Origin of the sequence: Pseudoxanthomonas sp. SGT-18 (assembly GCF_003931645.1) — a bacterium.
GTDB lineage: Bacteria > Pseudomonadota > Gammaproteobacteria > Xanthomonadales > Xanthomonadaceae > Pseudoxanthomonas.
In genome coordinates this window covers 1-108,885 of the sequence record NZ_RRYJ01000012.1, presented here as the reverse complement: position 1 = coordinate 108,885, position 108,885 = coordinate 1, and the positions used below count along the sequence as shown (strand labels likewise).

General features: G+C 71.6%; 114 protein-coding genes, 1 other RNA gene, 1 pseudogene and 1 CRISPR repeat array (1 of these 117 only partly in view). Of the genes and pseudogenes, 61 read left to right on the top strand and 55 right to left on the bottom strand.

What is annotated here, in order from left to right; translation table 11 throughout:
• On the bottom strand, positions 1–160 hold the 5' end (the start) of the coding sequence (locus tag EIM47_RS14655; protein WP_125077327.1) for an adenosylcobalamin-dependent ribonucleoside-diphosphate reductase. 1,997 nt of this gene lie to the left of the window's left edge; the window shows 160 of its 2,157 coding nt (coding positions 1–160); the start codon lies at positions 158–160; the stop codon falls past the left edge of the window.
• Between the two features lie 492 nt (positions 161–652).
• Between EIM47_RS14655 and EIM47_RS14650 the strand changes: the two genes are divergently transcribed.
• The 8 genes from EIM47_RS14650 to EIM47_RS14615 all read left to right on the top strand — a co-directional run bounded on the left by EIM47_RS14650 (position 653) and on the right by EIM47_RS14615 (position 8,279).
• Positions 653–2,107, top strand: coding sequence for a Do family serine endopeptidase (locus EIM47_RS14650; RefSeq protein WP_125077326.1), 1,455 nt, complete (start codon positions 653–655; stop codon positions 2,105–2,107).
• A gap of 87 nt (positions 2,108–2,194) precedes the next feature.
• Positions 2,195–2,554: a hypothetical protein gene (locus EIM47_RS14645; protein ID WP_019398035.1), complete on the top strand. Its 360-nt coding sequence runs from the start codon at positions 2,195–2,197 to the stop codon at positions 2,552–2,554.
• A gap of 9 nt (positions 2,555–2,563) precedes the next feature.
• Positions 2,564–3,064 carry a phage holin family protein gene (locus EIM47_RS14640; RefSeq protein WP_125077325.1) on the top strand — a complete coding sequence of 167 codons (501 nt, stop codon included), beginning with the start codon at positions 2,564–2,566 and terminating at the stop codon, positions 3,062–3,064.
• Positions 3,061–3,546 (top strand): protein sip-5, encoded by a 486-nt coding sequence (locus tag EIM47_RS14635; RefSeq protein WP_125077324.1) that lies wholly within the window; start codon positions 3,061–3,063, stop codon positions 3,544–3,546. The genes EIM47_RS14640 and EIM47_RS14635 overlap by 4 nt, the downstream gene beginning before the upstream one ends.
• Positions 3,547–3,600: 54 nt before the next feature.
• Positions 3,601–4,731, top strand: coding sequence for an AI-2E family transporter (locus EIM47_RS14630; protein WP_026010565.1), 1,131 nt, complete (start codon positions 3,601–3,603; stop codon positions 4,729–4,731).
• Between the two features lie 85 nt (positions 4,732–4,816).
• Positions 4,817–5,548: an HAD family hydrolase gene (locus EIM47_RS14625; RefSeq protein WP_019398834.1), complete on the top strand. Its 732-nt coding sequence runs from the start codon at positions 4,817–4,819 to the stop codon at positions 5,546–5,548.
• Positions 5,545–6,909, top strand: coding sequence for a leucyl aminopeptidase family protein (locus EIM47_RS14620; protein WP_028915090.1), 1,365 nt, complete (start codon positions 5,545–5,547; stop codon positions 6,907–6,909). Before EIM47_RS14625 ends, EIM47_RS14620 begins: the two co-directional genes overlap by 4 nt.
• A gap of 362 nt (positions 6,910–7,271) precedes the next feature.
• The gene (locus EIM47_RS14615) at positions 7,272–8,279 is read left to right on the top strand and encodes a hypothetical protein (RefSeq protein WP_125077323.1); all 1,008 of its coding nucleotides are present in this window, start codon (positions 7,272–7,274) and stop codon (positions 8,277–8,279) included.
• A 3-nt stretch (positions 8,280–8,282) separates the two neighbouring features.
• On the opposite strand, the gene EIM47_RS14610 is transcribed toward EIM47_RS14615, so the two are convergent.
• Both EIM47_RS14610 and EIM47_RS14605 read right to left on the bottom strand, forming a co-directional pair.
• Complete coding sequence (locus EIM47_RS14610) at positions 8,283–8,885, bottom strand: response regulator transcription factor (RefSeq protein WP_019398837.1); 603 nt, start codon at positions 8,883–8,885, stop codon at positions 8,283–8,285.
• Complete coding sequence (locus tag EIM47_RS14605; RefSeq protein ID WP_125077322.1) at positions 8,882–10,144, bottom strand: sensor histidine kinase; 1,263 nt, start codon at positions 10,142–10,144, stop codon at positions 8,882–8,884. Before EIM47_RS14605 ends, EIM47_RS14610 begins: the two co-directional genes overlap by 4 nt.
• Positions 10,145–10,440: 296 nt before the next feature.
• On the opposite strand from EIM47_RS14605, the gene EIM47_RS14600 reads away from it, so the two are divergent.
• From EIM47_RS14600 to EIM47_RS14585, 4 genes are all read left to right on the top strand, one after another.
• The gene (locus tag EIM47_RS14600) at positions 10,441–11,682 is read left to right on the top strand and encodes an efflux RND transporter periplasmic adaptor subunit (RefSeq protein ID WP_028915093.1); all 1,242 of its coding nucleotides are present in this window, start codon (positions 10,441–10,443) and stop codon (positions 11,680–11,682) included.
• A 70-nt stretch (positions 11,683–11,752) separates the two neighbouring features.
• Positions 11,753–12,445, top strand: a complete 693-nt coding sequence (locus tag EIM47_RS14595; protein ID WP_019398840.1) for an ABC transporter ATP-binding protein — start codon at positions 11,753–11,755, stop codon at positions 12,443–12,445.
• An 18-nt stretch (positions 12,446–12,463) separates the two neighbouring features.
• Entirely contained in the window at positions 12,464–13,630 is a 1,167-nt protein-coding gene (locus EIM47_RS14590; RefSeq protein WP_019398841.1) for an ABC transporter permease, read from the top strand.
• A 10-nt stretch (positions 13,631–13,640) separates the two neighbouring features.
• Complete coding sequence (locus EIM47_RS14585; RefSeq protein ID WP_125077321.1) at positions 13,641–14,960, top strand: ABC transporter permease; 1,320 nt, start codon at positions 13,641–13,643, stop codon at positions 14,958–14,960.
• Positions 14,961–15,317: 357 nt separating this feature from the next.
• Here EIM47_RS14585 and EIM47_RS14580 read toward each other — a convergent pair whose 3' ends face one another.
• Entirely contained in the window at positions 15,318–15,884 is a 567-nt protein-coding gene (locus EIM47_RS14580; protein WP_026010567.1) for an adenylate kinase, read from the bottom strand.
• A 152-nt stretch (positions 15,885–16,036) separates the two neighbouring features.
• On the opposite strand from EIM47_RS14580, the gene EIM47_RS14575 reads away from it, so the two are divergent.
• Both EIM47_RS14575 and EIM47_RS16125 read left to right on the top strand, forming a co-directional pair.
• Entirely contained in the window at positions 16,037–17,305 is a 1,269-nt protein-coding gene (locus EIM47_RS14575; protein WP_125077320.1) for a 6-phosphofructokinase, read from the top strand.
• 5 nt (positions 17,306–17,310) lie between these two features.
• Entirely contained in the window at positions 17,311–17,445 is a 135-nt protein-coding gene (locus EIM47_RS16125; protein WP_019398845.1) for a hypothetical protein, read from the top strand.
• On the opposite strand, the gene EIM47_RS14570 is transcribed toward EIM47_RS16125, so the two are convergent.
• Complete coding sequence (locus tag EIM47_RS14570; RefSeq protein ID WP_125077319.1) at positions 17,442–18,017, bottom strand: hypothetical protein; 576 nt, start codon at positions 18,015–18,017, stop codon at positions 17,442–17,444. The two genes, EIM47_RS16125 and EIM47_RS14570, sit on opposite strands and share 4 nt — an antisense overlap.
• A gap of 222 nt (positions 18,018–18,239) precedes the next feature.
• Here EIM47_RS14570 and EIM47_RS14565 point away from each other — a divergent pair, with 222 nt between their 5' ends.
• Entirely contained in the window at positions 18,240–20,267 is a 2,028-nt protein-coding gene (locus tag EIM47_RS14565) for a sodium-translocating pyrophosphatase (protein ID WP_125077318.1), read from the top strand.
• A 77-nt stretch (positions 20,268–20,344) separates the two neighbouring features.
• Here EIM47_RS14565 and EIM47_RS14560 read toward each other — a convergent pair whose 3' ends face one another.
• Together EIM47_RS14560 and EIM47_RS14555 are read right to left on the bottom strand one after the other, a co-directional pair.
• Positions 20,345–21,670, bottom strand: a complete 1,326-nt coding sequence (locus EIM47_RS14560) for an aminopeptidase P N-terminal domain-containing protein (RefSeq protein ID WP_028915098.1) — start codon at positions 21,668–21,670, stop codon at positions 20,345–20,347.
• A gap of 1 nt (position 21,671) precedes the next feature.
• Positions 21,672–22,217: a UPF0149 family protein gene (locus tag EIM47_RS14555; protein ID WP_125077317.1), complete on the bottom strand. Its 546-nt coding sequence runs from the start codon at positions 22,215–22,217 to the stop codon at positions 21,672–21,674.
• 115 nt (positions 22,218–22,332) lie between these two features.
• Between EIM47_RS14555 and EIM47_RS14550 the strand changes: the two genes are divergently transcribed.
• From EIM47_RS14550 to EIM47_RS14485, 14 genes are all read left to right on the top strand, one after another.
• Positions 22,333–22,557 (top strand): TIGR02449 family protein, encoded by a 225-nt coding sequence (locus tag EIM47_RS14550; protein ID WP_019398850.1) that lies wholly within the window; start codon positions 22,333–22,335, stop codon positions 22,555–22,557.
• Positions 22,554–22,865 (top strand): cell division protein ZapA, encoded by a 312-nt coding sequence (gene zapA / locus EIM47_RS14545; RefSeq protein WP_019398851.1) that lies wholly within the window; start codon positions 22,554–22,556, stop codon positions 22,863–22,865. The genes EIM47_RS14550 and zapA overlap by 4 nt, the downstream gene beginning before the upstream one ends.
• Positions 22,866–22,978: 113 nt before the next feature.
• A non-coding RNA gene (gene ssrS, locus EIM47_RS14540) (6S RNA) lies at positions 22,979–23,161 on the top strand.
• A 119-nt stretch (positions 23,162–23,280) separates the two neighbouring features.
• A complete protein-coding gene (locus EIM47_RS14535; protein WP_028915100.1) occupies positions 23,281–23,892 on the top strand; it encodes a 5-formyltetrahydrofolate cyclo-ligase in 612 nt (203 codons plus the stop codon).
• A complete protein-coding gene (locus EIM47_RS14530) occupies positions 23,889–24,365 on the top strand; it encodes an EVE domain-containing protein (protein WP_028915101.1) in 477 nt (158 codons plus the stop codon). The genes EIM47_RS14535 and EIM47_RS14530 overlap by 4 nt, the downstream gene beginning before the upstream one ends.
• Before the next feature lie 76 nt (positions 24,366–24,441).
• Positions 24,442–25,089: a ribose-5-phosphate isomerase RpiA gene (gene rpiA, locus EIM47_RS14525; RefSeq protein ID WP_028915102.1), complete on the top strand. Its 648-nt coding sequence runs from the start codon at positions 24,442–24,444 to the stop codon at positions 25,087–25,089.
• Positions 25,090–25,223: 134 nt separating this feature from the next.
• The gene (gene cas1f / locus EIM47_RS14520; RefSeq protein ID WP_125077316.1) at positions 25,224–26,201 is read left to right on the top strand and encodes a type I-F CRISPR-associated endonuclease Cas1f; all 978 of its coding nucleotides are present in this window, start codon (positions 25,224–25,226) and stop codon (positions 26,199–26,201) included.
• A complete protein-coding gene (gene cas3f / locus EIM47_RS14515; RefSeq protein ID WP_125077315.1) occupies positions 26,198–29,683 on the top strand; it encodes a type I-F CRISPR-associated helicase Cas3f in 3,486 nt (1,161 codons plus the stop codon). Before cas1f ends, cas3f begins: the two co-directional genes overlap by 4 nt.
• A 118-nt stretch (positions 29,684–29,801) precedes the next feature.
• Positions 29,802–31,151 carry a type I-F CRISPR-associated protein Csy1 gene (csy1, locus tag EIM47_RS14510; RefSeq protein WP_125077314.1) on the top strand — a complete coding sequence of 450 codons (1,350 nt, stop codon included), beginning with the start codon at positions 29,802–29,804 and terminating at the stop codon, positions 31,149–31,151.
• Positions 31,148–32,128: a type I-F CRISPR-associated protein Csy2 gene (gene csy2, locus EIM47_RS14505; protein WP_125077313.1), complete on the top strand. Its 981-nt coding sequence runs from the start codon at positions 31,148–31,150 to the stop codon at positions 32,126–32,128. The genes csy1 and csy2 overlap by 4 nt, the downstream gene beginning before the upstream one ends.
• 33 nt (positions 32,129–32,161) lie before the next feature.
• Complete coding sequence (gene csy3, locus EIM47_RS14500) at positions 32,162–33,190, top strand: type I-F CRISPR-associated protein Csy3 (RefSeq protein WP_125077312.1); 1,029 nt, start codon at positions 32,162–32,164, stop codon at positions 33,188–33,190.
• Between the two features lies 1 nt (position 33,191).
• Entirely contained in the window at positions 33,192–33,761 is a 570-nt protein-coding gene (gene cas6f, locus EIM47_RS14495) for a type I-F CRISPR-associated endoribonuclease Cas6/Csy4 (RefSeq protein WP_125077311.1), read from the top strand.
• A 133-nt stretch (positions 33,762–33,894) separates the two neighbouring features.
• Positions 33,895–37,343: direct repeats of the CRISPR family, unit length 28 nt; unit sequence GTTCGCTGCCGCGTAGGCAGCTCAGAAA.
• Between the two features lie 362 nt (positions 37,344–37,705).
• Positions 37,706–38,161: a DUF192 domain-containing protein gene (locus EIM47_RS14490; protein WP_028915103.1), complete on the top strand. Its 456-nt coding sequence runs from the start codon at positions 37,706–37,708 to the stop codon at positions 38,159–38,161.
• Between the two features lie 48 nt (positions 38,162–38,209).
• The gene (locus EIM47_RS14485) at positions 38,210–39,058 is read left to right on the top strand and encodes a SirB1 family protein (protein WP_028915104.1); all 849 of its coding nucleotides are present in this window, start codon (positions 38,210–38,212) and stop codon (positions 39,056–39,058) included.
• A 33-nt stretch (positions 39,059–39,091) separates the two neighbouring features.
• On the opposite strand, the gene EIM47_RS14480 is transcribed toward EIM47_RS14485, so the two are convergent.
• Complete coding sequence (locus tag EIM47_RS14480) at positions 39,092–39,280, bottom strand: rubredoxin (protein WP_019398857.1); 189 nt, start codon at positions 39,278–39,280, stop codon at positions 39,092–39,094.
• Between the two features lie 64 nt (positions 39,281–39,344).
• Here EIM47_RS14480 and thiE point away from each other — a divergent pair, with 64 nt between their 5' ends.
• The 4 genes from thiE (at position 39,345) to EIM47_RS14460 (ending at position 42,867) form a co-directional block, all read left to right on the top strand.
• Positions 39,345–39,983, top strand: coding sequence for a thiamine phosphate synthase (gene thiE / locus EIM47_RS14475; protein WP_028915106.1), 639 nt, complete (start codon positions 39,345–39,347; stop codon positions 39,981–39,983).
• A gap of 62 nt (positions 39,984–40,045) precedes the next feature.
• Positions 40,046–41,347, top strand: a complete 1,302-nt coding sequence (gene hemL, locus EIM47_RS14470; RefSeq protein ID WP_019398859.1) for a glutamate-1-semialdehyde 2,1-aminomutase — start codon at positions 40,046–40,048, stop codon at positions 41,345–41,347.
• On the top strand, positions 41,331–42,224 hold the full coding sequence (locus EIM47_RS14465; protein ID WP_240626252.1) for an ion transporter: 894 nt from the start codon (positions 41,331–41,333) through the stop codon (positions 42,222–42,224). The genes hemL and EIM47_RS14465 overlap by 17 nt, the downstream gene beginning before the upstream one ends.
• Positions 42,225–42,252: 28 nt before the next feature.
• Positions 42,253–42,867, top strand: coding sequence for an HAD-IA family hydrolase (locus tag EIM47_RS14460; protein WP_125077310.1), 615 nt, complete (start codon positions 42,253–42,255; stop codon positions 42,865–42,867).
• Positions 42,868–43,198: 331 nt separating this feature from the next.
• Here the strand turns inward: EIM47_RS14460 and EIM47_RS14455 are convergent, their stop codons facing one another.
• Complete coding sequence (locus tag EIM47_RS14455) at positions 43,199–44,440, bottom strand: acetylornithine transaminase (RefSeq protein ID WP_125077309.1); 1,242 nt, start codon at positions 44,438–44,440, stop codon at positions 43,199–43,201.
• A gap of 157 nt (positions 44,441–44,597) precedes the next feature.
• On the opposite strand from EIM47_RS14455, the gene EIM47_RS14450 reads away from it, so the two are divergent.
• Together EIM47_RS14450 and EIM47_RS14445 are read left to right on the top strand one after the other, a co-directional pair.
• On the top strand, positions 44,598–45,722 hold the full coding sequence (locus tag EIM47_RS14450; protein ID WP_125077308.1) for an aminotransferase class I/II-fold pyridoxal phosphate-dependent enzyme: 1,125 nt from the start codon (positions 44,598–44,600) through the stop codon (positions 45,720–45,722).
• Positions 45,723–46,037: 315 nt separating this feature from the next.
• Positions 46,038–46,994 carry a TerC/Alx family metal homeostasis membrane protein gene (locus EIM47_RS14445; protein WP_164514624.1) on the top strand — a complete coding sequence of 319 codons (957 nt, stop codon included), beginning with the start codon at positions 46,038–46,040 and terminating at the stop codon, positions 46,992–46,994.
• 49 nt (positions 46,995–47,043) lie between these two features.
• Here EIM47_RS14445 and EIM47_RS14440 read toward each other — a convergent pair whose 3' ends face one another.
• From EIM47_RS14440 to yedA, 9 genes are all read right to left on the bottom strand, one after another.
• Complete coding sequence (locus EIM47_RS14440) at positions 47,044–47,481, bottom strand: VOC family protein (protein ID WP_125077306.1); 438 nt, start codon at positions 47,479–47,481, stop codon at positions 47,044–47,046.
• Positions 47,482–47,556: 75 nt separating this feature from the next.
• Positions 47,557–48,375: an NAD(P)-dependent oxidoreductase gene (locus EIM47_RS14435; protein ID WP_125077305.1), complete on the bottom strand. Its 819-nt coding sequence runs from the start codon at positions 48,373–48,375 to the stop codon at positions 47,557–47,559.
• 93 nt (positions 48,376–48,468) lie between these two features.
• On the bottom strand, positions 48,469–50,484 hold the full coding sequence (locus EIM47_RS14430) for a bifunctional DedA family/phosphatase PAP2 family protein (RefSeq protein ID WP_125077304.1): 2,016 nt from the start codon (positions 50,482–50,484) through the stop codon (positions 48,469–48,471).
• Between the two features lie 141 nt (positions 50,485–50,625).
• Positions 50,626–52,017: a sorbosone dehydrogenase family protein gene (locus EIM47_RS14425; RefSeq protein ID WP_125077303.1), complete on the bottom strand. Its 1,392-nt coding sequence runs from the start codon at positions 52,015–52,017 to the stop codon at positions 50,626–50,628.
• The gene (locus EIM47_RS14420; RefSeq protein WP_019398994.1) at positions 52,014–52,439 is read right to left on the bottom strand and encodes a DUF2231 domain-containing protein; all 426 of its coding nucleotides are present in this window, start codon (positions 52,437–52,439) and stop codon (positions 52,014–52,016) included. The genes EIM47_RS14425 and EIM47_RS14420 overlap by 4 nt, the downstream gene beginning before the upstream one ends.
• Before the next feature lie 102 nt (positions 52,440–52,541).
• On the bottom strand, positions 52,542–53,144 hold the full coding sequence (locus EIM47_RS14415; protein WP_019398995.1) for an LON peptidase substrate-binding domain-containing protein: 603 nt from the start codon (positions 53,142–53,144) through the stop codon (positions 52,542–52,544).
• Between the two features lie 68 nt (positions 53,145–53,212).
• On the bottom strand, positions 53,213–54,619 hold the full coding sequence (gene mpl / locus EIM47_RS14410) for a UDP-N-acetylmuramate:L-alanyl-gamma-D-glutamyl-meso-diaminopimelate ligase (RefSeq protein ID WP_028915116.1): 1,407 nt from the start codon (positions 54,617–54,619) through the stop codon (positions 53,213–53,215).
• 55 nt (positions 54,620–54,674) lie between these two features.
• Complete coding sequence (gene rarD, locus EIM47_RS14405) at positions 54,675–55,574, bottom strand: EamA family transporter RarD (protein ID WP_028915117.1); 900 nt, start codon at positions 55,572–55,574, stop codon at positions 54,675–54,677.
• Entirely contained in the window at positions 55,571–56,470 is a 900-nt protein-coding gene (yedA, locus tag EIM47_RS14400) for a drug/metabolite exporter YedA (protein ID WP_125077302.1), read from the bottom strand. Before yedA ends, rarD begins: the two co-directional genes overlap by 4 nt.
• A gap of 227 nt (positions 56,471–56,697) precedes the next feature.
• On the opposite strand from yedA, the gene EIM47_RS14395 reads away from it, so the two are divergent.
• Positions 56,698–57,231: a DUF3016 domain-containing protein gene (locus tag EIM47_RS14395; protein WP_125077337.1), complete on the top strand. Its 534-nt coding sequence runs from the start codon at positions 56,698–56,700 to the stop codon at positions 57,229–57,231.
• Between the two features lie 263 nt (positions 57,232–57,494).
• Here EIM47_RS14395 and EIM47_RS14390 read toward each other — a convergent pair whose 3' ends face one another.
• Entirely contained in the window at positions 57,495–57,896 is a 402-nt protein-coding gene (locus tag EIM47_RS14390; RefSeq protein ID WP_026010608.1) for a host attachment family protein, read from the bottom strand.
• Between the two features lie 148 nt (positions 57,897–58,044).
• On the opposite strand from EIM47_RS14390, the gene msrB reads away from it, so the two are divergent.
• The 3 genes from msrB (at position 58,045) to EIM47_RS14375 (ending at position 59,750) form a co-directional block, all read left to right on the top strand.
• The gene (gene msrB, locus EIM47_RS14385; RefSeq protein WP_019398307.1) at positions 58,045–58,509 is read left to right on the top strand and encodes a peptide-methionine (R)-S-oxide reductase MsrB; all 465 of its coding nucleotides are present in this window, start codon (positions 58,045–58,047) and stop codon (positions 58,507–58,509) included.
• Between the two features lie 34 nt (positions 58,510–58,543).
• On the top strand, positions 58,544–58,918 hold the full coding sequence (locus EIM47_RS14380; RefSeq protein ID WP_019398306.1) for a YciI family protein: 375 nt from the start codon (positions 58,544–58,546) through the stop codon (positions 58,916–58,918).
• Positions 58,919–58,991: 73 nt separating this feature from the next.
• Positions 58,992–59,750, top strand: coding sequence for a hypothetical protein (locus EIM47_RS14375; protein ID WP_125077301.1), 759 nt, complete (start codon positions 58,992–58,994; stop codon positions 59,748–59,750).
• A gap of 3 nt (positions 59,751–59,753) precedes the next feature.
• Here EIM47_RS14375 and EIM47_RS14370 read toward each other — a convergent pair whose 3' ends face one another.
• The 6 genes from EIM47_RS14370 to EIM47_RS14345 form a co-directional block, all read right to left on the bottom strand.
• The gene (locus EIM47_RS14370; protein WP_125077300.1) at positions 59,754–60,116 is read right to left on the bottom strand and encodes a hypothetical protein; all 363 of its coding nucleotides are present in this window, start codon (positions 60,114–60,116) and stop codon (positions 59,754–59,756) included.
• A 33-nt stretch (positions 60,117–60,149) separates the two neighbouring features.
• On the bottom strand, positions 60,150–60,917 hold the full coding sequence (locus tag EIM47_RS14365; protein ID WP_026010455.1) for a LytTR family DNA-binding domain-containing protein: 768 nt from the start codon (positions 60,915–60,917) through the stop codon (positions 60,150–60,152).
• Entirely contained in the window at positions 60,910–62,199 is a 1,290-nt protein-coding gene (locus EIM47_RS14360; protein WP_028915121.1) for a histidine kinase, read from the bottom strand. Before EIM47_RS14360 ends, EIM47_RS14365 begins: the two co-directional genes overlap by 8 nt.
• Before the next feature lie 169 nt (positions 62,200–62,368).
• Positions 62,369–62,674, bottom strand: coding sequence for a hypothetical protein (locus EIM47_RS14355; RefSeq protein ID WP_037034778.1), 306 nt, complete (start codon positions 62,672–62,674; stop codon positions 62,369–62,371).
• Between the two features lie 160 nt (positions 62,675–62,834).
• Positions 62,835–64,037 carry an NAD(P)/FAD-dependent oxidoreductase gene (locus tag EIM47_RS14350; RefSeq protein ID WP_028915123.1) on the bottom strand — a complete coding sequence of 401 codons (1,203 nt, stop codon included), beginning with the start codon at positions 64,035–64,037 and terminating at the stop codon, positions 62,835–62,837.
• Positions 64,037–64,591 (bottom strand): YaeQ family protein, encoded by a 555-nt coding sequence (locus EIM47_RS14345; protein ID WP_019398299.1) that lies wholly within the window; start codon positions 64,589–64,591, stop codon positions 64,037–64,039. The genes EIM47_RS14350 and EIM47_RS14345 overlap by 1 nt, the downstream gene beginning before the upstream one ends.
• A gap of 113 nt (positions 64,592–64,704) precedes the next feature.
• On the opposite strand from EIM47_RS14345, the gene EIM47_RS14340 reads away from it, so the two are divergent.
• Positions 64,705–64,947, top strand: coding sequence for a DUF3297 family protein (locus EIM47_RS14340; RefSeq protein WP_019398298.1), 243 nt, complete (start codon positions 64,705–64,707; stop codon positions 64,945–64,947).
• A gap of 14 nt (positions 64,948–64,961) precedes the next feature.
• On the opposite strand, the gene EIM47_RS14335 is transcribed toward EIM47_RS14340, so the two are convergent.
• Positions 64,962–65,885, bottom strand: coding sequence for a hypothetical protein (locus EIM47_RS14335; protein WP_125077299.1), 924 nt, complete (start codon positions 65,883–65,885; stop codon positions 64,962–64,964).
• A 167-nt stretch (positions 65,886–66,052) separates the two neighbouring features.
• Between EIM47_RS14335 and EIM47_RS14330 the strand changes: the two genes are divergently transcribed.
• Complete coding sequence (locus EIM47_RS14330) at positions 66,053–68,461, top strand: PAS domain-containing sensor histidine kinase (protein ID WP_125077298.1); 2,409 nt, start codon at positions 66,053–66,055, stop codon at positions 68,459–68,461.
• Between the two features lie 17 nt (positions 68,462–68,478).
• Positions 68,479–68,856, top strand: a complete 378-nt coding sequence (locus tag EIM47_RS14325; RefSeq protein WP_028915126.1) for a response regulator — start codon at positions 68,479–68,481, stop codon at positions 68,854–68,856.
• Positions 68,857–68,939: 83 nt separating this feature from the next.
• Here the strand turns inward: EIM47_RS14325 and fabV are convergent, their stop codons facing one another.
• On the bottom strand, positions 68,940–70,142 hold the full coding sequence (fabV, locus tag EIM47_RS14320; RefSeq protein ID WP_019399093.1) for an enoyl-ACP reductase FabV: 1,203 nt from the start codon (positions 70,140–70,142) through the stop codon (positions 68,940–68,942).
• Positions 70,143–70,271: 129 nt separating this feature from the next.
• The gene (locus EIM47_RS14315) at positions 70,272–71,510 is read right to left on the bottom strand and encodes an MFS transporter (protein ID WP_037034790.1); all 1,239 of its coding nucleotides are present in this window, start codon (positions 71,508–71,510) and stop codon (positions 70,272–70,274) included.
• A 206-nt stretch (positions 71,511–71,716) separates the two neighbouring features.
• Between EIM47_RS14315 and EIM47_RS14310 the strand changes: the two genes are divergently transcribed.
• On the top strand, positions 71,717–71,905 hold the full coding sequence (locus tag EIM47_RS14310) for a hypothetical protein (protein ID WP_019399091.1): 189 nt from the start codon (positions 71,717–71,719) through the stop codon (positions 71,903–71,905).
• 13 nt (positions 71,906–71,918) lie between these two features.
• Here the strand turns inward: EIM47_RS14310 and EIM47_RS14305 are convergent, their stop codons facing one another.
• On the bottom strand, positions 71,919–72,656 hold the full coding sequence (locus EIM47_RS14305; protein WP_125077297.1) for a DNA-formamidopyrimidine glycosylase family protein: 738 nt from the start codon (positions 72,654–72,656) through the stop codon (positions 71,919–71,921).
• Positions 72,657–72,746: 90 nt separating this feature from the next.
• On the opposite strand from EIM47_RS14305, the gene EIM47_RS14300 reads away from it, so the two are divergent.
• The 4 genes from EIM47_RS14300 (at position 72,747) to EIM47_RS14285 (ending at position 78,354) form a co-directional block, all read left to right on the top strand.
• A complete protein-coding gene (locus tag EIM47_RS14300; protein WP_125077296.1) occupies positions 72,747–73,358 on the top strand; it encodes an ACP phosphodiesterase in 612 nt (203 codons plus the stop codon).
• 69 nt (positions 73,359–73,427) lie between these two features.
• The gene (treA, locus tag EIM47_RS14295) at positions 73,428–75,110 is read left to right on the top strand and encodes an alpha,alpha-trehalase TreA (protein WP_125077295.1); all 1,683 of its coding nucleotides are present in this window, start codon (positions 73,428–73,430) and stop codon (positions 75,108–75,110) included.
• Between the two features lie 7 nt (positions 75,111–75,117).
• Positions 75,118–75,774 carry a glutathione S-transferase family protein gene (locus EIM47_RS14290; RefSeq protein WP_125077294.1) on the top strand — a complete coding sequence of 219 codons (657 nt, stop codon included), beginning with the start codon at positions 75,118–75,120 and terminating at the stop codon, positions 75,772–75,774.
• A gap of 90 nt (positions 75,775–75,864) precedes the next feature.
• A complete protein-coding gene (locus EIM47_RS14285) occupies positions 75,865–78,354 on the top strand; it encodes a glycoside hydrolase family 9 protein (RefSeq protein ID WP_125077293.1) in 2,490 nt (829 codons plus the stop codon).
• A 64-nt stretch (positions 78,355–78,418) separates the two neighbouring features.
• Here the strand turns inward: EIM47_RS14285 and EIM47_RS14280 are convergent, their stop codons facing one another.
• A complete protein-coding gene (locus EIM47_RS14280; protein ID WP_125077292.1) occupies positions 78,419–81,082 on the bottom strand; it encodes an EAL domain-containing protein in 2,664 nt (887 codons plus the stop codon).
• A gap of 215 nt (positions 81,083–81,297) precedes the next feature.
• Between EIM47_RS14280 and EIM47_RS14275 the strand changes: the two genes are divergently transcribed.
• The gene (locus EIM47_RS14275) at positions 81,298–82,134 is read left to right on the top strand and encodes an MnmC family methyltransferase (RefSeq protein WP_028915131.1); all 837 of its coding nucleotides are present in this window, start codon (positions 81,298–81,300) and stop codon (positions 82,132–82,134) included.
• A 1-nt stretch (position 82,135) separates the two neighbouring features.
• On the opposite strand, the gene EIM47_RS14270 is transcribed toward EIM47_RS14275, so the two are convergent.
• The 4 genes from EIM47_RS14270 to EIM47_RS14255 form a co-directional block, all read right to left on the bottom strand.
• The gene (locus EIM47_RS14270) at positions 82,136–82,654 is read right to left on the bottom strand and encodes a nucleoside 2-deoxyribosyltransferase (protein ID WP_019399083.1); all 519 of its coding nucleotides are present in this window, start codon (positions 82,652–82,654) and stop codon (positions 82,136–82,138) included.
• A 100-nt stretch (positions 82,655–82,754) separates the two neighbouring features.
• Positions 82,755–83,204 (bottom strand): universal stress protein, encoded by a 450-nt coding sequence (locus EIM47_RS14265; RefSeq protein ID WP_125077291.1) that lies wholly within the window; start codon positions 83,202–83,204, stop codon positions 82,755–82,757.
• Positions 83,205–83,304: 100 nt separating this feature from the next.
• Positions 83,305–83,820: a hypothetical protein gene (locus EIM47_RS14260; protein ID WP_125077290.1), complete on the bottom strand. Its 516-nt coding sequence runs from the start codon at positions 83,818–83,820 to the stop codon at positions 83,305–83,307.
• Positions 83,821–83,834: 14 nt separating this feature from the next.
• On the bottom strand, positions 83,835–84,248 hold the full coding sequence (locus EIM47_RS14255; protein ID WP_028915134.1) for a CBS domain-containing protein: 414 nt from the start codon (positions 84,246–84,248) through the stop codon (positions 83,835–83,837).
• Between the two features lie 162 nt (positions 84,249–84,410).
• Between EIM47_RS14255 and EIM47_RS14250 the strand changes: the two genes are divergently transcribed.
• On the top strand, positions 84,411–84,683 hold the full coding sequence (locus tag EIM47_RS14250) for a hypothetical protein (protein ID WP_019399079.1): 273 nt from the start codon (positions 84,411–84,413) through the stop codon (positions 84,681–84,683).
• A gap of 54 nt (positions 84,684–84,737) precedes the next feature.
• Here EIM47_RS14250 and EIM47_RS14245 read toward each other — a convergent pair whose 3' ends face one another.
• Genes EIM47_RS14245 through EIM47_RS14230 form a run of 4 tightly spaced genes read right to left on the bottom strand, consistent with a single transcriptional unit; the run spans position 84,738 to position 87,957 of the window.
• Positions 84,738–85,673 carry a YbhN family protein gene (locus EIM47_RS14245; RefSeq protein ID WP_019399078.1) on the bottom strand — a complete coding sequence of 312 codons (936 nt, stop codon included), beginning with the start codon at positions 85,671–85,673 and terminating at the stop codon, positions 84,738–84,740.
• Entirely contained in the window at positions 85,670–86,887 is a 1,218-nt protein-coding gene (gene clsB, locus EIM47_RS14240) for a cardiolipin synthase ClsB (RefSeq protein WP_125077289.1), read from the bottom strand. Before clsB ends, EIM47_RS14245 begins: the two co-directional genes overlap by 4 nt.
• Positions 86,884–87,663, bottom strand: a complete 780-nt coding sequence (locus EIM47_RS14235) for an endonuclease/exonuclease/phosphatase family protein (protein ID WP_028915137.1) — start codon at positions 87,661–87,663, stop codon at positions 86,884–86,886. Before EIM47_RS14235 ends, clsB begins: the two co-directional genes overlap by 4 nt.
• 15 nt (positions 87,664–87,678) lie before the next feature.
• Positions 87,679–87,957: a hypothetical protein gene (locus tag EIM47_RS14230; protein ID WP_125077288.1), complete on the bottom strand. Its 279-nt coding sequence runs from the start codon at positions 87,955–87,957 to the stop codon at positions 87,679–87,681.
• Positions 87,958–88,153: 196 nt separating this feature from the next.
• Here EIM47_RS14230 and EIM47_RS14225 point away from each other — a divergent pair, with 196 nt between their 5' ends.
• On the top strand, positions 88,154–88,441 hold the full coding sequence (locus tag EIM47_RS14225; RefSeq protein ID WP_019399074.1) for a hypothetical protein: 288 nt from the start codon (positions 88,154–88,156) through the stop codon (positions 88,439–88,441).
• A 187-nt stretch (positions 88,442–88,628) separates the two neighbouring features.
• Here EIM47_RS14225 and EIM47_RS14220 read toward each other — a convergent pair whose 3' ends face one another.
• Positions 88,629–89,300 carry an SDR family oxidoreductase gene (locus EIM47_RS14220; protein WP_125077287.1) on the bottom strand — a complete coding sequence of 224 codons (672 nt, stop codon included), beginning with the start codon at positions 89,298–89,300 and terminating at the stop codon, positions 88,629–88,631.
• Positions 89,301–89,462: 162 nt separating this feature from the next.
• On the opposite strand from EIM47_RS14220, the gene EIM47_RS14215 reads away from it, so the two are divergent.
• Complete coding sequence (locus EIM47_RS14215) at positions 89,463–90,233, top strand: glycine zipper domain-containing protein (RefSeq protein WP_125077286.1); 771 nt, start codon at positions 89,463–89,465, stop codon at positions 90,231–90,233.
• A gap of 111 nt (positions 90,234–90,344) precedes the next feature.
• Here EIM47_RS14215 and EIM47_RS14210 read toward each other — a convergent pair whose 3' ends face one another.
• Positions 90,345–90,830: a pyridoxamine 5'-phosphate oxidase family protein gene (locus EIM47_RS14210; RefSeq protein WP_019399071.1), complete on the bottom strand. Its 486-nt coding sequence runs from the start codon at positions 90,828–90,830 to the stop codon at positions 90,345–90,347.
• Positions 90,831–90,850: 20 nt separating this feature from the next.
• Complete coding sequence (locus EIM47_RS14205) at positions 90,851–91,222, bottom strand: glycine zipper 2TM domain-containing protein (protein ID WP_019399070.1); 372 nt, start codon at positions 91,220–91,222, stop codon at positions 90,851–90,853.
• A gap of 219 nt (positions 91,223–91,441) precedes the next feature.
• On the opposite strand from EIM47_RS14205, the gene EIM47_RS14200 reads away from it, so the two are divergent.
• Positions 91,442–91,876, top strand: a complete 435-nt coding sequence (locus EIM47_RS14200) for a hypothetical protein (protein ID WP_125077285.1) — start codon at positions 91,442–91,444, stop codon at positions 91,874–91,876.
• A 129-nt stretch (positions 91,877–92,005) separates the two neighbouring features.
• Here the strand turns inward: EIM47_RS14200 and EIM47_RS14195 are convergent, their stop codons facing one another.
• From EIM47_RS14195 to EIM47_RS14180, 4 genes are all read right to left on the bottom strand, one after another.
• On the bottom strand, positions 92,006–92,872 hold the full coding sequence (locus tag EIM47_RS14195) for a GGDEF domain-containing protein (RefSeq protein ID WP_240626251.1): 867 nt from the start codon (positions 92,870–92,872) through the stop codon (positions 92,006–92,008).
• A 57-nt stretch (positions 92,873–92,929) separates the two neighbouring features.
• A complete protein-coding gene (locus EIM47_RS14190) occupies positions 92,930–93,190 on the bottom strand; it encodes a hypothetical protein (protein ID WP_125111868.1) in 261 nt (86 codons plus the stop codon).
• A gap of 534 nt (positions 93,191–93,724) precedes the next feature.
• Complete coding sequence (locus EIM47_RS14185) at positions 93,725–95,299, bottom strand: tannase/feruloyl esterase family alpha/beta hydrolase (RefSeq protein WP_125077283.1); 1,575 nt, start codon at positions 95,297–95,299, stop codon at positions 93,725–93,727.
• A 130-nt stretch (positions 95,300–95,429) separates the two neighbouring features.
• Entirely contained in the window at positions 95,430–95,768 is a 339-nt protein-coding gene (locus EIM47_RS14180; protein WP_125077282.1) for an excalibur calcium-binding domain-containing protein, read from the bottom strand.
• A 339-nt stretch (positions 95,769–96,107) separates the two neighbouring features.
• Between EIM47_RS14180 and EIM47_RS14175 the strand changes: the two genes are divergently transcribed.
• A complete protein-coding gene (locus EIM47_RS14175) occupies positions 96,108–96,518 on the top strand; it encodes a hemerythrin domain-containing protein (RefSeq protein WP_019399064.1) in 411 nt (136 codons plus the stop codon).
• A 113-nt stretch (positions 96,519–96,631) separates the two neighbouring features.
• Here EIM47_RS14175 and EIM47_RS14170 read toward each other — a convergent pair whose 3' ends face one another.
• The 8 genes from EIM47_RS14170 to EIM47_RS14140 form a co-directional block, all read right to left on the bottom strand.
• Positions 96,632–97,279 (bottom strand): glutathione S-transferase family protein, encoded by a 648-nt coding sequence (locus EIM47_RS14170; protein WP_125077281.1) that lies wholly within the window; start codon positions 97,277–97,279, stop codon positions 96,632–96,634.
• Positions 97,276–97,497: a DUF4287 domain-containing protein gene (locus EIM47_RS14165; RefSeq protein ID WP_019399062.1), complete on the bottom strand. Its 222-nt coding sequence runs from the start codon at positions 97,495–97,497 to the stop codon at positions 97,276–97,278. The genes EIM47_RS14170 and EIM47_RS14165 overlap by 4 nt, the downstream gene beginning before the upstream one ends.
• 75 nt (positions 97,498–97,572) lie before the next feature.
• The gene (locus EIM47_RS16020) at positions 97,573–98,070 is read right to left on the bottom strand and encodes a DUF3592 domain-containing protein (protein ID WP_125108905.1); all 498 of its coding nucleotides are present in this window, start codon (positions 98,068–98,070) and stop codon (positions 97,573–97,575) included.
• The gene (locus tag EIM47_RS16015) at positions 98,067–98,240 is read right to left on the bottom strand and encodes a hypothetical protein (RefSeq protein WP_240626250.1); all 174 of its coding nucleotides are present in this window, start codon (positions 98,238–98,240) and stop codon (positions 98,067–98,069) included. Before EIM47_RS16015 ends, EIM47_RS16020 begins: the two co-directional genes overlap by 4 nt.
• Positions 98,241–98,685: 445 nt before the next feature.
• Positions 98,686–99,432: a type I methionyl aminopeptidase gene (gene map, locus EIM47_RS14155; RefSeq protein ID WP_125077279.1), complete on the bottom strand. Its 747-nt coding sequence runs from the start codon at positions 99,430–99,432 to the stop codon at positions 98,686–98,688.
• A gap of 110 nt (positions 99,433–99,542) precedes the next feature.
• Positions 99,543–100,691, bottom strand: coding sequence for a GGDEF domain-containing protein (locus tag EIM47_RS14150; RefSeq protein ID WP_240626249.1), 1,149 nt, complete (start codon positions 100,689–100,691; stop codon positions 99,543–99,545).
• A 190-nt stretch (positions 100,692–100,881) separates the two neighbouring features.
• A complete protein-coding gene (locus EIM47_RS14145; protein ID WP_125077278.1) occupies positions 100,882–101,520 on the bottom strand; it encodes a hypothetical protein in 639 nt (212 codons plus the stop codon).
• 87 nt (positions 101,521–101,607) lie between these two features.
• Positions 101,608–102,315 (bottom strand): hypothetical protein, encoded by a 708-nt coding sequence (locus EIM47_RS14140; RefSeq protein ID WP_019399056.1) that lies wholly within the window; start codon positions 102,313–102,315, stop codon positions 101,608–101,610.
• A gap of 578 nt (positions 102,316–102,893) precedes the next feature.
• On the opposite strand from EIM47_RS14140, the gene EIM47_RS14135 reads away from it, so the two are divergent.
• Together EIM47_RS14135 and EIM47_RS14130 are read left to right on the top strand one after the other, a co-directional pair.
• On the top strand, positions 102,894–103,883 hold the full coding sequence (locus tag EIM47_RS14135; RefSeq protein WP_125077276.1) for a hypothetical protein: 990 nt from the start codon (positions 102,894–102,896) through the stop codon (positions 103,881–103,883).
• Positions 103,880–104,221 (top strand): hypothetical protein, encoded by a 342-nt coding sequence (locus EIM47_RS14130; RefSeq protein ID WP_019399054.1) that lies wholly within the window; start codon positions 103,880–103,882, stop codon positions 104,219–104,221. Before EIM47_RS14135 ends, EIM47_RS14130 begins: the two co-directional genes overlap by 4 nt.
• A gap of 167 nt (positions 104,222–104,388) precedes the next feature.
• Here EIM47_RS14130 and EIM47_RS15715 read toward each other — a convergent pair whose 3' ends face one another.
• Positions 104,389–104,775 (bottom strand): hypothetical protein, encoded by a 387-nt coding sequence (locus tag EIM47_RS15715; protein ID WP_164514622.1) that lies wholly within the window; start codon positions 104,773–104,775, stop codon positions 104,389–104,391.
• A gap of 15 nt (positions 104,776–104,790) precedes the next feature.
• Here EIM47_RS15715 and EIM47_RS14125 point away from each other — a divergent pair.
• The 6 genes and pseudogenes from EIM47_RS14125 to EIM47_RS14100 all read left to right on the top strand — a co-directional run.
• Positions 104,791–105,531 (top strand): annotated as a pseudogene (locus tag EIM47_RS14125) (recombinase family protein); the annotation flags it as partial.
• Positions 105,528–106,046: a hypothetical protein gene (locus EIM47_RS14120; protein WP_125077275.1), complete on the top strand. Its 519-nt coding sequence runs from the start codon at positions 105,528–105,530 to the stop codon at positions 106,044–106,046. The pseudogene EIM47_RS14125 and the gene EIM47_RS14120, both read left to right, overlap by 4 nt.
• A gap of 126 nt (positions 106,047–106,172) precedes the next feature.
• Positions 106,173–106,922, top strand: a complete 750-nt coding sequence (locus EIM47_RS14115; protein ID WP_125077274.1) for a CPBP family intramembrane glutamic endopeptidase — start codon at positions 106,173–106,175, stop codon at positions 106,920–106,922.
• Between the two features lie 8 nt (positions 106,923–106,930).
• The gene (locus EIM47_RS14110) at positions 106,931–107,422 is read left to right on the top strand and encodes an AraC family ligand binding domain-containing protein (RefSeq protein WP_199728431.1); all 492 of its coding nucleotides are present in this window, start codon (positions 106,931–106,933) and stop codon (positions 107,420–107,422) included.
• A 40-nt stretch (positions 107,423–107,462) separates the two neighbouring features.
• Positions 107,463–107,900, top strand: a complete 438-nt coding sequence (locus EIM47_RS14105; protein WP_026010617.1) for a transcriptional regulator — start codon at positions 107,463–107,465, stop codon at positions 107,898–107,900.
• Complete coding sequence (locus EIM47_RS14100) at positions 107,897–108,352, top strand: GNAT family N-acetyltransferase (RefSeq protein WP_019399046.1); 456 nt, start codon at positions 107,897–107,899, stop codon at positions 108,350–108,352. The genes EIM47_RS14105 and EIM47_RS14100 overlap by 4 nt, the downstream gene beginning before the upstream one ends.
• Before the next feature lie 120 nt (positions 108,353–108,472).
• On the opposite strand, the gene EIM47_RS14095 is transcribed toward EIM47_RS14100, so the two are convergent.
• Positions 108,473–108,885 (bottom strand): glutathione S-transferase family protein (locus EIM47_RS14095; protein ID WP_205948731.1); only part of this gene is annotated, 413 nt, incomplete at its 5' end.

The following is a 108,885-nucleotide window of genomic DNA, read 5'->3' as shown; positions in this document are numbered from 1 at the left end:
CCACGCGCTGGTAGGTGCCGTCGACATCGGCGTCCAGCGGCACCCCCTGCTTGGTCTTCAGGCGGTACTTCTTGTCCCAGATGTCCTGGGAAGCCGGCTGCAGCGGGATCTCCGCGACGGGTTTGTCCGTATTGACCACTTCGAGGCGCACCGTACTCATGCTGTTGGGATCTCCTTCCGCACCGTAATCCAGTTGGGGGCCGGGGTGGGAACGAGAAGGGCACGCCGTGGCGACGCGAAGACGCGCCGCCTGCCGGAGTCAGGCGCCGGGTTTGTCGCGGCCTGCGCGGCCGCTTCCGTACGCAATTTCCTGTCCCATCCGCTCGCCGCTCCGGCGTTGGGCCCGCAGTGTTGGCTATTCACCTAAACCACCAATCACTGGGGCCAGCGTTGTGTTCGACCGCTATATCTAGTGGCTCGACAGGCGGCCAAGCTAAGCCCGGGCGGCGGGCAGTGTCAACCGCGATCCGACAAACGCAGCAACGGCGGGAGCGGGCTTCCGGGCGGGGGCGTACGGAACAGATGGAATGCGCAGGTCAAGAGGGGTTTCACCGCCGGTTTAGCGCCCCGGGGCGACACTCGTTCAGCTTGATGACGTGCCCTGCCGCCCCCATGGTGGCGGCGTTCCCATCCACGCCAGCCAGGAACCTGCATGCGCCGCGCGACCACGCTCATCGCCCTGACCGCTGCCGCCGCCTTCGGGGGCTTTGCCGCCACCGCCGTGCGCGAAGCCCTGGACAACCGCGCCCACGCCAGCCCCGCCCCGGTGCCGGCCGCGCCGGCGCCGACCGCCAGCGTGCCCATGGCCGCCGCCCTGCCGGTGGCGGTGGACGGGCAGCAGCTGCCCTCGCTGGCGCCGATGCTGCAGCGGGTGCTGCCGGCGGTGGTCAGCATCCACACCAAGACCCGGGTGCGGGTGCGCAACCCGTTCTTCGACGACCCGTTCTTCCGGCGCATGTTCCCGCAGGTGCCGCAGGAGCGGATCGACGAGTCGCTGGGCTCGGGCGTGATCATCGACGCCGGCCGCGGCTACGTGCTGACCAACCACCACGTGATCGAGGGCGCCGACGACGTGTCGGTGTCGCTGGCCGACGGCCGCACCTTCACCGCCGAGTTCCTCGGCTCGGACGCGGACACCGACGTGGCCCTGATCCGGATCCCGGCCGAGAAGCTGACCGAGCTGCCGCTGGGCGACAGCAGCAAGCTGCAGGTGGGCGACTTCGTGGTCGCCATCGGCAACCCGTTCGGCCTGAGCCAGACGGTCACCTCCGGCATCGTCTCGGCGGTGGGCCGCAGCGGCATCCGCGGCCTGGGCTACCAGAACTTCATCCAGACCGACGCCTCGATCAACCCGGGCAACTCCGGCGGCGCCCTGGTCAACCTGCGCGGCGAGCTGGTTGGCATCAACACCGCCTCGCTCAACCCGCGCGGCTCGATGGCCGGCAACATCGGCCTGGGCCTGGCCATCCCCTCCAACCTGGCGCGCGACGTGGTGCAGCAGCTGGTGACCACCGGCGAGGTGCGCCGCGGCACCCTGGGCGTGGACACCCAGCCGCTGGACGCGCGCCTGGCGCGCAGCCTGGGCCTGCCGGAGAACCAGCAGGGCGCGCTGGTGGCGCGGGTGCACGCCAACTCCGGCGCCGCCGCCGCGGGCCTGCGCCCGGGCGACGTGATCGTGGAGGCCGGTGGCCAGCGCATCACCAGCCCGATGGCGCTGCACAACTTCGAGGGCCTGCAGCCGGTGGGCTCGCAGGTGCCGCTGCGGGTGCTGCGCGACGGCCGCACCCTGGAGCTGCGCGCGACCCTGCGCGAGCAGCCGCGCAGCCTGGCCGGTGACGCGGTCGACCCGCGCCTGGCCGGCGCCACCCTGGCCGAGCTGCCGGAGCCGCTGCGCCAGGCGCGCGGCCAGGGCGTGCTGGTGGAGCGGGTGGCCAGCGGCAGCCGCGCCGAGGCCAACGGCCTGCGCCCGGGCGACATCATCACCGCCACCAGCGCCGGCCAGGTCTCGGACCTGTCCTCGCTGCGCTCGAGCCTGGCCGACACGCCGCGGCAGTTGGTGCTGCTGATCGAGCGCGGTAACGTGCGCGGGCGGCTGGTGCTGCAGTAAGCGCCAGCCGTAACGGACCCTACACCGCGGGCGTGGTCAGATGGCCGCGCCCATGCCGTCCCGGCATCCCCATCCAGGAGAACGCAGATGAGCCCGAACCCGAGCGAGAACATCAAGGAAAACCTCAGCGAGGCCGGTGCCCACCTGAAGTCGGCCGCCGGTGCCGCCGGCGAGGCGCTGCGTGGCGCCGCCACCGCCGCCGGCGACGAGCTGCGCCTGGGCAAGGCCAACGTCAAGGCCGAGCTGGCCGATACCGCGCTGTCGGGGCTGGCCGCCGCCGAGCTGGGCGGCGAGGCCGCGCGCGAGCAGGTGGACGCCCTGCTCGACAAGGGCCGCGACCTGCTGGACAGCGCCGCCGAACTGATCCGCGAGCGCCCGCTGGCCTCCTTCGGCGTGGCCTTCGCCGCCGGCTGGCTGGTGGCCGCGCTGAGCCGCCGCGACCGCTGACGCACGGCCGTGGGCGAAGGGGAGCACACCGGGGACGCCGGCCCGCAGGCTGGCGCGCCGCCGCCGCTGGACGAGACGATCCGCCAGGTCGGTGACGCCGGGCGCGAGGCGCTGGGCGCCACCGCCGATTCGCTGCGCGCCCTGCGCGCGCTGCTGTCGGCCGACATCGCCATGGCCCGCTCGGCCATGGGCCGGGCCCTGGCCTGGACCGGCGTGGCGGTGGTGTTCGGGGCCTCGGCCTGGCTGCTGGCCACTGCCGCGGCGGTGGCGCTGATGCAGCGCCTGGGGCTGTCCTGGCTCAGCGCGCTGTCGATCGCTGCCCTGTTCAACATCGGCGTATGCGCGCTGGCCGCCTGGCGCACGGCGCGCTTCTTCGACTACATGGGCCTGCACGCCACCCGTCGCCAGCTGAGCCGCATGGGCCTGTTCCAGGAGGACGAGGACGAGCCCGCGCCTGCGCCGCAGCCGCCGCAGGCCCCGCCGCCCGCGTCCCCGGAGGCGCCGCGATGAGGTTCGAGCATCTGCGCCAGCGGGTGGAGCGCGCCGAGGCGCGCGTGCAGCGCTGCATGGACCGCGCCGAGGACAGCCGCACCCACCTGCGCGAGCACTGGCGGCTGGGCTGGACCCCGCCGCGGATCGTGGTTGCCGGCCTGGTGGCCGGGTTCCTGGTCGGCCGCGCCGAGCCGCTGGCACGGATTGGCGCGGCGCGCTGGCTGCAGTTGCTGGGCACCACCTCGACCATGCTGGCCTCGATCCGCGCCGCCGCTGCCTCGGCCACCGCCGAGGAAGCGGCCGAGACCGCGGCCGAGGGCGCGGCAACCGCGGAGTTCGCGGCCAGCGCCGCCCCGGCACAGGCCGCGGCGGCCGCCGCCGACGCGGTGGCCGGGGCGCGGCCACAGCCGGCGCCCACCTATACCTACGCCGGCCCGCCGCCAGGCGCGCCGCGCGCACCGGCCCCGGCCGAAGCGGCCACCGACGTCTCCGAGCGCTAGCCGCGCCATCCCGCATCCCCCAACGCCACGCCGGCGTCCGCCGCCCGAGGCCGCATGTCTTCCCCGCCTTCCAATCCGCCCTCCCCCGATACGCCGGTCGTCGCCGAGCCGGTGCCGGTGCCGATCGACGCGCACCTGCCGCACCTGCGCCCGCGCGCGCCCGGTTCGCTGGTGGTGCTGGCCACCCTGGCAGTGGGCTTCACCCTGTGGGCGGCGCAGGAGGTGATCCTGCCGATCCTGCTGGCGATGTTCTTCGCCCTGGTCGGCAATCCGCTGATCCGGCTGCTGCGGCGGCTGTGGATCCCGCGCTTCCTGGCCGCGCTGCTGGTGCTGCTGGCCGGCCTGGCCGGCACCACCCTGCTGGCGGTGCAGCTGGTGGAGCCGGCCACCGCCTGGGCCGAGCAGGCCCCGCGCGAGGCGCGCAAGATCGGCCGCGAGCTGCAGAACCTGACCAAGCCGATGCACGAGGCCAACCGCATCGCCGAGGACATGGCCCGCGCCGCCGCCGGCGAGGCCAACCGCAAGGTGCAGGTGGTGCGCACCCGGGTCGACGATCCCTACGCGGTGCTGACCCGCACCCCGCGCCTGCTGGCCTCGGTGCTGGCGGTGATCCTGCTGACGTTCTTCTTCATGGTCTACGGCGAGAACCTGCAGCGGAACGCGATCGCGCTGCTGCCGGGGCGGCAGCAGAAGAAGTTCACGGTGGAGATCCTGCAGTCGATCGAGCACCAGGTGTCGCGCTACGTGCTGACCATCAGCCTGATCAACGCCACGGTGGGCCTGGTGTTCGCCGGCATCCTGGTGCTGCTGCGCTTCCCGCTGCAGGAGGCGCTGCTGTGGGGCACGATGGTGATGCTGCTCAACTACGCGCCGTACGTGGGCCCGCTGATCGGCATGATCGCGATGCTGCTGGTGGGCTTCATCCGCTTCGACGAGACCCTGGCCTCGGTGACCCCGGCGGTGCTGTACCTGGTGCTGCACACCATCGAGGGCCAGCTGGTCACCCCGATCATCCTCGGCCGCAGCATGGCGCTGTCGCCGCTGGTGCTGATCCTGGCGCTGATGCTGTTCGGCTGGCTGTGGGGCCTGGTCGGCCTGCTGCTGGCGGTGCCGCTGCTGGTGTGCGTGAAGCTGGTGCTGGAGCAGGTCGAGGGCATGCAGGGCTGGGCCAGGCTGCTGGAATGACCGTCGGTCTGGCTACCCATCCGGGGAGAGCGCCTTTCACGGAGTGTTCCGCCCACGCCCGCGGCCCCGGGCCTACAATGCCCCGGTGAGCTTCACCGTCCGCGCCATCACCCTCGACCTCGACGACACGCTGTGGCCGTTCGCCCCGATCGGCGCGCGCATCGACCAGGTCCTGCACGAGTGGATGCTCCAGCACAGCCCGGCCACCGCGGCGATGTTCCCGGTGGAGGCGATGCGCGAGCTGCGCGAGCGCTCCTTCCGCGACAACCCGCACCTGCACCACGACCTCTCCGCCCTGCGCCGGCTGACCATCGCCGAGGCGCTGCAGGCCAGCGGCGCGTCCATGGACCTGCTGGAGCCGGCCTACGAGGTGTTCTACGCCGCCCGCAACCAGGTCGAGTGCTACCCCGACGCGATCGGGGCCCTGGCGCGCATCTCCGCGCGCGTGCCGGTGGCGGCGGTGAGCAACGGCAACGCCGACCTGGAGCGGATCGGGCTGATGCAGCACTTCGCCTTCCAGCTGGGCTCGCGCGACCACGGCTACGCCAAGCCGCACCCGAGCATCTTCCACGCCGCCTGCCAGCGGCTGGGCTGCGGCCACGGCGAGGTGCTGCACGTGGGCGACCACGTGGAGATGGACGTGGCCGGCGCCGCGCGCGCCGGCCTGCGCACCTGCTGGATCAACCGCACCGGCGCGGCCTGGTCGCACCCGGAGCTGGAGCCGGACCTGGAGTTCGACACCCTGACCGCGCTGGCCGACTGGCTGGACGCCCACCTGGCCGACGCCTGCCGGCCGACTTCCGGAACCTACGCATGAACCCCGCTTACGCCACCCCAGGCACCCCTGCCCTTCCCCTGTACCTGCTCGACCGCGCCGGCTTTGCCGCCTGGCGCGACGCCCAGCCCGCCGCCGTGTCCGCGTGGCTGAAGGCGCAGGCCTTCGACGCCGCGCCCGGCAGCGCGGTGCTGCTGCCGGGCAGCGATGGCATCGCCGGCGCGGTGCTGGGCGTGGGCGACCGCCTGGATCCGTATGCCTACGCCCACGGTCCGCAGGCCCTGCCCGAGGGCGCCTGGGCGCCGCAGGGCGAACTGCCGGCCGACCAGCTGGCCGCGCTGCAGCTGGGCTGGGGCCTGGGCAGCTACCGCTTCGCCCGCTACAAGCAGGGCGGCCGCGCCCCGGCGCAGCTGCTGCTGGAATCCACCGACGCCGAGGCGCTGGACGTGCTGGCCGCCTGCGTGCGCGTGCGCGACTGGGTCAACACCCCGACCGAGGACATGGGCCCGGAGCAGCTGGAGGCCATCGCCCGCGAGCTGGCGCAGGCGCACGGCGCGCAGCTGGAGGTGGTCGCCGGCGAGGAACTGCTGGCACAGAACTTCCCGGCGATCCACGCGGTCGGCCGCGCCTCGCACCGCGCCCCGCGCCTGATCGCGCTGCGCTGGGGCGATGCCGCGCATCCGCACGCGGCCCTGGTCGGCAAGGGCGTGTGCTTCGACACCGGCGGCCTGGACCTGAAGCCGGCCGACGGCATGCGCAACATGAAGAAGGACATGGGCGGCGCCGCGCACGCGCTGGCCCTGGCCGGGCTGGTGATGGCGCGCAGGCTGCCGCTGCGCCTGACCGTGCTGGTGCCGGCAGTGGAGAACGCGGTCGGCCCGAACGCGCTGCGCCCGGGCGAGATCATTGCCACCCGCAAGGGGGTGAGCGTGGAGGTGGACAACACCGACGCCGAGGGCCGCCTGATCCTGTGCGACGCGCTGGCCTATGCCGCCGAGCAGCAGCCGGCGCTGGTGCTGGACTTCGCCACCCTGACCGGCGCGGCGCGCATCGCCCTGGGCCCGGACCTGCCGGCGCTGTTCGCCAACGACGACGCCCTGGCCGAGGGCTGGCTGGCCGCCGGCCGGGATACCCGCGACCCGGTCTGGCGCATGCCGCTGTGGCGCCCCTACCTGCGCTACCTGGCCAGCAACGTGGCCGACCTGGCCAATGCCGGCTCGCGCATGGCCGGCGCGGTGACCGCGGCGCTGTACCTGGAGCGCTTCCTGCCCGAGAGCCTGCCGTGGGCGCACCTGGACACCTACGCCTGGAACGACAGCGCGCGCCCGGGCCGACCGGCCGGCGGCGAGGCCCTGGGCCTGCGCTCGGCCTACGCCCTGCTGAAGGCGCGCAGCGCGGGCTGAGTGCCGCCCTCGCCCCGGCACCTGCCGGGGCGATACGGGATGGCGTTCCCGCGCAGCCCGGACAAGGCCGCACACCGCGTGCCTGGAGTGCGGCCCGGCCCGGGCCGTCGCCACGGCCCTGCTGCCGCAAGGCGCGAGGCGAGGTGCCACGCCTCGCCAGGCCTTCGTACCGCAGCGGCGCGGTACGGCTCGCTTGCCCGGTCCACGCCGCCTGCAACCGCGCCTGTACCGTTCGCCGGAATCCCGACGCAGTTGGCGGAAGCGCGCGCGCCGGCTATGCCATCCTCACGCCGCGTCGACGGTGGGAATGGCCTGGACCGGCCGCCCGGTACCGCCGCCGCCGAACGGCAACGGAGGGCAGGATGCTCGGCAAGCTGGGGATGGGCGCGTGGTCGGGCGCGGCGTGGATCGCCGGGCCGGGCCTGGCGCTGCCGGGACGCGGCCTGTCCGCGGTCGATGCGGTGCTGGCCTGGCTTGGCATGGCCGCGCTCGCGGGGCTGTGCTGGATGATCCACGGCCACCGCCAGCGCCGGCGCCAGGCACTGCTGCAGCGCACCCGGGGCGGCCAGCCGCTGGAAGCCGACCTGCGCACCAGTTACCTGCTGCTGCTCGCCGCCGGTTCGGGGGTGCTGCTGTTGCTCGCCGCGTTGCTGCTGCAGGCCGGCGCCTGGCTGCTGGCCGCGCTGCTGACCCTGGCCGCGCTGCTGGGGATCGCGCTCACCTGGGACCTGCTGCTGGCGTTCCGCCGCCCCGGGCCGATGCTGCGCATGGACCGGCATGGCGTGAGTTCGGCCGCGTACGGACGCATCCCCTGGTGCGACGTGATCGGCATCGAGCTGCAAAGCGTGCGCCACCGCCATGGCAGCATGCACACCCTGGCGCTGTGCGTGCGCAACCCCGGCCGTTACCTGGAACACGCCACCCCGCTGCTGCGCTGGATCCGGCGCCGGCTGCGCGACGAGCCCATCGGCACGCTGATGCTCGACCTCAACGCGCTGGACGAGGAGGCCGGGGTGATCCACCACACCGCGCTGGCGCTGCGCCGGCGCGACCCGGCGCCGTTCCTGGAGGCCTGGACCCGCCACATGGACCGCACCGCGGTCGAGGCCTTCATCGAGGCGCGCGGGCTGGACAGCGAGCGCGAACGCATCATCGCCGAGCTGCAGGCGGTCGGGGAGCAGGCGCCGCTGCCGGCCACGGTGGCCAGGCCCGCGCCGCAGGCGCCCAGCGAGGCGGCCGAGCTGCACTTCCGCCGGGCGCTGGCCGCGCACGTGCGGCGCACCCGGCGGCGGGCGCGCGACGCACGGCTGGCGTCGTGGGTGGTGCTGGGCCTGGCGCTGCTGGTGGCGCTGGTCGTCCTGCTGCGCTGAGTGCTACAGCCAGCCCTTCTGCCGCGCCAGGCGGTGGGCCTCAATGCGGTTGGCCGCGCCCAGCTTGCCGATCGCCTCGGACAGGTAGTTGCGCACCGTGCCCTGGGACAGGTTGAGGCGGGCGGCGATCTCGGCCGAGGACAGGCCCTCGCCGGCCAGGCGCAGCACCTGGCGCTCGCGGTCGTTGAGCGGGTCGGCCTCGGTCCAGGCCTCCATCGCCAGCTCCGGGTCGATCGCGCGGCCGCCGCGGTGCACGGTGCGCAGTGCCTCGGCCAGGCGCTCGGCCGGGGCGTCCTTGAGCAGGTAGCCGCGCACCCCGGCATCCAGCGCGCGGCGCAGGAAGCCGGCGCGGGCGAAGGTGGTCACGATCACCACCTTCACCGGCAGTTCGTGGCGGGCGATGCGCGCGGCCAGGTCGAGGCCGCCGAGGCCGGGCATCTCGATGTCGGTGACCAGCACGTCAGGCTGCAGGCGCTGCAGCTCGCGCCAGGCAGCCTCGCCGTCGGCCACCGCGCCGGCGACCTCGATGTCGGATTCCATCGACAGCAGCGCGGCCAGCGCGCCGCGCACCATGGCCTGGTCTTCGGCCAGCAGGACTCGGATCACGGGGCATGCGGCGAGGCGGACATGCCGTCGAAGTTACCAGAGCCGCGCTGCGCACCGGCAGCCCCGGCCGCGGCGGGCGCATCGACCGCCTGCGGCGCCACCGCCTCGCGCAGCGGCACCTCGACCACCAGCCGGGTGCCGCGCGGCTGCGCCGGTTCCCAGCGCACCCGTCCGCCCAGCGCATGCACGCGCTCGCGCATGCCGGCCAGGCCGTTGCCGGGGCGGATCGCGCCGCCGCGGCCATCATCCTCCACCAGCAGCCGGCAGCGCCCGCCCTCGGCCGCCAGCGACACGCCCACCTGGCGCGCACGCGCGTGGCGGTGGACGTTGGTCACCGCTTCGCGCAGGCACAGCGCCAGTACCGTCTCCAGTTCCGGCGCCAGCGCCGAGGCGTCGTTGCGGTGCACCTGCAGGTCGATGCGCTCGCCACCCAGCAGCAGGCGCGCGGCCGCCAGCTCGGCGGCGAACTCGGCGCTGCGGATGCCGCTGACCGCGCGCCGCACCTGGGCCAGGGCCTCGCGCGCGATCCCCGCCAGCTCGCCGATCTCGCGCTGCGCCGCCTGCGGGTCGCGCGGCAGCAGCTTGCCGGCCAGGTCGGCCTTCAGCGCCACCAGCGACAGGGTGTGGCCGAGCAGGTCGTGCAGGTCGCGGCCGATGCGCTCGCGCTCGGCGGTGGCGGCCAGCCGCCGCACTTCCTCCTGCGACAGCTCCAGCGCCTGGTCCTTGCGCTCCAGCACCCGCTGCGACTGCACCACCACGCCCACCGCCAGGGTGGTCACCGGCATCCACACCATCGAGGTCCACGGATAGCCGAACGCGCGCGCCGCCAGCACGAACAGCACGTTCAGCGCCAGCAGCGCCAGCGGATAGCCCCACCAGCTGCGCCACGGGCCGAAGCCCAGGAAGATGCAGCCGAAGATGAAGTAGCTCATGCCCGACGGGTACCAGCGCAGCAGCACCAGGCACAGCGCCATCATGCCCAGCGCCGGCAGGCGCACGCGCCGCCGCGGCGCCAGCAGCACGCGCACGTACAGGGCCACGAACAGCGGGTAGGAAACCAGGGTCAGCGCCCACCAGAGCGGGTTGTAGCCCTGCGGGGTGAACACCGGGACGATGAACACCCACATCGTCCACAGCAGGTGCACGAACTCGGTCCACAGCGGGCGGCCGCGGCGCACCGCGCAGCCGGCGATCGAATCCGGCGCCGGGCGCAGCCAGGCCCGGAGGCGTTCGGTGGTGCGGGGGACGGGTGCTGACATCGGCTTCTCCTCGGCTGCGCCACGGGCCGTGCGGAGCGATGGTACGCCCGCCGCGGCCCGCGCAGTCTCCCGCGCGCGCGGGTGCCGGCCCATGCATGGCTGCCACCGAAGACGGATGACAGCCGTCACTGGGACGCGGCCGCCGCGGCGCCCAAGCTTGCCCTGCGCCGTCCATCCCGCCGCAGGCCGGTTCCGTCGCACCGGCGGCAGGCTCGGCCACAAAGTGACTTCCGGCAACTCGCGCCGGGGCATCCTGCGGGCGGACACTCCACGGCAGCTCCAGGCAAGGGACCGCAATGAACGACTCCGCCGAACTGCTCAAGCAACTGCGCATCGAGCGCGACAAGCCGGGCCAGGGCACGCCGCCCGGGCGCCAGCTCCTGTACCCGCTGCTGATCGCCGCGCTGGTGCTGGCCATCATCGCCGCCGCCTGGTTCCTGCTGCGGCGCGAGCCGGCGCCGGAAGTGCGCACCGCGCAGGCGGTGCCGCTGGCCTCCGGGCCGGCGGCGGCTTCGGTGCTGGACGCCAGCGGCTACGTGGTCGCGCGGCGCATGGCGACGGTGTCGGCCAAGGTCACCGGACGCGTCCAGGAAGTGCTGATCGAGGAAGGCATGCAGGTCGCCGAGGGCCAGGTGCTGGCGCGCCTGGACCCGGTGGACGCCGATGCCCAGCGCGCGCTGGCGCAGTCGCAGCTGGCCGCCGCGCGCAGCCAGATCGAGAGCGTGCAGGCGCAGCTGGTGGACGCGGAAGCCAGCGCCAGCCGCCTGGAACGGCTGGCCGCCGGGCAGCTGGTCTCGCGCGCGCAGTACGACCAGGCCGTGGCCCAGCGCGACAGCCTGCGCGCGCAGCTGGCAACCGCCCGCCGCAACGCGCAGGTGGCCGCCGACCAGCTGCGCATCGCCGACCACGGCGTGGACAACACCATCGTGCGCGCGCCGTTCTCCGGCGTGGTCATCGCCAAGGCCGCCCAGCCCGGCGAGATCGTCTCGCCGCTGGCCACCGGCGGCTTCACCCGCACCGGCATCGGCACCATCGTCGACATGGATTCGCTGGAGGTCGAGGTCGACGTGGGCGAGGCCTACATCGGCCGGGTCAAGGCGAAGATGCCGGTGGAAGCCACGCTCAACGCCTACCCGGACTGGAAGATCCCGGCCGAGGTGGTCGCCACCATCCCCACCGCCGACCGCGGCAAGGCCACGGTCAAGGTGCGCATCGCGCTCAAGGTGAAGGACCCGCGGATCGTGCCGGACATGGGCGTGACCGTGAGCTTCCTGGAGCAGGCCCCGGAAGCCGGCGACGAACAGCCGCGCGCCGGCGTGCGCGTGCCATCCGGGGCCCTGGTCGAGCGCGACGGCCGCACCGTGGCCTTCGTGCTCGGCGACGACGACCGCGTGCGCCTGCGCCAGGTGCAGGCCGTGCCCTCCACCGCCAGCACCCGCGACGTCACCTCCGGCCTGGCCCCGGGCGAGCTGGTGGTGCTCGATCCGCCGCAGGACCTGGCCGACGGCGACCTGGTCAAGGTCGCCGGCGGCGGCTGATCCGCCGCGCCGCGTCCGCGGCGTCCTCCTTTCCCCCGGCCCACCGGCCACGCATGCACGAGGCACAGCCATGGCAACCCTGGTTTCGATCCGCAACCTGACCAAGACCTACCAGCGCGGCCCGGAGAAGGTCGAAGTGCTGCACGGCATCGACCTGGACATCGAGGAAGGCGACTTCGTCGCGCTGATGGGCCCCTCCGGCTCGGGCAAGACCACCCTGCTGAACCTGATCGGCGGGCTGGACTCGCCCACCTCCGGCAGCATCGAGGTCGCCGGCCAGCGCATCGACCAGCTCGGCGCCGGCAAGCTCTCGCACTGGCGCAGCCAGCACGTGGGCTACGTGTTCCAGTTCTACAACCTGATGCCGGCGCTGACCGCGCAGAAGAACGTGGAGCTGCCGCTGCTGCTGACCAAGCTCGGCGCCGCCCAGCGCAAGCGCAACGCGCAGATCGCGCTGCAGCTGGTGGGCCTGTCCGAGCGCATGTCGCACAAGCCCAGCGAACTGTCCGGCGGCCAGCAGCAGCGCGTGGCCATCGCCCGCGCGATCGTCTCCGACCCGACGTTGCTGATCTGCGACGAGCCCACCGGCGACCTGGACCGGCAATCGGCCGAGGAGATCCTGGGCCTGCTGCAGCAGCTCAACCGCGAGCACGGCAAGACCATCGTGATGGTCACCCACGACCCGAAGGCGGCCGAATACGCCAGCCACACCCTGCACCTGGACAAGGGCACCCTGGTCGAACAGGCGCCGCAGGCGGCCTGACCGGGCGGAGGACATGCGATGAAATACTTCCACCTGATATGGGCGGCGCTGTTCCGGCGCCGGACCCGCACCCTCCTCACCCTCGCCTCGATCATGGCGGCGTTCCTGCTGTTCGGCCTGCTCGACGGCATCCGCACCTCCTTCGCCGACCTGGGCCGCAGCGCCGACGGCGCGCAGCGCCTGCGCACCGGCTCGCGGCTGTCGATGATCGAGACCCTGCCGCTGTCGCTGGCGCCGCGCATCGCGCGGCTGGACAACGTCGAGGCGGTGACCTGGGCCAACTGGTTCGGCGGCGCCTACCAGGACCCGCGCAACCAGCTGTTCACCTTCGCGGTGGCGCCCAACTACCTGGACCTGTACCCGGAGATCGAGGTCGACCCGGCGCAGCGCCAGGCCTGGGCCGGCAACCGCACCGGCATCCTGGTCGGCGAGACCCTGATGCGGCGCTTCGGCTGGAAGGTGGGCCAGCAGATCCCGCTGCAGTCCACGATCTTCCCCAACCGCGACGGCAGCCTGAACTGGTCGTTCCAGATCGACGGCGTGCTGCGCCCGCGCGACGGCGAGGAATCCGGCTTCACCGGGATGATGGTGCTGCTGCACTACGAGTACTTCGAGGAGTCCACGCCGTACGTGGACGGCAACGTCGGCTGGTACATCAGCCGCGTGAGCGACGTGCGCCGCAGCGACGCGGTGGCCAGGGCGATCGACGCGCTGTCGGCCAACTCGCCGCACGAGACCAAGACCATGAGCGAGCAGGCAGCGATGGCCTCGCAGCTCAAGCAGATGGCCGACATCGGCCTGATCGTGGGCTCGATCATGGGCGCGGTGTTCTTCACCCTGCTGCTGCTGACCGGCAACACCATGGCCCAGGCGGTGCGCGAGCGCACCTCCGAGCTGGCGGTGCTGCGCACCATCGGCTTCACCGCGCAGTCGGTGCTGGGCATGGTCCTGGCCGAATCGGTGCTGCTGGTGCTGCTGGGCGGCGTGCTCGGCCTCGGCCTGGCCACGCTGATCGGGCCGGTGGCCAAGGCCGCCAGCGGCGGCATGCTGAACCTGCCGGAGATCGGCTGGCGCAGCTGGATGCTGGGCCTGGGGCTGATGGCCGGCATCGGCCTGCTGGTGGGCGCCCTGCCCGCGCTGCGGGCGATGCGCCTGAACATCGTCGACGCGCTGGCCGGGCGCTAGGAGGAACCCCATGAAACTGCTCAAGTCCCTGCTCTCCGGCACCGCGATGTTCCTGGTGCTGGTGGTGTTCCTGGCGGCGTGGATCGCGCTGCCGTGGCCGGCGCTGCTCGGCCTGGCCGTGCTGTTCGCGCTGTGGATGCTGCTGGCCCGCAGCGGCCGCCAGGCGGCCTCGGTCACCCGGGTCGGGGTCAGCACCCTGGCCCAGCGCCTGGGTGGCTCCTCGGTGGTGGTGATCGGCATCGCCGGCGTGGTCGGCGTGCTGGTCGCGCTGCTGGCGATGGGCGAGGGCTACCGCCACACCGTCGGCAACAGCGGCAACGACGAGACCGCGATCGTGCTGCGCGGCGGCTCCTCGGCCGAACTGATGTCGGTGCTGGACCGCGAGGCGATCACCGTGATCGAGCGCGCGCCGCAGATCGCGCGCGACGGCGAGGGGCGGCCGCTGGCCTCGGCCGAGCTGCTGGTGGCGGCCAACCTGCCGCTGCGCGGCGGCGAGGACGATGGCAGCGTGACCCTGCGCGGCGTCGGCCCGATGGCCTGGGCGGTGCGCCCGAACATCAGGCTGGTCGCCGGCCGCCAGTTCCAGCCCGGCCGCCGCGAGCTGGTGGTCGGCACCGGCACCCAGCGCCAGTTCGCGGGCCTGGAGGTCGGCAAGTCGGTGCGCCTGGGCAACGAGCCCTGGGAGGTGGTCGGCGTGTTCGAATCCGGCGATTCGATGGAATCGGAGATGTGGGCCGACGCCGAGATCGTCGCCACCACCTTCCGCCGCGGCAGCAGCCGCGCCAGCGTGGTCGCCCGGCTCACCGGCACGCGCGACTTCGATGCGTTCAAGGCCACCCTCGCCGCCGACCCGCGGCTGAAGGTGGAGGCCACCACCACCCGCGAGTACTTCCAGCGGCAGTCGGAGGGCATGGCCAAGCAGCTGCGCATCATCGGCATCGTGGTCGGTTCGATCATGGCGATCGGCGCGGTGTTCGGCGCGCTCAACACCATGTTCGCCTCGGTCGCCTCGCGTGCCCGCGAGATCGCCACCCTGCGCGCGATCGGCTTCCGCGGCATGCCGGTGGTGGTGGCGGTGATGCTGGAGACCATGCTGCTGGCCGCGACCGGCGGCGTGCTCGGCGGCCTGCTGGCCTGGCTGATCTTCAACGGCTACACCGCCTCGACCCTGGCCGGCGGCGTGGCCCAGCTGACGTTCGAGTTCAAGGTCACCCCGGGGCTGCTGTGGGAAGGCCTGAAGTGGGCGCTGGCGATCGGCTTCATCGGCGGCCTGTTCCCGGCCGTGCGCGCGGCGCGGCTGCCGGTGACCGAGGCGCTGCGGGCGGCATGAGCCGCGCGCGCCGCCGCAACGCCGGAACCGACGCCCGGCCTGGTGCCGGGCGTCCCTTTTGGGGAAGGCGACAAGCCACCGGGTCCCGGCTTGTGCCGGGGCCGCGGAAGTTGCTGCTCCGCATGGCGAGGGTCCAGCTGCATGGCCCCCGGCAAGGCGGAAGGCGGCGTCCCCGACGTTGCAGGGCGTTCCTGGCCCCGGATGCGCCTCGCTTGTCCGGCTGCGGCAACCGGCAGCCCATCGGCCCAGGGAAAAAAAACGCGCCACCCGAAGCTGGCGCGCTTTCCATGTCGCAGCCGGCAAGCACATCCCCGGCCCTCTGCCCAACCCCTCGCGCGGAGGGGAACGCAGGCCGCCTCAGGCCTTCTTCAGCGCGGCCAGGATGCGGGCGGTGATCTCGTCCATGCTACCCACGCCGTCGATGCGGGTGAGCGTGCCGCGGTTTTCGTAGAAGCCGATCACCGGGGCGGTGGAGTCGTTGTACACCTGCAGGCGCTTGCGCACCGACTCGGGGTTGTCGTCGTCGCGGCCCTCGGCCTTGGCACGGCCGGCGATGCGCTCGACCAGCAGGTCGGTCGGCACGTCCAGCTGCACCACCGCGTCCAGCGGCTGGCCGATCTTGGCCAGCAGGCCGTCCAGGGCGTCGGCCTGGGCGAGGTTGCGCGGATAGCCGTCGAGGATGAAGCCCTTGGCCACGTCGTCGCGGCCCAGGCGCGACTCCAGCATGCCGAGCAGGATGTCGTCGGACACCAGCTCGCCGCGGGCCATCACTTCCTTCGCCTGCTGCCCCAGCGGGCTGCCCGCGGCCACTTCGGCGCGCAGCAGGTCGCCGGTGGAAATATGCGGGACGCCCAGCGTTTCCTTCAGTCGCGTGGCCTGGGTTCCCTTGCCGGAGCCCGGTGGGCCGAGTAGCACTAGTCGCATCAATCGACTCCCTGGATGAATGTTCCGTAGGGGCCCGGGGCGCTAGACTCCCCACGTCCCTGGCGGCGCGTGACGCGCCGCACCAAGGTCCGGCAGCTTACCGCATCCGGCCCGCCAGTCACAGAAAAATGTCCCGTCCCCAGGAGTTGTCCATGGCCCGAGCCAAATCCGCAGGCACCCTGCTGTACGCCCAGTCCGGCGGTGTTACCGCTGTCATCAACGCCACCGCCAGTGGCGTGATTTCCGAGGCCAGGGCCCGGGGCGTGAAGGTCCTGGCGGCCCGCAACGGCATCCTGGGCGCCCTGCGCGAGGAACTGGTGGATACCTCGAAGGAGTCGGCCGCCGCCATCGCCGGCCTGGCCCAGACCCCGGGCGGTGCCTTCGGCTCCTGCCGCTACAAGCTCAAGTCGCTGGAAGCCGACCGCGCCAAGTACGAGCGCCTGCTGCAGGTGCTGCAGGCGCACGACGTGCGCTACTTCCTCTACAACGGCGGCAACGATTCGGCCGACACCGCGTGGAAGGTCTCGCAGCTGGCCAGGGAATTCGGCTACCCGCTGACCTGCATCGGCGTGCCCAAGACCATCGACAACGACCTGGCCGTCACCGACACCTGCCCCGGCTTCGGTTCGGCCGCCAAGTACACCGCCGTGTCCGTGCGCGAGGCGGCGCTGGACGTGGCGGCGATGGCCGAGACCTCGACCAAGGTCTTCGTGTACGAGGCCATGGGCCGCCACGCCGGCTGGCTGGCCGCGGCCGCGGGCCTGGCCGGGCAGTCGCCGGACGACGCCCCGCAGGTCATCCTGTTCCCCGAGCGCGCCTACGACGAGGCCGCGTTCCTGGCCCAGGTCGACAAGGTGGTGAAGAAGGTCGGCTGGTGCGTGGTCGTGGCCAGCGAGGGCATCCGCGACAAGGACGGCAGGTTCGTCGCCGACGCCGGCGGCGGCAAGGACGCGTTCGGCCACACCCAGCTGGGCGGCGTGTCGTCCTACCTGGCCGGCAAGGTCAAGGACAAGCTGGGCTACAAGGTGCACTGGACCCTGCCGGACTACCTGCAGCGCTCGGCCCGCCACATCGCCAGCAAGACCGACTGGGAGCAGGCGCAGGCGGTGGGCAAGGCCGCGGTGCAGTACGCGCTCAAGGGCATGAATGCGGTGATGCCGGTGATCGTGCGCACCTCGTCGGCGCCATACCGCTGGAAGATCGAGCCGGCGCCGCTGCACAAGGTCGCCAACCACGAGAAGACCATGCCGGCCGGCTTCATCCGCAAGGACGGCTTCGGCATCACCGCCAGGGCGCGCGAGTACCTGGAGCCGCTGATCCGCGGCGAGGCACCGCTGGCCTATGGCCGCGACGGCCTGCCGAAGTACGTCACCCTGAAGAACGTGGCGGTGAAGAAGAAGCTGCCGGCCTGGGAAGCCTGACTGCGATGACGGACGCGGCCGGCGGGCTCCGCGCCCTGCTGGCCGCGCCGGAGGCGGAGCCGCACCATCCCGGCCGCGACTGCGGCCGCGCGCGGCTGGAGGGCGAGCCGGTGGAACCGGAGGCGCTCCCGGCGGGCTAGTTGCCGCAGGCTCCCTGCGGCGCCTGCAGCACGGCGCTGTACTGCGGCAGCCGGGAGGCCCCGGCAGCCGCCTGCTCGCGGCCCTGCTCCAGGTAGATCCGCGCCTGGCCCTGGCCGTCGCGCGCCGGAGCGTCCGCCCCGGACTTGCGCCAGACCTGGACCACCGCCTCGCGCCCCGGGCAGGCCGCCTCGGGGATCTTCACCACGTCGTTGAGCGTCCAGCCGGCCGCGGCCGAGGGTTGCGCCTGTTCGGCCCCGACATAGCGCGCGCGCGGCTGGCAGGCGCCGCCCAGCGGCACCACCTGCAGCGCATAGGGCGCGGCGGCCCCGGCCTGCGCGTAACTGCCTTCCAGGCGTACGCAGGCTTCCGGGATCTGGCGCACGGTATGCACCGCGCCCGGGGCCTGTGGTGCGCCGACGCGCGCCGCCGGCTCCTGCGCGCGCAGCGGCACCACCACCGCCAGGGCGGTGGCCAGCAGCACCAGCAGGAAGGCCTGGCGGAAGGCAGCGCGGCTGCGCGCCTGGGCGCCGGCGACGGGGGATTGGTGGCGGACGGACGGGCGACGGCTCATGGGCAACGCCGGGCTCGGGGGACTACAAGCCTGCCCCGGCGCGGATGAACGCCATGTGGCCTTCCGCACGCGGCTGGGGTCATACTCGGCCCACTCCACGGAAGTCGAACACGGTACGACGCGTCTCGGTAACGGGTCCGTTCCAGTGCTTCATGGCTCGCCAGGCGTGGTCCTCCCGGTTCGACCTCGGTCGGACGGCATCCATACACCTCGGGAGGGGTCATGCTGGAACAACACGGTCTGACGCTGGCGCTGCTGTGCGCCGTGCTCGCAATCCTCTACGGCATCATCTCCGCACGCTGGATCCTGGCGCAGCCTGCAGGCAACGAACGCATGCAGCAGATCGCCGCGGCGATCCAGGAAGGCGCGCGCGCCTACCTCAACCGCCAGTACCTCACCATCGCCGTCGCCGGCGTGGTGCTGTTCGTGCTGGTGGGGCTGTTCCTGAGCTGGTACACCGCCATCGGGTTCGCCATCGGCGCGGTGCTGTCCGGCGCCGCCGGCTACATCGGCATGAACGTGTCGGTGCGCGCCAACGTGCGCACCGCCGAGGCTGCGCGCCACGGCCTGCGCCCGGCGATGGACGTGGCGTTCCGCGGCGGCGCGATCACCGGCATGCTGGTGGTCGGGCTGGGCCTGCTGGGCGTGGCCGGCTACTTCTGGCTGCTGCAGAAGCTGGGGCTGTCGCTGGCCGACAACCTGCACGCACTGGTCGGCCTGGCCTTCGGTTCCTCGCTGATCTCGATCTTCGCGCGCCTGGGTGGCGGCATCTTCACCAAGGGCGCCGACGTGGGCGCGGACCTGGTGGGCAAGGTCGAGGCCGGGATCCCGGAGGACGATCCGCGCAACCCGGCGGTGATCGCGGACAACGTCGGCGACAACGTCGGCGACTGCGCCGGCATGGCCGCGGACCTGTTCGAGACCTACGCGGTGACGGTGATCGCGACCATGCTGCTGGGCGGGCTGATGCTCGACCAGGTCGGTGCCAACGCGGTGCTGTACCCGCTGGTGCTGGGCGGCGTCTCGATCGTGGCCTCGATCATCGGCGCGTTCTTCGTGCGCGCCAGGGACGGCGGCTCGATCATGGGCGCGCTGTACAAGGGCGTGATCGTGTCCGGCGTGCTGGCGGCGATCGCGTTCTGGCCGGTGACCAGCTCGCTGATGGCCGGCTCGCCGGCGGGCCCGGGCAACCTCTACGTGTGCGCGCTGATCGGCCTGGTGCTGACCGGCCTGATCGTGTGGATCACCGAGTACTACACCGGCACCGAGTACGGCCCGGTGCGGCACGTCGCCCAGGCCTCGACCACCGGCCACGGCACCAACATCATCGCCGGCCTGGGCGTGTCGATGAAGGCCACCGCGCTGCCGGTGGTGGCGGTGTGCGCGGCGATCTGGGGCGCGCACGCGCTGGCCGGGCTGTACGGCATCGCCATCGCCGCCACCGCGATGCTGTCGATGGCCGGCATGGTGGTGGCGCTGGACGCCTACGGCCCGATCACCGACAACGCCGGCGGCATCGCCGAGATGAGCGAGCTGCCGCCGGAGGTGCGCGCGGTGACCGATCCGCTGGACGCGGTGGGCAACACCACCAAGGCGGTGACCAAGGGCTACGCGATCGGCTCGGCGGCGCTGGCGGCGCTGGTGCTGTTCGCCGATTACACCCACAACCTGCAGGCCAGCAATCCGGGGCAGACCTTCGCCTTCGACCTGTCCGACCACACGGTGATCATCGGCCTGCTGGTCGGCGGCCTGATCCCCTACCTGTTCGGCGCGATGGCGATGGAGGCGGTGGGCCGCGCCGCCGGCGCGGTGGTCGAGGAAGTGCGCCGCCAGTTCCGCGAGATCGCCGGGATCATGCAGGGCACGGCCAAGCCGCAGTACGACCGCGCGGTTGACATGCTGACCCGGTCGGCGATCAAGGAAATGATCGTGCCCTCGCTGCTGCCGGTGGTGGTGCCGATCATCGTCGGCCTGCTGCTGGGACCGAAGGCGCTGGGCGGCCTGCTGATCGGCACCATCGTCACCGGCCTGTTCGTGGCCATCTCCATGACCACCGGCGGCGGCGCCTGGGACAACGCCAAGAAGTACATCGAGGACGGCAACTTCGGCGGCAAGGGTTCGGAGGCGCACAAGGCCGCGGTCACCGGCGACACCGTCGGCGATCCCTACAAGGACACCGCCGGCCCGGCGATCAACCCGCTGATCAAGATCATCAACATCGTGGCGCTGCTGCTGGTGCCGTTGCTTTGATCGTTGCCGGTCGTTGAAAGGAGAAGCCCCGGCCAGGCCGGGGCTTTTCCTTTTTCCTCTCCCCATGGGGTGAGGGGTCAGCGTTGGGCCATGAAGGCCTCGATCTCGTCGGCCGAGCGGGCCAGGCCTTCGGTGAGGATGCGGTGGCCGTCGCCGGTCACCACCACGTTGTCCTCGGTGCGGATGCCGATGCCGCGCCAGCGCGGCTGCACCGTGGTGTCGTCCGGCATCACGTACAGGCCCGGTTCGATGGTGAACACCATGCCCGGCTCCAGCAGGCGCGACTCGCCGTCGATGCGGTAGTCGCCGACGTCGTGCACGTCCAGGCCCAGCCAGTGGCCGCTCTTGTGCCGGTAGAAGCGCTTGTAGCTCTCCGCGGCCAGGTTCTTCTGCAGCGTGCCCTTGAGCAGGCCCAGCGACAGCAGGCCCTCGGTGAGCGCCTCCACCGCCGCTTCGTGCATGGCGATCCACGGCTCGCCCGGGCGCGCCTTCTCCAGCGCCGCCGCCTGGGCGCGGCCGACCAGGTCGTGCAGCGCGCGCTGCTCCTTCGAGAAGTGGCCGTTGGCCGGGAAGGTGCGGGTGATGTCGGCGGCGTAGTTGCGGTACTCGGCGCCGGCGTCGATCAGCACCAGGTCGCCGTCGCGGATGCGGGCATTGTTGGCCACGTAGTGCAGCACGCAACCATTGCCACCGGCGCCGACGATGCTGCCGTAGGCCGGGCAGGCGTCGGCGGCGCGGAACACGCGCTCCAGCTCGGCCTGCAGCTCGTATTCGTACATGCCCGGGCGCACCGCGCGCATCGCCGCCTGGTGCGCGCGCACGCTGATCTCGGCCGCCTTCTCCATCAGCCGCAGCTCCTCGCGCGACTTGAACAGGCGCATCTCGTGCAGCAGGTGGCCCAGCTCCAGGAACTCGTGCGGTGGCTGCGCCCCGTGGCGCACCTGGGCGCGTACGCGGTTGACCCAGCCGATCAGCTTGAGGTCGAACTCGGCGTCGCGGCCGAAGTGGTAGTACACCCGCGAGCGGCCCTCGAGCAGGCCGGGCAGGATGTCGTCCAGGTCGTCGATCGGGTAGGCGTCGTCCAGGCCGAACGCCTCCACCGCGCCCTCCTGGCCGAAGCGCGGGCCGTCCCAGGCCTCGCGCTCCGGGTCGCGCTCGCGGCAGAACAGCAGGGCCTCGCCGTGCTTGCGCCCGGGCACCAGCACCAGCACCGCGTCCGGCTCGGGGAAGCCGCACAGGTACCAGAAGTCGGAGTCCTGCCGGTAGGGATAGTGGGTGTCGTGGCTGCGCACGCGCTGCGGCGCGGCCGGGAGCACCAGGATGGCGTCGTCGCCGGCCATGCGCATGAGCTGGCGGCGCCGGCGCGCGAATTCGGCGACGGGGATGCCGGTGACGCTGCGCATGTCAGTTGAAGTTGCGGCGGTGGCGCGGACCGAGCACGCAGTCGCCATGCAGCAGCAGGGTGGCCACGCGCACGAATTCCTCCAGTTCCGAGAGCGAGGCTTCGTCCTCCTCGTCCTCGTCGATGTCCTGCACCCGGGCCCCGGCCAGCTTGCCGAGGTCCTGCAGGGCCTCGCTGCCCTCCTCCGACAGCGGCGGCTTGGCCCCGGCGGCCAGGCCGAAGGCGCCGAGGAAGCCGCGGCACCAGTCGAACAGCGCCTGCGCGCGCTGGCGCACGCTGGCATCCTCGTCGGCCAGCAGCAGCTGGAAGGCGAACTCGCCGTCCTCCAGCTGGGCCACGCTGCCCTCGCGCAGGCGGTCCAGGGCGCTGCCGGCGGGCGGCGGCGGCAGGGATTCGTCGGCCATGACCTTGGCGGTCCAGTCGCGCGCGTCGGCGCCGCCCCCGGCCAGCCAGCCGCAGAGGGCGCCGTGCAGTTCGGCGGGCGAGGCGACCAGGCCGAGCTCGCGGCTGGCCGCGGCGACCTCCTGGGGAGTGGGCAGTTGCGACATGTCGGGCGGGGGCGGGAAGGGGAGCCAAGTGTATCAATCCGCCCGCGACGGCCCGGTGGCCGGCCGTCCGGACTCGCTTGACCGGCGCGCGGGGCGCTGCCTATCGTGGCCTCCCATGGAACCCACGCCCGACGCCACCGCCCGCCTCCGCGCCCTCGCCGCGCGGGTCGAAGCGCTGGCCGACCGCTGCCAGCGGCTGGCGGAGGAGAACCGCAGCCTGCGCCTGCAGCAGGAGCAGCTGGTCGCCGAGCGCGCGCAGCTGCTGCTGAAGAACGAGCAGGCGCGGTCCCGGGTCGAGGCGATGATCGCGCGGCTGCGGTCGCTGGAGCAGCACACGTGAGCACCGAGCCGGTAGAAGTCCGCATCCTGGACCGCGAGTACACCGTCGGCGTGCCGGCGGGTGAACGCGACAGCCTGCAGGCGGCCGCCCGCCTGCTGGACTCGCGCATGCGCGAGATCCGCGGCAGCAACCGCATGGTCTCGCTGGACCGGCTGGCGGTGCTGGCCGCGCTGAACCTGGCCCACGAACTGCAACAGGCGCGCGAGGAACGCGACGCCCGCGAGCGCGAGCTGGCGCGGGTGCTGGACACCCTGGACCGGCGCCTGGACAGCCTGCTCGGCCCGGCCACGGACAAACCACAAGACTGAATGCGCGGTCCGATTGACCGCGCCTTCCGGCCCTGAACCAGGCATTGCCGGAATCTTCGCTATTCACGCCACGCAGGCTAGGCAGCGCGCGCGGCGACGCTATAATCCTTTCGCGTTCTCTGCCGTGTTCGACAGCTGGCAAAACATTCGCCTTGTCCCTTAAAAACGACACCGGGGATGCGACGACGCCGGGTGTGCATGTCCGCCATGTAGCGGGAAGCCCGAAGGTTTCCGACCGTTCCCACTTGAACCTCGGGTTCAAGGTCGTTTCGCCGCATCGGCATGGTGGAGAACCATTCTTCCGACGACGCCTCCCCCGGGAGGCGTCGTTTTTTGTGCGCGCCGGCACCGTCGCGGGCTTGGCGCGGCCGGCGGCGGCGGCGATCATGCAGCGCCGCCCACGCCCCGGATGCCCATGACCCAGGACCGCCCCACCCTGCGCCGCCAGCTGCGCGACCGCCGCCGCGCGCTGCCGCCGGCCGTGCGCATCGCCGCCGCGCAGGAGCTGGCCGAACGCATCCTCGCCCTGCCTTTCCTGCCGCAGCGCGGCTACGTCGCCGGCTACTGGGCGATGGACGGCGAGATCGGCCTGCACGTGTTGCAGCTGAAGCTGCCCCCGGGCCTGGTCTGGTGCCTGCCGGTGCTGGACGGCGAGCTGCTGCGCTTCGCGCCATGGCGCTCGGGCGACCCGCTGGTGACCAACCGCTTCGGCATTCCCGAGCCGGACGTGGAGCCGTCCTCGGCGCTGGAGCCGGCGGCGATGTCGCTGGTGGTGATGCCGCTGGTCGGCTTCGACCCCGGCGGCCAGCGGCTGGGCATGGGAGGCGGCTGGTATGATCGCAGCTTCGCGTTCCGCCGCGACCGCGCCGCGCCGCCGTGGCTGGTGGGTGCCGGCTTCTCCGTGCAGCAGGTCGAGGCGCTGGAGGGGGCGGAGTGGGACGTGGTCCCCGACGCGATCTGCACCGAGACCCAGACCCTGCTGCGCCCCGGCGCCAGCAGCCCGCAGCACGAGAAAGACCCGACGTGAGCGCCCGCACCCGCTACTGGCTGATGAAGTCCGAACCGGACGCGTTTTCCATCGACGACCTCCAGCGGGTCGGCACCGAGCCCTGGAACGGGGTACGCAACTACCAGGCGCGCAACTTCATGCGCGACGGGATGAAGGTCGGCGACGGGGTGCTGTTCTACCACTCCAACACCAAGGTCCCGGGCATCGTCGGCATCGCCCGCGTGGCCAGCGAGGCCTATCCGGACGAGACCCAGTTCGACCCGAAGTCCGACTACTACGACCCCAAGGCCACCCGCGAGCAGCCGCGCTGGTACCTGGTGGACGTGGCCTTCGAGCGCAAGCTCGCCCGCACCATCCCGCTGGACGAGATCAAGCAGCACGCCGACCAGCTCGGCGAAGGCTTCCCCCTGGTCGCCCGCGGCAACCGCCTGTCCGTGTTCCCGGTCACCGCGGCGCAGTGGAAGCTACTCTTGGCGCTGGAAAAGCAGTGATTTGCCGTTCGTGATTAGCGGGCGGCGAAGCGCTCCTACGAATCACCAATCACCAATTACCAATCACGGCCCTCCAATGTCTGAAGCCAAGCGCCTGGCCGGCGAAAAGGCCATCGAGTACGTCGAGGACGGCATGGTCGTCGGCGTGGGCACCGGCTCGACCGTGGCCTACTTCATCGAGGCCCTGGGCCGGATCAAGGACCGCATTGCCGGCGCCGTTTCCAGCTCCGAGCAGAGCACGAAGCGGCTGAAGGAGCTGGGCATCGAGGTGTTGGACGCCAACGCCGCCGGCCCGCTGAAGCTGTACGTGGACGGCGCCGACGAGTGCGACCCGCACAAGCGCCTGATCAAGGGCGGCGGCGCCGCGCTGACCCGGGAGAAGATCATCGCCGAGGCCAGCGAGACCTTCGTGTGCATCATCGATCCGGCCAAGCAGGTACCGGTGCTGGGCAAGTTCCCGCTGCCGGTGGAAGTGATCCCGATGGCGCGCAGCCTGGTCGCCCGCCGCATCCTGGAACTGACCGGCGGCCAGCCGGTGTGGCGCGACGGCGTGGTCACCGACAACGGCAACTGGATCCTGGACGTGCACAACCTCCGCATCACCGACCCGGTGAAGATGGAGAGCGAACTCAACCAGATCCCCGGCGTGGTCAGCGTCGGCCTGTTCGCCCGCCGCCCGGCCGACATCGTGATCGTCGGCGGCCAGCCGCCGCAGGTGCTCTGAGCCCGGACAGCGGCCACCGCCCGGCCTCCGCTTGCATCCGTCGCCGGATCTGAGACATTCCGCACGGACGACCTTCCCAGGGGCCGCGGAACGGGAACGCCCATCCGCCCCCGGGTGATACTGCGGGGGCTGCAATGGACGAGCTGTCGCCGTCTGACCTGAAAACGATCCTGCATTCCAAGCGGGCGAACCTCTATTACCTCGAGCACTGCCGGGTACTGGTCAACGGCGGACGTGTCGAGTACGTCACCGAGAGCGGCAAGCGCCAGCTCTATTGGAACATTCCGATCGCCAACACCACCTGCCTGCTGCTGGGGACCGGCACCTCGGTCACCCAGGCGGCAATGCGCGAGCTGGCCAGGGCCGGAGTGCTGGTGGGCTTCTGTGGCGGGGGTGGCACGCCGCTGTTCACCGCCAACGAGGTCGACGTGGACGTGGCCTGGTTCTCGCCCCAGAGCGAGTACCGGCCCACCGAGTACCTGCAAGCCTGGGTGCGGTTCTGGTTCGACGACGATCTGCGCCTGCACGCGGCCAAGGCCTTCCAGCGGGCACGCCTGGCCCGGCTGCGCACGCAGTGGACGCACAGCTGGCTGCGCGAGGCCGGCTTCGGCGTCGATCCGGCGCGGCTGGACGGGCTGCTGGAGCACTCCGCCCGCGAAATCGGACAGGCCCAGGACGGCACCGCCCTGTTGACCGAGGAGGCACGCCTCACCAAGGCGCTGTTCCGGCTGGCCGCCGAGGCGACCCGATACGGCGAGTTCACCCGGGCCAAACGCGGCTCCGGCACCGATCCGGCCAACCGCTTCCTCGACCACGGCAACTATCTGGCCTATGGCCTGGGCGCGACGGCCTGCTGGGTGCTGGGGCTGCCGCACGGCCTGGCGGTCCTGCACGGCAAGACCCACCGAGGCGGCCTGGTGTTCGACGTGGCCGACCTGGTCAAGGACGCCCACATCCTGCCGCAGGCCTTTCTGTCGGCCATGCGCGGCGACGACGAGCAGGCATTCCGCCGCGGCTGCATCGAGGCCCTGGCGCGCAGCGAGGCGCTGGACTTCATGATTGACACGGTCAAGGCCACTGCCCTGGACACGGCAGGCAGGGGACAGGCATGAACGTGCTGCTGGTGTCCCAGTGCGACAAGCGTGCCCTGGTCGAGACGCGGCGCATTCTGGACCAGTTCGCCGAACGCCGCGGCGACCGCACCTGGCAGACCGCGATCACCGGGGCCGGCCTGGACACGCTGCGCCGGTTGCTGCGGCGTACGGCGCGCAAGAACACCGCGGTGGCCTGCCACTGGATCCGCGGCCGCGACCATACCGAGCTGCTGTGGATCGTGGGCGACGCCAGCCGCTTCAACGCTGAAGGAGCGGTTCCCACCAACACCACCACTCGCGACGTGCTGCGGCGCGAGGACGAGAACGACTGGCACTCGGCCCAGGACATCCGCCTGCTGGCCCAGCTGGCAGCCCTGCTGCACGACCTGGGCAAGGCCAGCGTGGCGTTCCAGCGGCGCCTGCGCAACGAGCTTGCCGGACGCAACCTCGTCCGACACGAGTGGGTGTCGCTGCGCCTGTTCCTGGCTTTTGTCGGCGACGACGACGATGAGGGCTGGCTGCGCCGCCTGGCGAACGGGACGGCAGCCGATGCGGACACCTGGACGGCGCCTGATCGCTACCGGCGCGACGGCATGGATGCGGGCATCGAGCCGCAAGCCTTCCGCAAACTGGCCCAGCGCGCGCCCCTGGCCGCCGCGATCGGCTGGCTGGTCCTGACCCACCACCGCATGCCGATGGCCCCCTGCATGCAGGATGGCCGGCAGCGGCCCTGGGGGTTCCGGACCCGGGCGATCGAGGCGGCCTGGCTGCGCGACCCACTGTCCTGCATCACCCATGCATGGAACGAAGTCCAGGAGCAGGTCGGGATGGAAGACTTCGCCCCGTACTGGGAGCTGGCCGCCCCCCTGCCAGTGGTGTCGCCGGCCTGGCGCAAGCAGGCCGCGCGGGTGGCCCGGCGGCTGCTCGAGCGCCACCGGCAGACACGCATTGGTTGGCTGGACAACATCTGGGTCCTGCACCTGGCCCGCCTGTGCCTGATGCTGGCCGACCACCACTACTCCAGCCTGGGCCTCGATGGGGGTGGCCAATCCGTCCCGGAACGGCAGCCCTTCGTGCAGTCGGACCAGACCCTGTTCGCCAACACCCGGCGCGACCGGCACGGGCGCATGCAACCCAACCAGTCGCTGCTGGAGCACCTGCTCGGCGTCGGCCACGAGGCCGGACTGGTGGCCCATGCCCTGCCCGCTCTGGAACGGCACCTGCCGCGTCTGGCCCACCACCGTGGATTGCGCAAGCGCACGGGCGATCCCCGCTTCGCCTGGCAGGACCGGGCTTTCGATGCCGCCGCCGGACTGCGCGAAACGGCCCGCGAGCAGGGGGCGTTCATCGTCAACATGGCCTCCACCGGCTGCGGCAAGACCCTGGCCAATGCCCGCATCCTCTATGCCCTGGCCGAACCGCAGCGCGGCATGCGAGCCACTTACGCCCTGGGCCTGCGCACGCTGACCCTGCAGACCGGACGCGCCTACCGCCGTGACCTGGGCCTGGGCGAGGACGAGCTGGCCGTACTGGTGGGCGGCTCGGCGAATCGGGCACTGTTCGAGTTCCACGAACGGCAGGCGGAGGCCTGCGGCTCGGCCTCGACCCGGGCGCTGCTGGAGGAGGACGGCCACGTGCTGTACGAGGGCGACACCACGTCCCACCCCCTGCTGGCCCGCGCGCTGGCCGAAGGGGACGCGCGCAAGCTGCTGCTGGCCCCGCTGGCGGTGTGCACGGTGGACCACCTGGTCCCGGCCAGCGAGTCGCTGCGTGCCGGACGCCAGATCGCCCCACTGCTGCGCCTGCTCGGCGCCGACCTGGTGCTGGACGAGCTGGACGATTACGACATCGCCGACCTGCCTGCGCTCAGTCGCTTGGTGTTCTTCGCCGGCATGTACGGGACACGCGTCGTGCTGTCGTCGGCCACCATGCCGCCGGCCCTGGTCGAGGGCATGTTCTGCGCGTATCAGGCCGGGCGCCGGCAATGGCGCGGCAACCGTGGCAACACCACCGTTCCGCAGGACGCGCCGGTGGAAGTGCCCTGCCTGTGGGTGGACGAGCACGGCCGGCCACAGGCGCAGGCATGCGCGGATGCTGCTGGCTTTGCCGAGGCACATGCCCGCTTCGTAGGGCAACGCGTCGCCAGGCTGCAGGCACAGTCTCCGCTGCGCATGGCACGCCTGCAGCGGTTGCAGGTTGCCCCTGGCCAAAAGCGCGAGGCCATCCGCCAACAGTTCGGCGCCGCCGTCGCCCAGGCGGCCCACGAACTGCATCGCCACCATGCCGACACCGATCCGGTCACCGGCCGCCGTGCCAGCTTCGGTATCGTGCGCATGGCCAACATCGATCCGCTGGTCGAGGTCGCACGTGCACTGGCGGCACTCGATCCGCCGGCGGGCATCCGGCTGCACCTGTGTGTCTACCACGCCCGCTTCCCGCTGGCCCAGCGCTCGGCCATCGAGACGCTGCTGGACGAAGTGCTGGACCGGCGCGACCCGGCCCGGGTCTGGCGCCATCCATCCGTGCGCGCTGCCATCGACGTGGCCCCGGACCACGACCACCTGTTCCTGGTGCTGGCCTCCCCGGTCTGCGAGGTGGGGCGTGACTGGGACGCGGACTGGGCCATCGCCGAACCGTCCTCGATGCGCTCGGTGATCCAGCTGGCCGGCCGCGTGCGCCGGCATCGCCCCAGGACGGTACCGATGGCTCCGAACCTGGTCGTCTTCGACACCAACCTGAAGGCGCTGGAACAGCCGGGCAAACCCGCCTTCATCCGCCCGGGATTCGAGAAGGACTCACCCGGCCAGCAGTTCCTGCTGGCCAGCCATCGCCTGGCCACGCTGCGACCGGATGCGGAAGGACGGACCGACGCGGGCGAACCCATCGACGCCGTGCCGCGTATCCGCTCCTTCCCGGAGGCCCTGACTCACGCGCGCTCGCACTGGGTGGCGCTGGAGCACGCCCGCATGGAGACGGCCATGCAGCCCCTTCCGGACGCCGCGCTGCACCCGGCACCCGCGGCCGGAGGCCGCCCCTCGGCCCGGCGGGGTACCGGTACTTGGCCCCAGGACGTGCTCGATCGCGCCTGCCTGGGCTGGCAGTTCCCGCAGGCCACCCTGCTGGGCGTGCTGGCGCAGGAACAGCCGTTCCGTGCCGACACGGACCACGACCGCACCCTGGCCTTCCTGCCGGACGAGGAGGAGGAAACCCTGGTGATCCACCGGGTGGAGCCGGAGCTGGAGAAGCAGGGCCAGGACCCGTACGTCCGCGCTGGTGCCGACCTGATCCACCGTTCAGACCTGGAAACAGCCACGGGCGTACACCCCTGGGGTGCCATGGACGAGACGCAGCTGCTGGAACGGATCCGGGAACTGGCCGAAGCCGAGGGCCTGGGCCTGCGCCAGGCCGCCTGCCGCTTCGCCACCGTCGAGGTGCCGCGGGAACGGGAGGAAGGCCGCGGCTGGGAATGGCACCCGTGGTTCGGGTTCCGGCCGGCATGAGCCGCCGGCTGCTGGAAGCAACTGGGCCCAGGAGCAAAACGGATCGAGCAGACAGTATCAGCCTCTGAGACTCAAACCAGGTTTGATGCAGTTGGGACCACCAAGGATGAGGGGAAACATGAACCCGGATACACGAAGAGCAGCCCGGTTTCGGGAAGCAATCTCTGGCTTCATTGAAGAACGCAGGTCCGCCAAGGAACAGGACAGGAACTACGACCCGGCCAAGTACGAATACCGGGCCTGGCTGGCTGACGCCGCCAGGCGGGTGGGACAGATCCAGGTCGTGACGCACGTCCTCAAGGCCACCCATCCCGATGCGCGCGGAAGCAGCCTGCACGTACCACCCTCCAACCTGCCACCGCATCCCGATATCGGCAGCCACGTGTTGGACGGTGGCTTCGCCGAGGACGCGGTGGGCACGGCGGCATTGGATGTGTTCAAGTTCCTCAGGACGGAGGTGGAAGGACGACGCCTGCTGGACTGGATGCGTGCCGGCGATGCCGACCTGAAGGCGGCGCTGAGTGACGATCCTATCGAAGCGGAGTCATGGATGGCCGCGTTCGCCTCGCTGGTACGCCAGGATGAAGCACCTGCCTCCCACCCCTTGGCCAAGCAGGTGTACTGGCTGGTGGGAGACGACCCCCGCGATGACGGGCACTACCACCTGCTGCAACCGTTGTTTTCCAGCTCGCTGGCGCATGCCGTCCATGCAGACATCCAGTCGGCATGGTTCGGCGAAGCGAACATGGAGGCGCGCAAGGCATTCCGCGAAAACCGGCCGTCGGAAGTCCCCTGCCGCGAATACCGCGACCTGGCCTTCCGCAAGCTGGGCGGAACCAACTCCCAGAACATCAGCCAGCTCAATAGCGAGCGGGGTGGCCTCAACTACCTGTTGCCTTCACTGCCGCCTCCTGCATGGAAGGCGCGTGGCGTCCGCCTGCTCCGCCATGCGTCAGCCTTCACCGGCCTCATCCACTTCGGCGCCATGCGGGAACGGGTGGCTGCGCTGGCGGAATTCCTGGCGAGCAACCCGGATCCGACAATCGAAACACGCAACCGGCGCGAAGACCTGGAACAGGCCATCTGCCTGGAACTGGCGGAGTTCGGCGCGACCATCCGATCCCAGCAACAGGCCGGATGGACCCGCGATCCGCAATGCGAACTCCCAAGGCACCAGCAACTCTGGCTGGACCCGGACCGTACCACGCTGGAGGTGCGCACCGATCCCGGGCGTCCCGAATGGCAGGCCGATGACGAAGCCTTCATCCGCGAGTACGAAAAAGGCGACTGGGCCGACGAGGTAGCCACCGACTTCGGGCGCTGGCTCAACCAGCAACTACGGGAGCGCAGCCCCAGGCTGGTGGCGTCGGCGGAGGTGGAGATGCGCCATTTCGCCTGCCAGGCCATTCTCGACGTGGCCTGGCCAACACCGATGCGGCGCCGGGCGGCGGTGGGAGGTGCGGCATGAGCCAGTGTCCGCAGTACACGCATCTGGTCGTCCTGCCGCACCTGCGCGTGCAGAATGCCAATGCCGTTTCCAGCCCGCTCACGCATGGCTTCCCGTCCATGACCGCCTTCCTCGGCCTGGTGTGGGCCCTGGAACGCAAGGCGGTTGCGGCCGGGCTTGAGCATCTGGCGTTCAATGCTGTCGGCGTGGTCTGCCACGACTGGCAGGAGCTGGTCACCGATGGCTACGTCAAGGCACTCAGGCTGACCCGCAACCCCGTGGACAAGGACGGCGGTACCGCTGCCATCGTCGAGGAGGGCCGCATCCACCTCGAACTGAGCCTGGTACTCGCCGTCTACACGGACGAATGGGAGCAGGACCGGCAGGCATGTGACCTCCAAACCCTGGCCAACCTGGTCGCTGGCATGCGCATCGCCGGTGGCACTGTCGTGCCAGCAACCCAGAGTGCAGGCACTCGTCACCGTCCCTGGGTAGCCGACATGCGGGGCGATCGCTGGGAAGGCGAATTCCACCGCCTGCGTTGCCGCCTTCTGCCCGGTTCCACCCTGGTCGAGCGCGCGGACCTCATCGGGCAACGCCTGGAGCAGCTGCGCGCCACATCGCCACAGGCCACCCGCCTGGATGCCTGGCTGTCGCTGTCCCGCAACGACCGGCACTACCTGCCCGATGCCGACAATGGCAAGGGACGCTGGGTTTCCAGCCGCAGCCTGCAGGGCGGATGGATCGTGCCCATCCCAGTCGGATACGGCGCACTGTCGGAGCTGTACCCGGCAGGACGCGTACGCAACGCAAGGGACCAGGCCACGCCGTTCCGCTTCGTCGAGAGCCTCTACTCCATCGGCGAATGGATCGGAGCCCACCGCCTGCGGCGCCCCGAGGAGCTGCTCTGGTGGGCCGACAGCCAACCCGATTCCGGCCTCTACCGCTGCCGGAATGGTTACCCACCGGACGGCCACCCCACGCCGCCTGCCGTTTGATTGCCACCCACTGACAAGACAAGGAATTCCGTCATGAGCAACAAGATCAAAACCGCCTCCGTCCTGGCCTTCGAGCGCAAGCTGGATCCGTCCGACGCCCTGCTGTTCTCCGGCAACTGGGATGAACGCGATGCCGCCGACGGCTGGCAGCCGGTGACCGTCCACGAAAAGTCCGTCCGGGGCACCATCTCCAACCGGCTCAAGGCTAAGGACCAGGATCCGGCCAAGCTGGATGCCAAGATCGAGAACCCCAACCCGCAGACCGTGGACGTAGCCACGCTGCCGGCCGATGCCGACACCCTGAAGGTGCAGTTCACCCTCCGTGTGCTGGGCAATGTCGGCGAGCCCTCCGCGTGCAACGACCGCGCCTACCGCGACAGGCTGGTGGAGACGGTGCAGGGCTATGTGCAGGCCAACGGTTTCGCCGAGCTGGCCCGCCGCTATGCCCTCAACCTGGCCAACGGGCGCTTCCTGTGGCGCAACCGCATCGGCGCCGAACAGGCCGAGGTGCGTGTGGCACAGCTGAAGGACGGCAAGCCCGCGGCTGCGTGGGTGTTCGACGCCCTGTCCATCTCCCTGCGCGACATGGACGCGCCGTCGGCCCACGCGGAGGCCGTTTCCGCACTGGCGGACGTGATCGCTTCTGGTCTGTCCGGCCGGGCCCACGTGCTGCTGCAGGTGACGGCCTTCGTCCGCATCGGCGCCGGCCAGGAGGTGTTCCCCTCGCAGGAACTGATCCTGAAGCATGGCCGCGGCGACAAAAGCAAGACGCTGTACCACGTCGGTGGCACGGCTGCCATCCACTCCCAGAAGATCGGCAACGCGATCCGTTCCATCGACACCTGGTATCCGGGCGCCGAGGAGAATGGGCCCATCGCGGTGGAGCCCTACGGCTCGGTCACCACGCAGGGCAAAGCCTGGCGCCAGCCCAAGGCGAAGATGGACTTCTACACCCTGTTCGATGGCTGGGTGGTGGACGGCAAGGTGCCACCCCTGGAGCAGCAGCACTTCGTCATCGCCACCCTGATCCGCGGCGGTGTGTTCGGCAAGGCGGACGGCTGACATGACCAGTCACTACGTAGACCTGACGGTCCTGCCCGATGCCGAAACCGCCGCTCCGGTGCTGATGGGCGCCCTGTACGACCGTCTGCACCGCACCCTGGTCGAGCGACGGCTCGACACCATCGGCGCCAGCTTCCCGGAATACTCTGTGATTCCCCGGTCCATCGGAGACGTCCTTCGTCTTCACGGCGACAACGGCGTCCTGCGGGACTTGCTGTCTTCCGACTGGCTACGTGGCCTGCGTGACCATGTCCGCATGGGCAGCGTCCTACCCGTGCCTGCGGATGCGATGCATCGCAATGTCCGACGTCGGCAGTTCAAGACCAGCGTTGAACGCCTACGGCGGCGACGCATGCGACGGAAGGGCGAAACAGCGGAGGAGGCCGCGCGCGCCATCCCTGACTCCGCGGCCGAAAACCCGAACTTGCCCTACCTGCATCTACGTAGCCTCAGCAGCGGGCAGGCCTTCTGCCTGTTCATCGCCATGGGGACGTTGCAACTGGCTCCGGTTCCAGGCCGTTTCAACAGCTACGGTCTTGGTGAAGCCGGCGCCACCATCCCATGGTTCTGACCCCCTTTTTTTGGGGCAAATTCAGGCTCTTTGAAAAATCAACAAGTTGCGAACCCCCTGAAGAAAAGGGGTTGAGCTCCGGAATGTGGCCTTGGCGCCCGCCACGCAAGGGCCACACCCGGAGCTGCGTCTTGTTCGCTGCCGCGTAGGCAGCTCAGAAAAGCTCGGCCAGGTCGTCGCGCCAGCGCTGCTCGTTCGCTGCCGCGTAGGCAGCTCAGAAAACGCCGTCTCTGCGTCAGTCCAGACGCAGAAGGTTCGCTGCCGCGTAGGCAGCTCAGAAAACCCCAGCCGAGTCTCGCAGGCCACGCCACACGTTCGCTGCCGCGTAGGCAGCTCAGAAATCCCGGACGGTATGCTCCGGCAGGCGGACGCCGTTCGCTGCCGCGTAGGCAGCTCAGAAAATGGCCAGCCACGACGGCGTCAACTTCGAGGTGTTCGCTGCCGCGTAGGCAGCTCAGAAACGCAGTCCAGAGCGGCCGCTCGACCAGGAGGCGTTCGCTGCCGCGTAGGCAGCTCAGAAATGCGCACCAGCAACCAGGAGGCGGCGGCATGAGTTCGCTGCCGCGTAGGCAGCTCAGAAATCCCGCGCCGATTCGAGGGCGGCGGCCAGCGCGTTCGCTGCCGCGTAGGCAGCTCAGAAAGGATTTTGTCGTCCTGCACGTCGACGTCGCAGGTTCGCTGCCGCGTAGGCAGCTCAGAAATGCTACAGGCTGGATCAGGCGGGCGTTGCCGCGTTCGCTGCCGCGTAGGCAGCTCAGAAATTGCGTGATGCGCTGATTAAGGCGAGCAAGGGGTTCGCTGCCGCGTAGGCAGCTCAGAAAGACCGTGGTGACAGTAAATCACGACTGCGCTGGTTCGCTGCCGCGTAGGCAGCTCAGAAACGAGCGCGCCCGTGGGGGTGGATGAAGTCCGCGTTCGCTGCCGCGTAGGCAGCTCAGAAAGGAGTACCGGCTCCACTTCTTCAGCTGGTGGGGTTCGCTGCCGCGTAGGCAGCTCAGAAAAGCGCCCCCTGGCCCTTGCCCTGCATGTAGGCGTTCGCTGCCGCGTAGGCAGCTCAGAAAGGCCTGACGCCGCGGTGATAGACGACGATCCGCGTTCGCTGCCGCGTAGGCAGCTCAGAAACGCAGCGCCGAGCGGGGAGGCGGTGGCCTATCGTTCGCTGCCGCGTAGGCAGCTCAGAAAACCACGACGGTGCCGTAGCTGTGCTGCTCGGAGTTCGCTGCCGCGTAGGCAGCTCAGAAAAGCCGAACTGGCGCAGGAAACTCTCCGGACTTGTTCGCTGCCGCGTAGGCAGCTCAGAAAGACTGGCTCCGGGGCCTGCTGCATCGCGCCTCGTTCGCTGCCGCGTAGGCAGCTCAGAAACTTCTTGGGGTCGCGCCGGATGATGTCGGCGGGTTCGCTGCCGCGTAGGCAGCTCAGAAATTCCGCCTTTCTTCCCGCTCCGTATCCAAGGCGTTCGCTGCCGCGTAGGCAGCTCAGAAATGGTCGTGCAGGACCGAGGACGCAACGCCGATGTTCGCTGCCGCGTAGGCAGCTCAGAAAAACACGCCCTCGCGGGCGGTGCCCGGCACCTCCGTTCGCTGCCGCGTAGGCAGCTCAGAAAGTCCAGCGCGGCCAGCTGCAGCAGCGCCGCCGGTTCGCTGCCGCGTAGGCAGCTCAGAAAAGGTACAGGTCGGCGATGGTGAGGCCGCCGTCGTTCGCTGCCGCGTAGGCAGCTCAGAAAACGAAGCGCACGTCCTCACGCGACTTGTCGTAGTTCGCTGCCGCGTAGGCAGCTCAGAAATGCTCGAAATAGTCCCGGTCCCGCTGCTCGATGTTCGCTGCCGCGTAGGCAGCTCAGAAACTGTACTGCCGTGTCTCCCTGTCCCAGTTCAAGTTCGCTGCCGCGTAGGCAGCTCAGAAAACCCGCCCGCCGGTCCAGCTGCGGAGGATACCGTTCGCTGCCGCGTAGGCAGCTCAGAAACTGAGGGGCGTGTCGGGGAGCTACTACAGCACGTTCGCTGCCGCGTAGGCAGCTCAGAAACGCGGCGCGGAACCGGATTTTGTCGTCTTGCAGTTCGCTGCCGCGTAGGCAGCTCAGAAATCCGTTTGCCGCTGCGATGGCGGCGTCGATCAGTTCGCTGCCGCGTAGGCAGCTCAGAAATCGGCGCGGTGGATGGCCACATACGGCAGCTCGTTCGCTGCCGCGTAGGCAGCTCAGAAAGCGCAGCATCGTGTCGACCGGATCCGTCTTCCGTTCGCTGCCGCGTAGGCAGCTCAGAAAATCGGCCGGGTCAGCAACGCGTTCGCCTCCGCGTTCGCTGCCGCGTAGGCAGCTCAGAAAAAAGCGGACGCGTGCGCCATCTGGATCGTGCAGTTCGCTGCCGCGTAGGCAGCTCAGAAAAGCAGCAGCGTACGCGGCGTGCGGATCGGCTCGTTCGCTGCCGCGTAGGCAGCTCAGAAAAGCGAGGCATCTCGTATATCCAACGGTTCTTCGTTCGCTGCCGCGTAGGCAGCTCAGAAATACCGCAAGCCCGATTGTGTCTAGGTTGTCTTGTTCGCTGCCGCGTAGGCAGCTCAGAAACAGATGTCCCGGCCGTTCGTGCGCATCCCGCAGTTCGCTGCCGCGTAGGCAGCTCAGAAAGCTCCCCTCGGGGCGCACCCAGCGGCAGCCGGTTCGCTGCCGCGTAGGCAGCTCAGAAAATGTGCAGCCAGACGAAGTCAGCCAGGGAGCCGTTCGCTGCCGCGTAGGCAGCTCAGAAAAACAACACAGACCCGGTGCGGGCGCTGATCGGGTTCGCTGCCGCGTAGGCAGCTCAGAAATTGCAAAGCGCATCGGTGTAGTTATTCCACGAGTTCGCTGCCGCGTAGGCAGCTCAGAAATCGATCCGCACGCCGTACTGGCCGCGCCGGCAGTTCGCTGCCGCGTAGGCAGCTCAGAAATGCGGGATGCCGTCCACGAACGCCTCCAGCAGGTTCGCTGCCGCGTAGGCAGCTCAGAAAATGTCGGCGGCCTTGACCTTGCGAGCGTCGCTGTTCGCTGCCGCGTAGGCAGCTCAGAAATACGCCAGCACCAACGTCGAGCATCACACGGCGTTCGCTGCCGCGTAGGCAGCTCAGAAAAAAACGGTAGGCGTGTCAATACCCCTGCGCGAGTTCGCTGCCGCGTAGGCAGCTCAGAAATCGACCGGATCGGGAGCAAGGCCGGCGATGTGGTTCGCTGCCGCGTAGGCAGCTCAGAAATCCGCGACCAGCAGACGACGCGGGTGATCCCCGTTCGCTGCCGCGTAGGCAGCTCAGAAAGAGCGCAGTAACGAGAGCTGAGGCATGGGCTTGTTCGCTGCCGCGTAGGCAGCTCAGAAAAGTGGCATGTGAGTAACTCCCAACCACTCCAGGTTCGCTGCCGCGTAGGCAGCTCAGAAACAGTTGACCGAGATGTCGACGTCCCAGATGCCGTTCGCTGCCGCGTAGGCAGCTCAGAAAGGCGTGGAGAGGCATTCGCTGCACGCTTGAAAGTTCGCTGCCGCGTAGGAAGCTCAGAAAAACACCACAGACCCGGTGCGTGCACTTGTTGAGTTCGCTGCCGAGTGGCAGCTAATGCGGTGTTCGAAGGAGATCATCGGCTGCGGACTCGCTGGCAAGCAATGCCGTGCCAGCCGGAGGCGAGTCGCCAGCAGGGAGGCCCAGGTCTTCTGTCGGGGCAAATTGACGCGCCGATCCTCCATTCCTATCCGTATGGTGCATGGGCACAACTCCCAGGCAGGTCCACGGCTCGCGCCCCATGCTCCCCCGCCAGCCGTCCAACGATTTGGCTGGCCGCGCTGGTGACGCCAAGGCTAGCCAGCCCGACCTCCTGGTCGAATCCGGCCTTCTTGCTGGATGGCCGGGCACTTACCCACGTGCGTGCGCACATCTGCCGGCCCAACGGCTACGATTGGGCGCTTCGACGCTGATTGGGAGTCCACATGCCCCGACTGCTCCGCCGCCTTGCCGTCCTGACCGCGCTGCTGCTGGGCAGCGGCCTTGCCGCCGCCAGCGACCACTGGGTCGAGCTGGCCGGCGAGCGCTTCCAGGTCGAGATCGCCGCCACCGAGGCCCAGCGCGCGCGCGGGCTGATGTACCGCGAGCGGCTGGAGCCGGGCCACGGCATGCTCTTCATCCACGACTGGTTCGGGCCGCAGGCCTACTGGATGAAGAACACGCGCATCCCGCTGGACATCCTGTACTTCGACGAGCAGCGCCGGCTGGTCTCGCAGCACCGCGACGTGCCGCCGTGCCGCACCCGCGACTGCCCGGTCTACCCCAGCGGCGCCCCGGCCCGCTACGTGCTGGAGCTCAACGCCGGCGAGGCGGCGCGGCTGGGCGTGGCCGAGGGGGCTGAACTGCGCTTCGGCCCGGGGATCCCCGCGGCGGCGGAGTAGCCGCGCCCGGGCTTGATTGTCGCCGCGCCCGACCCCAGTCTTGGGCGCATGGGGAAAACACGCATCCAACTTCCCGACTGGAACGCCCTGGCAGCGCTGGACGATGCCGCGCTGCCCCTGTTGCCGACCGCCCTGCTGATCGCCCGCGACGAGTACCCGGCGCTGGACCCGGCCGAGTACGACGCCCTGGTGCAGTCGCACGTCGAGCACCTGCGGCCGGAGGTGGAGGCGATCCCGTCGACCGCGCTGAAGATGGCGGCGATCAACCGCCACCTGTTCGACGAGCTGGGCTACAGCGGCAACCACGACGCCTACTACGACCCGCGCAACAGCTACCTCAACCAGGTGCTGGAGCGGCGCCTGGGCAACCCGATCTCGCTGGCGATGGTGCAGATGGAGGTCGCCCGCCGCCTGGGCGTGCCGCTGGACGGGGTCTCCTTCCCCGGGCACTTCCTGGTGCGGCTGCCGGTGGACGGCGGCCTGCTGGTGATGGACCCGTTCAACGGCGGCCGCCCGCTGGCGGTGGAGGAGCTGCGCGAGCGGGTGCGCCCGCACCTGGGCGGCGAGGTCCCGGACGACCGGGTGCTGCTGCAGATCCTCACCCCCGCCCCGCACCGGGCGATCCTGGCGCGGGTGCTGCGCAACCTGCACGGCGTGTACGCCGCCGCCGGGGAATGGGAGCGCGCCGCGCGCAGCGCCGACCGCGTGCTGCGGCTGGTGCCGGAGGAAACCGACGCCCTGCGCGACCGCGGCCTGGCCTACATGGAGCTGGGGCACATCGAGGGCGCGCGCCGCGACCTGGGCCGCTACCTGCAGCTGGCCCCGGACGCCGCCGACGCCGAAGCGATCCGCGAACGCCTGATCGACGCAGCCGGGCAGCGCACCGTGCTGCACTGAGCCCGCCCACGCCCGCCGGGGCGCGGTGCCGGCTCAGATCTCCATCATCTCGAAGTCGTCCTTGGTGACCCCGCAATCCGGGCATGTCCAGGTGTCCGGGATGTCCTCCCAGCGCGTCCCGGGCGGGATGCCCTCTTCCGGCAAGCCTTCGGCTTCGTGGTAGATGAAGCCGCATACCACGCACATCCAGCTGCGGTAAGGGGCGTTGTCGGTCTCGCTCATCGGATAATGCAGGCCTGCGTCAGGGGCGCCATTGTCCCACAGGCGCCCGCACGACGGAGTCGAGATGAGCCCTGCCCCCCGCCCCCGAGGCCTGTACCTGATCACCCCGGACGAGCCGGTCACCAGCCGCCTGCTGCAGCGGGTAGGGCCGCTGCTTGGCGCCGGCGTGGCCTGGCTGCAGTACCGCAACAAGGCCGCCAGCGCGGCGCTGAGGCAGGAGCAGGCCGCGGCGCTGCAGGCCCTGTGCGCGCGCGCCGGAGTGCCGCTGCTGGTCAACGACGACGCGGCCCTGGCCTCGGAGATCGGCGCCGCCGGCGCCCACCTAGGCGAGGACGACGGCGCCCTGGCCGCGGCCCGCGCCCTGCTCGGCCCGCACGCCATCCTCGGCGCCTCCTGCTACGACAGCCTGCAGCTTGCGCGCGAGGCGGTGGCCGCCGGTGCCAGCTACGTGGCCTTCGGCGCGTTCTTCCCCACCACCACCAAGGTGGTGACCCGGCGCGCCACCCCGGACCTGCTGCGCGATGCCGCGGCGCTGGGCGTGCCGCGGGTGGCGATCGGCGGCATCACCCCGGAAAACGGCCGCGCCCTGGTCGAGGCCGGCGCCGACCTGCTGGCGGTGATCGGCGGGGTGTTCGACGCGCCCGATCCGCTGGCGGCGGTGCGGGCCTACCAGCGCTGTTTCCAGGCCACGCCGGCGGCCTGAGCGGGGCGCGCGCGGGCGGCGGGGCCTACAATACGGGGCTTCGCCGCACTGGAACCGTCCCGATGAACCACGACCGCTCCCACGCCCTGTTCTCCCGCGCGCAGCAGCTGCTGCCTGGAGGCGTGAACTCGCCGGTGCGTGCGTTCAAGTCGGTGGGCGGCGAGCCGTTCTTCGTGCAGCGCGCCGACGGCCCCTACCTGTTCGACGTCGACGGCAACCGCTACATCGACTACGTCGGCTCCTGGGGCCCGATGATCGTCGGCCACAACCACCCGGCGGTGCGCGAGGCGGTGCAGGAGGCGATCGGCAACGGCCTGTCCTACGGCGCCCCGTGCGAGGCCGAGGTGGAGATGGCCGAGACCATCACCCGCCTGGTGCCGTCCTGCGAGATGGTGCGCATGGTCAACTCCGGCACCGAGGCCACGCTGTCGGCGATCCGCCTGGCGCGCGGCGCCACCGGCCGCCAGCGCGTCGTCAAGTTCGAGGGCTGCTACCACGGCCACGGCGACTCGTTCCTGGTCAAGGCCGGCAGCGGCATGCTGACCCTGGGCGTGCCGACCTCGCCGGGCGTGCCGGCCGGCCTCAGCGAGCTGACCGCCACCCTCAGCTACAACGACTTCGAGGGCGCCACGAAGCTGTTCGGGGAGATCGGCGGCGAGATCGCCGCGGTGATCATCGAGCCGGTGGTGGGCAATGCCAACTGCATCCCACCGCGCCCGGGCTACCTGCAGCACCTGCGCGAGCTGTGCACGAAGCACGGCGCGCTGCTGATCTTCGACGAGGTGATGACCGGCTTCCGCGTGGCCCTGGGCGGTGCCCAGGCGCACTACGGCATCACCCCGGACCTGACCACCTTCGGCAAGATCATCGGCGGCGGCATGCCGGTGGGCGCCTACGGCGGCCGCCGCGAACTGATGCAGCAGATCGCCCCGGCCGGCCCGATCTACCAGGCCGGCACCCTCAGCGGCAATCCGGTGGCCATGGCCGCCGGCCTGGCCATGCTGCAGCTGATCCAGGAGCCGGGCTTCCACGCGCGCCTGGCCGCGGCCACCGCGCAGCTGTGCGAGGGCTTCGAGGCCGCCGCGCGCGAGGCCGGCGTGCCGCTGACCACCAACCACGTCGGCGCCATGTTCGGCCTGTTCTTCACCGACCAGAAGGTGGAGACCTACGCCCAGGCCACCGCCTGCGACACCACCGCGTTCAACCGCTTCTTCCACGCCATGCTCGAGCGCGGCGTGTTCCTGGCCCCGAGCGCCTACGAGGCCGGCTTCCTCTCCAGCGCCCACGACGGCGCGGTGATCGACGCCACCCTCGAGGCCGCGCGCGCCGCGTTCCGGAGCCTGGCCGATGACCGCGCCGGCTGAGCCCGGCGCCGGCCCGCACGCGGACGGCGGCAGCCTGTTCGAGCGCGAGCACCTGCCGGCCTCCAGCGAAGGCCGGCGCTACCGCTGGTTCCGGGTGATCTTCCACCACGACGCCCCGGACGAGCGCAACTTCGACCTGGCGCTGATCCTGGTCATCCTGGCCAGCGTGGCGGTGGTGCTGCTGGACTCCATGCCCTCGGTGAAGGTGCGTTGGCACGCCTGGCTGTACGCGGCCGAGTGGCTGTTCACCCTGGCCTTCGCCGTGGAATACGGCGTGCGGCTGTGGGTGGTGAAGCGGCCGCTGCGCTATGCCTTCAGCTTCTTCGGCATCATCGACCTGCTGGCGATCCTGCCCACCTTCCTGTCGCTGCTGTTCCCGGCCACCGCCTCGTTCACCGTGATCCGCGCGCTGCGCCTGCTGCGCGTGTTCCGGGTGCTCAAGCTGGTGGAGTATTCCAGCGAGGCCGGGGTGCTGATCCAGGCGCTGGTGCGCAGCCGGCGCAAGATCCTGGTGTTCATCGCCGCGCTGCTGACCATCGTGGTGGTGTTCGGTGCGCTGATGTACGTGGTGGAGGGCCCGGACAACGGCTTCACCAGCATCCCCGCCGGCATGTACTGGGCGATCGTGACCGTCGGCACCGTCGGCTTCGGCGACATCGCCCCGGCCACCCCGTTCGGCCGCTTCGTCACCTCGCTGCTGATCGTGATCGGCTACAGCATCATCGCCGTGCCCACCGGCATCTACACCGCCGAGCTGGCGCGCTCGCTGCAGCCGCGCCGGCGCCAGGCGCGCTGCGGCAGCTGCGGACTGGACGACCACGAGGCCGATGCCTGGCACTGCCGCAAGTGCGGCGCCGCCCTGCCGCGGGAGCCATGAGCGGCGGCGCGCGGGCCCCGGAGCGGCGATGAGGCCGCGCATCCGCCAGCTGCTGCTGGACTTCGACAACGTGCTGGCCCACTACCGGCGCGAGCAGCGCGTGGCATGCCTGGCCGCGCATGCGGGCACGAGCTTCGCGCAGGTGTGGCAGGCGCTGTATGGCTCCGGGCTGGAAGCGCGCTACGACGCCGGCCGGGTTTCCACGGCCGATTACCTGCGCGAACTGGGCGAAGGCATCGGCGCGGCCGTGGACGAAACCGCCTGGCTGCAGGCGCGGGTGGCGGCCACCACTGCCGACGAACGCGCGCTGGCACGGCTGCTGGCGCTGGACCCGGAACTGCCGATGGCGGTGCTGACCAACAACGGCGAACTGGCCGCGCGGGTGGTGCTGCAGGTGGCCGCGCCGCTGGCGCCGCGGCTGGGCGGCCGGGTGCTGTGCAGCGGCAGCCTGGGCGGGCGCAAGCCGGAGCCGCAGGTCTACCTGCGCGCGCTCGAGCGCCTGGGCTGGAGTGCCGCCGATACCCTGTTCATCGACGACCTGTTCGCCAACGTGCAGGGCGCACGCCGCGCGGGCCTGCACGCCGACAGCGTGCGCGACGCCCGCGCCCTGGGCCGGGTGCTGAAACGCTTCGGCCTGGCCTGAGCGCGCGCTCACGCTCTTCCCCGGAGGAACCTGGATGCGCTTCGCTGGTCCGGGATCCGCACCTGCGGCAACGCCGCGCGCGCATGGCCGTGCAGCGGGGCGTTGCCAGCGAGGCGGCCCGGGCACGCCGGTGCCCGATCTTGCATCGAGGTGGACGGCCTGGACGAGGCGCTACGCCGGGGGCGCGCGGCCGGCCTGCACCGGAATACGGTGCGGCCGCCGAGCCCTGGACGTGCGCCGCTTCTTCGTGCGCGACCCGCTGGGGCGGCTGCCCAGCATCCTGCGACACCGCCCGGCGGCCTGGGGGCGCGCTTGCGGCGCCCCTCGCCAGTCAGGCGACGAACTTGGCGATGGCCTTGCGCAGCCGCGCCAGGCCCTCGGCCACGTCGGCGTCGGTGATGTTCAGCGCCGGCACCAGGCGCAGCACGTCCGGGCCGGCCTGCAGCAGCAGCAGGCCCTCGTGCGCGGCCAGGTCGAGGATCTCGCCGGCGCGGCCGGCGTATTCGGGCTTGAGCACGGCGCCCAGCATCAAGCCGCGGCCACGCACCTGGGCGAACACGCCGAACTCCTCACCGATCGCGGCCAGGCCCTCGCGCAGCGCGTGCGACTGGCGCGAGACGTTGGCCGCGATCTGCGGCGAGGCCAGCTTGCGCAGGGCCACGCGCGCCACCGCCGCCGCCAGCGGATTGCCGCCGAAGGTGGTGCCGTGGGCGCCGAAGCCCATGGCCTCGGCGACCTTCGGGCCGGCGAGCATGGCGCCGATCGGGAAGCCGCCGCCCAGGGCCTTGGCCAGGGTCACGATGTCCGGCACCACGTCGTCCTGCCAGTGCGCGAACAGGGTGCCGGTGCGGCCCATGCCGGCCTGGATCTCGTCCAGCACCAGCAGTGCATTGTGCTTGTCGCACAGCGCGCGCACCTGCTTGAGGAAGCCGGAGGCGGCCGGCATCACCCCGCCTTCGCCCTGCACCGGCTCCAGCATCACCGCGGCCACGTCGCCGGCGGCCATCGCCGTCTCCAGCTGCACGATGTCGTTGAAGTCCACATAACGGAAACCGCCGGGCAGCGGCTCGTAGCCTTCCTGGTACTTGGGCTGGGCGGTGGCGGTGACCGCGGCCAGGGTGCGGCCGTGGAAGCTGCCGCGGAAGGTGACGATCACCCGCTGCTGCGGGGCACGCCCCTGGGCGGTGGCCCACTTGCGCACCAGCTTGATCGCGGCCTCGTTGGCCTCGGCGCCGGAGTTGCACAGGAACACGCGCTCGGCGAAGCGGCTGGCGGTCACCAGCTCCTCGGCCAGGCGCAGCGGCGGCTCGCTGAAGAAGATGTTGCTGGTGTGCCACAGCTTGCCGGCCTGCTCGACCAGGGCCGCGTGCAGGTCCGGGTCGTTGTGGCCCAGGCCGCACACGGCGATGCCGGCGGCGAAATCCACGTACTCGCGGCCTTCGCTGTCCCACAGGCGCGCGCCCTGGCCTCGCTCCAGCACCAGCTCGCGCTGCCGGTACACGGGCAGGAAATAGCGGTGGCCAAGGTCGATCAGGGAGGCGGTGTCGCCGGCAGCCGGCGTCGTGGCGTTCATGGCAGTGGAATATCCGTGGAAGAAGGCCGGCACGGGGCCGGTGGGCCATTATCCGCCTCGTTCGGCGATGCCGCCACGCCGTCGCCGGACCGGTGCCGGGCTCGCGTATCATCGGGCTGCCGCGCAGCGGCGCCTCCGCTCCCAACGACCGACCGCCATGTCCCGCATCGAAACCCTCGCCGCCCGCGCCGGCAGCCGGCCCGACCCGGCCAGCGGCGCGCTGTCGCCGCCGCTGCAGCTGGCCACCACCTTCGAGCACACGCCCGACGGCCAGCTGCCGCAGGGCTTCCTGTACCAGCGCTACGACAACCCGACCCAGCAGGAGACCGAGCAGGTGCTGGCGGCGCTGGAAAGTGCGAAGCGGGCGCTGCTGTTCCCCACCGGCATGGCCGCCGGCGCCACCGCGCTGCAGGCGCTGCCGCCGGGCAGCCACGTGCTGTTGTGCGACGACAGCTATTTCTCGTTCCGGGTGCTGGCGGCACAACAGTTCCCGCGCTGGGGCCTGGAGTGCACGATCGTCGACTTCACCGACCTGGACGCGGTGCGCGCCGCGCTACGGCCCAACACCGCGTTGCTGTGGGCGGAGACGCCGTCCAATCCGCTGCTGAAGGTCAGCGACATCGCCGCGCTGGCGGACATCGCCCACGGGGCCGGTGCGCGCCTGCTGGTGGACGGCACCTTCGCCCCGCCGGTGATCCAGCAGCCGCTGGCGCTGGGCGCGGACATCGTCCTGCATTCGGCCACCAAGTACCTGGGCGGCCACGGCGACGTGATGGGCGGAGTGCTGTGCTTCGCCGAGGACGGCGAACACGCCGCCGCCTGCCACCAGCTGCGCCTGCTGGCCGGCGCCACCGCCTCGCCGTTCGCGGCGTGGATGATCCTGCGCGGGGTGCGCTCGCTGCCGGCGCGGATGGACTGGCATTGCCGCAACGCGCGCCGGGTGGCGGAGTTCCTCGCCGGCCATGCGAAGGTGTCGGCGGTGCATTACCCCGGCCTGGCCTCGCATCCGCAGCACGCGGTGGCCGCGGCGCAGATGCGCGACTTCGGCGGCATGCTGTCGTTCGAGGTAGCCGGCGGACGCGAGGCGGCGCTGGCCGTGGCTTCGCGCATGCAGCTGTTCACCAATGCCACCTCGCTGGGTTCGACCGAATCGCTGGTCGAGCACCGCGCCTCGATCGAAGGCCCGGCCTCGACCACGCCCGGCGGCCTGCTGCGGCTGTCGGTGGGCCTGGAGCACGCCGACGACCTGGTCGCCGACCTGGAGCAGGCGCTGGCCGGCTGAGCGCGTCCGCACCAGCCCGGTACGCGGCACCACCGGCCGGCAAGCGCGGCCGACGCGCGGAAGGCACACCCCGCGGGCAGGCTGCGCCGGTGGTTTGACCGTTCACATGCCGGCCCGCACAATCGCCGCCGAAGGGGAGTAGCTCCCAGCGTGACGGCCGTCATTTCGGGCATTCCGATGCCCCGGTCCCACGGCGGCCCAGGGCCGTGAGCAAGACCTTCGCCGCGACGGCGAAGGTGTGTCCCCGGTTCCCAAAGCAGGGTTCCGCGCCGCCAGCTTCCGCGGCCGTCCTTACTCCTGCCCGGAACATTGATGATGGAAACGATAGGCAACGTCTGGCTGTGGGCCGGATTCTCCGGCCTGGTGCTGCTGGCGCTGGTGGCCGACCTGCTGCTGATGCGCCACGGCGGCGCGCACAAGGTCACGTTCAAGGAAGCGGCGTGGTGGAGCATGGGCTGGGTGGCCCTGGCCCTGCTCTTCAACCTCGCCCTGTGGTGGTACGTCGGCCAGTCGGCCGGTCCGGAAGAGGCACGGCGCATCGGCCTGGAATTCCTGACCGGCTACCTGGTCGAGAAGGCGCTGGCGGTCGACAACATCTTCGTGTTCCTGATGCTGATGACCTACTTCGCCGTGCCGGAGCAACTGCGCCAGCGCGTACTGGTGATCGGCATCCTGCTGGCGATCTTGCTACGCGCGATCCTGATCTTCGCCGGCGCCGCGCTGTTGGCCCAGTTCCACTGGCTGCTCTACGTGTTCGGCGCCTTCCTGCTGCTGACCGGCGCGAAGATGTGGAGCGCCGCGGGCGAGGAGCCGGACCTGGGGAAGAATCCGGTACTGCGCTGGATGACCACGCACGTGCCGTTCGTGCGCCGCTATCACGGCAACGCGATGTGGCTGGGACGCGGCAGCCGGCGCAGGTTCACCCCGCTGTTCATCGTGGTGGTGATGATCGGCATCACCGACGTGATCTTCGCGGTGGATTCGATCCCGGCGATCTTCGCCATCACCCTGGACCCGTTCATCGTGCTGACGTCCAACGTGTTCGCGGTGCTGGGCTTGCGCGCGATGTTCTTCCTGCTGGCGGGGATGGCTGAGCGCTTCCACCTGCTGCCCTACGGCCTGGCCGTGGTGCTGGTATTCATCGGCGCCAAGATGCTGCTGGTCGACCTCTACAAGATCCCGGTGCTGTGGTCGCTGGGCGTGGTAGGCGCGATCCTGGCCACCACGATTGCCCTGAGCCTGGCACGGCCGGCACGGGCTGCTGCCGACTGATGCGACGGTCCGGCGGGGACGCGTGCCCCGCCGGACCGCACTCGTGCGCTTACCAGGTGCCGGTATTGGGCATCGACGCCCACGGCTCGGCCGGCGGCAGGGCTTGGCCCTTCTGCAGCAGCTCGATCGAGATCAGGTCCGGGGTGCGGACGAAGGCCATGCGGCCGTCGCGCGGCGGGCGGTTGATGGTCACGCCCATGGACTGCAGGTGCGCGCAGATGGCGTAGATGTCGTCGACCTCGAAGGCCAGGTGGCCGAAGTTGCGGGCGCTGCCGTAGTCCTCCGGTGCCGAACCGTCCTCCGGCGGCCAGTTGTAGGTCAGCTCGATCTCCGCCTCCGGGTTCTCCGGGGCGCCGAAGTAGACCAGGGTGTAGCGCCCGGCCTCGTTGTCCATGCGCCGGGTCTGCTTCAGGCCCAGGCCCTCGGTGAAGAAGCGGCTGGTCTTTTCCAGGTCGTGGACCCGGATCATCGCGTGCAGGTACTTCATGGTGTTTCCGTAACGAAAAGGGGGCTGGCCATTGTAGGAGCGCGCCGCGGCCGGCGGCGGCGCGCGCGGCGCGACTCAGTCCAGGAACAGGTCCGGCAGCAGCGGCTTGGACGGATCGACGGCATAGCCGGACAGGTCGGCCACGCCGGCCTCGGCCAGCACCTCGTCGTCGATCAGGAAGCGGCCGCTGAAACCGGCCGCCTGGCGCACCAGGATCGCGTGCGCGGCATCGGCCATGATCTCCGGGCGGCGGCCGTTGCCGGCATCCACGCCGGGGATCATGTTCAGCGCGTCGGTGGCGATGAGCGTGCGCGGCCACAGCGCGTTGACCGCCACGCCCTTCGGCCCGAACTCCGCGGCCAGGCCCAGGGTGACAAAGCTCATGCCCATCTTGGCCAGGGTGTAGCCGGTGTGCGGCCCCCACCACTTCGGATCCAGCGACGGCGGCGGCGCCAGGGTCAGGATGTGCGGGTTGGCGGCCTTGAGCAGGTGCGGCAGGCAGGCCTGGGCGCACAGGAAGCTGCCGCGGGCATTGACCTGCTGCATCAGGTCGAAGCGCTTCATCGGCGTGTCCAGGGTGCCACGCAGCCAGATCGCGCTGGCGTTGTTGACCAGGATGTCGATGCCGCCGAAGGCGTCCACCGTGGCCGCCACCGCGGCCTGCACCTGGTCTTCCTCGCGGATGTCGCACTTCAGCGCCAGGCCGCGGCCGCCGGCGGCGTCCACCGCTTCGGCCGCGGTATGGATGGTGCCCGGCAGCTTCGGGTTGGGCACCGCGGACTTGGCGGCGATGGCGACGTTGGCGCCGTCGCGCGCCGCGCGCAGGGCGATGGCCAGGCCGATGCCGCGCGAGGCACCGGTGATGAACAGGGTCTTGCCAGCGAGGCTGGTCATGCGCGTCTCCAGGTACAACGGGGACGCGCATTGTCGCCCGGCACGCGCTGCGCGTGCGCGGTCGCGTGCGTCGTCGCCGCCGCGGGCGGCGCGCTAGCGTGCCGCTTCCGCGCCGGCCGCGGCGGTGCGCAGGCGCAGCGTGGGCAGGCCCGAGACCGGGTGCGGCTCGACCTGGTGCGGCAGGTCGGCCACCGCCTCCACGATCCGCTCCAGCGCCGGGTCGGCGTCGGCATGCGGGCGCCAGGTGGCCAGCACGTCGAACGCGGGGGTGAAGTGCAGGGTCTGCGCGGTGCCGATCCACAGCGGCTGGTGCCCCGGGCGCAGCTGCACCGGCGCCGCCCACAGCCGCAGCACGATGCGGCGGTCCGGGCGGGCGCCCTCGCGCACCATCAGCAGGGCCTCGGTGCGTGCGTCCAGGGTCGCCGGCAGCACCGGCGCGCCGGCCGGCCACACGTCCTCGTCGAACATGTTCAGCGCCTGCTCCCAGCGCGCCTGCGGCTGCACCTTCCAGCCCTGCGCCTCCAGGCGCTCGCGCAGCGGGCCCAGCGGGCCGGCCACCTGCACGTCCAGCGGCCAGCGCTGGGCGTCGTCGAACTCGTTGCGGCGCGCCGGCTGCAGCGCCCAGTCGCGATGCCACCAGGCCTGCAGGTCCTGGACCTCGATCGCCGGCCCCGGCGGCTCGAACTTGGCCAGCTTGGCCTCGATGTTGCGCGGCGCGTACCACAGCGCGGCCAACGCGAACACGCCGTAGAACGCCGCCGCCACCGGCTTGACCCAGAACGAGCGGTTGAAGCGGCGGCGGTAGGCGATGCCCAGCACCAGCAGCCAGACGATGCCCAGCAGCATCCCGCCTACCACGTCGCTGAGCCAGTGCGCGCCCAGGTACAGGCGGGCGAAGCCGATGACCGCCACCACCAGGCCGGAGACCATGTACGGCCAGACCCGGTCGCGCCCCGGCAGCTCGCGCGCGATCAGCACGGCGAAGAAGCCGAAGGCGATGGTGGACATGGTCACCGCGATCGAGGGGAAGCCGAAGCCGCTGCTGGCCGAGGGCGGGCGCACCACGTTGATGGTCGCGCCCAGCAGCCAGGTCAGGGCCAGGCCGAAGCCCAGCGCCGCCAGCCAGTGCGCGGCGGCCATCCAGCGCTGGCGCCAGGCGAAATAGCCCAGCGCCGCGGCGCAGGCCGGGGCCAGCACCGGCCAGTCGCCGAGCGAGGCCAGCGCCGCCAGCGGGTAGTCGGCCAGCGGGTTGCGCAGGGACAGCATCAGCTGGTGTACCGCCAGGTCCACGCCCAGCGGCTCGCCGTGGCCGACCACCACCAGCAGCAGGGCGAACCACACCCAGCCGATGGCCAGCAGCAGCACCGCCAGCAGCGCCAGCGGCACCGACTCGCGCCGCTGCGGGTCGAACACCGCCACCGAGTACTCGCCCAGCACCGGATGCCGGTGCGACCAGGCCAGCATCCGCGCCAGCACGGCGTCGGCGTGCTCGGCGAACCAGCGGTAGGTGTACAGCACCACCGCCCAGGCCAGCGCCAGCACCGCCAGCAGCAGGCCCAGCACCACCACCAGGTGGCCGGCCACCGCGGCCACCGCGTCGTAGGCCCGGCCCAGGACCCAGCCCGGGGCCAGGAACAGCACGCCCCAGGACACGCAGGCCAGGCCGGAGGCGGTGAAGTAGCGTCGCACCGGCATCCTGGCCATGCCGGCAATGGCCGGGACGAACGGGCGGATCGCGCCGACGTAGCGGGCCAGCAGGATCGCGCTGAAGGCATTGCGCCGGAACAGGGTCTCGCCGCGCTCCAGCAGCTGCGGGTAGCGGCTGAACGGCCAGACCCCGCGCAGGCGGTCGCCCCAGCGCAGGCCGACCCAGTAGCTGATGGCGTCGCCGGCCATGGCGCCCAGGGCCGCGCTGGCCACCGCGTACGGGCCGGAGATCTCGCCCATGCCGATCAGCACGCCCACCGCGAACAGCAGTGGCAGGGCCGGGACCACGGCCCCGACGATGATGAGCGCGTCGCAGAAGGCGATCGCGAAGATCACCACGCCGGCCAGCAGGGGGTGTTCCCCGATCCAGGCCAGCATGGCTTCCATCCATGAGGAATTCATCTCGGAATTATAGGAGCCGCATCCCAACGTGCGCTGTAGGGCAACGCCGGACAGGCCTGCCCGGCAGGGGCCGCCATGCGCTGCGGGCAACACCGCCCGACGCGACGTGGTGGCGTGGGCCGCGGCGCCCCCGGCGCCGGATCAGCCGGCATCGCCCTCCGCGGCGGCGCCACCCGATTCGGGCGCCGTCTCGACCTCCGCGGGCAGCTCCCCGTCCGTCGCGGGCGGGGCGGCGGCGGGACCGTCCACCCGCGACACCCGCCAGACGATGTTGGCCAGGTCGTCGGCGATGACCAGGGCCCCGCGCGGATCCACGGTCACGCCCACCGGGCGGCCGCGGGTGGTGCCGTCGTCGTCGCGGAAGCCGGTGGCGAAGTCGATCGGGTCGCCGGCAGGTCGGCCGTTGCGGAACGGCACGAACACCACCTTGTAGCCCACCGGCTCGGCGCGGTTCCAGCTGCCGTGCATGCCGACGAAGGCACCCTCGGCGTATTCCGGTCCCATCACCGGGCTGGAGAAGTCCAGGCCCAACGCCGCCACATGCGCGCCCAGGGCGTAGTCCGGGGTGATCGAGGCGGCGACCTTCTCCGGGTTCTCCGGCTTGACCCGGGTGTCCACGTGCTGGCCCCAGTACGCCCAGGGCCAGCCGTAGAAGCCGCCCTCGCGCACCGAGGTCAGGTAGTCGGGCACCAGGTCCGGGCCGATCTCGTCGCGCTCGTTGACCACCGCCCACAGCTGGCCGCTGCCGGGCTGGATCGCTAGCGCCGTAGGGTTGCGCAGGCCCCCGGCGTACTCGCGATGCATGCCGGTCCGGGTATCGATCTCCCAGACCACGGCTCGGTCCTGCTCGGCCATCATCCCGCGCTCGGTGATGTTGCTGTTGGAGCCGATGCCCACGTACAGGAAGCGGCCGTCGGCGCTGGCGGTCATCGCCTTGGTCCAGTGGTGGTTGATCTCCGACGGCAGCCTGGTGAGCACCTGCGGCTTGCCGGCGCGGGCCTGGGTCATGCCCGGCTGGTAGTCAAAGCGCACCACCGCGTCCTGGTTGGCCACGTAGAGGTCGTTGCCGACCAGGGCCAGGCCGTAGGGCGCGTCCAGGTCCTCGGCGAACACCGTCTGCAGCTCGTACTCGCCATCGCCATCGGCGTCGCGCAGCAGGGTCAGGCGGTTGCCACTGGGCACCTGGGTGGTGCCGGCGGCCTTGATCGGCCCGGCGATCACGTCCTTGGGCTTGAGCGCGGGCGCGTTGCCGCCGCGGCCCTCGGCCACCAGGATGTCGCCATTGGGCAGCACCAGGGTCTGGCGCGGGATGCGCAGGTCGCGGGCGATGGCACGGACCTCGAAACCTTCCGGCACCACCGGCACCTGGTCGCCCCACTCCGAAGGGTCGGCGATCTTCATCGACGGCAGCAGGCCGCGCTTCGGCTCCGGCAGTTCCGGGTTGGCGCCGTGCTGCAGCGGACCGGGCGAGGGATTGCAGCCAGCCAGCACGACGGCGGCACAGGCGGCGGCGACAAGCTCCAGGCGGTTCATCGCACACCTCCGGCGCGCAGCGGCCAGGCCGCGAAGAACGTGGCCGCCAGCGCGGCCGCGAACACCAGCACCGACAGCACCAGCGCCATCGGCATCGCGGCCCAGGCGTCGCGCGCATGGACCAGGGCATTGAGCAAGGCGAGGATCCACGCCACCGCCCACAGCAGGCAATGCAGCGCCGAGCCGCGGGTGCGGCGCGAGGGCACCAGCCCCAGCAGCGCGCAGACCAGCGCAGCGGCGGCGAACACCAGGCCGCCGACGTTGAGCCATGCGGCGAAGTTGATCCACTGGATCTCGTAGGTCCGCGCGTAGGCGATGTCGGCCAGCAGCGTGCCGAGGATCAGCGACAGGGCGCCGCCGAGCAGCAGGGCGTGGACGGAATGGAAGGCGGGTGCAGGCCGCCGTTCGACGGTTGCGACCATGGCAGGTCCTCCGGGACGGGACGCCGTGGCGTCGATGGACGGTGGATGAGCCCCCCCATGGTCGCCGCGGCCGCCTCATGGCCGCGTGTACGGCCTGTCCGCTCAGGTGACGTGGTCGTCCATCCACAGCAGCAGCTGCTGCAGGCGCCGGTGCGGGTCGTCCTGCTGCAGCAGGGCCAGGCGCTGCTCGTCGCTGATCGGCAGGATCTCGGCCAGGCGCCAGCCCACCCATTCGGCGTCCTCCAGCAGGCGCAGGTTGGGTGCGTCGTGCAGCCCGCCCACCTTCTGCAGCAGTTCGCCCAGCAGCGTGCCCAGCACCGCGTGCTCGGGCAGCAGCCGCGCGCCGCTGCCGGGTTCTTGCCGCTGGTCGCGCCAGCGCACCTGGCCGACCAGCAGGCCGTTGTCGCGCACGCTGGTGCGGCTGACCCGGAACCGGCGCGCACCGCGCACGGCCAGGGTCAGCACCCCGCCCGGCTCGCTGCCGAAGTCCTCGATCAGCGCCTCCACCCCGAACGCCGCCGGCGTCGCCGGCGCGCCGCTCTCCTCGCCCTCCAGGATCATGCACACGCCGAAACTGCGGCCCTGGCGGCCGCACTCGGCGACCAGATCCAGGTAGCGGCGCTCGAACACGCGCAGTCCCAGCGGCGCGCCGGGCAGCAGCACGGTGTGCAGCGGGAACAGCGGCAGGGCTTCGGTACTGGGCACGGTGCGATGGCGTTCGGCTCGCCGGCAGGGTAACGCCGCCCGTTCAAGGCGGCGTCACGGCGGCGTGGTCAGTCGCGCCCTTCCAGCATCGCCACGAAGCGCCGCGGCGCCGCGTCGAAACCGCCGTTGGACATGAACACCACGTGGTCGCCCGCCTGCACCAGCTCGCCCAGGCGCGCCAGCAGGGTGTCGGTATCCGGCACCGCCTGCGCCTGGCCGCGCACCGCGGCCACCACCTTGCCGGCGTCCCAGGCCAGCTCCGGACGATGCAGGAACACGACCACGTCGGCGATGTCCAGCGACGGCGCCAGCGCGTCGGCGTGGGCGCCCAGGCGCATGGAATTGCTGCGCGGCTCCATCGCCACCACGATGCGCGCATCGCCGACCCTGGCACGCAGGCCTTCGAGGGTGGTGCGGATGGCGGTGGGATGGTGGGCGAAGTCGTCGTACACGGTGACGCCGGCCGGGGTGCCCAGCACCTCCAGGCGGCGCTTGACGCTGTGGAAGCCGGCCAGCGCCGGGGCCACATCGGCCGGCGACACGCCCACCGCGTGCGCCGCGGCCAGCGCCGCCAGCGCGTTCAGCACGTTGTGCCGGCCCAGCAGCGGCCAGTGCACGCTCGCCACTTCGCGGCCGTCATGCAGCACCACGAACTGGCTGCCGTCGGCGGCCAGCAGGCGCGCGCTCCAGTCGAAGCCGGCACCGCCGCCGGCGCGCGCGATGGCCACCTCCGCGCCCTCCAGGCCGAAGGTCTCCACCGGGGTCCAGCAGCCCATCGCCAGCACCTGGGCCAGGTGCGCGTCTTCGCCGTTGACGACGAGCCGGCCGGCGCGCGGCACGGTGCGCACCAGGTGGTGGAACTGGCGCTGGATCGCGGCCAGGTCCGGGAAGATGTCGGCGTGGTCGTACTCGAGGTTGTTGAGGATCGCCACCGTCGGCCGGTAGTGCACGAACTTGCTGCGCTTGTCGAAGAACGCGGTGTCGTACTCGTCGGCCTCGACCACGAACTCGCGGCCGCCGCCCACCCGCGCCGAGGTGCCGAAGTCCTCGGCGACGCCGCCGACCAGGAAGCCCGGGTCGCGCCCGGCGGCCTGCAGCAGGAAGGCCAGCAGGCTGGTGGTGGTGGTCTTGCCGTGGGTGCCGGCCACCGCCAGGGTGGTGCGCCCGGGCAGCACGTGCTCGGCCAGCCACTGCGCGCCGGAGGTGTAGCGGCGGCCGTCGTCCAGCACCTGCTCCACCGCCGGGTTGCCGCGCGAGAGGGCGTTGCCGATCACCACCTCCACCGCGTCGGGGGAGATATGCGCCGGGTCGTAGCCCTGGCGCAGCTGGATGCCCAGCTTCTCCAGCTGGGTGGACATCGGCGGGTATACCGCCTGGTCGCTGCCTTCGACGCTGTAGCCCAGTTCGCGCGCCAGCGCCGCCACGCCGCCCATGAAGGTGCCGGCGATCCCGAGGATGTGGATGGTGGTGGTCATGCCGCGATTGTCGCCCAGCGGCGCCGGCTTTTGTGGCGCCGTTGCCGTTTCCGGGCTAGGAGCGGCTGCGCGCGCGCCACAGGCCCTCGCCCGCGTACAGCGCAAGTCCCAGCCAGATCGCGCCGAAACCGAGTGCGCGGCCGGCGCCGAACGGCTCGTGGAAGAACCACACGCCCAGCAGCAGCTGCAGGGTCGGGGCGATGTACTGCAGCAGCCCGACCACGCTCAGCGGGATGCGGCGCACGCCATAGGCGAAGCCGATCAGCGGCACCGCGGTGACCACGCCGCCGAACACCAGCAGCAGGTCCGTGCCCCAGCCCCAGCCGCTGGCGAAGCTGCCGCCGTGCCCGGCCTCGGCCCACAGCACGTAGGCCAGCGAGGGCAGGAACAGGTACAGGCTTTCCAGGCCCAGGCCGGCCACCGGATCCACCGCCACCAGCTTGCGCACCAGCCCGTACAGGCCGAACGAGGCGGCCAGGCCCAGCGCGATCCACGGCGGCGAGCCGGCCTGCACGGTCAGCCAGGCCACGCCCAGCGCGGCGCAGCCCACCGCGATCCACTGCACCCGGCGCAGGCGCTCGTGCAGCACCAGCACGCCCAGCACCACGTTGACCAGCGGGTTGATGAAGTAGCCCAGGCTGGTCTCGACCACGTGGCCGGCGTTGACCGCCCAGATGTACAACCCCCAGTTGAACGCGATCAGCACCGCGCTCAGCGCCAGCGCCGGCAGCGCGCGCGGCTGCGCGGCCAGCCTGCGCAGCCAGCCCAGGCCGTCGCTGAGCAGCAGCCAGGCCACCACCAGCAGGGCGCTCCAGACCACGCGGTGGGCCATGATCTGCATGGCCGGCACGTTCTTCAGCAGGTGCCAGTACACCGGCACCACGCCCCACAGCACGAAGGTGCCGGCGGTGACCGCCAGGCCGCGGCGGTCGATGGACGGAGCGGCGGTGCTCATCGGCGCAGCACCCGCGCCAGGGTGATGGTGACCACGCCGGCCAGGATCACCGCCATGGCACCCAGGTCGTGCGCGGTGAAGCGCTCGCCGGCCAGCCACGCGCCCAGGGCCACGGCAATGGCCGGGTTGACGTAGGCGTAGCTGCTGACCAGCACCGGGCGCACGTGGTGCAGCAGCCACACGTAGGTGCTGAAGGCCACGATCGAGCCGAACAGCGCCAGGTAGCCCAGGGCCAGGGTGCCGTGGAGGGTCGGCGCGGCCGGCAGCGACTCGCCGCGCAGCAGGCCGGTGGCGACGATCATGGCCCCGCCGCACAGCATCTGCCCGGCCGCGGCCATGAACGGCGACGGCAGGTCGCGCCCGCGCGACCACACCGAGCCGAACGCCCAGCCGACCGGCGCCACCAGCAGCAGGACCAGGCCCACGGGGCTGGCGGTGAGGCTGCTGCCGGCGTTAAGCCACAGTACGCCGGCAAAGCCGATGGCGATGCCCAGCCATTCGATCCGGGTGGGGCGCTGGCCGTAGATCGCGCCGAACACGCCCATCCACAGCGGCACCGAGGCCACCGCCACCGCGGCCAGGCCGGAGGACACGCTCTGCTCGCTCAGCACCACGCAGCCGTTGCCCAGCAGCAGCAGGGCGAAACCCATCACCGCCAGGTTCTTCCACTGCGCGCGGGTCGGGGCCGGTACCCCGCGCCAGCGCAGGAAGGCGTACATGGCCGCGCCGGCGACGACGAAGCGCGCGCCGGAGACGGCCAGCAGCGGCGGCCATCCGCCTTCCAGGGCAAAGCGGATGCCGAGGTAGGTCGAACCCCAGACCACGTAGACGATGGCCAGGGCGAAAACGATGGCCAGCCCGGCGGCGCGCGCCGGGGCCTGCGCGGGAACGCTCATGCGGAATCCGGGGGAAAGGAGTGGACCTGCGATTCTAGCGCCGTGCGCCCCTCGCGCACCGTGTCGGAAGGCGTGGTTCCGGGGCCATCCGGCGCAAGGAAAGCGTTGCGCCGTGCGCCTGAAGCGACCGCAACGGCTGGCCCGCGCCACCTTGCCGGGGCATGCGCGCGGGCGCATATTCGCTGCAGGTCAACGCGATACCGGAGCGGAACATGAAAGCCCCATCCATGCTCCTGCTGCTGGCCCTGGCCGCGCTGCCGGCCGTGGCGCCGGCCGCCAGGAGCGTCACCGATCCCGATGCCCCGCGCGCGCTGCCGGAGCAGGATCCGGTCAGCGTGTCCTGGGAGGACCCGGCGCAGTTCTCCGACCTGCGCTACAGCGGCAACCGCTGGGAAGCCGCGCATGGCGACTGGGTCGCCGAGCTGGCCCGGCACCTGCAGAAGAACGCCGCCAAGCGCCTGCCCGAGGGCGCGCGCATGGAAGTGACCATCACCGACATCCAGCGTGCCGGCCGCTACGAGCCGTGGCGCGGTCCGAACCTGGACCACGTGCGCTTCATGCGCGACCACTATCCGCCGCGCATGGAGCTGAAGTTCCGCATCACCGGCGCCGACGGCCGGGTGCTGGCCGAGGGCGAGCGCAAGCTGCACGACGTGTCCTACCTGCAGCGCGGCGCGCCGCTGGACAGCGATGCCCTGCGCTACGAGAAGCGCATGATCGACGACTGGCTGCGCAAGGAGCTGCCGTCGCCGGCGGCCTGAGGGATTGGCGGCGCGGACTGCATCGTGCCGCCCGCGCCGCCTTGATGCCGACGCTTCCGGCAGACCGATGGCCGGGGGCGGCGGGCTGGTGATCCGGCGGTGACCGCCCTGGCCGGGAACGGCCCCGGCGCCCGGCGCCCGGTCCTGGCCCTGCCCCGCTGCCCCGCTGCCCCGCACAGCGGACCACGCGCAAGACCACGGGAAGCTTCGTCCGGCCCCGGCAAACGCCCGGGACCGGCGGCCGGCGGCGCGCGGCGTGGACCTCAGAAGTCGGGCGCCAGCGCCTGCTCGATCTGTTCGCGCCGCAGGTTGGTGTAGTTCTTCGCCACTTCCGCCAGCAGGCGGCTGCGGACCTCCTCGTGCAGCAACGGACGCATGTAGCCCAGGGTGGTCGGGTCGGCCGCCAGCACCAGGTGCTGGAAGCGGCCGTTGAGCGCGTGCTCGTTCAGGCGCCGCGCCAGTTCACGCGCGAAGCCTGCCTCCTCGGCCTCCTTGGCCCCCACCTCCGGCGGCAGGATCGCCGGCATCTCGCCTTCCTTGGGATCCAGCGCGATGGCCGCTTCCTGGTGCAGCACCAGCTGGCCCTTCTCACCGACGTTGGTGAACAGCCGCGCCGACGCACCGTCGGCCACCAGCACCCAGGCACCACGGGGAATCCTTCGCATGTCGCCTCCTGCTTTGGGGATCGCCCCGCCAGCCTAGGCAGGCAGGTGTTAGCGTCCCGCGCACGTCGCGTCAGCGGCGGCCGCGGCGGGCCGGTTCACCCGCCGCCCGCCCTGGTGCATGCTGGGACGCCCGCCACCGGAGCCGCCGATGAGCCGTTTCGACCTGACCCCGCCCGACCCGGAGCAGCTGCAGGCCCTGGCCGCCGCGCTGTCGCCGGAGGAACGCCACGTGCTGCTGCAGCACGGCACCGAGCGCCCGTTCTGCGGCGTGTTCCTGGACAACAAGCGCGAGGGCACCTACGTGTGCCGGCTGTGCGGGTTGCCGCTGTTCCGCTCCTCGGCCAAGTTCGATTCCGGCACCGGCTGGCCCAGCTTCTTCGCGCCCTACGACGAAGCCCACATCCGCCGCGTGCGCGATACCAGCCACGGCATGGTCCGCACCGAGATCGTATGCGCCCGCTGCGGCGGCCACCTGGGCCACGTGTTCCCCGACGGGCCGCCGCCGACCTACGAACGCCACTGCCTCAACTCGGTGTCGCTGGGCTTCGTCGACGCCGGCCAACCCCTGCCCGACCCGCTGCGCCGCGGCGGCGCCGAAGCCGGGCCGCCCTGAGCGCCGCGCGCCCTACCTTCCACGGAGAACGCCAATGAAGTTCCTGTTGCTGGTGTACATCGACCAGGCCCTGCTGGGACAGCTGTCGCAGGAGGAGTACGACGCGCACATGCGCGACTGCGTGCGCAAGGCCGACGACCTGGCCGGCAAGGGCACGCTGCTGGGCGCCAACAAGCTCGAGCCGCCGACCACCGCGCGCACGGTGCGGGTACGCGAGGGCCGCGCGCGGGTGTACGACGGTCCCTTCGCCGAGACCAAGGAAGTGCTGGCCGGCTACAACCTGATCGAGGCCGACTCCCTGGAGGAGGCGGTGGAACTGGCCAAGCAGTTCCCGTGGGCGCGCTACGGCGCGATGGAGGTGCGCCCGGTGGGCGACCTGGACGCCGAGCGCGTGCGCGTCGGCGCCTAGGCCGGGCTTCACGCCACGTCCCGCGCGCGCCGGCTAGCGTCGGCCCATCTCCATTCGGCGCGGGCGCGAGGCGATGCGCATACTGGTCCTGCTTGCCGCGCTGGCGATGCCGGTGGTGGCGTTCCTGTCCCAGCGCGGCGTGTTCGGTCCGGACAACGGCGAGGTCTCCGCGCGCTACCCGACCCTGCTGGTGGCCGCCGGCTACGCGTTCTCGATCTGGAGCCTGGTGTTCGCGCTGGACCTGGTGCACGCCCTGCGCCAGCTGCGCGCGCGGTGGCGCGACGACCCGCTGCTGGCGCGCATCGCCCCGGCCACCGCCGCCGGCTTCGCGCTTACCGCGCTGTGGATGCCGCTGTTCTCGCAGGGCCTGTTCGCGGCCTGCCTGCTGGTGATCTTCGCCGCGCTGGCCTGCCTGCTATGGGTGGCGGTGCGCCTGTCCGATGCCGGTGCGCACGGCGGCGCGCACCTCTGGTCCTGGCTGGGGCTGTCGCTGCACGCCGGCTGGCTGTCGCTGGCGGCGTTCCTCAACCTGGCCCAGTCCGCGCTGGCCTTCGGCTGGATCCACCCGCAGGCACAGTTGGTGTCCTCGCTGCTGTTGCTGGCCGCGGCCACCGCGCTGCTGCTGTGGTTCAACGCGCGCATGCGCGGCAACCTGGCCTATGCCGCGGCGGCGTTGTGGGGGCTGGTGGCGATGTGGGTGCGGCAGTCCGGATCCACCCTGCCCGGCTCGGACCCCACCGCGCGGATGGCCCTGCTGGCGGCCGCGCTGCTGGCGGCGCAGAGCGCCTGGTTGCGGCTGCGCGCGCGGCGGCTGGCCGCAACGGCGCACTGAGGCTCAGGCGCACCCGGGCGCGCCCTGGGCCGCGACCACGCACTGGGCGAAGTCCGCGGGCAGGCCGCCCACCTGGCGGCGCGCGCCGACATGCAGCTGGAAGCGCCCCAGTTCGCGGCGGCTGCAGTGCTGCTCCAGCGCGGTGCCGCCGACGGCGGCCTTGCAGATCTCCTGGTACAGGCGGTAGTGGCAGGCGCCGCTGCCGCTGGACAGGCACTGGAAGGTCGCCAGCCCGTCGGCCAGGGTGGTCTTGCTCAGCAGCACGCCCTGGCCGGCGCGGGCGAAGTCGATGCGGGTGCGGCTGCCGGGTCCGTCGCCGCCGAACAGCGACAGCAGGCACGCAAGCAGGGCGGTCAGCAGGTGCATGGGACACTCCTTGGTCTTTCCGGTCCGGTGCGGCTACATGCCGCGGAACAGGGCCATGAACGGCGCACTCACCGGCAGGGTCTCGCTGCGGTTGCGCAGGCGCAGCTGGCCCTTGCCGCTGTCGTCGCGCACCACCGACAGCACCGCCGCCAGGTTGACGATGGTGGAGCGGTGGATCTGGCGGAAGCGGTTGGGGTCCAGCACCGCCAGCAGTTCCTTCAGCGGGGTGCGCAGCAGCGACTCGCCCTCGGCGGTCACCACCACGGTGTACTTGTTGTCGGCGCGGAAGTAGGCCACGTCCTCGAGCATGATCAGCCGCGTTTCGCGCCCGTTGCTGGCGGTGATCCAGGCCAGCGGGGGCGGCGCCGAGGGCGGCGGCGGGCGCCGCGCCAGGTGCTGCAGCAGCGCGTCGAGGGTGGCCTGGTCGGGGCCGCCGCCGGCGCGCGCCTGCAGCCGCTGCACCGTGGCCTGCAACCGCTCGCGCGCGACCGGCTTGAGCAGGTAGTCGACCGCGCCCTTCTCGAAGGCCTCGATCGCGTACTGGTCGTAGGCGGTGACGAACACCACCTGGGTCCGCGGGCTGGACTGGGCCACCGCCGCGGCCACCTGGATCCCGGTCAGGCCCGGCATGCGGATGTCGAGGAAGGCCACCTCCGGCTGGTGCGCGGCGATGGCTTCCAGCGCGGCGGCGCCGTCCTCGCACTCGGCCACCACCCGCAGTTCCGGCCAGGCCGCCGCCAGCTCCTGCACCAGCGAGGCGCGCAGCAGCTCCTCGTCCTCGGCGACGATGCAGTCAGGCATGGCCGGCACCTCCGGGCTGGGCGAACGGGGGCAGCGGCGGCGGCGCGGCGGGCGCCTCCGGCGCCGGCACCGCGACGGTCGCGGCCACCCCGTTGGGGAAATTGGACACGATCGAGAACGAGGCGGCGTCGCCATAGGTCAGGCGCAGGCGCTCGCGCAGGTTCTTCAGGCCGATCCCGGTGCCGGCGCTGGCGCCGTTGCCGAAGCCGCACCCGTCGTCGGCCACGGTGATGGCCACCTGGTCGTCGGCCCGGCGCGCCAGGATCCACACCGTGCCGCCGCCGGGCTTGGGCTCCAGGCCGTGCTTGATCGCGTTCTCCACCAGGGTCTGCAGCATCATCGACGGCAGCGGCACCTGCTTGAGCGCGTCCGGCACCTCCACCTGCAACTGCAGGCGCGCGCCCATGCGGATCCTGAGGATCTCCAGGTAGGCGCGGGTGCGCTCCAGCTCCTCGCCCAGGGTGGACAGGGTGTCGTGCTCGCGCGGCAGGGAGTGGCGCAGGTACTGGATCAGGTGGCCCAGCATCTGCTCGGCGCGCGGCGGGTCGGTGCGCGCCAGCACCTGGGCGTTGGCCAGGGTGTTGTAGAGGAAGTGCGGCTCGACCTGGGCCTGCAGCAGGTTCAGGCGGGCCACGGTGAGCGCGTTGTCGGTGGCCTCGCGCTCGGCGCGCGCCCGCTCCTCGCGGCGCTGCGCCGCGACCTGGTGCGACAGCGCGCGCAGCAGGCTCTCGGCGTTCTCGTAGTTGCTGCCTTCGTCCAGCGCGAACAGGTCGACCCAGTGCGCCGCGTCCGGCTCGCACAGCACGGTCACGCCGACCGTGCCGCTGCCCGGGTGCACGGTCGCCAGCACCCGGTCGTGGGTGACGGCGAAGCGCGCCAGCAGGTTCCAGCGCGAGGGCCGGGCGCCGCCGAACGGGTCCGAGCGGCGCACCCGCGCGCGCAACTGCAGGCTGCCGCGCAGCGGCTCCATGTCCTCCACCCGCGGCAGCTGGCGGATCGCGTCGGCGACCAGGTCGAAGGCGGCCTCCGCGTCCAGCGGCAGCTCGATCCGCCGCTGCTGGCGGTTGGCCAGCACCGCCGCGTCCAGGCGCCCGGCGAGCAGGCGTACCCGGCGGATGTGGGTGATCACGCCCAGCACCGCCAGGCCGAAGGTCAGCAGCGCCAGCAGCCAGAAGACACCACCGACGCCGCCGAACATCCCGGCCCAGACGAAGCCGGCCACGAAGATGGCGACCCACCAGGCGAACAGGATGCGGAACGCGAGGAAGAGGCTGGAGGACACGTGGGGCCCGCGGGCTGGAAGGATGCGGGCGAGGATAGCGGCCGCCGCCGGGAACGGAACCGGGGATGCGACGAAACCGGGAATCGGGCGACGAAACCGGGGGCGGCGGGCGCGCCGGGCACGCCGGCCGGCGGCATCCACGGCCGGGATGCGCGGCCGGCCTGCGCCTTCAGTCGGCGGTGGCGTCGCGGATGCGCTCCCAGACCTGGTCGAACACCTGGCTGGCCTCGGCCTCGCTGAGCAGGCTCATGGCCACGCTCTCGCGGCGCAGGAACAGCTCCAGGCGCTCGCCCGCGGCGGCGCGCGGGTGGTTGAGGTAGACGTCGTAGGCGGCGCACAGCACCGGCCAGTAGCGGGCGAAGCTGCGCATGGCCCGGGCCCGGGGCAGCGACTGGTAGCGCTGGCGCCAGTGGTCGCGTTCGCGGTCGATGTCGATCATGACCGCCTGGCGCGCCGGCGGTAGTGCCTGGGGCATTGTCGCGTTCCTGTTGCTGGCGCGTCCCGCGCGCCGGGCCTTCCCGTGGCCTTCGAGGTTTCCAGCCGCGCCGTCACCCGGCGGTGAAACCGCGCGCAGGAAATACGCGGGTGCTTGAACGTTTAAGCCGGCCGCCGCCGGCGGCGCGCGTTGCGCCCCCTCACGCCGCGGCCAGCGCCTGCCCGGCCGCGTGCCCGGACGCCCAGGCCCACTGGAAGTTGTAGCCGCCCAGCCAGCCGGTGACGTCCAGCACCTCGCCGACGAAATGCAGGCCCGGCACCTTGCGCGACTCCATGGTGCTGGAGGACACCTCGCGGGTGTCCACGCCGCCCAGGGTGACCTCGGCGGTGCGGTAGCCCTCGGTGCCGCTGGCCACCAGTGGCCAGGCCGACAGCACTTCGGCGGCCTTGCGCAGCTGCGGCACGTCGAGCTGGCGCATCGGCCGGTTCGGCAGCCACAGCTCGCACAGGCGCTGGGCGAAGCGCCGCGGCAGGGCCTCGGCCAGCACGGTCTTCAGCTCCGCGTCCGGGCGCTGCTTCTGCTGCGCCTGCAGCCATTCCAGGGCGTCGCGCCCGGGCAGCAGGTCCAGCAGCAGCTCGTCGCCCGGCTGCCAGTACGAGGAGATCTGCAGGATCGCCGGGCCGCTGACGCCGCGGTGGGTGAACAGCATGGCCTCGCGGAAGCTGCGGCCGTTGCAGCGCGCCTCCACCTCCAGGGCCACGCCGGACAGGTCGGCCAGCCGCTCCAGGTGGCGGCCGGACAGGGTCAGCGGCACCAGGCCGGCGCGGGTGGGCAGCACCGCGTGGCCGAAGCGCCGCGCCAGTTCGTAGCCGAAGCCGGTGGCGCCCATGCTCGGGATCGACAGCCCGCCGCTGGCCACCACCAGCGCCGGCGCGGCGAAGCGCCCCTGGGTGGTGCGCAGCAGGAAGCCGCCGCCATCGGGCTGCTCGACCGCCTCCACGCTGCACTGGGTCAGCAACTGCACGCCGCCGGCGGCACATTCGTCCAGCAGCATCCGCACGATCAGCTTGGAGGACACGTCGCAGAACAGCTGGCCAGGCGCCTTCTCGTGCCAGGCGATGCGGTGGCGGTCCACCATCTCGATGAACTGCCAGGGCGTGTAGCGCGCCAGCGCCGACTTGCAGAAGTGCGGGTTGGCGGAGAGGTAGTTGGCCGGGCTGGTGTTGGTGTTGGTGAAGTTGCAGCGCCCGCCGCCGGACATGAGGATCTTCTTGCCCGGCTTGTTGGCATGCTCGACCACCAGCACGCGCAGGCCGCGCTGGCCGGCGGTGAGCGCGCACATCAGCCCGGCGGCGCCGGCGCCGATGACGATGGCGTCGTAGCGGTCGGGCGCCGCGGCCATCAGCCTTCCCGTGCGCGCATCCGCGGCACCGGCTGCAGCACCGCCTCGGCGCCGCGCTCGTCCAGCACCCGCACCTCGCCGTCCTGCACCTGCACGTCAAGGCGCATGCCGCGCGCGTACATGGCCACCAGCGGTTCCAGCTGCGCCGGCGGCAGGTCGAGCACGTCCAGGTTGTGGTGGCGCGACAGCGCGCCCGCGTTGCGCTCCCACCACAGGTCGGCGGCGCGGCCGCCGTAGTTGAGCACCACCACCCGCGCGGCGCGGTTGCAGGCCTTGCGCACGCGCGACTCGTCCGGCTGGCCCAGCTCGATCCACAGCTGCACGTCGCCGGTGTAGTCGCGCAGCCACAGGTCCGGGTCCTCGTCCGTGCTCAGGCCGCGGCCGAACTCCAGCCGATCCTGCGCATGCAGGGCGAAGGCCAGCACCCGCACCATCAGCCGCTCCCCGGTCTCGGACGGATGCTGGGCCAGGGTCAGCGAATGGGCGGCGTAGTAGTGGCGGTCCATGTCGCTGATCTGCAGGTCCACGCGGACCACGGTGGCCTTGAGCGCCATGGCAAGTCTCCGGTGCGGCGGCGGGGGCACCGCGGGAGGCGCATGATACGCGCCCCGCGGTATCCTTCACCCACCGCGCCGGCGGCTCCGGCACGCACGACAGCTTCCCGAAGATGACCGATACGCCTCCCGACCGCCTGGCCCTCGACCCGCGCAGCCCCTATTACGACGCCGAAGCGCTCAACCGCGGCGTGGGCGTGCGCTTCAACGGCGAGGAGCGCGACAACGTCGAGGAATACTCGGTGAGCGAGGGCTGGATCCGGGTGCAGGTGGGCCGCTCGCGCGACCGCCGCGGCAACCCGATGACGATCAAGATCAAGGGCGTGGTCGAGCCCTACTACCTGGCGCAAGGCTAGGCCGCGCCGCCGCCTCAGCCGCGGCAATCCTGCAGCTGCCGGCGCGCATGCCACAGCGCGCGCCGGCCCTGGTCCCAGGCGCTGTCGGCCGTGGACGGCAGCTGGTGCTGCGCGCGTACCGGGTCGGCGCCCCTGGCCATCGCGTGCTCCACCGCCTGCAGCCGGGCCAGCGCCTCGCGCAGCGGTTCCAGCAGCTTCTCCATGCGTTCGCGCGGGCAGCGCGGATGCTCGCGCTCCAGCTGCGCCACCTGCTCGCGCAGGCTGCGGCTGGCGCTGCCGTCCAGGCCCGGCGCGGGCTCGGCACTGATCGGCGCGGCGCGCCAGGCATCGCCGGTGGCCTCGCTGCCCAGGTCGGCCGGGCGTTCGTGGCGGGCCGGGTTGAACGCCACCTGCGGCGGTCGCCGTGCCTGCGCATGCTGGATCTCCTTGCCCAGCAGGGCCCGGGCGATCTTGCCCTGGGCGCGGGCGATGGCCTGCCCGGCCACGTCGGCGATGTCGCCGTCGCTGATCCAGTCGTCGCCGAAGCGGGTGCCGCGGTAGTCCACCGGATTGGGGGGCTGCAGCGGGTCCTGTCCGGGTACCGGCACCCGCGCCACCGTGCCCTCGGGCAGGCGGATGCGGCCATCGGCGTCGTACAGGTCGATATGCCGGGCAGGCGCGGCGCCGGAGGCCGGTACAGGTGCGGCGGGCTGCCGCGGCCCGGTCGCGGTCGTGCCCGCGGCCGACTGCGGGCCCGGCCTCGCGGCGTCCTGCGGCGGCAGGGACGGCAGCACCGCGCGCGGGACGAGGCGCAGCTGCAGCCGCTCCAGCGGCGCCCCCGGCTCCAGCCGCGGCCGCGCGCTCCACAGCAGCAGCCACGCGCCCAGCGCCAGCAGCGCCGCGGTCAGTACCGCGGCCACGGCATGGGGCAGCAGCTGCCTGGCGGGGGACTCGTGCAAGCGGGAAGGAATGCGGGCGGGGACAGCAGCAGACCGTGCGCGCGGCCGCCGGTTCCCCCGGCCGGCGCGCCCGCTCAGCCACCGGTCGGACAGGCCGGGCGCGTGATCACGCCGCCCACGCGCGATATGCCAGCATCCGTCCCACCCTCCCCTGCCCCGCGCGCGCGATGCCCCTCGAGCAGCTCCTGGTCCCCGGCACCGAATTCCTGCGCGACGGGGGCCACGTGGCCCGCCGGGTGGCGATGCACGACTGGTCCGCGCATCCGCTGGGCCCGCCGCAGTCCTGGCCGACCGAACTGAAGACCTCGCTGTCGATGATGCTCGGCTCGCGCTTCGCCATGTGCCTGGGCTGGGGCCCGGACCTGTTGCTGTTCTACAACGACGCCTACGTCCCGGTGCTGGGGGTCAAGGAGCCCACCGCCCTGGGCCGGCCGCTGCGCGAGGTCTGGCACGAGCTATGGGACGACGTGCGCGGGATGGCGGAGATGGCCATGTCCGGCACCGCCACCTGGGTCGAGGACATGTACCTGCGCATGGAGCGCAATGGCGTGCCCGAGGACACCTGGTGGACCTTCACCTACAGCCCGGTGCGCCAGGCCGACGGCCGGGTCGTGGCCATGCTCTGCATCACCCACGAGACCACCCGGCGGGTGCTGACCCAGCACCGGCTGGCCGACGAACGCGCACGCCTGGCGCGCATGTTCGACCAGGCGCCGGCGTTCATGGCCATGCTGCGCGGGCCGGAGCACCGCTTCGAGTTCGCCAATGCCGCCTACCTGCACCTGGTCGGGCGCGACGACCTGGTCGGCCGCACCGTGGCCGAGGCGCTGCCGGAGGTGGTGCGCCAGGGCTGGATGCCGGTGCTGGACGAGGTCTACCGCAGCGGCCGCCCGCACGCCGAGCAGGACGCGCGCTTCGTCGCCGAACCGGAGCACGGCGCGCCGCAGGAGCACTACCTGGACTTCGTGTTCCAGCCGTTCACCGACCAGGACGGCAGCATCGGCGGGCTGGTGCTGGTGGGCATGGACAACACCCGCCGCACCCGCACCGAGCAGGCGCTGCGCCGGCGCGAGGCCGAGCTGGAACAGCTCAACCGCGAACTCGAGCAGCGGGTGGCCGAGCACGCCCAGGAACGCTCGCTCAACTGGCAGGTCACCCCCGACATGCTGGGCGTGTTCGACCGCGACGGCATCCTCGAGCGCAGCAACCCGGCCTGGCAGCAGGTACTGGGCTGGAGCCACGAGGAGCTGGCCGCGCGGCCGATGCGCGAGCTGCTGCACCCGGGCGACCGCGGGGCGGCGGCCGCGGCACGCCAGCGCCTGCACGCCGGCGAACCCCTGCTGGGCTTCGAGTGCCGCATGCGCGCACGCGACGGCAGCTACCGCACGCTGTCGTGGGTGGCCACGCCGCAGGGCGGCAAGTTCTACTGCAGCGCGCGCGATGTCACCGCGCACCGCGCCGCGGTGGCGGCGCTGGCCGAGTCGCAGGCGCAGCTGCGCAACCTGTTCGAGACCAGCTTCCAGCTGCAGGGCATGTGCGCCCTCGACGGCACCCTGCTGGACGCCAACCAGACCGCGCTGGCGATGATCGGCGCCAGCCGCGAGGACGTGGTCGGGCGGACGTTCTGGGACACCCCCTGGTTCGCCGGCACCCCGGGCATGCCGGAGCGGATCCGCGCCGGCGTGCTGCGCGCGGCCGCCGGCGAGCCGGTGCACGACGAGCTGGAACTGGTGCTGCCCGACGGCCGCCGCGTGCTGGAGCTTTCGCTGCGCCCGTTCCGCGGCGCCGACGGGCGGATCACCGCGGTGGTGCAGGAGGCGATCGACATCACCGAGCGGCGCATCGCCGAGGAAGCCCTGCGCCAGTCGCAGAAGCTGGAGGCGATGGGCCAGCTCACCGGCGGCGTGGCGCACGACTTCAACAACCTGCTGGCGCCGATCATGGCCGCGCTGGAACTAGCGGCCGACCCGGCCGCCAACCCGGAGCGGCGCGCGCGCACCATCGCCGTGGCGCGGCAGTCCACGGAGCGCGCGGCGATGCTGGTGCAGCGCCTGCTGGCGTTCGCGCGCAAGCAGCCGCTGCAGACCGTGGTGGTGGACGTGTGCGCGCTGCTGGAAGGGATCGGCGCGCTGATGCGCTCCAGCTTCGATCCGCGGGTGCGGATCCAGGTCCACGCCGGGGCCGATACCCCGCCGGCACGCGCGGACTGGAACCAGCTGGAGATGGCCCTGCTCAACCTCGGCGTGAACGCCCGCGACGCCATGCCCGAGGGCGGCACCCTGACCCTGTCCGCGCGCGGCGCCGAGGTGCCCGGTCCCGGGGCGCCGCGCGCCCTGCCGGCCGGGCGCTACGCGGTGATCACCGTCGCCGATACCGGCGCGGGCATGGACGAGGCCACCCGCGCGCGGGCGATCGAGCCGTTCTTCTCCACCAAGGGCGTGGGCAAGGGTACCGGCCTGGGCCTGTCGATGGCGCACGGCCTGGCCCTGCAGCTGGGCGGCTGCCTTCACATCGACAGCGCACCCGGCGAAGGCACCATGGTCGAGCTTTGGCTGCCGTCCGCCGGCGAGCCGTGACCCTGAGGGAGATCCCCGTGGCAACCGCGCCACCGAACCCGCCGCGCATCGCCCTGGTCGTCGACGACGAACCGGGCGTGCGCATGTGCACCGCCGACGTCCTGCTGGACATGGGCTACGAGGTGGTGGAGGCCGGCTCGGCCGAGGAAGCCCTGTCCGAACTGGACCGCGGCCTGCGTCCCACCCTGGTGGTCACCGACCACCTGATGCCGGGCATGTCCGGCGCCGACCTGGCGCGCGAGGTGGTCGGCCGCAACCCCGGCACGCCGGTGATCGTGGTTTCCGGCTACACCAACGTGGAGCTGGATCCATCGCTGGTGCGGCTGTCCAAGCCGTTCCGGCTCAGCGACCTGCGCGAGTGTGTCGTCGCCGCTACCGCGGCGCGGGATTCGTGATTCGGGATTCGTGATTCGGCCGCCAGGCGCATGCGGCCGGCGCTGGGGCCGGCCGCATGCGATGCCAGGTCGATGCGAGCCTGTTACTCGGCCAGGTCGATGACGTCGAAGGCGGCCACGGGGTCGACCTCGGCGTCGTAGTCCACGTCCTCGCGCTCGAAGCCGAACAGCTTCAGGAAGTCGCGCTTGTAGCTGGCGTAGTCGGTGATCTGGAACAGATTCTCGGTGGTGACCTGCGGCCACAGGTCGCGGCAGGCCTGCTGCACGTCGTCGCGCAGCTCGCGGTCGTCCAGGCGCAGGCGGTTGGACTCGTCGGCCGGCGGCGGGTTGTCGCTGTACAGGTGCTCGCGGAAGGTGCGCTCCAGCTGCTCGATCGGGCCCTCGTGCAGGCCCTTGTCCTTCATGATCCGGTAGACGATGGCGATGTACAGCGGCATCACCGGGATCGCGGCGCTGGCCTGGGTGACCACCGACTTGAGCACGGCCACGTTGGCCGAACCGCCCGTCGGCTTCAGCCTGGCGTCGATGGCGTGGGCGGCGCGGTCCAGGTCCTCCTTGGCCTTGCCCAGGGCGCCATGCCAGTAGATCGGCCAGGTGATCTCGGTGCCGATGTAGCTGAAGGCCACGGTCTTGGCGTTAGGCGCCAGCACGCCGGCCTTGGACAGGGCGTCGATCCACAGCTCCCAGTCCTCGCCACCCATCACCTTCACGGTGTCGGCGACTTCCTGCTCGGTGGCCGGCTCGACCGTGGCCTCGATCACCTGGTCGCGGTTGGTGTCCACCGCGGTGGCCTTGTACGGCTGGCCGATCGGCTTGAGCGCCGAGCGCTTGAGCTCGCCGGTATCCGGCAGGCGGCGCACGGGCGAGGCCAGCGAGTACACGACCAGGTCGACCGGGCCGCCCATCTCGCCGATCAGCTCGATGGCCTTGGCGCGGACCTCGTCGGAGAAGGCGTCGCCGTTGATCGAGCGGCTCCACAGGCCGGCGGCCTTGGCCTGGCGGTCGAACTCGGCGGAGTTGTACCAGCCCGGGTTGCCCGGCTTCTTCTCGGTGCCGGGCTTCTCGAAGAACACGCCCAGGGTGGCGGCGCCGTAGCCGAAGGCGGCGGTGATACGCGCGGCCAGGCCGTAGCCGGTGGAGGCGCCGATCACCAGCACCCGCTTCGGCCCGCCCTCGCGCTTGCCCTGGGACTGCACGTAGCGGATCTGGTCCTGCACGTTCTTCGCGCACCCTTCGGGGTGGGCGGTGGTGCAGATGAAGCCTCGGACTTTGGGATGGATGACCACGCGGACTCTCTCTGAAGCGGAAAGGGACGCGGGCGCGCGGGCGCCGCGGAAGCGCCACAGTCTAAGTGGTCCGGCCGGAAAACGACCCTCCCGGGGCGTATGGAGCGCGCCATCGCGACGCGGCGCGGCTCAGGCAGCCGGGCAGCAGGCCTCGGCGCGCAGGCGCCGGGCGCGGGTGCGCGCGGCCCACAGGTACAGGCCGATGCCGGCCACCGCGGGGATGGCGCCGACCGGGCCGGTGGAGGTCCAGCCGAAGCCGGCGCTGATCGCCATGCCGCCCAGCAGCGGGCCCAGGGCATTGGCGGCGTTGAACGCGGCATGGTGCGAGGCGGCGGCCAGGGTCTGCGCCTCGCCGGCCACGTCCATCAGGTGCGACTGCAGGATCGGGCCCAGCGCGCCCATCGCGCCAATGCACACGGTGGCCAGCAGCAGGCTCCACGGCGCCTGTGCCGCCAGCGGGAACAGCAGCAGCATCACCAGCGCCCAGCCCAGCACCACCGGCACCGCGCGGAAGCGCAGGCGGTCGAACAGCCAGCCGCCGACCATGTTGCCGATCAGGCCGCCCAGGCCGAAGCCGGCCACGCCCACCGGGATCCACGCCGGGGCCACGCCGGTCACCTGCACCATGGTCGGCGCCAGGTAGCTGAAGACGCTGAACATGCCGGCGAAGCCGATCGCGCCAATCAGCAGGCCCTGCCACACCGGCAGGCGGTTGAACGCGCGCAGTTCGTCCAGCACCCGGGTGCGCGGGGCCTTGCCGTTGGCCGGCAGGTAGAGCGCCAGCAGGGTCAGGGTGGCCAGCGACACCAGGGCGACGAAGGCGTAGGTCCAGCGCCAGCTGGCCAGCTGGCCCATCCAGGTCGCCAGCGGGGTGCCCAGCAGGATCGCCAGGGTCAGGCCCAGCATGCTCAGGCTGACCGCGCGCCCGCGCGCCTCCGGCGGGGTGATCGCCACCGCGGTCAGCGCCGCCACGCCGAAGTAGGCGCCGTGCGGCAGGCCGGCGATGAAGCGGAACAGCATCAGGCTCAGGTAGTCCGGGCCCAGCGCGGTGGCCAGGTTGCCGGCGGCGTAGAACGCCATCAGCGCCAGCAGCAGGGCCTTGCGCGACAGCCGCCCGCCAAGGATCGCCAGCAGTGGCGCGCCGACCACCACGCCCAGGGCGTAGGCGCTGATCAGGTGCCCGACCTGCGGCTCGCTGACGCCCAGCTCGGCGACCATGTTGGGCATCAGGCCCATGCTGGCGAACTCGCTGGTGCCAATGGCGAAACCGCCCAGGCTCAGGCCGGTGAGGATCAGGGCGCGCTGGCGCGGACCCACGGCAAGCGCCGGGGCGCCCGGGGAGGCGTCGGGGATCGGGGAGACGGACATGGGCGGCATTATGCTGCATCGCACAATGCGATGCAGCCGGGCAGGCGACAGCCGCATCACGCCGGCCGGCCTACGTTCAGCCATGCCGGGCCTCCGGCCCGCGGGCGCCGGCGCTCCGGGCTTGACCGCGATCAATGCCGCCCCCGCCCGCCGGGCCGAGGATCGGGCCATGGCGGTGGACCACCGCCGTCACGGGAGAGACGGTCATGGACATTTCGCTGATGGGCCTGGGGCATGCGCTGCTGCTGTTCGCCCTGCCGGCGGCGCTGGTGGGCGTGGGCAAGCTGGTCTCGCCGGGGCACCGCGGCTTCGAGCGCGGCTGGTGCGGGGTACTGTTCATCGCCCTGTGCGCGGCAGTCGCGGCGCAGGCGGTGCTGTCGCGGGTCGCGCTCTGAGCGCTGCCACGGCTCAGGCATACAGCCGCTGGCAGCGGCTGCACCAGAACGCACGCCGGCGCGCCAGGCCCAGCTCCTTGCGGTAGCTCAGTTCGGTGCCGTCGCGCGGGCAGGTCTTCTTCGCGTGCACCTGCCAGTGCTTGCGCAGCACGAAGGCCTTCTTCCATTCGAGGAAATCGAAGCTGTACTGCCGCGCCTCGGCCACCAGCTGGCCCAGCTTGCGCGGCGGCAGCGCGCCGATCCGACTTTCCGGATGCACGCGGATGCGGTGCAGCACCTCGTTCTTGATGATGTTGCCGACCCCGGCGAACACGTCCTGGTCCAGCAACGCGTCGGCCGCCAGCGCGTCCGGCCGCGCGCGCAGCTTGCGCCGCGCCGCCGCCGGATCCCAGGCGTCGTTCATCACGTCGGCGCTCCAGTCGTAGACCTCGTCCAGCGGCTGCTCGATGAAGCGCACCGAACAGGCATAGAAGTTCAGCTCGCGGCCGCCGGCGAACTCCAGCCCCAGCCGCGCCGGTGTGGCCTTGCGCTCGTCGATCCGGTAGCTGCCGAACAGCATGAAGTGGATGCGCACGGCAAAGCCGTCGAACTCCATCAGGAAATGCTTGCCCCAGCTGCGCAGCGCCACCAGGCGCTTTCCGGCGATGCGCTGGATCGGCTCGCGGCTGTTGCCGTGCACCGCGCGCACCTTGCGCCCGGCCAGGCCCGCGGCGGCTTCCCTGAGGATGACGATGGAAGGGCCTTCGGGCATGGCCGGCAGTATCGCGGGCGGTGGTGAGGCGGGCGTCAAGCACGCCTTGCGTACAGGTTCGCGGCGCCGGCGCATGCGAAAATCGCGGCGATGAACTACCTCGCCCACACCTACCTGGCCGCCCCGGATCCGGAGGCGATGCTGGGCGCGCTGCTGGGCGACTTCGTGTTCGGCCTGGCCGCACTGGCCGACTACAGTCCGGTGGAGCGGCGCGAGATCCTGGTCCACCGCCGCGTCGACCGCTACACCGACGACCATCCCGTGGTCGCCCGGGCGCGGGCGCTGTTTGCGCCCGGCCTGCGCCGCTATGCGGGCATCGCCCTGGACGTGTACTACGACCACCTGCTGGCGCGCGACTGGACGCGGCATTCGGGCGAGCCGCTGGACCGCTACACCGCCCGCTTCTACGAACACCTCCTCGCCCAGCGCGCGCGCCTGCCAGAGCGGTTGCAGGGCCTGGCCCCGCGGATCGCCGCCCACGACTGGCTGGGCTCGTACCGCCGCCGCGAAAGCGTGGACCTGGCGGTGACCCGCATCGCCACGCGCCTTTCGCGCAACGGCGAACGCCTGGTCGCCTGCCTGGACGACCTGCGCCGCCACGAGCAGGAGATCGCGGCCGGGTTCGAGGCGTTCTTCCCGCAGTTGCAGGCCTACGCGGTGCAGGCTCGCGCATCGCTGGCGGAGGCCGCGGACCGCAGCTGAGGGCAGCCTTGCCGCTTCCATCGCGTCGCCGGTGCGAACATCGCCCGGTCACGCGTCCCGGAGGCCGCCATGCCACGCCATCCCGTCCGCCGGTTGCTGCTCGTGCTGCCCCTGCTGCTTGGCGCCTGCGCGGCGCGCCCGCCCCTCGCCGGCCAGCCCGCCACGCCGGCAGCCACTGCCGCGGAGGACGCGCGCAGCGTGCGCACGCCGGACCAGGCCTGGCCGGCGGTATTCGCCGCGGTGCAGGAAGCGCGCCTGTTCGCGGACCAGAAGTACTTCGTGGACGCGGTGCCGCGCAGCGACCCGGCGACGATCGAGGCCGCGTTCGCGCAGCAGCGCGGCCTGCCCGGCTTCGACCTGCGCCGCTTCGTGGAGGGGCATTTCGTGCTGCCGGACGAGGGCGCCGCCACCGACATCCCCAGGCGCGACAGCCTGCGCGCGCATATCGATGCGCTGTGGCCGCTGCTGACCCGGCGCAGCCCGGCGCCGCGGCCGCATGACAGCCTGCTGCAATTGCCGCATCCCTACGTGGTCCCGGGTGGCCGCTTCCGCGAGGTCTATTACTGGGATTCGTACTTCACCATGCTCGGCCTGGCGGAGAGCGGACAGCACGCGCTGGTGCGGCAGATGCTCGACAACTTCGCCCACCTGATCGACGCCTGGGGCCATGTCCCCAACGGCAACCGCAGCTACTACCTCAGCCGCTCGCAGCCGCCGTTCTTCTCGCACATGGTGATGCTGCAGGCAAAGCTCGAGCCGGCCGCGCCGGTACGCTACCTGCCGCAGCTGCGGCGCGAGCACGCGTTCTGGATGGATGGCGCGGAAGCGCTGCGGCCGGGCCAGGCGCATCGCCGGGTGGTGCGGCTGGCCGACGGTAGCCTGCTCAACCGCTACTGGGACGACCGCGACAGCCCGCGCCCGGAATCCTACGTGCAGGACCGCCAGACCGCGGCCGCGTCCACCCGCCCGGCCGGCGAGGTCTACCGCGAGCTGCGCGCCGGCGCCGAAAGCGGCTGGGATTTCTCCAGCCGCTGGCTGGACGATCCGATGCGGCTGGACACAATCCACGTCACCACGCGCGTGCCGGTGGACCTCAACAGCCTGCTGCACCACCTGGAAACGACCATCGCCCTGGCCTGCGGACAGGCCGGCGACCAGGCCTGCGCACGCGACTACCAGGCCCGCGCAGGCGCGCGCGCCGCCGCCATCGAACGCCACCTGTGGCAGGCGGACGGCTACTACGGCGACCTGGACCTGCGCGACGGCCAGGTCCGCACCCAGCCCACCGCCGCGGCGCTGTTCCCGCTGCACGCCGGCATCGCTTCGCCGGAGCGGGCGCGCAGTACCGCGGCCATGGTGCGCGCGCGGCTGCTGAAGCCGGGCGGCCTGGTGACCACCACCATCGACAGCGGCCAGCAGTGGGACGCGCCCAACGTGTGGGCGCCGCTGCAGTGGATCGCGGTCGACGGCCTGCGCCGCTACGGCGAGGACGCGCTGGCGCGCGACATCGCCGCCGGCTTCCTCGGCAACGTCAGGACCCTGTTCGGGCGCGAGCACAAGCTGGTGGAGAAGTACGACGCCGACGGCGCGCTGCAGGGCGGTGGCGGCGGCGAGTACCCGTTGCAGGACGGCTTCGGCTGGACCAATGGCGTGGCCCTGGCGTTGCTGGCGCTTTACCCGCAGCTGGAACGCGAGCCGGTGTCGAATCCCGCCGCGCCCGCGCGTCGCAGCGAGGACTCCACCACCCGCTGAGGCCACGATGAGCCTTGCCCTGTACGCGCACCCGTTCTCCTCCTACTGCCAGAAGGTGCTGGTGGCGCTGTACGAGAACCAGGTCCGGTTCGAGTACCGCCACCTGGAGGCGCCGGGGAACATGGACGCGCTGCGCGCGCGCTGGCCGATCGGCCGCTTCCCGCTGCTGGTGGACGGGGAACGCAGCCTTCCGGAGGCCAGTGCCATCATCGAGTACCTGCACCTGCGCCGCCCCGGCCCGGTCCCGCTGCTGCCAGGCGATCCCCTGCAGGCACTGGAGGTGCGGTTTCTGGACCGCTTCTTCGACAACTACGTGTCCACGCCGCAACAGAAGGTGGTGCTCGACGCACTGCGCCCGGAAGGCCAGCGCGATCCGCAGGGCGTGGCCGAGGCGCGGCGCCTGCTGGAGACCAGCTACGCCTGGCTGGAGCGGCATCTTGCCGATGGCCGCACCTGGGCCGCGGGCGCGCACTTCAGCCTGGCCGACTGCGGCGCCGCCCCGTTCCTGTTCTATGCCGACTGGACCCAGCCGATCCCGCCCGGATGCGCGCGGGTCCACGCCTACCGCGCGCGGCTGCTGGCCCGGCCGTCCATGCGCCGCGCCGTCGACGAGGCGCGGCCGTACCGGCATTACTTCCCGCTCGGCGCGCCGGACCGCGACTGAAGCCGGCGGCCGCGCTTGCTGCACCGCAGCTGGGTTAGCCCGTGACCCGATGTTAGCGTTCACATCGAAATCCGAGGGGAGCCCAACGCAATGTCGCCACGCCGCAGTCCGCGATCCATCCGCGCCCGTTCCGTCCTTGCCGCTGCCCTGCTGGCGGCGCTGCCGCCGGCCCTGGCCGAGCCGCTGCGCCTGACCGAGCAGGAGTACTTCAGCCGCCCCGGCCTGGACGTGCTGGTGTTCAACAACTACTACGACGGCCTGTTCTCCGACGCCAAGCACGCCGGGGTGGAGCTGATCCACCACGGCGTGCGCACCGCCACCAACGGCGACGTGCGCCTCTCGCCCACGCCCGAGCAGTGGGATCCGGTGGCGCAGCTGGTCGAGCGCAAGGTCGATCCGCGCACCGGCACCGTCACCACCCGCCTGGCCTATCCGAAGGAAAACTTCGAATACAGCATCCAGGTCTCGCCGCAGGGCGAGGGCGTGCGCGTGCAGGTGCTGCTGGACAAGCCGCTGCCGAAGTCGCTGCAGGGCCGCGCCGGGTTCAACCTCGAGTTCCTGCCCTCGGCCTATTTCGGCAAGTCCTGGGTGGCCGCCGGCGAGGGCGAGCGCAGCGGCCAGTTCCCGCGCTACCCGACCGGCCCCACCGGGCGCGACGCCGGGGGCAAGCCGGTGCGCCTGCCGATCACCACCGGCAAGCGCCTGGTGCTGGCGCCGGAGGACCCGCAGCGCCGGGTGACGATCGAAAGCCGCAGTGGCGACCTGGGCCTGTACGACGGCCGCAACCAGGCGCAGAACGGCTGGTTCGTGGTGCGCACCCTGCTGCCGGCCGGCAAGCGCGGCGCGGTGCTGGACTGGAGCGTGGAAGGCCACACCCTGCCGGGCTGGACCCGCGATCCGGTGATCGGCCACTCGCAGGTGGGCTACCACCCGGCGCAGCGCAAGGTCGCGGTGCTGGAAACCGATCCGCGCGCGGCGGCGCCGGGCCCGGCGCGGCTGCTGCGGATCGGCGCGGACGGCAGCCAGAGCGAGGTGCTCGCGGCCACGCCGGCCCCGTGGGGCCGCTACCTGCGCTACCAGTACTACACCTTCGACTTCTCCTCCGTGCGCGAGCCGGGCCTGTACGTGATCGAGGCCGCCGGCCAGCGCACCCACGCCTTCCGCATCGCCGAGGACGTCTACGCCGAGGCCTGGCATCCGACCCTGGACGTGTTCTTCCCGGTGCAGATGGACCACATGTTCGTCAACGAGGCCTACCGGGTCTGGCACGGCCGTCCGCACATGGACGACGCCCGCCAGGTGGCGCCCAACCACGAGCACTTCGACCTGTTCGGCCAGGGTCCGGAGCTGGATTCGCCGTTCCAGCCCGGCGAGCACATCCCCGGCCTGAACTACGGCGGCTGGTTCGACGCCGGCGACTTCGACATCCGCACCCAGACCCACTACGCCACCGTGCTGTCGATGGTCGATACCTGGGAGCGCTTCCGCCCCGAGCGCGACGAAACCAGCATCGACCAGCAGCGCAAGCACGTGGAGATCCACGTGCCGGACGGCAAGCCCGACCTGCTGCAGCAGATCGAGCACGGGACCCTGGCCCTCATCGCCCAGCACCGGGTGTTCGGCCATGCCATCCCCGGCATCGTCGAACCGGACCTGGGCCAGTACACCCACCTGGGCGACGCCTCGACCAAGACCGACGGCAAGGTCCACGACCCCAATGACCCGGATTCGCCGGCCGACGACCGCTGGGCCTTCACCACCGCCACCACCGCGCTCAACTACGGCTCGGCCGCCGCCCTGGCCGCGGCCAGCCGCGCCCTGCGCGGCTACAACGACGCCCTGGCCGAGGAGTGCCTGGAGACCGCGCGCAAGGCGTGGGACTTCGAGCAGTCGGGCGAGCCGAACCTGTTCCGGGTGGGCAACACCACCGGCGGGCATCCGGACGACGAGCAGCTGCGCGCGGCCGCGCAGCTGCTGCTGAGCACCGGCGATGCGAAGTACGCCGAGGCGATCCGCGCGCTGTGGCCTTCGGTCGGCGGCGAGCGCTTCGGCTTCAACATCCCGGCGCTGCTGGCCGCGCTGCCGAAGATGGACGACGCCTTCCGCGCCCAGGTGCGGGCGCGCGCCGAGCGCCTGCGCGAGGAGTTCGCGCCGATGCTGGGCGAGAACCCGTACGGGGTGCCGATCACCCGCGGTGGCTGGGCCGGCAACGGCGCAGTGGTCGGCGTGGCGATCGCCAACTACCACCTGCACAAGGCCTTCCCGGACCTGTTCGACGCCGAGCCCACGCTGCGCGGCCTGGACTACCTCTACGGCACCCATCCGGACTCGAACATCTCGTTCGTGTCCGCGGTCGGCGCGCGCTCCAAGGAGGTGGCCTACGGCAACAACCGCGCCGACTTCAGCTTCATCGCCGGCGGCGTGGTCCCGGGCGTGCTCGTGCTCAAGCCGGACTTCCCGGAGAACAAGGAGGACTGGCCGTTCTTCTGGGGCCAGAACGAGTACGTGATCGACCTGGCGGCCAACTACATGTTCCTGGTGCACGCGGCCCAGGACGTGCTGCAGGCCCGCAAGCCCTGAGCCCGGACGGGCGGCGCCGGCCAGGCGCCGCCCGCCCGCACCCGGCCGCGGTGCACGACGCGGCTCAGCGCGGCGGCGGCACCGGATCGCGCTGGAACACCACCCGGTCCGGGCAATGCAGGGCGAAGCCCTGGGCCAGGTCCACGCCGCGCTCGCGCAGCAGCGGCAGCATGCGCGGGTCGTCCACCCACTCGGCGACCACCCGCAGCCCGCGCTGGTGGCCGATCTGGGCGATGGCGCTGACGATGATGCGGCTGACCGGGTCGCTGTCCAGGTCGCGGATGAAGCTGCCGTCGATCTTGATGATGTCCACCGGCAGGTTCTTGAGGTAGCCGAAGGAGGACATGCCGGCGCCGAAGTCGTCCAGCGCGATGCGGCAGCCGGCCGCGCGCAGGCGCTCGATCACCGGCACCACCCGGCGCAGGTTGCGCACCGCCACCGTCTCGGTGATCTCCAGGCACACCCGCCGCGGCTGCACCGCGTACTCGGTGATGCAGCCGAGGATGTAGTCGGCCAGGCCCGGGTCCTCGAGGCTGGCGCCGGAGAGGTTGATGGCGAAGGCGCGCAGCCCGGCGCCGCACGGGTGCAGGCGGTCGGCATTGGCCAGCGCGTTGCGGATCACCCAGCGGTCGATCGCCGGCATCAGGCCATAGCGCTCGGCCGCCGGCAGGAACGCCCCGGGCATGACCACGTTGCCGTCCTCGTCGCGCAGGCGCAGCAGCAGCTCCACCCGCGGCGCGTGGTCGCCCGGCTCCGGGTCCAGCGGCACCACTTCCTGATAGTCCAGCAGCAGGCGGTCCTCCTCCAGCGCGCGGCGCAGGCGCGTGGCCCATTCCATCTCGCCCTGGCGGCGGGTGGTGTCCACGTCCTCGCGGTACAGCTGCACCCGGTTGCGGCCGTTTTCCTTGGCCTGGTAACAGGCGCTGTCGGCCCAGGCGAGGATGTCCTTGAGGGTGGCGCCGGGGCGGTCGGCCACGACCACGCCGATGCTGGCGCTGACCGTGTAGCTGCGGCCCTCCCAGGGGAACACCACGTCCTCGATGCAGTGGCGCATGCGCTCGGCCAGCGCGCGCGCCTGCATCGGCCCGGTGGCCGGGGCCAGCAGCCCGAACTCGTCGCCGCCCAGCCGCGCCAGCAGGTCCTGCGGCCGCAGCTGGCTGCGCATGGCCTGCACCAGTTCCACCAGCAGCTGGTCGCCGGCCATGTGCCCGGACAGGTCGTTGACCAGCTTGAACTGGTCCAGGTCGATGTACAGCACGGCGAAGCTGGCCGACGGGTCGGCCTCCAGCCCGGCCAGCGCCTTCTGCAGGCGGCGCTCGAACTCGCGCCGGTTGTACAGCCCGGTCAGCTCGTCGTGCGCGGCCTGGTAGCCCAGCCGCTCGGTGAGCTTGCGTTGCTCGCTGACGTCGTTGGCCACCATCAGCACGTGCGGCACGCCATCCACCTCCACCGGCGCCAGCGAGGCGTGCGCCCAGAACGGCTCGCCCTGGGCGGGCACCATCAGCGCCTCGCGCCCGCTCCAGTCGCCGCCGGCCGCGGCCACCCGCAGCGCCTCGCGGCCCAGCGCCGGGTCGGCGAACAGCGAGGGCAGCAGCTGCCCGATCACCGCGCCCAGCTGGCGGCGCGCGGCCTGGTTGGCGTAGCTGATGTGGCCGTCGCGCGCGTCCACCAGCAGCACCAGCGCCGGCAGCAGCTCGTTCAGGGCGCGGAAGCGGGCCTCGCTCTCGCCGAAGCGCTCGCCCATGCGCCGGCCCATCTCCACCGCGCGGCGGCGGGTGTTGGCCAGGGTCCACAGCAGCAGCGCCAGCAGCAGGCTGATCACGGTGCCGGTCAGCGCCACCATGGCCACGCTGGAGTAGCTGGTCTTGCCCGCGCGCGGCCACAGCAGCAGCTGCCAGCGGCGGCCGCCGAACTCGACCAGCCGCACCTGGGCATCGGCCGGCGGTTGCAGGCCCGGCTCGGAGGCGTGGATCAGGCCGTCGTCGTCCGGCATGTCCAGGTCGCGCAGCTCCACGTGCATGTATTCCAGGATCCGCCCCTCCAGCGCGCCCAGCACGGTCGGCGCCAGGCGCAGGCTGATCGCCAGCGCGCCGAGCTCGCGCTCGCGGCGCTCGGCCACCGTCAGCGGCGCGCGGCCGGGGCTGTACACCGGCAGGCGCACGGTCACGCCCAGCGCCGGCTCGCCCTCGCGCCCCCGGTACTGCATCAGCGGGAACGGCGCGGACATGGCCACCGTGTCGGTGTCGCGCGCGCGCTCCAGCGCCTGCAGGTTGGCCTGCTGGCTGGCGCTGTCGAAGCCCAGCAGCATCTCGTTGCCGGCCAGCGGGGTGACCAGCTCGTAGGGATAGGACGGGCCGGGATGGCGGCGCGCGAACGCGGTCACCACGTGCCCGGGCATGCGCTCGTTGGCGCGCAGGTTCTCCTGGTAGCGGTCGAAGATGGCCTGGTCGACGTGGTCGCTGCCCAGGAACACGGTCTGCATGGCGCGCAGCGCCTGCGCCGCCAGCTCGAGGTCCGAAGCCAGCCGTTCCTGCGCCGAACGGCCCATGGCCCGGTGCATGGCGCGGGCCTCGGACTGCACCGCCACCAGCTCGCGGCGGGCGGCCTCGGCCGTGCACAGCAGCCCGGCCAGCAGCACCAGCAGCGCCCAGGTCCGCGGCGCCAGCCGCGAGGCCCGGAGGCTCTCGGCTTCGCTGGATGGAGCCGGCGTGGGATCCTGCATCGTCATCCGTGCATTCCTGCATGGCCAGTGGAGAACAACGGGGCGAAACCGCCCGGATCCCGGACCATGCCTCCTCCCGGCGGCATGGCCGGCCATCGTCGTCGATCGGCCCCCTGCGCCCATTCTTGACCGGAACCGGGGGGCAACGCACGCCGCGCCGGGCTGCGACGCAGGCAGGCAGGGGGTACGATGCCCCGCCCTGCCCGCCGTCCCCTTCGCCCATGCCCCACGCCCCGCTGCTCACCCTCGACGTCGCCCGGGCGCTGGAACGGGCGCGCGCGGCCGGCGCGGCAACCTGCGAGGCCTCGCTGGACCTGGGCCGCAGCCGCGCCGTGGTCGCGCTGGCCGCGGAAGCCTGGAGCTGGAATGGCAGCCAGTACCCGTACCCGGGCAAGCTGCGCGACCGCACCATCTACCACTTCGACGGCCAGGACTGGGAACCGGCCGCGCGCTACGCCGGCTCGCTGATCAAGCTGGTGCCCACGCCCTGGGGCCCGCCGACCTTCGAGATCGACGGCATCAAGATGCTGCCCACCGCGAAGGAATCGCCACTGGAGGACGCGCGGCGCAAGGTGGCCCTGGTGCAGCCGCGCGGGCGCACCGTGCTGGATACCTGCGGCGGCCTCGGCTACTTCGCCGCCTGCTGCCTGGAGGCCGGGGTGGCGCGCATCGTCTCGTTCGAGAAGAACGAGAGCGTGCTGTGGCTGCGCACCCTCAACCCGTGGTCGCCGGACCCGGATGGCGCCGAGGCCGGCGGCCGCCTGGAGCTCAACCACGGCGACGTATCGCAGGCCATCGCCGGCCTGCCGGACGCCTCGTTCGATGCGCTGCTGCACGACCCGCCGCGCTTCGGCATCGCCGGCGAGCTGTACTCGCAGGAGTTCTACGGCCAGCTGGCGCGGGTACTGCGCCGCGGCGGCCGCCTGTTCCACTACACCGGCAGCCCCAACCGCCTCACCAGCGGCCGCGACGTGCCGCGCGAGGTCGCCCGGCGCCTGGACAAGGCCGGCTTCCGCGCCGAGCCGGCGCTGGACGGGGTCCTGGCGGTGCGCCGCTGACTCAGCCGCCACGCAGGTGCGCGGCCAGCCAGGCCAGGGCCGCCTCCGCATCGCCGACCCCCAGCGGCGCCGGCACCGAGAGCATCAGGTTCAGTGGCAGGCCGAACTCCTCGATGTTCCAGCCATGCGCGTCGAGCAGGCCGTCGGCACCGATCGCCTGCGGATGGCGCAGGCGGATGCGCTGGGCCAGGCTGCCGTGCTCGGGGATGTAGCCGTAAACCGGCTTGCCCCTGGCCACCGCGTAGCCGACCTCGAAGCAGGTGCCGCTGTCCGGTTCCGGGCCGCGGAAGAAGTCCAGGTTGGCCAGCACCGCGTCGACGCGCCCGATCAGGGCGATGTTGTTGCGGTAGATCCAGGCCGCTTGCGCCGCCGGATCGGTGATCTCCGCCGGCACTTCCTGGTCCAGCGGGAACAGTCCCTCCAAGCCGTGGCGCGCGCACAGCGCCTTCAGCTGCCGCCCGCGCTCGGCGGCATCGGGGCGGAACACGTCGGGGCCGGCAAGGTAGAGCGAACGGATCATCGGAAAAAAAGCGCGCGCCACCGGGGCGCGCGAAATCCGGAGGTTGGCACGCCGCCCCGGCCGAGGGGTGGAGAAAACCGGGGCGGCGTGCCGCTGCAGGTCACTGCACCGGCGGGCGGTACACCAGCACCGGAATGTCGGAATGGGTCAGCACCTTGGCGGTGACGCTGCCCAGCACCAGCGCCTTGATGCCGCGGCGGCCATGGGAAGCCATCGCCACCAGGTCGCAGCCGCGCTCGCGTGCGGTCTGGATGATGGCCTCGTGCGGGTCGTCGGCGCTCAGCGAAACGGCGTCGTGTTCGACGCCGGCGGCCTTGGCCAGCTCGGTGGCGCGCGCCATGCGCCGGTCGGCTTCCTCGCGCGCGTACTTCTCGTAGGCATCGCGGGTGGCGGCCACCTGCTCGGGCTCGTAGGCCACCACCTGGAACGGCTCGATCACGGTCAGCACCGTGATCCGTGCGCCCAGGCTCTTCGCCAGCCTGAGCGCCTGTTCCAGCGCGCTGTCGGACAGCGGCGAACCATCGGTCGGAACCAGGATATGCGTGTACATGGCACTGCCTCCTTCCCTAGGGTGGAGGCATTCTCGGCCCGCGCCGTGGGCATGGCCTTGATCCGGATCAAGCCGCGCCTTGCCGTTGCGTGTTGCGGATTCAGGAAGCGCGGCCGTCCTGCACGCCGAGCACGGTTCCGCCCTGGGCATCGGTCTGGCAGGTCCAGGCGCTGCGCAGTTCCTGGCGCTGGACCCTCACCTCCACGCCGGCCTGGGTGCGCGCGGTGCCGGTGACGACCAGCTCGGCGGCCGGGGTGCCGGAGACGCGGGCCACTTCCTCCACGCAGGCGCGCTGCGCGGCCGGGTAGCGGTCCAGCGCGGACTGGCCGGCCTCCGTGCCTGCACCGGCTCCAGCGCCCGCTGCGGCGGGGGACGCGGCCCCGGCCGTACCGCCGTCGTCCATCGCATTGCCGCCGGTATCCATGCCGGTCGGCGCACCGGTGCCGGGGGTGTCGGCCATGGCCGGGTCGGCGGCATTGCCTGCCGCGGCGGCGGTGTCCGTGGGGCTGTCCTGCAGGGTGCCGCCCTGGGTAGTCCCGGGTCCGGCATCGCGATCGCAGGCGCACAGGCACAGCGTGGCCACCAGGGCCGCGGCGAGGATCCGCTCGTGCTGCATGGGACTCTCCCGTTTCAGTGCGGACGCGCCACGCCGCGCAGCAGTTCCTGCGAGGCCTGCTGGTCGTGGCTGTAGGCGAAATTGGCCAGCGAGACGATGCCGACCAGGCGCATGTCGCGGTTGAGTACCGGCAGGCGCCGCTTCTCCAGCCCGGCCATGTTGGCCGCGACTTCGTCGACGTCCTCGTCGTCGAAGCAGTACTTCACTCCAGCGGTCATCACCTCGCGCACGCTGCTGTCCGGGTCCAAGCCCTCGCCGATGCCGCGCAGGACGATGTCGCGGTCGGTGACGATGCCGACCAGGCGGTCGTCCTCGCCCACCGGCAGGCAGCCGACATCACGCCGGGCCATCTCGCGCGCGGCTTCGCGCAGCGTGGTGGCGGGCGATACGACGCACACATCGCGGCTCATGACGTCGCCGATACGCATGGCACTCTCCTGGGCTGGGATGGAACCTGCGATGCTCCGCCGGCGCTGATTAACCTGCCGGCAAGAAACTGGCATGGTTTCCGTTAACCCGTCGCTGCCGGCGCCTGCGCCACGTGCCGCAAACTGACACCACCGTGACGGGGCGCGGCCGAAGATGCAGCCATGGAAAACAGGTCCGCCATCGACGCCGAGCTGCAACGGCTGGAAAAGCTGATTCCGGAGCTCAAGGCCCAGGGCGACGAGGCCGCTGCGCTGGACCGCTTCGCCGAGGCTTCCGCGCCGCTCACCCGCAATGCCCCGCCCGAGCACGAGGCCTACATCACCCGGCGCCTGCAATGCATGCTGGTGCAGGCCGGCCTGGTCGCCGGAGCGCCGGAAGGCGAACCCTGCGAAGGTGGCGAGGACGCCGCGCCGCCGGAGGCGCCACGCGGATAAGGTTCGGGATCGGGATTCGGGACCGGGGTGCTGGGGCGGGAGGTGGTTGCCGGCTCAGCCGGCGCGCGGAGCCGTGCGCGGAGGACGCCGTGCTTCCAGTGTCGCGTAGAGCACCAGGGCAATGGCCAGGGGCAGTACGTAGTAGAGCCCGCGCCAGGCCAGCAGGGCGGCGATGATTGCCGGTCGTCCCAGTTCCCCGCCCAGGGCCAGCAGGAAGGCCGATTCCCAGGCGCCAAGCCCGGCCGGGGTATGCAGCAGGGCTCCGGCCACCGCTGCGAGCAGCACCACCGCCAGCACCCGCGGATAGGCCACGCCATCGGGTAGCAGCACGAACATCAGCGCACCAATCAGTGCCCAGTTCAGGGTGGACAGCAGCAGCTGCCAGCCCGCGATGCGCAAGGTGGGCAGGGGCAGGCCATGGCCGCGCACCCGCAACGGGCGGCCCGGCCAGCGCGCACAGGCAAACAGGTAGGCCGCAACCAGCAGCAGCATGGCCGCGCCCAGTATCCGCCAGGCCGCTTCGGGCGCCACGCCGCCCGGCAGCGGCAGGCGCGCACTGGCCAGCACCATCCCCGCCAGCAGGCAGTAGCCGATCCAGTTGGTGGTGACCGCGTACAGCGCCACCCGCGCGATCGGGCCGCCCGCCAGGCCGGCACCGCGGTACAGGCGCAGGCGCATGCCACCACCGCCGACCAGCGCCCCGAAATTGAGGCTGAAGGCGTAGCTGACCAGGGCGATGCAGACGGTGCGCCGCGTGCCGACGCGATGCCCGACCTGGCGCCGCGCCAGCAGTTCGTAGCCGCAGTACAGGGCATAGCTGGCCGCCACCAGCGCCAGCGCGGTGGCCAACGTGCCCGCGCCGTAGCCGCGCAGGGCAGCAGCCACCGCGGCCCAGTCGGTCTGGCGCGCCAGCCGCAGCAGCAGCACCGCGACCACGCCCAGGACCGCGAGGGTGAGCAGCCGCAGCAGCAGGCGCCGGCGCGCGCTCATCGCCGCAGCGCCGCCAGCCAGCGGCGGGCCGTTGCGTCCTCCTTCGCGCGCCCGGGCGCGGCCAGGGTCTCCACCCACGGGGTGTGCGCCGGCAGCAACCCGGCCCAGCGCGGGAAATGGCGCAGCACGTGGTACAGCAGCGGCTGCGGCACCCGCCAGCGCGGGCGGCGGGCGAGGTCGGCCAGCGTCACCGCTTCGCAGTGGTGCTCCCACAGCCGCTGCAGGGAGGCCGCCAGGGTGCCGGCGAAGTCGCGGTCGCGCACCACCAGGTTGGCCTCGAGGTTGAGCGACAGGCTCAGCGGATCCAGGTTGCTGGAGCCGACCGTGGCCCAGTCGTCGTCCACCACCGCGACCTTGCCGTGGAACGGACGGGTGCAGTACTCATGGATGCGCACCCCGTCGCGCAGCAGCTGGCGGTACAGGGTGCGCGCGGCCAGCGGCGCCGCCGGGGTATCCGGCTGGCCCTGCAGGATCAGCCGCACGTCCACGCCGCGGCGCGCGGCGGCGGCCAGGTCGTGCAGGAAGCCGTAGCCGGGGAAGAAATAGGCATTGGCCAGCAGGATGCGCTTGCGCGCGGCGCGGAACGCCGCGCGGTAGGCCTGCTCGATGTCGGTGCGGTGGCGGTCGTTGTCGCGCACGACGAAGGCCGCCCCTGCCTCGCCGGCGGGCGCCGCCGGCGTGGTGGCGGGCGCGGGTGCTTCGCCGGCCTGCGCGGCCACGAAGCGGTGGATCTCCGCGACCACCGGCCCACGCACTTCCACCGCGTAGTCCTGCTTGGAGTCAGGGCCGGTATGCAGCAGGTGGTCGGCCGAATAGTTGATGCCGCCAACGAAGGCGACCGTGCCGTCGACCACCAGCAGCTTGCGGTGCATGCGGCGGAACACGTTGAGGCGGATGCCCAGCGGCTGCGGTCCCGGGTCGTAGCTGCGCAGGACCACGCCGGCTTCGGCCAGCGCGGCGACGAAGGCGGCGGAGAAACCCGGCGAGCCGTAACCGTCCACCAGCACCGACACCCGCACGCCGCGCCGCGCCGCGTCCACCAGGCGCGCATGCAGCGCCTGGCCGACCTCGTCCTCGAACAGGATGAAGGTCTCCAGCAGGATCTCGCTCCGCGCGGCCTCGATCGCGGCGAACGCGCGCGCATAGAAGCCCTCGCCGTTCTCCAGCAGGCGCACCGCATTGCCCGATTGCCAGCACGAAAGCCCGCCACTCATGCCGCCACCTCGCCGGAAACGCGCGCGTACAGCGGCAGGTGGTCGGACAGCCGCGACCAGGGCGCACCGCGCGGCATCGCCACCTCGTGCACCTGCAGGCCACGCACGTAGATTCGGTCCAGCGGCAGCAGCGGCCACAACGCGGGGAAGCTGCGCGCCAGCCGGCCGCGGCGCTGCTCGAAGACCTCCACCAGGCCGCAGTCCAGCACCTGGCGGTGGGCGGCGGCACGCCAGTCGTTGAAGTCGCCGGCCACCACCACCGGGGCATCCACCGGCACTTCGGCGCGCAGCACCTCGCGCAGCAGGCCGACCTGGCGGCGGCGATGGGCCTCGCGCAGGCCCAGGTGCACGCAGACCGCGTGCAGGTGCTGCGGGTGGCCGGGCAGTTCCAGCTCGCAATGCAGCAGCCCGCGGTTCTCGTGGCCGGCCACGGATACGTCGTGGTTGGCGTGGCGCACGATCGGCAGCCGCGACAGCAGCGCGTTGCCATGGTGGCCGTGCGGGTAGACCGCGTTGCGGCCGTAGGCGAACTGCGGCCACAGGGTGTCGGCCAGGTATTCGTAGTGCGGCACGTCCGGCCACTGCCGCCAGCGCCGGGCGCGTTCGCGGTGGTCGCCCTGCACTTCCTGCAGGAACACCAGGTCGGCACCCAGCGCGCGGATCGCCTCGCGCAGCCGCGGCAGCACGAAGCGTCGCTGCAGCATGTCCAGGCCCATGTGGATGTTGGTGGTCAGCACGCCCAACCCGGGCAGCGGCGGGACGGCTGGCGGCGCCATGGACATGGACGCGGCTCAGTCGTCGTCGCGGTCGCGCCCGGCGGCCTGTTCCAGCGCGTCGTGCTGGCCGAAGTCCGGCTGGGTGCTGCCATCGCGGCGCGGCCGGCCTTCCGGCTCGCCCTCGCCCAGCGATCCGCCCTTGCCGTGCCCGCGGGGGTACCAGCCTTCGCCTGAGCCCTCCGCGGGCAGCGGCGCGGACGGATCCTTGCGGCCGTGTCCGGACGGATCGGTGTCGGGGCCCTTGCCGCGGTAGGCGGACTGGCGTTCGTCGTGGGTGCTGGGTGGCTTGGCCATGGTGCGCTCCGGTTCGGGATATCTCCGTCCGGATGCTGCGCCGCGCCCCATGAAACGCCCGTGGAATCGGCGCCGCGTTGCGGCTGCCATTCATCCGCGCGCGGATGACGGCGCCTGCACCGCCGGGTCACGTCCGCCTAACCGCACAGGCTCCAACCTCGGATCTCCTTCCCCGCGAACACTGAGGAGCAAGACCATGGGAATCCTGCGCACCGCGGCGGTTGCCGCGCTTGGCGTCGTCGCCTACCGCGCCTGGCAGCGGCACAAGTCCGACGGCGGTTCCAGCCACGCCGTGGCGGACGATGCCGGCACCACGCCGCCGCATGGCGATCCGCGCCGCGAGGATATCGACGGCGGCGACGAAGCCCGCGCCAGCTCCGACGTCGTCGGCCTGGGCGGCACGCCCGATACCGCCGCCACCTTCGACGGCGAGGAATCCGAGCCGCCACGCGCGGCCCAGGCCAGTCCGGGGTTTGGTGGCTGAAGCCGGCCATGCGGCAGTCCGGGCTCCTGCGGCCGGAGCCCGGCACCATCGCCTTTCCAGGCCAGTGGATCCGCCGTGCCGGATGAGGGGTATCGCACGTACTTGCGAATGCCCGGCACGGTGGCCTGGCCGCCGCATCGGCATGCTCCCGGCAGGCAGGACCGCTCGCCTGCAGGGAGGAAGCGGCTTACCAGGGCAGCGGCGTGCCGTTGGCGTGCCAGAAGCTGCCGGTCTCGGCCAGGGTCAGGCCATCCAGGCGCGCGATCAGGTTGGCTGCCGCCTCGTCCGGACCGATGTCGCCCTGGCCACCAAGCATGTCGGTGCCGACCCGTCCCGGGTGCAGCAGGAACACCGCGATCCGGCGCGGAGCCAGGTCCACCGCCAGCGACTTGCCGATCGCGTTCACCGCCGCCTTGGAAGCGCGGTAGCCGTAGTAGGCACCGGAACCGTTGTCCTCCACCGAGCCCATGCGGCTGGTGATGATGCCGATCTTGCCGCCGTCGGCCAGCTGCGCCTGCAGCGCCGCGGCCACGCGCAGCGGACCGAGGGTGTTGACCTCGAACTGGCGCTGGATGCGCGCAAACGCGTCCGCGTCCAGCGCCTCCAGGGTCTCGTTGCTGAAGATGCCGGCGTTGAGCACCAGCACGTCGATGCGCCGGCCCTGCAGCCGCTCCGGCAGCGTGGCCACGGCCTGCGCATCGGAAACGTCGACGCCGTCGATGACCTCCGCCCCGCTGGCGCGCAGCGCATCACTGGCCTGGCGGCACACGCCGATGACGGTTTCGCCGCGTGCCCGCAGCTGCTGCGCCAGCGACAGGCCAATGCCGCGGTTGGCGCCGGTGATCAGGTAGGTGGCCATGGGAACTCCTTGCAAAACGTGGGGTCGGCCATTCTAGACTTGCCCTCGCGAGGCCGCGCCTTCATCCGCGGCTGACACCCGGCACACGGCCGTTGAACGGTGCCGGTGCAAGGGTGCGGGTTTTCCCCGGCCCGCCAAGGGCCGTCTCCTGGAGGTGAGCCCATGAGCAAAGAACCCCGTGATCTCAACCGTGATCCGATCACCGGCGCGCCCGGTTCCCATCCGGTGGGCGTGGGCGTGGGTGGCACCGGCGGCGCCGTCGCCGGCGCCGCGGTCGGCTCGCTGCTGGGACCGATCGGCACGCTGGTCGGCGGCGCGGTCGGCGCGCTTGCCGGCGCCGCCGCCGGCAAGAACGTGGCCGAACGCCTGGATCCCACCGCCGAGGCCGAATACTGGCGCACCGAGTACGCCAACCGCCCCTACAACGACCCGGGCTTCGACTACGACAGCGACTACGCCCCGGCCTACCGCTACGGCCTGGACGTGCGCGAGCAGTCCGGTGCCGGCCAGCGCTGGGACGCCTCGCTGGAGGCACGCGCCCGCTCCGGCTGGGAGCAGGCCCGGGGCGGCTCGCGCCTGACCTGGGAGCAGGCACGCGACGCGGTGCGCGACGCGTTCGAGCGCTCGGACCGCACCTACCGCGCCTACGAGGCGACCGACGGTTACTACGCCGACCAGTACGAGGCGGCCGACTACTACCTCAGCGACTACGACTACGAGGACTACCGGCCGGCCTACCGCTACGGTACCTACGCCCGCAGCAACCTGCGCGGGCGGGTCTGGGACGCGGAACTGGAGCAGGAACTGGAGCGCGGCTGGGACAGCGCGCGCGGCAGTTCGCGCCTGGACTGGGAGGACGCCCGCGACGCGGTGTGGGACGCCTGGCACGGCGCCGAGCGGTTGTTCCCGGACGACGGATACACGCGGCGCTGAGCGCCGCAACGGCAAGGCCCGGGCGCGCCGGGCCTTGCAGGGCAGCATCGCCGGACAACAGCGGAGGCGCGCCGGGCGCGCCTCCGCCGCCCCCTTTCCGGCCGGCTTGCCTCAGCCGAGGTCGACCCGCGCGACCTTGTCCTTGTAGTCCTGCTTGGGGTCGATGCCCATCAGCATCTTCACCCCGGCAAACAGGCTGTTCTCGTTGAGCCAGACCTCGCCCTGGTCCGGGTCCAGGCGCAGCAGGGCCAGCTTCGGATCGTCCTTGCCCTCATACCAGGCGGCGACGAACGGGTTCCACAGCCGCTCCACCACCGCGCGGTCGGTATCCACCGCCAGCTGCCCGCCGATGCTGGCGAACAGGTCGTGGTCCTTGGCCACGAACGCGGCCGTGGCCCGGCGCGGGCCGGACAGTTCGCGCACCAGGGCGTTGTCGGTGGAGGTGAAGAACCAGATCGGACCATGGCCTTCGTGCTCCAGCTGCGCGGTCATCGGCCGGGTGTGGCCGTCCTCCATGCCGTCCACGCCCAGCATCACGGTCATGTCCGACTTCAGCGCCTTCCAGAATTTGCGTTCGAGTTCCTCGGGACTGGCCATTTCCGGCTCCTGTGTGGGGATCAGCGCCAGACGCGCTCGCAGCGGGTCTCGACCTGGCGCTGGCCGCGCCGTTCCTGGTTGTTGCCCTGGATGTTGCGGCCGATGGCGCCACCGGCGACCGCGCCGCCGACCGTGGCCAGCTTCTTGCCCTTGCCACCGCCGACCTGGTTGCCGAGCAGGCCACCGATCACCGCACCGGTGGCGGTACCGGCAATGCGGTTGGGATCCTTGGTGTTCTGCGCGACCTCGACTTCCTCGCAGACCACGCGGCTGCCGTCACTGAAGCGGCGGCCCTCGTCCTCCGGTCCGTAGGTCTGCTGCGCGCCGGCCACGCCGGCTCCCAGCAGCAGCGGCGCGGCGGCCAGCAGGCGAAGCATCTTCCGGGTGTTCATGGAGGGTCCTCCGTCGTGTGTGTCCCCGCAGCCTTCCGCAGGCGCGGACAAACGACGGTGAAAAACCGGCGCTGCACGGGTGCGCACCGCAGCGGGGGTTCATCGACGTGAGACCCGTGAAAGTGTGAACTTCCGTGAAGGGGTCAGAATTCCCTGATAGCGCGCCCCCCCAGTGGCACGGGAAGCTTGCGCTGCAGGGGAAACAACCCACAGGTCGATATGTGCACAGCTGATCCTCGCGCCGCGGCGGGCGGTGGCCGCGACAGTGGCGGTCACCGGCCCCGGGCCGACCGCAGGTCCCGTTCTCCCGCTTGGTCGCGCTGGGCCTGGAGCGCCGGCACGGCCACCGCGGTCGCCGGCACCTGGCTGCTGGCGCGGGTCGCCGCCCCCGAAGTCGCCGGGCTGGCGGCGCTCACCGATTTCGCCGGCCGCGACAACGTGTTCCTGGGCGTGCTGTCCGGGCTGGGCGCGGCGCTGGCCGCCTACCTGGCACGCGGCGGCCGCGCCGCGGTCCGCCGCCGGCGCCAGCTGGTGGCCATCGCCCTGGGCCTGCTGGCGATCTGCAGCCTGTTGTTCGGGGCGCGCGGCCTGATCCTCATGCTGCTGCTGGAGGTGGCGCTGGCCGGCTCGTTCCCGCGCGAGGGGCCCTGCTAGCTCCTGCGCAGTGCCGGCGGCAGGTTGCCGGGACCAGGGGCGGATGCAGCCTGGCGCGGAGGCGCCGGGACACGGCTGCCCCGCAGGCCCGATGCCCGCGCGTGCGGACGACGTCCCCGGGGCGGCGGCTCAGCCGAGGGTGGCTTCTTCCAGCTGCGCCGCCTCGGCCGGCAGGGGCGCCGGCCCCTGGTCGCCCAGGGTGACCACCGTGGTGTGGCGGCCGCTGGCCTTGGCCTCGTACAGCGCCTGGTCGGCGCGCAGCAGCGCCTCGGTCACCGCCCTGCCCGGCTGCGGGTACAGGTAGTGCAGGCCGATGCTGAGGGTCAGCCGCTTGCCGGGCACGTGCGAGCCCTCGTGCTCGATGCCCAGGCCCGCGATGTCGGCATGGATCGCCGCCAGGGTGGTTTCCACGTCGGCCAGGCTGGCGTCGTACCAGACGCAGACGAATTCCTCGCCGCCGTGGCGGGCCACCATGTCCAGCGGCCCGCGCGCGTGCGCGCCCAGCACCCGGCCCACCGCGCGCAGCACGCGGTCGCCGGCCGGATGGCCGTAGCGGTCGTTGTAGGCCTTGAACCAGTCCACGTCCATCAGCGCGATGCCCAGCGGCCGCTGCTCGGCGCGGGCGCGCTGCCACACCGCGTCGATCCGCTCGGCGAAGGCGCGGCGGTTGGGCAGGCCGGTGAGGTAGTCGCGGTGGGCCATGCCGCGCAGCTGGCGCGCCATCAGGAAGTTGCCGCGCCCCTCCTGGTCCAGCACCCAGGCGGTGATGATGCCGATGATGTTGGTGGTGACGGTGAACACGGTGCGCATGGCCAGCTCGTCGGCCGGCAGGCCGGCCACCGCTTCGGCCAGCGGATACACCACGGTGGTGGTGCCGCACAGGATCGCGGTGTGCAGGCGCATGGCGCCGCAGCCGTACAGGTACATCAGCACCCGCAGCACGCCCTCGTAGTCCTGCGGCATGCCCAGGGCGCGGGTGCGGGTGACCAGGACCACCGCCCCCAGCGCGGTGCACAGGCAGGCCAGGCCGGCCAGGCGGTGCAGGATGCCGCGTCACTCCTCGCGGAACGAGGCGGCCAGCAGCAGCACCAGCGGCGCCACCATCAGCAGCAGGCGCAGGAACACCACCTCGCCCATGATCGGCGGGGGCGCCACGAACAGGTCGAGGATGGCGTAGGCCAGCAGCACGCCGACCGCAGCCCCCAGTGCCCAGCGGATGCGCGCCACCAGGGCGGCGTCCTGGAACAGGCGGTACTCGGCCTCCAGCTGCGGCTCGAACCGCCGCAACAGGCCATAGCGCCGCGGCGGGTTCACGGGATCGCCTTCACCGTCGGTGCGGAATGCAGTGGAAACCATCAGGACCGCTCGCTGGACTGGGAAGTCGCACCCCGCCGCAAACAGCAGGCGAGGTCCGACACCATCGTTAACGGCCGCCGCCCGCCGGACTTGAACAGTGCGTATGGAGCGCGCAGGCCTGGGCCGGTGCCCGCCCGGGTCCCGGGCTGGCGACCGGCTCCCGCGCACGCCCCCGGCGCGGCCTAGTGTCCCGGCATCCCCGCGGCCTGGCCATCGGGGAAGCCCCTACAGCAGGTCCGCCGGCGCCCGACGCCGCACGGCATGGAACCCGGCGCGGGTACGGCTGACGCCCCGCACGCCGGGCAGCCGCAGCATCCATCGAACGGCCCGGGCAACCGCTGCCGCCGCAACGCGGGCGCGAACGCCTCGCCGGGGCCGCGCCCCTGGTCGCGCACCCAGGCGCGCGCGGACCGAAGAACGGCGTGGCGAGCAGCAGCGGCATCGCGGCGCGGCCAAGCGGCCGCGCATGGAGGGAACAGGCCGGTGCCGGCCTCAGTCGCCGGCCTGGCAGATGTAGCTGTCCGGGTGGGCCGGATCGCCGCCCTGGTAATGCGCATGGGTCGGGTACGGGCACAGCGGGCGCTCGCCCGGCAGGGCAGCCCCGCGTGCCAGCACCCGGCCGGGCGCGCGGCCCTGTTCCACCCACTCCACCAGCGGGGTCAGCAGGTCGAACTGGTCGCGCGCGGTGCCGCCGCCGCAATGGCCCATGCCCGGCACGAAGTAGAACCGCGCCGCGTCGTTCCAGGCCTGGGCGCCGTTGGCCGCCTCGGCGCGCCTGAAGTAGTCCAGCGTGTCCCAGGCCGAGAACCAGGGATCGCTGACGCCATGCACGTACATGGCCTTGCCGCCGCGGCCGAGGAAGCCGCCGAGGTTGGTCCAGGTGTCGGTGTCGGTCAGCATCTGCACCGCGTCGGCGCGCACCCGGCGGGCCTGGGCATCGGCGTCGAAGCCCTCGGCCGGGGGCATCACCGCGGCGAGGATGTCCGGCCCCTCGGCCGGCAGGAAGCCGGGGATGCCCGGGCCCTCGTACACGATGCCGGTGTCGTAGGGGTAGTCCACGTACAGCGGCGCGCCGGCCGCGTCGCGCGGTGCCTTGAACGCCTCCTCCAGCGCCGCGACCTGGGCCGCGGAGAGGCAGCCGTCCTGCTTGCCGGCCTTGCACTGAAGGCGCTTCGGCTCGAAGCGGCAGGCCAGCACGTTCTCGATCACCCCGTCGGCCAGGCCGTCCAGGGCGTCGCACTGCGCCAGCAGTTCCTTCAGGACCAGCGCCTTGTCCGCGGCCGAATAGGTCCGCGCCAGCTGCGGCTTGCCTTGGGCATCGCGTGGCGCGGCCTGCATGAACCTGCTGCGCGCATGCGCCAGGGCCAGGTTGGAGAAGCCGGTGCGCATGGCCGGGGCCACCGCGATCACGCCGTCGAACAGCTCCGGATAGCGCTGGGTGGCGAGCATGGTCTCGCGGCCACCGGTGGAGCAACCGGCCATGTACGAATGGTGCGGCGCCTTGCCGTAGTAGCGCTCCACCAGCAGCAGCGCGGCCTGGGCGGTGGTGCCGACCGAGGCATGGGCGAAGTCCAGCGCGGCGCGCTGGTCGCGCATGAACGAGGCGTCGAAGCCCTCGCCCTTGTGCCCGCTGTCGGTGGAGACCACGGCAAAGCCGCGTGCCAGCGCAGGCGCGTCGCCGGCGGCGGTGGTGCCCAGTGCCGGGGCGATCGAACCGTTGAGCCCGCCGCCGCCCTGGAACAGGAAGCGCCCGTTCCAGCCCTCCGGCAGGGCCAGCTCGAAGCCGATGCCGTAGCGGACGCCATCGGCGCCGGTGCGGTCGTTGATCCGGCCGGAGACCTTGCAATGCGTCGGCAGCGGTACCGCCACCGGCGGCAGGTAGGGCTGCGCGCGCACCGTGCCCGGGGGCGCCGCGGGCACGCGCTCGGCCGCGGTCACTTCCAGCCGCAGCCGCGCATCGGTGAAGCCCACCAGCGCCTGGCACGCATCCGCGCCCTTGCCCGCGGCCAGCGCCTCGCCCGCCATGCCGCCCAGCAGCACCAGGCCCAGCAGGGCCGCTCCGGTCATCCGCATCGCATCCTCCCCTTGGTCACGGTTCCGTCCAGCCCGCGCGCGCCGGCAGCCGACGGCATGCAGGACGGCGCAGACGGCCGCATCTTCCGGCACGCTTCCGGCGGAAGGCAATGCGGCGGCGCGGTTACTCGCAGCCGATGCCGTCGTTGTCGCGGTCCAGGTTCGGGCCGTAGCCGGGATCGCCGCGGCGTACCGGGGCGGCGCCGGCCGCGCGTGCCTCGGCGCAGTTGCGGAAGGCACGGCCATTGGCCGGGGCCGCGCGCGCGGGCGCCTGCAGCGACTGCGCCTGGCTGGCGGCATTGCCGGCGGGCGCGCGATGGCAGTGGTAGCCGCCGTTGCGGCGGTCGTGGTGGCAGCCCTCGGCGTTGAGCCCGCCGGGGTGGGCCTGCGCCAGCGGGGCCAGCGGCGCGAGCAGCACGACCAGCAGCAACCACCAAGACCTGGACTTGCGCCTGTTGCGCATGGATCCCCCTCCCTCCCGGTGTCCGCACACAGGTACCGCCAAATACCCTGGCATGCAATCGGACACTGGTTCACCCCTCCGGGACTGGGGCCGGGGCGGACCGCTCGTCGACGCAGGCGCATGCCTGCGCCGGCGGGAACCCCCGCATCCTGCAACGCCTGCTCTACCTCCGTCCTGCTGCATTTGCCCGCACGCGCCGCGGCGTGCATGCGTGGCCCAGCCCCTGCGGATTGCGGCCGGCATGGCCCGCGCTTGACCCAGGTCAGGGCACCACGAAGCGGCGACCGCCACAGTGCGCGCGTGGGCATCCGCCCATGCACGCGAGGACTGCAACACGCCATGGACATGGATCGCTACCACCGCGACCACGCGACGATCCTGGAGCAGATCGAGACCCTGCGCTCGCTGTCACGGGCCGGGATCGCCGGCAACGCCGGTGCCATCAGCCAGGCCATCGTCGGCACCGCCAGCCTGATCAAGTTCCACCTGGCGGCCGAGGACCAGGTGCTGTACCCGCGCCTGGCGCGCAGCGGCCGCGCCGACCTGGCCGCGCTCAGCTCCCGCTACCAGGCCGAGATGCAGGGCCTGGCCGAGGCCTTCGGCCGCTTCGTCGAGCGCTGGCGGGTGCCGGCGCGGCTGCAGGCCGACCCGGAAGCGTTCCGCAGCGACGCCAACACCGTGCTGCGGGCGCTGTACGAACGCCTGCGCCGCGAGGACCGGGAGTTGTATCCGGCCGCCGGCCGGCTCTGAGCGCGGCGCCGCCACCGGCGCGACGAAGGCGGCGGCGAAGAACGCCAGCGAGCCCAGGTCAGGCCCCAGGAACGGCATGTCCGCCATCGCCGGCACCTCGTGGCCGCGGGCAGCTAGGCCGCCTGCGGTACCGGCGGCAGCTCCGGTGCGTCCAGTCCGGCGAAGAGATCGGACCAGGCCGGAAGCGCCTCGATCCGCGCGTACCAGGCGCGGATCGCCGGATAGTCATGCAGCGGCAGGCCGGCGATCTGGTGGTGCGGCAGGAAGCTGGCCATGCGGAAGTCCGCATAGGAGATCCCGTCGCGCAACAGCCAGGGCCGCGCGGCCAGCTGTTCCTCCAGCAGCGCGGCGCTTTCGGCGAACAGCGCCAGGCCCTTGGCCACCTCGCCCCGGTCCACCGGTCCCAGGCCGTAGCGCTGCTTGGTCACGTACTCGAACTGGACCATGTCGCAGGCGCGCACGAAGTTCTGCTTGCCCCAGCTGAGCCATTGCAGCATTGCCGGCTCGTCCATGCCGGTGCGCCAGAACGGCGAACGCACCTCGCGCGCCAGCCGGCAGGCGATGGCGTCGGTTTCCCACAGGCTGCTGCCGTCGTCGTACACCAGGATCGGGACGCGCAGCGCCGGGTTGAGCGGGCGGTAGCGCTCGGCCTGGCCCGGCGCCAGCGGCGCGGCAAACTCGAACTGCACCGGCGCCTGCAGGTAGCGCGCGGTGGCCACGGCCAGGCGCGGGTTGGGGTTGCGGCTGTACAGCAGCTTCATGCGCCCCTCCCCTGCCGGCTGCGGTGCCAGGCGACGAGGGCATTGGCATGGCCGTGGCCCAGGCCGTGGGTCTGCCTGAGCAGGGCCACCTGGTCCATGTGCGCCAGTCCGGCGGTCTGGTCCAGCACCGCCAGCCAGTGGGCGATGGGCTTGCCGTAGGTTCGTTCGATCGAGGGGAAGTAGGACGCGGGCCCGGTGGCCCCTGCTGGATTGCCCATGGCGTGCTCCGTGCGCGGGGATGTCGCCGGTACGACGTCCCGGGCGCGCCCCGATCGACATTGCGGGCGCGCCGCCTAGCGCAGTCCGTAGTGGGCGAAGTACAGCAGCGGTGGCAGCAGGGCCAGGACCAGCAGGAAACCGATCCCGAACCACCCCGGACGCACCAGGAAGGCGCGGTGGTGGCGGGTCGGGTGGTGCAGCACCCGCACCCGGTCGCCGTCCGCGTGCACGCCCAGGCGCTGCAGCTCGAGCAGGCCGCGGAGGGCGCCGGAGGCAGCCAGCGGCCAGGCCGTCACCCGCGAGCCACGGTAGCGACGGCCGTCCACTTCGTACTCATAGTCGGCCTTCATGCGGTAGGTACGCTCCGCCCGGAGCAGGGCCACGCCGATCTGGCGCTGTTCCAGCATGCGCAGGGTGCCGGCCACCGCGGGCCAGCGGCGGATGCGCAGCAGGTACCACGCGCCGTAGCCGCAGCACAGCGAGGCGTACATCCACATCCAGAACAGCAGCGCCTGCCTGTCGCCGGCGGCCGCGCCGTGCCACATGCGCACCAGGTACTCCGCCACGCTCACGTGCCGGCCTCCGCGGCCGGGCGCACCCTGCGCCACGCGCGCCGTTCCAGGTACAGGCACAGCAGGCCAAAGCCCATGAACGCCAGCCCGCCGAACAGGGGCAGGCGGGCGGCCGCGGTAATCCCCGGCTGCAGCACCGCAAGCTCCGGCCGGGCGGGGTGGTGGAACACGGCCACCTTCCGCCCCGGTGCCAGGCCGGCAAGCATGGCTTCGGCGCCCTTGCGGTCGCTGGAAACCGGCAGGCCGGAGAAGTACAGGCGGGTGGACTCGTAAGGACTGCCCGCGCACCTGGTAGCGGTAGTGCACGCGCGGGAGGAAGGTGTGGGAGCGGCGGACGTCCAGCCCGGCATCCAGCACCACGCCTTCCACGGCCGGCCAGTCGCGCGAGGCCGCGGCGTGGGACAGCCCGTGCAGGCCCGCAGCCAGCAAGGCCGCGCCCAGCAGCACGAACAGCGCGCAGAACAGCTGCTTCAACACCTGTGTTGCCCGTCCCCTTGTGGCCCCGGGCAGGCGACCACCAATCCCGTGGCGGGGCAACTCCCCCCGCCCCGCGCCTGCCCTGTCGGCGTCGGATCATCCGGCACCACGGCGGCCGCTGGCAACGGCCGGGGATGCTCAGTGCAGGGTCAGGACGATGGGCGCGTCGCGGGTGATGACCAGGGTGTGCTCGTACTGGGCCGAGCGGTTGCCCGGCGCGCCCAGCAAGGTCCAGCCATCGCCGGCTTCCTCGACCACGCGGGTGCGGGTGGAGATGAAGGGCTCGATGGTGATCACCATGCCCTCCTCCAGCACGCGCGCGTCGGTCGGGTCGTAGTAGCCGGGGATATGGTCCGGCTCCTCGTGCAGGCTGCGGCCCACGCCGTGGCTGCCCAGGTTCTCGATCACCCGGAAGCCGAACCGGCGCGCAGTGGCCTCGATGGCCTTGCCGATCAGGTTCAGCGGCTGCCCGGCGCGGGCGACCTTCAGCGCCTCCGCCAACGCAGTGCGCGAGGCGTGGCACAGCCTGGTATCGCGCGCCGAGGCCTTGGGCAGCACGCGGGTGCCGCCGGTGTCGGCATAGTAGCCACCCAGCTCGGCCGAAACGTCCACGTTGAGCACGTCGCCGGCGCGCAGCACGCGCGGGCCCGGCACGCCATGCGCGGCCTCCTCGTTGACGCTGATGCAGGTCGCGCCCGGGAAACCGTAGACCGCGCGTGGCGCCGGCGTCGCCCCGGCGTCGGCCAGCATGCGTTCGCCGATGGCGTCCAGTTCCGCGGTGGTCATGCCCGGAACGGCCGCCGCCAGCATCGCCTCGCGCACCCGCGCGACGATGCCGCCGATGACTTTCAGGCCCTCAAGGTCGGCAGGAGATTCGATGGTCATGCGCGGAGTCTACTCCTGGCGTGCGGCGGGGAATGGAACAGCGCTGCCGCGCGGGAGCGACCGGCCCCTGCTGGTGGTGCAGGCCGCCCATGCCGGGACCGGGCCGCACTTCAGGCCGCCTCGATGCGGTTGCGGCCGGATTTCTTGCCGCGGTAGAGCGCGGCGTCGGCGGCCTGCATGGCCTGCTCCAGGGCGGCGGTGCTGGCGAAGCTTCCGGAGATGCCGATGGTGACGGTGCAGCGCAGGGCTTGATGGGCCGGGTCATGGCCCAGGGCCTCGGCCTCGACCGTGCCACGGATGCGCTCGGCCAGGCTCCACGCGGCCTTGGCGTCGATGCCCGGGCAGACCACCGCGAACTCCTCGCCGCCCATCCGGCAGACCAGGTCGCCCGGGCGCACGGCACCGCGCAGCACCGTGGCCACCGCGCACAGCACCGCGTCGCCGGCCTGGTGGCCGTGGCGGTCGTTGATGCGCTTGAAATGATCCACGTCGATCATCAGCAACCGCGCATCGGCGCCCGGGCGCTGGAAGCAGGCCTCCAGCGCCTCGGCCAGGCCGCGGCGGTTGAGCAGCCGGGTCAGCGGATCGCGCGCAGCCATCCCGCGCAACTGGTCGGTCAGGCGGCGCAGCACCAGCCATACGAACGACGGCGGCATGATCGTCGCCAGCGAGCACATGTAGATGTAGAAGACCATCTGGAAGCGCGCGTCCATGTCCAGCGCCTCCAGGCCGCCGTCCACGAGCTTGCCCAGCTTCATCAGGTTGAGCACGAGGATGCCGCCGATCAGCAGCACGAACAGCACCACCTCTCCGCGCAGGTTGCGCGCGTAGCTGCACAGGCCCAGCAGCAGGGTCACGATCATGAAGGCGAAGCACAGCGAGCACACCGCCGACAGCAGGGCATAGCGCGCCACCGCGCCCAGGCCCCAGTGCACCACCGCCTGCAGCGCGGCATATCCCAGCACCACCGCGCACAGCGGCAGCAGCAGGGGCACGCGCTTGCCGAAGAAGCGCGCGCCGCCGATGCAGTACGCCACCAGCGCGCCGAGGGTGAAGCAGTGGTTGACCACCCCCATCCAGCCCCATCCGGGCGACTCCATCAGCTGCAGCACGTAGGCCACGCCGAGGATGAGATTGCCCGCCGCGAACGCATCCATGCCCATGCGGTCGCTTCCCAGGCGCCGGCCGATGAGCAGGAACATCACCGCGAAGCTCAGCGAGTAGACACACAGCATGCCTACGAGGACGGTGGCAACCATCGGTCAGTCCCTGGACGGATGTGGACGCGCGAACCATCGGGCTGCCAGCGCCGGACCCGCGCTGGCGCGGGCCCCTTCCGGCGCGCGGGAGGTCGGGCCGTGTCGTGGCAACGGCCACCCCGGGGTACGGGACACCCGTGCCCCGGGGGTAATGCAACGCAGCCGGATCCGGCCGCGCGGCTGCCTGCGGTCAGTTGCTGGGCAGCCAGCCCTTCTCGGTCTTCTCGAAGTTGTGCCAGGCGTGGCGCTCGACGCCGTCGCCGACCTGGAAGTCGTCGGCGAACTGCATCTGCTCCAGGTGGTTCCAGGCGACGATGAAGGACACCCGCCGCAGCTCGGCCTGCTCCGGCGCATCGGCGCTTTCCCAGAACGCACGGCACGGCGCACAGGCGGCCAGCATCGCGTCGCGACGCGGCGCGAATCCGTCGCCCTGGGCGTTGATCCACTGCGAGGCGACCATGACGGACTGCATCAGGTTGACCCCGTCCTGGAGCGCGCCGAAGTCCATGTCCGACTGCGCCTGGCGCGCCGCCGACTGCTGCAGCTCCTCGTTCAGGCCGCGGGCCAGGCCGAGGATGACCTCGCCGTAGGGCTTGGCCAGCTGCAGCTTGTAGGTGTAGGTCACCCGGTAGCGGTTGGCCGAATCCGGATCCAGCCGGCCATTGCTGCGCTGGAAATCCACGATTTCCAGGCCATCAGCCAGGTCGGTCTCGGCCAGCTTGCGCACCACTGGCTCGGCCACCTTGTCACTGGGCCGGTCCTCGCCGCAGCCGGCCAGCAGCAGCACCATCAGCGCCGCCGCCGCGGCCTTGGACAGAATTCGCTTCACGGATCACCTGCATTGGGGGGACGCCCTGCGCGCGGGCAGGGACAAGGCATCCGTTATCGGCCGGGCGGAGGCAAACCTTAGCCATGGCTAACGCCGCCGCTCGACCCGGAAGCGGAACACGTAGTCCTCGTCGTTCCAGTGCGCGACCACGTCGACCTCGTACGGCGCCCGGCCCCTGGCCTTGCCGACCACGATCTGCCCGCCCCAGGACTCCTGCGGGCCGACCGTGGTGGTCTGCAGGATGGTATTGCCGAGCCGTTCCAGGGTCGCGTGCAGCTCGCGGTCGATCAGGTAGATGCCGCCGGCGGCCAGCGCCGTGGCCGCGGCGGTCCCGGCGGCGGCCGCCGCCGGGTCGTACCAGGTGGTGCGCGCCAGGCGCGGACCGCGCGGCGTGTAAACCGTGGTGTCCACGCTGGTATAGGCGTTGTTGGTGGCCGCCACCGCCGTGGCCACCCCGGCCAGGGCCACGGCGACCGCCGCCCAGGTCGCCGCCGACTCCGCCTCCCGCTCCAGGTCCTCGTACGAATAGACCGGCACCCAGGCCCCGCCCACCCGCGCGGTGAAGTTCCCGGGCCCGAAGTCCGAAGGCATGTCCAGCTTGTTGTAGCCGGCCACGGCAAAGCTGATCCGCCCGTTGACCTCCACCCCCAGCGGCGTGACCCGCACCGCCCCGTTGCGCAGCTCCAGGTCGGCCGTCGGCCGCCCGTTGTAATAGCTCAGCTGTGCCGCGCCGGTATCGACCGGCGTGATCGTGTACTTCGTCGTCGCGCACGCAGTCAGCGCGAGCGCCGTCATGGCGCAAATCAGTGCCTTTCCAGCCATCCCCCTACCCCCCCACTCTGGCGCGTTCCGCCATGGGGACTCTATTACCTGGCCGGGCCGCTTGAAACGGACCACGGATGGCACCGTTGGGCGGCCAGACAGCCAGGACATCAGCCGGCAAACGGGGTGGCAAACACGGCAGACGGGGTCAGGTTCGCCTCCTGCAAGGCCGGTTGGATCTTCCGGAACCGGCCGGACCCTTGCCGCGGCGGACCAGGCCCAGGCCGCGGAAGTGGACCTGACCCCGCTCAACCCCGTTCGCAATCCGGCCGTGCCTCCACCCCAGCGGCGGACCCGCACCACCCCGTTGCGCGGCTCCAGGCCGGCCGTCGGCCGCCGGCGCGCGGCGCCCGCCGCACTGCCCCCGGCGCAAATAAGATGTATCCGGTGCCAGGGGCACCATCCCGGCCTGCCAGGATCGGCTCCCAATGGATCCCCGGCACGTCAGGGCCGACCTTTGCCGCACCGGTCGTTCCGCAGCGCGCAGGACCACGCCGCGCTGCTCCTGGCGCAGTTCCCGTTCCACGTTCCACGACCAAGGGAGTGAACGGATGTCACGCGTGCTGATGTGTGTCTTGCTGCTCTTCCTTTCCGGATGCGCCTCGGTGCCGAGGGAGGAAGCCCTGAAGCTCGGTGCTGCCGGACAGAAGGCCGCCGAAGCGGGCCAGGCCGCGCTGGCCGACCTGGCCGGCGAGGTCGGCGGGTTTCCCGAACGCAGCGCGGTGCTGCTGACGGTTGCCACGTGCACGGCGCCGGCAACACCCTCGCCGTGCGGGATCAGCCAGGCACCAGGCGATGTGCTCACGGCGGACGAAAAGCTTGCAGGGGTGATATCGCTGAGGGCCCGCGCCCTGTCCCAGCTGCATTCGGCCTATGGCGTCTTCCTGGAGGAAGCGGAGTACGACGCCGCGGTCGATATCGACCAGTCCCTCGGCGAGCTTGCCGACAGCGTCAACAACCTGGCCGGTGCCATGGCCTTGCTGTCGGGCGGGACCAGCTTGCTGGCGCTTCCGGCCACGAAGATCGCGCGCAAGGCGGCAGGGGAATCGGCCAGGACCGCGCAGAAGCGACGCCTGCTGGAAGCCAGCCGGGCATTGCGGGAGATAGACCAGCGGCTGCTCGAACTGCTGCGCGAGGAAGCGGAGGTCTACCAGGGCATCAGCGAAATCCTGCACTCCAACCGCCTGCAGCTGGCCGATGTCCTGCTGCAGGCCGGGCTCCTCGATCCCAGGCCGCTGGTCGACGATTTCCTTTCCCGCAACCGGCTGGGAGCGGCCATGGAACTGGAGGCCAGCGATCCGGTCGTCCTCGCCCTGGCGCGCACCGTCCACGCACACCAGGCCGGCCGCCTCGCCGCCGCGAGCCGCGCGGCCTACCAGTCGCACATCAGCGCCTTCGAAGCCCTTATCGCCCTGCACGAGGACTTCGAGGCCGGCAAGCCGCTATCGCTGGACGACGTCGCCAGGGCCCTGGGCGAGATCAGGCTGTGGGCTGAACTTCTCGAGGAACCCGACGGGCAGGCCGCGGAGGAAGCGCCGTGACGATCAAGGACACCAGGCTCAGGGAATTCCAGCGCGCCCTGCAGGACGCCACCGAAAACCTTGCCGCGGACATTGCCGCCGCCCAGGGCAACGCGGAGCTGATCCAGAAGATCCAGGCCAACTACTGGAAGCACCACGCCAACTGGTCCATGGCCGCCACCGCCGCGCTGGAAAAGAACAACGACAGGATCCAGGCGCTGTTCGACGACGCCAAGGCTGCGAACAAGGCGATCAGGGAGGCGCGCAAGAAGGCGGAGGACATCGCCACCATCGTCCGCTCCTCGTCCAACGTCGCCACGGCGCTCACGCAGCTGCTGGAGAACGTGGCCAAGGCCTAGGCACCCGCCCGCCACGCTTCCTGGATGACGAGGATCGCGTGCGCTACCGCCCCGGAACAAAAGGGCCAGAACCGGAGGAAACCCGACCCTGGCCCCTGTTTCCCATCTGAACCACCCGGGCCACGCCACGCAGCCCGGGTGGCACCGTTACACAATGCGCAACGGCGTCAGCCTTCGATGCCCATCTTCGCCTTGACCAGCTGGGCGGACTGCGTGCCGTGGCGGTCATACGGACGGGTCAGGAAGTACTTGTCGGCCGGGAAGCCGGCCGGCAGGATCTTCTTGTCCAGGGTCACCAGCACCTCGCCGGTGCCCGGCACCAGCAGGTCGAACGCATCCGGGAACACGACCGCTTCCAGCCGGGCGCTGCTGACGGTGGCCTTCTCGCCGCCGTTGTCGGACATGGCCGAGGCCAGGAACACGTACCCCTTCACGACCAGCGGCACGTCCGCGTTGCCGTTGCCGTCGCGCTTGCCGGCCAGCTTGGCTTCGACCTCGCGTGCGGCGGCCTCGTCCATCGGCAGCCAGAATTCCGAACTGTTGGCCAGGTCCATCGACGGCACACCACCAAGGCCTGGGTGACGCAGGGCGGGCGGCAACGAAGGGGCCGCCCCATCGATCAGCAGTACATCTTTGCCCTGCTGCGCAACCGGATCTACCTGGGTGAGATCCGCAACAAGGGTGTGTGGTACGCCGCTCAGCACCAGGCCATCGTCCCGCAGGAACTGTGGGAGGCGGCCCACGCCTTCATCGAGCGCCGCAAGCAGGCACCGCGTGAGCACCGCGCCAAACATCCGGCCCTGCTGGCCGGGCTGCTCTTCGCGCCCGATGGCCAGCGCATGTTGCACACCTTCGTCAAGAAAAAGAACGGGCGCATGTATCGCTACTACGTGCCCTACCTGCACAAGCGCCGCAATGCGGGCGCGAACCTGACGCCGGATGTGCCCAACATCGGCCACCTGCCCGCAGCCGAGATCGAGAACGCAGTGCTGACGCAGATCCACGCGGCGCTCTCGGCGCCGGAGGTGCTGATCGGCACCTGGCGCGCCTGCCAACGTCACCCCGCTGGCGCGGCTCTCGACGAAGCCCAGGTGGTCGTGGCGATGCGACGCATCGGCGCCGTGTGGGCGCAGTTGTTTCCGGCCGAGCAGCAACGCATCGCGCGGCTGCTGATCGAGCGGGTCCAACTGCATGAGCATGGGCTCGACATCCTTTGGCGCGATGACGGATGGATCGGACTCGGCCCGGACATCGCGGCACATCCCCTCGTCGAGGAGGCGCGCGCCAAGCCCGAGGAGACCTGTGTATGACCGACAAGCGCACCACTGTCGTTGGCAACCCGCGCCTCCTCACCGTCCGCATCGAGGTCGGGGCCGAGACCCGCAGCTACGTGAGCGGCCGCCAGCGCGTGACCCTGGTGCCGCTCACGATCAAGCGCCGTCAGAACCGCAAGCTGCTCATTCCCCCGGCGGCCGGGGATGCCGCGCGGGCATCGGGCGGGCTCGACGTCCCGATGATCAAGACCGTGGGCAAGGCCTTCTACTGGAAGCGCCTGCTCGACGAGGGGCGCTACCCGACCGCCACCGATCTCGCACGGGCACTGAAGCTGGAGCCCGGTTGGGTGGCCGAGGTGCTGCGGCTCACGATGCTGGCGCCCGACATCATCGAAGCCATCCTCGATGGCCGGCAGCCGCGACACCTGAACTTGCAGACCCTGCGCAGCCGGCACGATCTGATACCACGGGATTGGTCCGAACAGCGCGAAGTCTTGGGGTTTGCGAAGGAAAATGATCGCAGTTTTCATCATTTCACTGGAAACGGGTGAGGGCGCAAGCACTGCGGGCGCAATGGGGCACCCACTCCGCTTCGACAAAAGTGGCCTGAGGAACCTGTCAGCGGTGAAAATATGGCAATCGTCCTGCCGCACTCATCACCCCGCATGTCAACCCCAATGAAGCCCCAGTGGTGGTGTCGCACCTGGCCCGTGGCCCTCGTGGGCTGGGTGGGCGTGCTCGCCTTGCTGGGCCAGCCACTGCCCACCGTGCCCGCGGACCTCGCCGCACAGTGGGCCGCGCTGCCGCATTGGGCCCAGCGGGCGGTCTTGATCGTCCAGCCCGGGCTGCTGGTGCTGGCCGCCAGCGCGGTGGGGGCGGCCTTGGCCCATCGGGTGGGCTTGCGCAGCGCGCTGGCCGGCACAGGCACCTGCCCGCCTGGCCAGACATGGGCAGGGGTCTTGCTGCTCGGTGCGTGCGTGGGCGGTCTCGTACACGGGCTTGATCGGATCTGGGCGCCGCACTTGGGCACCGCCTGGCAGGCCTTGGTGCACGCCCAGTCGGCCCAACCCAGTTCCCCGTGGTGGATCGGCCCGCTCTACGGCGGGCTGGCCGAGGAGGTGATCGCGCGCTGGGGCGTGATGAGTTTGCTGGCCTGGGGATTGGCCCGCGTGTGGGGTGAGCGCCGCCAGCGGCTGGCTCTGGTGCTGGCGGTGGTCGTCTCAGCGCTGGCGTTCGGCGCGGCCCACCTGCCGATGCTGGCAGCACAGATCGACTTGAGCCCCGCCATCGTGGCGCGCACGCTGGTGCTCAATGCCTTGGGCGGCGTGGTGTACGCCGTCGTGTTCATCCGTCACGGCCTGGAAGCGGCCATGGCCGCGCACGCCAGCACCCACTTGGGGCTGCTGGCGGCCCGCGCCTGGGGATGATGCCCGCCATGCCAGCGGCCTTCCCCCTGCGGCCTGGTGCCTTGAAGGGCGTGCGCGCCGTCGTCGGCGACACGGCGCGGTCATTTGCGCGCCACACGCATGACGAGTTCGGCATCGGCCTGATCGACCGCGGCGCGCAACGTTCGGCCTCAGGGCGGGGCCCCGTCGAAGCATGGGCGGGTGATGTGATCACGGTCAATCCGGGTGAGGTGCACGACGGCGCGGCGCTCACCCCTGCCGGGCGGCGCTGGCGCATGCTGTACCTAGACGTCGGCGTTTTGCGAGCCTGGGCTGACGACATGGGCGCCGATGGTGTGCGCCTTGCCGCCGAGTTCACCCAGCCGGTGCTTCGAGACGCCCGCCTGGCAGCCGGTTTTCGGCAGGCTTTCGCGTGCGTGACCGGCCCCACACTGCCCGAGCAGGCACCTGCCCAGGCCATGGCTGCCCACGAGGCCTTGCTGAGTCTGTTGGGCGCGCGCTTGGCTTTCACGCAACGCTGAAAGCGTCGTCTGATTCATGTTCATCATGCAAGGATCTGCCATGGAACTTCACACCACCCCGGTCATCCCCGTGCTGCGCCGTCGCCTGACCGTGCGGCTGCCGCAAGTGGCGCAGATGGCAGGGCCCTGCTGCGCCGAGCTCGAAGCCCTGGCTCGCGCCCAGGGCCGTACCGTGCAAGGACCGCCCATCTTCGCGGCGCACGGATTGCCGCACGACGGGCACACCCCCTTTGATCTCGACATCTGCCTGCCGGTGTCCGGCCCGGGCACCGAGGAGTTGCCGGCGCTGTCTTGCATGCGCACGGTTTACTGCGGGCCATTGGAGGGCTTGTTTACGCAGGGCTACCAAGCCCTGCTGGACGCCATCGCGGCAGCAGGGCGAACCCCCAGCGGACAGACCCGCGAGGTCTACCACGCCTGGCACGGCCCCGACTCGTCCGACAACCGCATCGAACTCCAGATTGGCCTCGCCCCATGACGCCCGAACCCAAGCTTGAAGTGCGACGCTTTGCCGCCGAGGACTTCCCCACCTACCGCTCCTGGTACGCCGACGCGCGCTTGAACCGGCATCTGGGCCCGATGGACGAGGATTGGCTGGCCCATGTCCTGGCCGACACCGAGGGCGAGCAATGGGCGGTGCGATCCGATGCGGCGCTGGTCGCCGTCATCGGCCTCACCCCCGATCCCGAGCAGAGCGCTTGGGTCATCACTGACTTTGCCGTCGATCCGACGCGCCGCGGCCAAGGCTGGGGACGGCGGGCCTGGGCGGCCTTGCTGGCGCAGCCTGCGCTGCGCGAGCGCCGATCCTTTCGTGCCTACGTGGCCGAGGACAACCCCGAGGCCCTGGCCTTCTTCGAGGTGCTGGGCTGGCAGCGCCTGGCCGCGCCGAGCCGCGAGGATCCATTCTGGGCCTTGGCCTGGACGCGATGAGGCCCGGTGCGTCGAGCGGCCGGCGTCGTGCCGAAGACCTCGCGGAACACGGTAATGAAACTGCTGCCTCAGTCCTCGACGCTGGATATCCTTGCCTTGCCGTGCTTTCAGGTTTCGCACCTACGCCACCCATTTCTGCGGCCGCTTGCCAGGCAATAGCTCGTACGGCGACTTCCAGCCTGGCACTTGCGCCAGCCGATCCAGCCAGGCCGCAATGTTCGGATATGAGGCCGTCAGGTCGATCCCTGTCTCATCCTCTGGGTAAGACAGGTAAGCGCACATCGACATATCTGCAATGGTCAGGCGTCCGCACGCCACAAAGGGGGTCGCGCCAAGGTGTTGCTCAAGGATGCCCAGAAAATCCTTCACCCGGGCCAGGTGCCAGGCCAGCACGGCCGGATCACTCTGTGGCGTGAATGTGCGCAAGAAGCGATAGGTCGCCATTCCACCGGATAGCTTCTGGTTGTCCCAGAAGAGCCAGCGAAGAAGCTCGTAGGTCTCCTCGTCATTGATCGCCCCGAACTTCTCATACT

What these genes read in the sequence shown, in the direction of transcription:
- EIM47_RS14330 (WP_125077298.1), top strand. Translation starts at nt 66,053, where the DNA reads ATGCCCCTCGAGCAGCTCCTGGTCCCCGGCACCGAATTCCTGCGCGAC.
- EIM47_RS14645 (WP_019398035.1), top strand. Translation starts at nt 2,195, where the DNA reads ATGAGCCCGAACCCGAGCGAGAACATCAAGGAAAACCTCAGCGAGGCC.
- EIM47_RS14315 (WP_037034790.1), bottom strand. Translation starts at nt 71,510, where the DNA reads ATGTCCGTCTCCCCGATCCCCGACGCCTCCCCGGGCGCCCCGGCGCTT.
- EIM47_RS14165 (WP_019399062.1), bottom strand. Translation starts at nt 97,497, where the DNA reads ATGGGCAATCCAGCAGGGGCCACCGGGCCCGCGTCCTACTTCCCCTCG.
- EIM47_RS14535 (WP_028915100.1), top strand. Translation starts at nt 23,281, where the DNA reads ATGACCCAGGACCGCCCCACCCTGCGCCGCCAGCTGCGCGACCGCCGC.
- EIM47_RS14200 (WP_125077285.1), top strand. Translation starts at nt 91,442, where the DNA reads ATGTGCACAGCTGATCCTCGCGCCGCGGCGGGCGGTGGCCGCGACAGT.
- EIM47_RS14355 (WP_037034778.1), bottom strand. Translation starts at nt 62,674, where the DNA reads ATGCCCCAGGCACTACCGCCGGCGCGCCAGGCGGTCATGATCGACATC.
- EIM47_RS14580 (WP_026010567.1), bottom strand. Translation starts at nt 15,884, where the DNA reads ATGCGACTAGTGCTACTCGGCCCACCGGGCTCCGGCAAGGGAACCCAG.
- csy1 (WP_125077314.1), top strand. Translation starts at nt 29,802, where the DNA reads ATGAACCCGGATACACGAAGAGCAGCCCGGTTTCGGGAAGCAATCTCT.
- EIM47_RS14285 (WP_125077293.1), top strand. Translation starts at nt 75,865, where the DNA reads ATGTCGCCACGCCGCAGTCCGCGATCCATCCGCGCCCGTTCCGTCCTT.
- EIM47_RS16125 (WP_019398845.1), top strand. Translation starts at nt 17,311, where the DNA reads ATGACGGACGCGGCCGGCGGGCTCCGCGCCCTGCTGGCCGCGCCGGAG.
- csy2 (WP_125077313.1), top strand. Translation starts at nt 31,148, where the DNA reads ATGAGCCAGTGTCCGCAGTACACGCATCTGGTCGTCCTGCCGCACCTG.
- EIM47_RS14565 (WP_125077318.1), top strand. Translation starts at nt 18,240, where the DNA reads ATGCTGGAACAACACGGTCTGACGCTGGCGCTGCTGTGCGCCGTGCTC.
- EIM47_RS14260 (WP_125077290.1), bottom strand. Translation starts at nt 83,820, where the DNA reads ATGCAGCACGAGCGGATCCTCGCCGCGGCCCTGGTGGCCACGCTGTGC.
- EIM47_RS14425 (WP_125077303.1), bottom strand. Translation starts at nt 52,017, where the DNA reads ATGAACCGCCTGGAGCTTGTCGCCGCCGCCTGTGCCGCCGTCGTGCTG.
- EIM47_RS14445 (WP_164514624.1), top strand. Translation starts at nt 46,038, where the DNA reads ATGGAAACGATAGGCAACGTCTGGCTGTGGGCCGGATTCTCCGGCCTG.
- EIM47_RS14350 (WP_028915123.1), bottom strand. Translation starts at nt 64,037, where the DNA reads ATGGCCGCGGCGCCCGACCGCTACGACGCCATCGTCATCGGCGCCGGC.
- rpiA (WP_028915102.1), top strand. Translation starts at nt 24,442, where the DNA reads ATGTCTGAAGCCAAGCGCCTGGCCGGCGAAAAGGCCATCGAGTACGTC.
- EIM47_RS14600 (WP_028915093.1), top strand. Translation starts at nt 10,441, where the DNA reads ATGAACGACTCCGCCGAACTGCTCAAGCAACTGCGCATCGAGCGCGAC.
- EIM47_RS14210 (WP_019399071.1), bottom strand. Translation starts at nt 90,830, where the DNA reads ATGGCCAGTCCCGAGGAACTCGAACGCAAATTCTGGAAGGCGCTGAAG.
- EIM47_RS14110 (WP_199728431.1), top strand. Translation starts at nt 106,931, where the DNA reads ATGCCAGCGGCCTTCCCCCTGCGGCCTGGTGCCTTGAAGGGCGTGCGC.
- EIM47_RS14485 (WP_028915104.1), top strand. Translation starts at nt 38,210, where the DNA reads ATGGGGAAAACACGCATCCAACTTCCCGACTGGAACGCCCTGGCAGCG.
- EIM47_RS14275 (WP_028915131.1), top strand. Translation starts at nt 81,298, where the DNA reads ATGCCCCACGCCCCGCTGCTCACCCTCGACGTCGCCCGGGCGCTGGAA.
- EIM47_RS14460 (WP_125077310.1), top strand. Translation starts at nt 42,253, where the DNA reads ATGAGGCCGCGCATCCGCCAGCTGCTGCTGGACTTCGACAACGTGCTG.
- cas6f (WP_125077311.1), top strand. Translation starts at nt 33,192, where the DNA reads ATGACCAGTCACTACGTAGACCTGACGGTCCTGCCCGATGCCGAAACC.
- EIM47_RS14245 (WP_019399078.1), bottom strand. Translation starts at nt 85,673, where the DNA reads ATGAGCGCGCGCCGGCGCCTGCTGCTGCGGCTGCTCACCCTCGCGGTC.
- hemL (WP_019398859.1), top strand. Translation starts at nt 40,046, where the DNA reads ATGAACCACGACCGCTCCCACGCCCTGTTCTCCCGCGCGCAGCAGCTG.
- EIM47_RS14115 (WP_125077274.1), top strand. Translation starts at nt 106,173, where the DNA reads ATGAAGCCCCAGTGGTGGTGTCGCACCTGGCCCGTGGCCCTCGTGGGC.
- EIM47_RS14560 (WP_028915098.1), bottom strand. Translation starts at nt 21,670, where the DNA reads ATGCGCAGCGTCACCGGCATCCCCGTCGCCGAATTCGCGCGCCGGCGC.
- EIM47_RS14100 (WP_019399046.1), top strand. Translation starts at nt 107,897, where the DNA reads ATGACGCCCGAACCCAAGCTTGAAGTGCGACGCTTTGCCGCCGAGGAC.
- EIM47_RS14270 (WP_019399083.1), bottom strand. Translation starts at nt 82,654, where the DNA reads ATGATCCGTTCGCTCTACCTTGCCGGCCCCGACGTGTTCCGCCCCGAT.
- EIM47_RS14140 (WP_019399056.1), bottom strand. Translation starts at nt 102,315, where the DNA reads ATGACGGCGCTCGCGCTGACTGCGTGCGCGACGACGAAGTACACGATC.
- clsB (WP_125077289.1), bottom strand. Translation starts at nt 86,887, where the DNA reads ATGAGTGGCGGGCTTTCGTGCTGGCAATCGGGCAATGCGGTGCGCCTG.
- EIM47_RS14180 (WP_125077282.1), bottom strand. Translation starts at nt 95,768, where the DNA reads ATGCGCAACAGGCGCAAGTCCAGGTCTTGGTGGTTGCTGCTGGTCGTG.
- EIM47_RS14235 (WP_028915137.1), bottom strand. Translation starts at nt 87,663, where the DNA reads ATGGCGCCGCCAGCCGTCCCGCCGCTGCCCGGGTTGGGCGTGCTGACC.
- EIM47_RS14250 (WP_019399079.1), top strand. Translation starts at nt 84,411, where the DNA reads ATGGAAAACAGGTCCGCCATCGACGCCGAGCTGCAACGGCTGGAAAAG.
- EIM47_RS14595 (WP_019398840.1), top strand. Translation starts at nt 11,753, where the DNA reads ATGGCAACCCTGGTTTCGATCCGCAACCTGACCAAGACCTACCAGCGC.
- EIM47_RS14395 (WP_125077337.1), top strand. Translation starts at nt 56,698, where the DNA reads ATGCTCCTGCTGCTGGCCCTGGCCGCGCTGCCGGCCGTGGCGCCGGCC.
- EIM47_RS14340 (WP_019398298.1), top strand. Translation starts at nt 64,705, where the DNA reads ATGACCGATACGCCTCCCGACCGCCTGGCCCTCGACCCGCGCAGCCCC.
- treA (WP_125077295.1), top strand. Translation starts at nt 73,428, where the DNA reads ATGCCACGCCATCCCGTCCGCCGGTTGCTGCTCGTGCTGCCCCTGCTG.
- EIM47_RS14135 (WP_125077276.1), top strand. Translation starts at nt 102,894, where the DNA reads ATGTCACGCGTGCTGATGTGTGTCTTGCTGCTCTTCCTTTCCGGATGC.
- EIM47_RS14170 (WP_125077281.1), bottom strand. Translation starts at nt 97,279, where the DNA reads ATGAAGCTGCTGTACAGCCGCAACCCCAACCCGCGCCTGGCCGTGGCC.
- EIM47_RS14105 (WP_026010617.1), top strand. Translation starts at nt 107,463, where the DNA reads ATGGAACTTCACACCACCCCGGTCATCCCCGTGCTGCGCCGTCGCCTG.
- EIM47_RS14585 (WP_125077321.1), top strand. Translation starts at nt 13,641, where the DNA reads ATGAAACTGCTCAAGTCCCTGCTCTCCGGCACCGCGATGTTCCTGGTG.
- EIM47_RS14375 (WP_125077301.1), top strand. Translation starts at nt 58,992, where the DNA reads ATGCGCATACTGGTCCTGCTTGCCGCGCTGGCGATGCCGGTGGTGGCG.
- EIM47_RS14150 (WP_240626249.1), bottom strand. Translation starts at nt 100,691, where the DNA reads ATGGTTGCCACCGTCCTCGTAGGCATGCTGTGTGTCTACTCGCTGAGC.
- EIM47_RS14370 (WP_125077300.1), bottom strand. Translation starts at nt 60,116, where the DNA reads ATGCACCTGCTGACCGCCCTGCTTGCGTGCCTGCTGTCGCTGTTCGGC.
- EIM47_RS14635 (WP_125077324.1), top strand. Translation starts at nt 3,061, where the DNA reads ATGAGGTTCGAGCATCTGCGCCAGCGGGTGGAGCGCGCCGAGGCGCGC.
- EIM47_RS14205 (WP_019399070.1), bottom strand. Translation starts at nt 91,222, where the DNA reads ATGAACACCCGGAAGATGCTTCGCCTGCTGGCCGCCGCGCCGCTGCTG.
- cas3f (WP_125077315.1), top strand. Translation starts at nt 26,198, where the DNA reads ATGAACGTGCTGCTGGTGTCCCAGTGCGACAAGCGTGCCCTGGTCGAG.
- EIM47_RS14650 (WP_125077326.1), top strand. Translation starts at nt 653, where the DNA reads ATGCGCCGCGCGACCACGCTCATCGCCCTGACCGCTGCCGCCGCCTTC.
- EIM47_RS14290 (WP_125077294.1), top strand. Translation starts at nt 75,118, where the DNA reads ATGAGCCTTGCCCTGTACGCGCACCCGTTCTCCTCCTACTGCCAGAAG.
- msrB (WP_019398307.1), top strand. Translation starts at nt 58,045, where the DNA reads ATGAGCCGTTTCGACCTGACCCCGCCCGACCCGGAGCAGCTGCAGGCC.
- EIM47_RS14450 (WP_125077308.1), top strand. Translation starts at nt 44,598, where the DNA reads ATGTCCCGCATCGAAACCCTCGCCGCCCGCGCCGGCAGCCGGCCCGAC.
- EIM47_RS14345 (WP_019398299.1), bottom strand. Translation starts at nt 64,591, where the DNA reads ATGGCGCTCAAGGCCACCGTGGTCCGCGTGGACCTGCAGATCAGCGAC.
- EIM47_RS14215 (WP_125077286.1), top strand. Translation starts at nt 89,463, where the DNA reads ATGAGCAAAGAACCCCGTGATCTCAACCGTGATCCGATCACCGGCGCG.
- EIM47_RS14555 (WP_125077317.1), bottom strand. Translation starts at nt 22,217, where the DNA reads ATGTCGCAACTGCCCACTCCCCAGGAGGTCGCCGCGGCCAGCCGCGAG.
- EIM47_RS14430 (WP_125077304.1), bottom strand. Translation starts at nt 50,484, where the DNA reads ATGAATTCCTCATGGATGGAAGCCATGCTGGCCTGGATCGGGGAACAC.
- EIM47_RS14620 (WP_028915090.1), top strand. Translation starts at nt 5,545, where the DNA reads ATGAACCCCGCTTACGCCACCCCAGGCACCCCTGCCCTTCCCCTGTAC.
- EIM47_RS14220 (WP_125077287.1), bottom strand. Translation starts at nt 89,300, where the DNA reads ATGGCCACCTACCTGATCACCGGCGCCAACCGCGGCATTGGCCTGTCG.
- EIM47_RS14420 (WP_019398994.1), bottom strand. Translation starts at nt 52,439, where the DNA reads ATGGTCGCAACCGTCGAACGGCGGCCTGCACCCGCCTTCCATTCCGTC.
- map (WP_125077279.1), bottom strand. Translation starts at nt 99,432, where the DNA reads ATGACCATCGAATCTCCTGCCGACCTTGAGGGCCTGAAAGTCATCGGC.
- mpl (WP_028915116.1), bottom strand. Translation starts at nt 54,619, where the DNA reads ATGACCACCACCATCCACATCCTCGGGATCGCCGGCACCTTCATGGGC.
- EIM47_RS14365 (WP_026010455.1), bottom strand. Translation starts at nt 60,917, where the DNA reads ATGCCTGACTGCATCGTCGCCGAGGACGAGGAGCTGCTGCGCGCCTCG.
- EIM47_RS14185 (WP_125077283.1), bottom strand. Translation starts at nt 95,299, where the DNA reads ATGACCGGAGCGGCCCTGCTGGGCCTGGTGCTGCTGGGCGGCATGGCG.
- EIM47_RS14300 (WP_125077296.1), top strand. Translation starts at nt 72,747, where the DNA reads ATGAACTACCTCGCCCACACCTACCTGGCCGCCCCGGATCCGGAGGCG.
- cas1f (WP_125077316.1), top strand. Translation starts at nt 25,224, where the DNA reads ATGGACGAGCTGTCGCCGTCTGACCTGAAAACGATCCTGCATTCCAAG.
- EIM47_RS14435 (WP_125077305.1), bottom strand. Translation starts at nt 48,375, where the DNA reads ATGACCAGCCTCGCTGGCAAGACCCTGTTCATCACCGGTGCCTCGCGC.
- EIM47_RS14480 (WP_019398857.1), bottom strand. Translation starts at nt 39,280, where the DNA reads ATGAGCGAGACCGACAACGCCCCTTACCGCAGCTGGATGTGCGTGGTA.
- csy3 (WP_125077312.1), top strand. Translation starts at nt 32,162, where the DNA reads ATGAGCAACAAGATCAAAACCGCCTCCGTCCTGGCCTTCGAGCGCAAG.
- EIM47_RS14265 (WP_125077291.1), bottom strand. Translation starts at nt 83,204, where the DNA reads ATGTACACGCATATCCTGGTTCCGACCGATGGTTCGCCGCTGTCCGAC.
- EIM47_RS14255 (WP_028915134.1), bottom strand. Translation starts at nt 84,248, where the DNA reads ATGCGTATCGGCGACGTCATGAGCCGCGATGTGTGCGTCGTATCGCCC.
- EIM47_RS14440 (WP_125077306.1), bottom strand. Translation starts at nt 47,481, where the DNA reads ATGAAGTACCTGCACGCGATGATCCGGGTCCACGACCTGGAAAAGACC.
- EIM47_RS14390 (WP_026010608.1), bottom strand. Translation starts at nt 57,896, where the DNA reads ATGCGAAGGATTCCCCGTGGTGCCTGGGTGCTGGTGGCCGACGGTGCG.
- EIM47_RS14605 (WP_125077322.1), bottom strand. Translation starts at nt 10,144, where the DNA reads ATGTCAGCACCCGTCCCCCGCACCACCGAACGCCTCCGGGCCTGGCTG.
- EIM47_RS14225 (WP_019399074.1), top strand. Translation starts at nt 88,154, where the DNA reads ATGGGAATCCTGCGCACCGCGGCGGTTGCCGCGCTTGGCGTCGTCGCC.
- EIM47_RS14570 (WP_125077319.1), bottom strand. Translation starts at nt 18,017, where the DNA reads ATGAGCCGTCGCCCGTCCGTCCGCCACCAATCCCCCGTCGCCGGCGCC.
- EIM47_RS14590 (WP_019398841.1), top strand. Translation starts at nt 12,464, where the DNA reads ATGAAATACTTCCACCTGATATGGGCGGCGCTGTTCCGGCGCCGGACC.
- EIM47_RS14230 (WP_125077288.1), bottom strand. Translation starts at nt 87,957, where the DNA reads ATGGCCAAGCCACCCAGCACCCACGACGAACGCCAGTCCGCCTACCGC.
- EIM47_RS14380 (WP_019398306.1), top strand. Translation starts at nt 58,544, where the DNA reads ATGAAGTTCCTGTTGCTGGTGTACATCGACCAGGCCCTGCTGGGACAG.
- EIM47_RS14280 (WP_125077292.1), bottom strand. Translation starts at nt 81,082, where the DNA reads ATGACGATGCAGGATCCCACGCCGGCTCCATCCAGCGAAGCCGAGAGC.
- EIM47_RS14465 (WP_240626252.1), top strand. Translation starts at nt 41,331, where the DNA reads ATGACCGCGCCGGCTGAGCCCGGCGCCGGCCCGCACGCGGACGGCGGC.
- EIM47_RS14175 (WP_019399064.1), top strand. Translation starts at nt 96,108, where the DNA reads ATGGACATGGATCGCTACCACCGCGACCACGCGACGATCCTGGAGCAG.
- EIM47_RS14615 (WP_125077323.1), top strand. Translation starts at nt 7,272, where the DNA reads ATGCTCGGCAAGCTGGGGATGGGCGCGTGGTCGGGCGCGGCGTGGATC.
- EIM47_RS14630 (WP_026010565.1), top strand. Translation starts at nt 3,601, where the DNA reads ATGTCTTCCCCGCCTTCCAATCCGCCCTCCCCCGATACGCCGGTCGTC.
- EIM47_RS14455 (WP_125077309.1), bottom strand. Translation starts at nt 44,440, where the DNA reads ATGAACGCCACGACGCCGGCTGCCGGCGACACCGCCTCCCTGATCGAC.
- EIM47_RS14305 (WP_125077297.1), bottom strand. Translation starts at nt 72,656, where the DNA reads ATGCCCGAAGGCCCTTCCATCGTCATCCTCAGGGAAGCCGCCGCGGGC.
- EIM47_RS14575 (WP_125077320.1), top strand. Translation starts at nt 16,037, where the DNA reads ATGGCCCGAGCCAAATCCGCAGGCACCCTGCTGTACGCCCAGTCCGGC.
- EIM47_RS14310 (WP_019399091.1), top strand. Translation starts at nt 71,717, where the DNA reads ATGGACATTTCGCTGATGGGCCTGGGGCATGCGCTGCTGCTGTTCGCC.
- EIM47_RS14550 (WP_019398850.1), top strand. Translation starts at nt 22,333, where the DNA reads ATGGAACCCACGCCCGACGCCACCGCCCGCCTCCGCGCCCTCGCCGCG.
- EIM47_RS15715 (WP_164514622.1), bottom strand. Translation starts at nt 104,775, where the DNA reads ATGGACCTGGCCAACAGTTCGGAATTCTGGCTGCCGATGGACGAGGCC.
- rarD (WP_028915117.1), bottom strand. Translation starts at nt 55,574, where the DNA reads ATGAGCACCGCCGCTCCGTCCATCGACCGCCGCGGCCTGGCGGTCACC.
- EIM47_RS14490 (WP_028915103.1), top strand. Translation starts at nt 37,706, where the DNA reads ATGCCCCGACTGCTCCGCCGCCTTGCCGTCCTGACCGCGCTGCTGCTG.
- yedA (WP_125077302.1), bottom strand. Translation starts at nt 56,470, where the DNA reads ATGAGCGTTCCCGCGCAGGCCCCGGCGCGCGCCGCCGGGCTGGCCATC.
- thiE (WP_028915106.1), top strand. Translation starts at nt 39,345, where the DNA reads ATGAGCCCTGCCCCCCGCCCCCGAGGCCTGTACCTGATCACCCCGGAC.
- EIM47_RS14120 (WP_125077275.1), top strand. Translation starts at nt 105,528, where the DNA reads ATGACCGACAAGCGCACCACTGTCGTTGGCAACCCGCGCCTCCTCACC.